The sequence below is a fragment of the Algoriphagus boritolerans DSM 17298 = JCM 18970 genome (genome assembly GCF_900108085.1).
Lineage (GTDB): Bacteria > Bacteroidota > Bacteroidia > Cytophagales > Cyclobacteriaceae > Algoriphagus > Algoriphagus boritolerans.
The window spans coordinates 1-115343 of record NZ_FNVR01000005.1 but is presented as its reverse complement, the minus strand read 5'-3'; the positions used below and the strand labels follow the sequence as shown (position 1 = coordinate 115343).

At 43.7% G+C, this 115343-nt stretch carries 108 protein-coding genes and 1 rRNA gene (1 of these 109 running past the window's edge); 67 read left to right on the top strand and 42 right to left on the bottom strand.

What is annotated here, in order from left to right; genetic code table 11:
• Window positions 1-299, top strand: partial view of a porin family protein gene (locus C4S61_RS06925; protein ID WP_103924057.1) — the 3' portion only. It extends 280 nt beyond the left edge of the window; only the last 299 of its 579 coding nucleotides appear in the window; the start codon falls outside the window, past its left edge; the stop codon is at window positions 297-299.
• Window positions 300-424: 125 nt separating this feature from the next.
• Here the strand turns inward: C4S61_RS06925 and C4S61_RS06920 are convergent, their stop codons facing one another.
• The 7 genes from C4S61_RS06920 to C4S61_RS06885 form a co-directional block, all read right to left on the bottom strand.
• On the bottom strand, window positions 425-2935 hold the full coding sequence (locus tag C4S61_RS06920; protein ID WP_103924056.1) for a WD40/YVTN/BNR-like repeat-containing protein: 2511 nt from the start codon (window positions 2933-2935) through the stop codon (window positions 425-427).
• A gap of 93 nt (window positions 2936-3028) precedes the next feature.
• Window positions 3029-4195 (bottom strand): hypothetical protein, encoded by a 1167-nt coding sequence (locus C4S61_RS06915; protein ID WP_103924055.1) that lies wholly within the window; start codon window positions 4193-4195, stop codon window positions 3029-3031.
• Window positions 4192-5319 (bottom strand): NHL repeat-containing protein, encoded by a 1128-nt coding sequence (locus C4S61_RS06910; RefSeq protein ID WP_103924054.1) that lies wholly within the window; start codon window positions 5317-5319, stop codon window positions 4192-4194. Before C4S61_RS06910 ends, C4S61_RS06915 begins: the two co-directional genes overlap by 4 nt.
• Window positions 5316-6506 (bottom strand): hypothetical protein, encoded by a 1191-nt coding sequence (locus tag C4S61_RS06905; protein ID WP_103924053.1) that lies wholly within the window; start codon window positions 6504-6506, stop codon window positions 5316-5318. The genes C4S61_RS06910 and C4S61_RS06905 overlap by 4 nt, the downstream gene beginning before the upstream one ends.
• Window positions 6507-6661: 155 nt before the next feature.
• Window positions 6662-7366, bottom strand: coding sequence for a gluconate 2-dehydrogenase subunit 3 family protein (locus tag C4S61_RS06900; protein ID WP_103924052.1), 705 nt, complete (start codon window positions 7364-7366; stop codon window positions 6662-6664).
• Window positions 7367-7369: 3 nt separating this feature from the next.
• Window positions 7370-9112, bottom strand: coding sequence for a GMC family oxidoreductase (locus C4S61_RS06895; protein WP_103924051.1), 1743 nt, complete (start codon window positions 9110-9112; stop codon window positions 7370-7372).
• Between the two features lie 390 nt (window positions 9113-9502).
• A complete protein-coding gene (locus C4S61_RS06885; protein ID WP_103924175.1) occupies window positions 9503-10177 on the bottom strand; it encodes an arylesterase in 675 nt (224 codons plus the stop codon).
• Between the two features lie 245 nt (window positions 10178-10422).
• On the opposite strand from C4S61_RS06885, the gene C4S61_RS06880 reads away from it, so the two are divergent.
• Window positions 10423-11100 (top strand): ABC transporter ATP-binding protein, encoded by a 678-nt coding sequence (locus tag C4S61_RS06880; RefSeq protein ID WP_103924049.1) that lies wholly within the window; start codon window positions 10423-10425, stop codon window positions 11098-11100.
• Window positions 11093-13615, top strand: coding sequence for an ABC transporter permease (locus tag C4S61_RS06875; RefSeq protein WP_103924048.1), 2523 nt, complete (start codon window positions 11093-11095; stop codon window positions 13613-13615). Before C4S61_RS06880 ends, C4S61_RS06875 begins: the two co-directional genes overlap by 8 nt.
• 59 nt (window positions 13616-13674) lie before the next feature.
• Here the strand turns inward: C4S61_RS06875 and C4S61_RS06870 are convergent, their stop codons facing one another.
• Entirely contained in the window at window positions 13675-13929 is a 255-nt protein-coding gene (locus tag C4S61_RS06870; RefSeq protein ID WP_103924047.1) for a Txe/YoeB family addiction module toxin, read from the bottom strand.
• Window positions 13930-13940: 11 nt separating this feature from the next.
• The gene (locus C4S61_RS06865; protein WP_103924046.1) at window positions 13941-14195 is read right to left on the bottom strand and encodes a type II toxin-antitoxin system Phd/YefM family antitoxin; all 255 of its coding nucleotides are present in this window, start codon (window positions 14193-14195) and stop codon (window positions 13941-13943) included.
• 146 nt (window positions 14196-14341) lie between these two features.
• Here C4S61_RS06865 and C4S61_RS06860 point away from each other — a divergent pair, with 146 nt between their 5' ends.
• The gene (locus C4S61_RS06860; RefSeq protein ID WP_103924045.1) at window positions 14342-15223 is read left to right on the top strand and encodes an inositol oxygenase family protein; all 882 of its coding nucleotides are present in this window, start codon (window positions 14342-14344) and stop codon (window positions 15221-15223) included.
• Between the two features lie 538 nt (window positions 15224-15761).
• On the opposite strand, the gene C4S61_RS06855 is transcribed toward C4S61_RS06860, so the two are convergent.
• Window positions 15762-16205, bottom strand: coding sequence for a DUF5606 family protein (locus C4S61_RS06855; protein ID WP_103924044.1), 444 nt, complete (start codon window positions 16203-16205; stop codon window positions 15762-15764).
• Between the two features lie 40 nt (window positions 16206-16245).
• Window positions 16246-16857 (bottom strand): ribosome biogenesis GTP-binding protein YihA/YsxC, encoded by a 612-nt coding sequence (gene yihA / locus C4S61_RS06850; RefSeq protein WP_103924043.1) that lies wholly within the window; start codon window positions 16855-16857, stop codon window positions 16246-16248.
• Window positions 16858-16978: 121 nt separating this feature from the next.
• Here yihA and ubiE point away from each other — a divergent pair, with 121 nt between their 5' ends.
• The 7 genes from ubiE to C4S61_RS06815 all read left to right on the top strand — a co-directional run bounded on the left by ubiE (window position 16979) and on the right by C4S61_RS06815 (window position 23920).
• The gene (gene ubiE / locus C4S61_RS06845; protein WP_103924042.1) at window positions 16979-17701 is read left to right on the top strand and encodes a bifunctional demethylmenaquinone methyltransferase/2-methoxy-6-polyprenyl-1,4-benzoquinol methylase UbiE; all 723 of its coding nucleotides are present in this window, start codon (window positions 16979-16981) and stop codon (window positions 17699-17701) included.
• A gap of 26 nt (window positions 17702-17727) precedes the next feature.
• Window positions 17728-18450, top strand: coding sequence for a type IX secretion/gliding motility protein PorT/SprT (gene porT, locus C4S61_RS06840; protein WP_235009845.1), 723 nt, complete (start codon window positions 17728-17730; stop codon window positions 18448-18450).
• Window positions 18451-18607: 157 nt separating this feature from the next.
• A complete protein-coding gene (locus C4S61_RS06835) occupies window positions 18608-18820 on the top strand; it encodes a hypothetical protein (protein ID WP_103924040.1) in 213 nt (70 codons plus the stop codon).
• Window positions 18817-20229, top strand: coding sequence for a sodium:solute symporter family protein (locus tag C4S61_RS06830; protein WP_103924039.1), 1413 nt, complete (start codon window positions 18817-18819; stop codon window positions 20227-20229). Before C4S61_RS06835 ends, C4S61_RS06830 begins: the two co-directional genes overlap by 4 nt.
• Entirely contained in the window at window positions 20219-21598 is a 1380-nt protein-coding gene (locus C4S61_RS06825; RefSeq protein WP_103924038.1) for a glycoside hydrolase family 88 protein, read from the top strand. The genes C4S61_RS06830 and C4S61_RS06825 overlap by 11 nt, the downstream gene beginning before the upstream one ends.
• Window positions 21595-23037 carry an oxidoreductase gene (locus C4S61_RS06820; protein WP_103924037.1) on the top strand — a complete coding sequence of 481 codons (1443 nt, stop codon included), beginning with the start codon at window positions 21595-21597 and terminating at the stop codon, window positions 23035-23037. The genes C4S61_RS06825 and C4S61_RS06820 overlap by 4 nt, the downstream gene beginning before the upstream one ends.
• 112 nt (window positions 23038-23149) lie before the next feature.
• A complete protein-coding gene (locus C4S61_RS06815) occupies window positions 23150-23920 on the top strand; it encodes a 3-ketoacyl-ACP reductase (protein ID WP_103924036.1) in 771 nt (256 codons plus the stop codon).
• Between the two features lie 109 nt (window positions 23921-24029).
• Here the strand turns inward: C4S61_RS06815 and C4S61_RS06810 are convergent, their stop codons facing one another.
• The gene (locus tag C4S61_RS06810) at window positions 24030-25172 is read right to left on the bottom strand and encodes an acyl-CoA dehydrogenase family protein (protein ID WP_103924035.1); all 1143 of its coding nucleotides are present in this window, start codon (window positions 25170-25172) and stop codon (window positions 24030-24032) included.
• A gap of 506 nt (window positions 25173-25678) precedes the next feature.
• On the opposite strand from C4S61_RS06810, the gene C4S61_RS06805 reads away from it, so the two are divergent.
• Window positions 25679-26308, top strand: a complete 630-nt coding sequence (locus tag C4S61_RS06805) for a hypothetical protein (RefSeq protein ID WP_103924034.1) — start codon at window positions 25679-25681, stop codon at window positions 26306-26308.
• A gap of 29 nt (window positions 26309-26337) precedes the next feature.
• On the opposite strand, the gene C4S61_RS06800 is transcribed toward C4S61_RS06805, so the two are convergent.
• The 5 genes from C4S61_RS06800 to C4S61_RS06785 form a co-directional block, all read right to left on the bottom strand.
• Window positions 26338-27648 (bottom strand): DEAD/DEAH box helicase, encoded by a 1311-nt coding sequence (locus tag C4S61_RS06800; RefSeq protein ID WP_103924033.1) that lies wholly within the window; start codon window positions 27646-27648, stop codon window positions 26338-26340.
• A gap of 94 nt (window positions 27649-27742) precedes the next feature.
• Window positions 27743-28027 carry a family 16 glycosylhydrolase gene (locus C4S61_RS06795; protein ID WP_235009843.1) on the bottom strand — a complete coding sequence of 95 codons (285 nt, stop codon included), beginning with the start codon at window positions 28025-28027 and terminating at the stop codon, window positions 27743-27745.
• Window positions 27993-30107 (bottom strand): outer membrane protein assembly factor BamB family protein, encoded by a 2115-nt coding sequence (locus C4S61_RS06790; protein ID WP_103924032.1) that lies wholly within the window; start codon window positions 30105-30107, stop codon window positions 27993-27995. Before C4S61_RS06790 ends, C4S61_RS06795 begins: the two co-directional genes overlap by 35 nt.
• A gap of 352 nt (window positions 30108-30459) precedes the next feature.
• The gene (locus tag C4S61_RS22500) at window positions 30460-30591 is read right to left on the bottom strand and encodes a hypothetical protein (protein ID WP_262495013.1); all 132 of its coding nucleotides are present in this window, start codon (window positions 30589-30591) and stop codon (window positions 30460-30462) included.
• A gap of 220 nt (window positions 30592-30811) precedes the next feature.
• Window positions 30812-31612 carry a sterol desaturase family protein gene (locus tag C4S61_RS06785; protein WP_235009841.1) on the bottom strand — a complete coding sequence of 267 codons (801 nt, stop codon included), beginning with the start codon at window positions 31610-31612 and terminating at the stop codon, window positions 30812-30814.
• Between the two features lie 202 nt (window positions 31613-31814).
• Between C4S61_RS06785 and C4S61_RS06780 the strand changes: the two genes are divergently transcribed.
• Window positions 31815-32480 carry a heme exporter protein CcmB gene (locus C4S61_RS06780; protein WP_103924031.1) on the top strand — a complete coding sequence of 222 codons (666 nt, stop codon included), beginning with the start codon at window positions 31815-31817 and terminating at the stop codon, window positions 32478-32480.
• A gap of 160 nt (window positions 32481-32640) precedes the next feature.
• Here C4S61_RS06780 and C4S61_RS06775 read toward each other — a convergent pair whose 3' ends face one another.
• Both C4S61_RS06775 and C4S61_RS06770 read right to left on the bottom strand, forming a co-directional pair.
• Window positions 32641-33042 (bottom strand): hypothetical protein, encoded by a 402-nt coding sequence (locus C4S61_RS06775; protein ID WP_146064357.1) that lies wholly within the window; start codon window positions 33040-33042, stop codon window positions 32641-32643.
• 303 nt (window positions 33043-33345) lie between these two features.
• Window positions 33346-33549: a hypothetical protein gene (locus tag C4S61_RS06770; protein ID WP_103924029.1), complete on the bottom strand. Its 204-nt coding sequence runs from the start codon at window positions 33547-33549 to the stop codon at window positions 33346-33348.
• Between the two features lie 427 nt (window positions 33550-33976).
• On the opposite strand from C4S61_RS06770, the gene C4S61_RS06765 reads away from it, so the two are divergent.
• The 6 genes from C4S61_RS06765 (at window position 33977) to C4S61_RS06740 (ending at window position 39039) form a co-directional block, all read left to right on the top strand.
• Entirely contained in the window at window positions 33977-34738 is a 762-nt protein-coding gene (locus C4S61_RS06765) for an SDR family NAD(P)-dependent oxidoreductase (RefSeq protein WP_103924028.1), read from the top strand.
• Window positions 34738-35487, top strand: a complete 750-nt coding sequence (locus C4S61_RS06760) for a M15 family metallopeptidase (RefSeq protein ID WP_103924027.1) — start codon at window positions 34738-34740, stop codon at window positions 35485-35487. The genes C4S61_RS06765 and C4S61_RS06760 overlap by 1 nt, the downstream gene beginning before the upstream one ends.
• A 107-nt stretch (window positions 35488-35594) precedes the next feature.
• Window positions 35595-36338, top strand: coding sequence for a ThuA domain-containing protein (locus C4S61_RS06755; RefSeq protein WP_103924026.1), 744 nt, complete (start codon window positions 35595-35597; stop codon window positions 36336-36338).
• A gap of 72 nt (window positions 36339-36410) precedes the next feature.
• Window positions 36411-36992 carry a NifU family protein gene (locus tag C4S61_RS06750; RefSeq protein WP_103924025.1) on the top strand — a complete coding sequence of 194 codons (582 nt, stop codon included), beginning with the start codon at window positions 36411-36413 and terminating at the stop codon, window positions 36990-36992.
• Window positions 36993-37004: 12 nt separating this feature from the next.
• The gene (locus C4S61_RS06745) at window positions 37005-38081 is read left to right on the top strand and encodes a DUF3810 domain-containing protein (RefSeq protein WP_103924024.1); all 1077 of its coding nucleotides are present in this window, start codon (window positions 37005-37007) and stop codon (window positions 38079-38081) included.
• A gap of 58 nt (window positions 38082-38139) precedes the next feature.
• Complete coding sequence (locus tag C4S61_RS06740; protein WP_103924023.1) at window positions 38140-39039, top strand: M23 family metallopeptidase; 900 nt, start codon at window positions 38140-38142, stop codon at window positions 39037-39039.
• Between the two features lie 148 nt (window positions 39040-39187).
• On the opposite strand, the gene C4S61_RS06735 is transcribed toward C4S61_RS06740, so the two are convergent.
• Both C4S61_RS06735 and dusB read right to left on the bottom strand, forming a co-directional pair.
• Window positions 39188-40087, bottom strand: a complete 900-nt coding sequence (locus tag C4S61_RS06735) for a DMT family transporter (RefSeq protein WP_103924022.1) — start codon at window positions 40085-40087, stop codon at window positions 39188-39190.
• 98 nt (window positions 40088-40185) lie between these two features.
• Complete coding sequence (gene dusB / locus C4S61_RS06730; protein ID WP_103924021.1) at window positions 40186-41181, bottom strand: tRNA dihydrouridine synthase DusB; 996 nt, start codon at window positions 41179-41181, stop codon at window positions 40186-40188.
• Between the two features lie 38 nt (window positions 41182-41219).
• Between dusB and C4S61_RS06725 the strand changes: the two genes are divergently transcribed.
• From C4S61_RS06725 to C4S61_RS06700, 6 genes are all read left to right on the top strand, one after another.
• Window positions 41220-42173, top strand: a complete 954-nt coding sequence (locus C4S61_RS06725) for a CPBP family intramembrane glutamic endopeptidase (protein ID WP_103924020.1) — start codon at window positions 41220-41222, stop codon at window positions 42171-42173.
• Window positions 42148-42354 (top strand): putative signal transducing protein, encoded by a 207-nt coding sequence (locus tag C4S61_RS06720; RefSeq protein ID WP_103924019.1) that lies wholly within the window; start codon window positions 42148-42150, stop codon window positions 42352-42354. Before C4S61_RS06725 ends, C4S61_RS06720 begins: the two co-directional genes overlap by 26 nt.
• Window positions 42338-43177 carry a phosphatidate cytidylyltransferase gene (locus tag C4S61_RS06715; protein WP_103924018.1) on the top strand — a complete coding sequence of 280 codons (840 nt, stop codon included), beginning with the start codon at window positions 42338-42340 and terminating at the stop codon, window positions 43175-43177. The genes C4S61_RS06720 and C4S61_RS06715 overlap by 17 nt, the downstream gene beginning before the upstream one ends.
• Before the next feature lie 71 nt (window positions 43178-43248).
• On the top strand, window positions 43249-44526 hold the full coding sequence (locus tag C4S61_RS06710; protein WP_103924017.1) for a Glu/Leu/Phe/Val family dehydrogenase: 1278 nt from the start codon (window positions 43249-43251) through the stop codon (window positions 44524-44526).
• A gap of 69 nt (window positions 44527-44595) precedes the next feature.
• Window positions 44596-45258: a phosphatidylserine decarboxylase family protein gene (locus C4S61_RS06705; protein ID WP_103924016.1), complete on the top strand. Its 663-nt coding sequence runs from the start codon at window positions 44596-44598 to the stop codon at window positions 45256-45258.
• 164 nt (window positions 45259-45422) lie between these two features.
• Entirely contained in the window at window positions 45423-45932 is a 510-nt protein-coding gene (locus tag C4S61_RS06700; protein WP_103924015.1) for a hypothetical protein, read from the top strand.
• Between the two features lie 21 nt (window positions 45933-45953).
• On the opposite strand, the gene C4S61_RS06695 is transcribed toward C4S61_RS06700, so the two are convergent.
• From C4S61_RS06695 to C4S61_RS06680, 4 genes are all read right to left on the bottom strand, one after another.
• Window positions 45954-46427: a Clp protease ClpB gene (locus C4S61_RS06695; RefSeq protein WP_103924014.1), complete on the bottom strand. Its 474-nt coding sequence runs from the start codon at window positions 46425-46427 to the stop codon at window positions 45954-45956.
• A 132-nt stretch (window positions 46428-46559) separates the two neighbouring features.
• Complete coding sequence (gene mnmD, locus C4S61_RS06690; RefSeq protein ID WP_103924013.1) at window positions 46560-47252, bottom strand: tRNA (5-methylaminomethyl-2-thiouridine)(34)-methyltransferase MnmD; 693 nt, start codon at window positions 47250-47252, stop codon at window positions 46560-46562.
• Window positions 47249-47731 (bottom strand): 2-C-methyl-D-erythritol 2,4-cyclodiphosphate synthase, encoded by a 483-nt coding sequence (gene ispF, locus C4S61_RS06685; protein ID WP_103924012.1) that lies wholly within the window; start codon window positions 47729-47731, stop codon window positions 47249-47251. The genes mnmD and ispF overlap by 4 nt, the downstream gene beginning before the upstream one ends.
• Window positions 47731-48969: a M16 family metallopeptidase gene (locus tag C4S61_RS06680; protein ID WP_103924011.1), complete on the bottom strand. Its 1239-nt coding sequence runs from the start codon at window positions 48967-48969 to the stop codon at window positions 47731-47733. Before C4S61_RS06680 ends, ispF begins: the two co-directional genes overlap by 1 nt.
• A 193-nt stretch (window positions 48970-49162) precedes the next feature.
• On the opposite strand from C4S61_RS06680, the gene bshC reads away from it, so the two are divergent.
• The 6 genes from bshC (at window position 49163) to C4S61_RS06650 (ending at window position 58251) form a co-directional block, all read left to right on the top strand.
• Entirely contained in the window at window positions 49163-50725 is a 1563-nt protein-coding gene (gene bshC / locus C4S61_RS06675; RefSeq protein WP_103924010.1) for a bacillithiol biosynthesis cysteine-adding enzyme BshC, read from the top strand.
• 137 nt (window positions 50726-50862) lie between these two features.
• Window positions 50863-51438 (top strand): 5-formyltetrahydrofolate cyclo-ligase, encoded by a 576-nt coding sequence (locus C4S61_RS06670; protein WP_103924009.1) that lies wholly within the window; start codon window positions 50863-50865, stop codon window positions 51436-51438.
• A gap of 15 nt (window positions 51439-51453) precedes the next feature.
• On the top strand, window positions 51454-51954 hold the full coding sequence (locus C4S61_RS06665) for a hypothetical protein (RefSeq protein WP_103924008.1): 501 nt from the start codon (window positions 51454-51456) through the stop codon (window positions 51952-51954).
• A gap of 444 nt (window positions 51955-52398) precedes the next feature.
• Window positions 52399-55629 (top strand): SusC/RagA family TonB-linked outer membrane protein, encoded by a 3231-nt coding sequence (locus C4S61_RS06660; RefSeq protein ID WP_103924007.1) that lies wholly within the window; start codon window positions 52399-52401, stop codon window positions 55627-55629.
• Between the two features lie 18 nt (window positions 55630-55647).
• Window positions 55648-57300, top strand: a complete 1653-nt coding sequence (locus C4S61_RS06655; RefSeq protein ID WP_103924173.1) for a SusD/RagB family nutrient-binding outer membrane lipoprotein — start codon at window positions 55648-55650, stop codon at window positions 57298-57300.
• A gap of 24 nt (window positions 57301-57324) precedes the next feature.
• Window positions 57325-58251 (top strand): hypothetical protein, encoded by a 927-nt coding sequence (locus C4S61_RS06650; RefSeq protein WP_235009839.1) that lies wholly within the window; start codon window positions 57325-57327, stop codon window positions 58249-58251.
• Between the two features lie 86 nt (window positions 58252-58337).
• Here C4S61_RS06650 and ade read toward each other — a convergent pair whose 3' ends face one another.
• Window positions 58338-59960 carry an adenine deaminase gene (gene ade / locus C4S61_RS06645; protein WP_103924005.1) on the bottom strand — a complete coding sequence of 541 codons (1623 nt, stop codon included), beginning with the start codon at window positions 59958-59960 and terminating at the stop codon, window positions 58338-58340.
• A gap of 132 nt (window positions 59961-60092) precedes the next feature.
• On the opposite strand from ade, the gene cmk reads away from it, so the two are divergent.
• The 9 genes from cmk to C4S61_RS06600 all read left to right on the top strand — a co-directional run bounded on the left by cmk (window position 60093) and on the right by C4S61_RS06600 (window position 67848).
• Entirely contained in the window at window positions 60093-60800 is a 708-nt protein-coding gene (gene cmk, locus C4S61_RS06640; protein WP_103924004.1) for a (d)CMP kinase, read from the top strand.
• Complete coding sequence (locus C4S61_RS06635) at window positions 60781-61677, top strand: 4-hydroxy-3-methylbut-2-enyl diphosphate reductase (RefSeq protein ID WP_103924003.1); 897 nt, start codon at window positions 60781-60783, stop codon at window positions 61675-61677. Before cmk ends, C4S61_RS06635 begins: the two co-directional genes overlap by 20 nt.
• Window positions 61678-61797: 120 nt before the next feature.
• Window positions 61798-63150, top strand: a complete 1353-nt coding sequence (locus C4S61_RS06630) for a Na(+)-translocating NADH-quinone reductase subunit A (protein WP_103924002.1) — start codon at window positions 61798-61800, stop codon at window positions 63148-63150.
• Between the two features lie 5 nt (window positions 63151-63155).
• Window positions 63156-64370 (top strand): NADH:ubiquinone reductase (Na(+)-transporting) subunit B, encoded by a 1215-nt coding sequence (locus C4S61_RS06625; protein WP_103924001.1) that lies wholly within the window; start codon window positions 63156-63158, stop codon window positions 64368-64370.
• Window positions 64357-65121 (top strand): NADH:ubiquinone reductase (Na(+)-transporting) subunit C, encoded by a 765-nt coding sequence (nqrC, locus tag C4S61_RS06620; protein ID WP_103924000.1) that lies wholly within the window; start codon window positions 64357-64359, stop codon window positions 65119-65121. The genes C4S61_RS06625 and nqrC overlap by 14 nt, the downstream gene beginning before the upstream one ends.
• 30 nt (window positions 65122-65151) lie before the next feature.
• Entirely contained in the window at window positions 65152-65835 is a 684-nt protein-coding gene (locus C4S61_RS06615) for an NADH:ubiquinone reductase (Na(+)-transporting) subunit D (RefSeq protein ID WP_103923999.1), read from the top strand.
• Window positions 65836-65849: 14 nt separating this feature from the next.
• The gene (nqrE, locus tag C4S61_RS06610; RefSeq protein WP_103923998.1) at window positions 65850-66461 is read left to right on the top strand and encodes an NADH:ubiquinone reductase (Na(+)-transporting) subunit E; all 612 of its coding nucleotides are present in this window, start codon (window positions 65850-65852) and stop codon (window positions 66459-66461) included.
• 124 nt (window positions 66462-66585) lie between these two features.
• Complete coding sequence (locus tag C4S61_RS06605; RefSeq protein WP_103923997.1) at window positions 66586-67206, top strand: 3-keto-disaccharide hydrolase; 621 nt, start codon at window positions 66586-66588, stop codon at window positions 67204-67206.
• 81 nt (window positions 67207-67287) lie between these two features.
• Window positions 67288-67848, top strand: a complete 561-nt coding sequence (locus C4S61_RS06600; protein WP_103923996.1) for a DUF502 domain-containing protein — start codon at window positions 67288-67290, stop codon at window positions 67846-67848.
• A gap of 30 nt (window positions 67849-67878) precedes the next feature.
• On the opposite strand, the gene selD is transcribed toward C4S61_RS06600, so the two are convergent.
• The 8 genes from selD to C4S61_RS06560 all read right to left on the bottom strand — a co-directional run bounded on the left by selD (window position 67879) and on the right by C4S61_RS06560 (window position 78977).
• The gene (gene selD / locus C4S61_RS06595) at window positions 67879-68922 is read right to left on the bottom strand and encodes a selenide, water dikinase SelD (RefSeq protein WP_103923995.1); all 1044 of its coding nucleotides are present in this window, start codon (window positions 68920-68922) and stop codon (window positions 67879-67881) included.
• Complete coding sequence (mnmH, locus tag C4S61_RS06590) at window positions 68885-69949, bottom strand: tRNA 2-selenouridine(34) synthase MnmH (protein WP_103923994.1); 1065 nt, start codon at window positions 69947-69949, stop codon at window positions 68885-68887. The genes selD and mnmH overlap by 38 nt, the downstream gene beginning before the upstream one ends.
• Window positions 69950-70177: 228 nt before the next feature.
• A complete protein-coding gene (locus C4S61_RS06585) occupies window positions 70178-71092 on the bottom strand; it encodes a TolB family protein (RefSeq protein WP_103923993.1) in 915 nt (304 codons plus the stop codon).
• A gap of 346 nt (window positions 71093-71438) precedes the next feature.
• Complete coding sequence (trxA, locus tag C4S61_RS06580) at window positions 71439-71759, bottom strand: thioredoxin (RefSeq protein ID WP_103923992.1); 321 nt, start codon at window positions 71757-71759, stop codon at window positions 71439-71441.
• Window positions 71760-71906: 147 nt separating this feature from the next.
• The gene (gene dnaE, locus C4S61_RS06575; protein ID WP_103923991.1) at window positions 71907-76199 is read right to left on the bottom strand and encodes a DNA polymerase III subunit alpha; all 4293 of its coding nucleotides are present in this window, start codon (window positions 76197-76199) and stop codon (window positions 71907-71909) included.
• Between the two features lie 392 nt (window positions 76200-76591).
• Window positions 76592-77236, bottom strand: a complete 645-nt coding sequence (rsmG, locus tag C4S61_RS06570) for a 16S rRNA (guanine(527)-N(7))-methyltransferase RsmG (protein ID WP_103923990.1) — start codon at window positions 77234-77236, stop codon at window positions 76592-76594.
• The gene (locus tag C4S61_RS06565) at window positions 77236-77847 is read right to left on the bottom strand and encodes a sigma-70 family RNA polymerase sigma factor (protein ID WP_103923989.1); all 612 of its coding nucleotides are present in this window, start codon (window positions 77845-77847) and stop codon (window positions 77236-77238) included. The genes rsmG and C4S61_RS06565 overlap by 1 nt, the downstream gene beginning before the upstream one ends.
• Entirely contained in the window at window positions 77838-78977 is a 1140-nt protein-coding gene (locus tag C4S61_RS06560; RefSeq protein ID WP_103923988.1) for a glycosyltransferase, read from the bottom strand. Before C4S61_RS06560 ends, C4S61_RS06565 begins: the two co-directional genes overlap by 10 nt.
• A gap of 122 nt (window positions 78978-79099) precedes the next feature.
• Between C4S61_RS06560 and tgt the strand changes: the two genes are divergently transcribed.
• Genes tgt through C4S61_RS06545 form a run of 3 tightly spaced genes read left to right on the top strand, consistent with a single transcriptional unit; the run spans window position 79100 to window position 82223 of the window.
• Window positions 79100-80230 carry a tRNA guanosine(34) transglycosylase Tgt gene (gene tgt, locus C4S61_RS06555; RefSeq protein ID WP_103923987.1) on the top strand — a complete coding sequence of 377 codons (1131 nt, stop codon included), beginning with the start codon at window positions 79100-79102 and terminating at the stop codon, window positions 80228-80230.
• 1 nt (window position 80231) lies between these two features.
• The gene (locus C4S61_RS06550) at window positions 80232-81305 is read left to right on the top strand and encodes an LptF/LptG family permease (RefSeq protein WP_103923986.1); all 1074 of its coding nucleotides are present in this window, start codon (window positions 80232-80234) and stop codon (window positions 81303-81305) included.
• Window positions 81306-82223 carry a DMT family transporter gene (locus tag C4S61_RS06545; RefSeq protein WP_103923985.1) on the top strand — a complete coding sequence of 306 codons (918 nt, stop codon included), beginning with the start codon at window positions 81306-81308 and terminating at the stop codon, window positions 82221-82223. It begins immediately after the preceding gene.
• 6 nt (window positions 82224-82229) lie between these two features.
• Here C4S61_RS06545 and C4S61_RS06540 read toward each other — a convergent pair whose 3' ends face one another.
• The 3 genes from C4S61_RS06540 to ispE form a co-directional block, all read right to left on the bottom strand.
• Window positions 82230-82562, bottom strand: a complete 333-nt coding sequence (locus tag C4S61_RS06540; RefSeq protein ID WP_103923984.1) for a type II toxin-antitoxin system PemK/MazF family toxin — start codon at window positions 82560-82562, stop codon at window positions 82230-82232.
• Window positions 82549-82791 carry a ribbon-helix-helix domain-containing protein gene (locus C4S61_RS06535; RefSeq protein WP_103923983.1) on the bottom strand — a complete coding sequence of 81 codons (243 nt, stop codon included), beginning with the start codon at window positions 82789-82791 and terminating at the stop codon, window positions 82549-82551. The genes C4S61_RS06540 and C4S61_RS06535 overlap by 14 nt, the downstream gene beginning before the upstream one ends.
• Before the next feature lie 69 nt (window positions 82792-82860).
• A complete protein-coding gene (gene ispE / locus C4S61_RS06530; protein ID WP_103923982.1) occupies window positions 82861-83667 on the bottom strand; it encodes a 4-(cytidine 5'-diphospho)-2-C-methyl-D-erythritol kinase in 807 nt (268 codons plus the stop codon).
• Between the two features lie 525 nt (window positions 83668-84192).
• Here ispE and ilvD point away from each other — a divergent pair.
• From ilvD to leuB, 9 genes are all read left to right on the top strand, one after another.
• Window positions 84193-85881: a dihydroxy-acid dehydratase gene (gene ilvD, locus C4S61_RS06520; protein WP_103923980.1), complete on the top strand. Its 1689-nt coding sequence runs from the start codon at window positions 84193-84195 to the stop codon at window positions 85879-85881.
• Between the two features lie 4 nt (window positions 85882-85885).
• Window positions 85886-87580, top strand: a complete 1695-nt coding sequence (ilvB, locus tag C4S61_RS06515) for a biosynthetic-type acetolactate synthase large subunit (RefSeq protein ID WP_235009837.1) — start codon at window positions 85886-85888, stop codon at window positions 87578-87580.
• 9 nt (window positions 87581-87589) lie between these two features.
• A complete protein-coding gene (ilvN, locus tag C4S61_RS06510) occupies window positions 87590-88090 on the top strand; it encodes an acetolactate synthase small subunit (RefSeq protein ID WP_103923979.1) in 501 nt (166 codons plus the stop codon).
• A 46-nt stretch (window positions 88091-88136) separates the two neighbouring features.
• A complete protein-coding gene (gene ilvC / locus C4S61_RS06505; RefSeq protein ID WP_103923978.1) occupies window positions 88137-89180 on the top strand; it encodes a ketol-acid reductoisomerase in 1044 nt (347 codons plus the stop codon).
• Between the two features lie 19 nt (window positions 89181-89199).
• Complete coding sequence (locus tag C4S61_RS06500) at window positions 89200-90708, top strand: 2-isopropylmalate synthase (RefSeq protein ID WP_103923977.1); 1509 nt, start codon at window positions 89200-89202, stop codon at window positions 90706-90708.
• Window positions 90709-90710: 2 nt separating this feature from the next.
• Window positions 90711-92117 (top strand): 3-isopropylmalate dehydratase large subunit, encoded by a 1407-nt coding sequence (gene leuC, locus C4S61_RS06495; RefSeq protein WP_103923976.1) that lies wholly within the window; start codon window positions 90711-90713, stop codon window positions 92115-92117.
• Window positions 92118-92224: 107 nt separating this feature from the next.
• Window positions 92225-92815, top strand: a complete 591-nt coding sequence (gene leuD, locus C4S61_RS06490) for a 3-isopropylmalate dehydratase small subunit (RefSeq protein WP_103923975.1) — start codon at window positions 92225-92227, stop codon at window positions 92813-92815.
• Window positions 92816-92906: 91 nt separating this feature from the next.
• Window positions 92907-94463, top strand: coding sequence for an alpha-isopropylmalate synthase regulatory domain-containing protein (locus C4S61_RS06485; protein ID WP_103924171.1), 1557 nt, complete (start codon window positions 92907-92909; stop codon window positions 94461-94463).
• Window positions 94432-95499: a 3-isopropylmalate dehydrogenase gene (gene leuB, locus C4S61_RS06480; protein ID WP_103923974.1), complete on the top strand. Its 1068-nt coding sequence runs from the start codon at window positions 94432-94434 to the stop codon at window positions 95497-95499. The genes C4S61_RS06485 and leuB overlap by 32 nt, the downstream gene beginning before the upstream one ends.
• A gap of 360 nt (window positions 95500-95859) precedes the next feature.
• Here the strand turns inward: leuB and C4S61_RS06475 are convergent, their stop codons facing one another.
• Together C4S61_RS06475 and C4S61_RS06470 are read right to left on the bottom strand one after the other, a co-directional pair.
• Entirely contained in the window at window positions 95860-96072 is a 213-nt protein-coding gene (locus C4S61_RS06475; protein ID WP_235009835.1) for a nucleotidyltransferase family protein, read from the bottom strand.
• Window positions 96073-96103: 31 nt separating this feature from the next.
• The gene (locus C4S61_RS06470) at window positions 96104-96676 is read right to left on the bottom strand and encodes a hypothetical protein (protein ID WP_103924170.1); all 573 of its coding nucleotides are present in this window, start codon (window positions 96674-96676) and stop codon (window positions 96104-96106) included.
• Window positions 96677-96754: 78 nt separating this feature from the next.
• On the opposite strand from C4S61_RS06470, the gene C4S61_RS06465 reads away from it, so the two are divergent.
• Window positions 96755-97528 (top strand): tRNA pseudouridine synthase A, encoded by a 774-nt coding sequence (locus tag C4S61_RS06465; RefSeq protein WP_103923972.1) that lies wholly within the window; start codon window positions 96755-96757, stop codon window positions 97526-97528.
• A 30-nt stretch (window positions 97529-97558) separates the two neighbouring features.
• Here the strand turns inward: C4S61_RS06465 and C4S61_RS06460 are convergent, their stop codons facing one another.
• Window positions 97559-98053 (bottom strand): GNAT family N-acetyltransferase, encoded by a 495-nt coding sequence (locus tag C4S61_RS06460; RefSeq protein WP_103923971.1) that lies wholly within the window; start codon window positions 98051-98053, stop codon window positions 97559-97561.
• 110 nt (window positions 98054-98163) lie between these two features.
• The gene (locus C4S61_RS06455) at window positions 98164-100167 is read right to left on the bottom strand and encodes an alpha-ketoacid dehydrogenase subunit alpha/beta (RefSeq protein WP_103923970.1); all 2004 of its coding nucleotides are present in this window, start codon (window positions 100165-100167) and stop codon (window positions 98164-98166) included.
• 480 nt (window positions 100168-100647) lie between these two features.
• Here C4S61_RS06455 and rimO point away from each other — a divergent pair, with 480 nt between their 5' ends.
• The 8 genes from rimO to C4S61_RS06410 all read left to right on the top strand — a co-directional run bounded on the left by rimO (window position 100648) and on the right by C4S61_RS06410 (window position 109510).
• A complete protein-coding gene (rimO, locus tag C4S61_RS06450; protein ID WP_103924169.1) occupies window positions 100648-101961 on the top strand; it encodes a 30S ribosomal protein S12 methylthiotransferase RimO in 1314 nt (437 codons plus the stop codon).
• 82 nt (window positions 101962-102043) lie between these two features.
• Window positions 102044-102223 carry a hypothetical protein gene (locus C4S61_RS06445; RefSeq protein WP_103923969.1) on the top strand — a complete coding sequence of 60 codons (180 nt, stop codon included), beginning with the start codon at window positions 102044-102046 and terminating at the stop codon, window positions 102221-102223.
• Between the two features lie 116 nt (window positions 102224-102339).
• Window positions 102340-102507: a type II toxin-antitoxin system RelE family toxin gene (locus tag C4S61_RS22625; RefSeq protein ID WP_407640573.1), complete on the top strand. Its 168-nt coding sequence runs from the start codon at window positions 102340-102342 to the stop codon at window positions 102505-102507.
• A gap of 301 nt (window positions 102508-102808) precedes the next feature.
• The gene (locus tag C4S61_RS06430) at window positions 102809-103972 is read left to right on the top strand and encodes a hypothetical protein (protein ID WP_103923967.1); all 1164 of its coding nucleotides are present in this window, start codon (window positions 102809-102811) and stop codon (window positions 103970-103972) included.
• Window positions 103973-104126: 154 nt separating this feature from the next.
• Window positions 104127-105122: an adenosine kinase gene (locus C4S61_RS06425; protein WP_103923966.1), complete on the top strand. Its 996-nt coding sequence runs from the start codon at window positions 104127-104129 to the stop codon at window positions 105120-105122.
• Between the two features lie 192 nt (window positions 105123-105314).
• Entirely contained in the window at window positions 105315-106646 is a 1332-nt protein-coding gene (locus C4S61_RS06420) for a M16 family metallopeptidase (RefSeq protein WP_103923965.1), read from the top strand.
• Window positions 106647-106673: 27 nt separating this feature from the next.
• Complete coding sequence (locus C4S61_RS06415; protein WP_103923964.1) at window positions 106674-108719, top strand: M16 family metallopeptidase; 2046 nt, start codon at window positions 106674-106676, stop codon at window positions 108717-108719.
• Window positions 108720-108781: 62 nt separating this feature from the next.
• A complete protein-coding gene (locus tag C4S61_RS06410; protein ID WP_235009833.1) occupies window positions 108782-109510 on the top strand; it encodes a LolA-like protein in 729 nt (242 codons plus the stop codon).
• Window positions 109511-109559: 49 nt separating this feature from the next.
• Here the strand turns inward: C4S61_RS06410 and C4S61_RS06405 are convergent, their stop codons facing one another.
• The gene (locus tag C4S61_RS06405) at window positions 109560-111218 is read right to left on the bottom strand and encodes a M61 family metallopeptidase (RefSeq protein WP_103923963.1); all 1659 of its coding nucleotides are present in this window, start codon (window positions 111216-111218) and stop codon (window positions 109560-109562) included.
• A 136-nt stretch (window positions 111219-111354) separates the two neighbouring features.
• On the opposite strand from C4S61_RS06405, the gene rpmH reads away from it, so the two are divergent.
• From rpmH to C4S61_RS06375, 6 genes are all read left to right on the top strand, one after another.
• Complete coding sequence (rpmH, locus tag C4S61_RS06400; protein WP_103923962.1) at window positions 111355-111513, top strand: 50S ribosomal protein L34; 159 nt, start codon at window positions 111355-111357, stop codon at window positions 111511-111513.
• A gap of 48 nt (window positions 111514-111561) precedes the next feature.
• Window positions 111562-111942 carry a ribonuclease P protein component gene (gene rnpA, locus C4S61_RS06395; protein WP_103923961.1) on the top strand — a complete coding sequence of 127 codons (381 nt, stop codon included), beginning with the start codon at window positions 111562-111564 and terminating at the stop codon, window positions 111940-111942.
• Window positions 111939-113600, top strand: coding sequence for a S41 family peptidase (locus C4S61_RS06390; protein ID WP_103923960.1), 1662 nt, complete (start codon window positions 111939-111941; stop codon window positions 113598-113600). Before rnpA ends, C4S61_RS06390 begins: the two co-directional genes overlap by 4 nt.
• A gap of 1 nt (window position 113601) precedes the next feature.
• Window positions 113602-114291: a tRNA (adenosine(37)-N6)-threonylcarbamoyltransferase complex dimerization subunit type 1 TsaB gene (tsaB, locus tag C4S61_RS06385; RefSeq protein ID WP_103923959.1), complete on the top strand. Its 690-nt coding sequence runs from the start codon at window positions 113602-113604 to the stop codon at window positions 114289-114291.
• Window positions 114288-114797, top strand: a complete 510-nt coding sequence (locus tag C4S61_RS06380; protein ID WP_103923958.1) for a DUF2480 family protein — start codon at window positions 114288-114290, stop codon at window positions 114795-114797. The genes tsaB and C4S61_RS06380 overlap by 4 nt, the downstream gene beginning before the upstream one ends.
• Before the next feature lie 357 nt (window positions 114798-115154).
• Window positions 115155-115343, top strand: a 16S ribosomal RNA gene (locus C4S61_RS06375); the annotation flags it as partial.

The window sequence follows — 115343 nt, the reverse complement described above, 5'->3', positions numbered from 1 at the left end:
TGGATATTCCTGTAATGGTGGGTATGCGCTTTTTGAAAGTGCTTAGGCTTCAAGCTGGACCCATCGCAAGTTTAAATATCAACTCAAAACTCAAAGAAGCAGGAAGTACCGTAAGCGATGCCGAGTTTAAAAATGCAACGCTTGGTTATCAGGCAGGGGTTGGCCTTGATTTGGGCAATCTTTCTATTGACGGACGATACGAGGGTGGATTGAGCAAATGGACAGAAAATATCGGCAGTTTCAATACCGACAATCGGATCAACCAATGGGTGCTGTCTGTTGGATTTAAAATCTTCTAAAAGATCTAAAACATATAAAGCCCTCTGAATTAGGTTTCAGAGGGCTTTTAATTTTTTAATAATGAATGTAGAACATCGAATTTCGATTAATGAAGTCTGAGACCTCATTTGATCAAGATTCGTAATTACTTTTCCATTACCATAGGACCGGGCTGGGCCAATTCGTGGATCTGCTTCAGGTCAACGACATAGACACTTCTTCCATGCGAACCAACAATCAGGTGGTTTTCACGCACTTGAATCACCATGTCGTAGATGGCCACATTAGGGATTTCCCCCTGGAATAGGTTCCAGTTGTTTCCTTCATCCATGCTGACATACAGCCCGTGATCTGTGCCCAAATACAGGATATTCGGCATTTTGGGGTCTTCGATGATGATGTTCACTGCCTCTTCAGGCAGGTTCGACTTGATTGAAGTCCAAGATTTACCATAATCCTCGCTTTTGTAAACGTATGTGTTAAACTCATCGTATCGGTAGCCATTCAGGGTGATGTAGACTCTTCCTTCTTTGTATTTGGAAGGAGAAATGCTGCTTACCCATCGATCTTGAGGAAGGCCAGCATTCAGACTGGTCCAGTTTCCTCCGTTGTTCCGAGTGATCCAGACATTTCCATCATCCGAACCTGCATACAAGGTCCCAAACTCCAATGGTGATTCTTCTACTACGGAGAGCGTGGCATAAGGTACGTTTCCACTTTTCTGATTTTTGGTCAAATCCGGTGAAATGGTCGTCCAAGTGTTTCCTTGATCGAATGATTGGTAAACGTACTGTGAACCCATGTAGACAATATCCTGATTGTGGTAGCTGAGCTCCGCAGGAGTTCTCCAGTTCCAGCGATTTGGAGCGTTTCCGATGTCATGACCCGGGGTGATTCGGCGTCTTTCTCCTGTCGCTTTGTTGATTCTGGCATAGTTGCCAAATTGTGACCCGGTGTAGACGATGTCGTTATTGCGGGTATCAACTGCCACGACCATTCCGTCTCCTCCGAAAAGTGGCTCCCAAGGATCCTCAGGTTTATTGGTGGATTTGCCGTACCACACGCCATTGTCCTGCATTCCTCCATAGATGGTGTAAGGTGTTGCCTGATCTACCATCACGGAGTAGAACTGTGATATCGGCATCTGGGAATTTAGGTGATCCCAGCGGGCTCCACCTCCATAGCTTCGATAAAGACCTCCGTCATTTCCCAATAAAATGTGTTTACTGTCTTTGGGATCGATCCACATAGATTGATGATCCGAGTGCGGATCGCCGATGGAGTCTGTGCGACTGAAGTTTTTGCCTCCGTCTCTGGAAACCAAGAGCGGTACGCCAAGGACAAACACCTCGTTTTCATTCGAAGTGCTTACTCTGACTTCTCCGAAATAATATCCGTAGGTGTTGTACAATCGGCTGATGTCGGATTCTGAGACTAATTTCCAGGATTTTCCGGCATCTTCTGAGCGATAGACTTCCGCACCTTTGATCGGTTGGCCAAACATCGCGGCATTTGCATCCACTGCACCGCCGTTGTAATTGGCAATTTGAGCAGTGGTGATTTTTCCTGTTTTTAGCAGGCGTTTGATTTCTGTTGGAGTGTATTTGGAGGAGAATTGACTTCTGCGAGCCAATGACTCCAATCTTTTGTCATCCAAAGCCAAGGCCTGATCCAAAGTCATGTCCTTGAAGTCTTCCAGTTTCAGCGGATTTTCTTCCTGCTGTTGATTGCCTCGCTGTCGGGGTTCCGGTGCAGGTTTATCAGATTTTCCCTGATTGTCCAGTAGTGCATAGGCTACATTTGGATTAGAAAGACTGAAGTCAAAGCCAATTCTACCCACAAACTCATCCTGAGGAAATCCTTCCACGGCCTTTTTCCAGGTATCTCCACCATCCTCAGATCTCCAGATGGCAGAGCCTTTTCCATTGCCAATAAAATCATGCGCCTGACGGAATCGCTCCCAGCTTGCAGCAAGTAAGACATCGGGATTAGTTGGGTGAATCTGAATATCGATGATGCCCGTGTTGTCGTCGATGTAAAGTGTTTTTTTCCAAGTCTTGCCTCCGTCAGTGGTTTTGTAAAGGCCTCTTTCTTTGTTTTTGGAATACAATCCGCCCATCGAACCTACCCAAACGATATCCGGATTGGTCGGATGAATCAGGATTTGCCCAATGTGTTGGGAGTGAATCAAGCCGATGTGCTCCCAAGTTTTGCCTCCATCGGTAGACTTGTGGATTCCGTTACCCGCATAGGTGGATCGACTGGAATTGTCCTCGCCGGTACCAACCCAAAGGATGTTGTTGTCAGATTTGGAAAGTGCCATCGCACCGATTCCCAAGGCACCCTGATGGTCAAAAATCGGAGTAAAAGACTGTCCGTTGTCTTCAGTTTTCCAGATTCCTCCGGAAGCAGCTGCGACGTAAAAGGTGCTGCCATTTGTTGCAACCTCTATGTCTACGATCCGACCGGACATATTGGTTGGGCCGACATTTCGGGCTTTGAAGTCTTTGAGTGGGGTGGAGGCAAGCATGGCTTTGTGCTTGGCAACGGATTCCTGAAGGGCTTTTTCGGTGGTGGGTTTGATATCCTGTGCGTGAAGCGAGCCGAAGGAAATAAGTCCTGCTGCGGCAAGGATAAGGGATGTAGATTTTTGCATGCGGTTTTCTTTGATCAGGATGGAATATAAGCAAAGGAGATCAAAGTTTTGACTCAGCGCTTTTGGACGGGAAAAGGTCTTTTTGAGTGGTGATTATTTGGAGACGAGACGGGTTTTGTAGAGGACAACGTAATCTTTTTCAAACTCAGAATAATTTGGAGTGAACCAGATTTCGTCCTTAGAGATGAATTTGCCTAAGTTTCCAATTTCAGTAGAATTTTCGATCAATTTGGATAATGATTTACCATCAAAAAGTACCCAACCATATCTATTGATCTTACTTAATTCAGGAAAAATTTTAGAATTATCATTACCTGCTTTTGTCGTAATCTGATCATACTCCGAGTCGGTTACTCCTCGGGCATAGTTTATCAAAAATTGATTTTTGCTTAGAGGTTGGATTTGATTCAATGAACCCACATAAATGTCTTTCATTTCGTATGGACCAAAATTATCTCCGTCTTTTGGAGCTTTCTCTACAAACTCGTCAAAAGGAATTTGATAGATTTTGGCTGGTATATCCAACATGGATCTATGGTAGGCATAAATTCTCGGTTCATTCCTGAAAACCACATAAATACTGTCCGAGTATTGAGCTAGGCCAGTTTTGTAATTGACGTTTAAAAATGACTTTTCTCCGGTTTTGAATTTCGACTCTTTCGGAAATGAAAGGGTTGGTGAAAATTGCCCAGTTTCCAAATCCAAGATTTCTAATCGCTTGGTTTGTAGTTGAAATTTTTTTCCATCAACACCAAATTCTTCTGCAATTCGACCTTCCCAAGGAAAAAAAATCTGATTTTCCAGAATTACCAAATTATCTGTGTAGATGTTTATCAGCGAGGAAGTGGGAAAGTATCCTAATTCATAAGATCTTTTAAACTCCCCATTCTTAGAATATATGTAAAATCCTTTCCAAGCAGGAATTATGATTTCATCAGAGTTAAAAAATTGGGGAAGATTATTCCTTGTACCCTTGTAACTGCCAGGACCTTCTCCTTTTTTGCAAAAACGAGATACTATTTTCCCTTTCTGATCAGTAACAAAAATTGAATCGTGCTGATGATCAATCAAAAGAAAAGTGTCTCCGTCTTTGCTAATGTCAGCTAGGTACAGATTTCCCAAATAATCCACTACGAGTGAATCATAAATCTCGAATTCAAATTGCTGTTCGGCGAGGGTTTTTTGGTCTTCTTCCTCCTTAGATGAGCAGGCAAAAGCTAGGAGAAAACTGAGGATTGATAGGATAAGTTGGTTCTTCATTTCTGTCTCAGTTTAAGTTTATAAAAAGTTAAATACTCTTGCTCTTCACCGATAAAGTCGTCGTTTCGGAGAGCGTAGAAGGGTTGATCTGTTGATTCAATGTTTAAAATAAAATCAATTTTGGCAGGGATTTCTATTTCATTTGACCATTTTCCCTGATAGATGGAAAAGACTTTTAGATAGCTGTTATTGAATTCAGGATATTTGTAAAAATTTTTAGATTCTTTCAATTCATTTTGGATAAAAGTCTCACTGTCAATTCCGCCTTGATAGCTCAAGATGAGGTGCTTAGGATCGGAATAAATTCCTGTAATTTTTGCCTCAGACATCGTTATCATTTGTTGATAGGTGACTGGTGCCTTCTGTCCAGGATAGAGTTTAAAATCAGTGGGTTGGAAATTGATGCTCCTAATCCATTTTCCATCGGGAAGTGTGTAGATGTGTACCAGTTCCTCATTCGAAAAAGTGAGGTAAAGTGAATCAGATTCGATAGTAAACTGAATATATGGCCGATTGAAATACTCATTCGTGCTAAACTTGGATGTTGGTGGAGTATTGATCAGTGGAATGGAAGTTTGAGTGCTGATATCAAAGAGTTCAAGTAGTGGATACTCCCGATAAAAATTGTCAATGTAAGGACTAATCCCATCTCGACCTGGATACCAGAGGAGCAGTTTGTTATTCCATTTACTTAGGTTTCGGGCATTTCTCATTCCGCCCCTTGCCTCTCCGGCAAACGGCATTTTCAATGTTTCGACTAAATTGAGATCTGGATCAAAATGGTAGATGTTGTTGAATAAAGTAGAGGCGAAGATTTCTCCATTCTCATCTATTACAATTCCTTCAAACCAATCTACTTTTCCGGGCCCGTCCTTTGGAAAAACCTTATTGACCAATAGTTTTCCAGTCGAGTCAAATTGTAATACCGCCTGAGAGGTAATATCCTTGATTATACCTTTTCCATTTTCATAGGTCCCCATCCATATCTCTCCCATAAAATCCACCTGTATCGAGTCCTCGATCACCAGTTCCCATTCGTTGGATACTGAATTAGATTCGGACTTTTCACTGCATGAAAAAAATAGGAAGCAAAAAGCAAGGAGGCTTAAGATTTGATTTTTCATTTTTCGATCAGTTTAGCCTTATAGAGTTTGATAAAATCCTCTTCTGCCTCAGGATTGAATCGTTTGACAAACCAAAAATCCTCTCCATCTAGAACAAACCCACTAGAATTTACCCATTCCGGGAAATCAATAATTCCCAACTGCTTTCCTTCAAGAGGATCTACGATTGCTAGCCTAACTTTTCTTTCAGTAAATAACTTTTGGATTTTTGCTTTAGCTTCCTCCTCATTTCCATTTTCATAGTCCTGGTCTAAGGCGAGATCTTCCTCCGTGGATAGTCCCGGGAAAAACTGAACCAGAACTTTGTCATTCCATTTTGAGATTTTACGGACTGAAGCAGTCAGCATACTGGTGGATGCACCCACGCCCTCCAGTGATTTCAGCGGTTGACCGGTGATCTCTCCAAAGTCCGGTAGTGATAGCTTTATGGACTTTTCCAGAGAAACTGAATCTCCCAGCCAAGTATACTGATGCAGTACGGGATCGCCTGCAAAAGCTAAGAAAATGCCGCCTTCATCAGCTGAGAATACAGGTTCAAAATCGCTTTGGATAAACCCGTTGCCGTTTAAAAATCTACTGTTTGGAGCAAAAGCAATCAACGCTTTTTTAGCCTCCGATTGAGAATCAATTACTTCAATTCCTCTGAATTTCTCGTAAAACTGTGCGTCTGCAAGAGTAGATTCAAAAACCCGGAATGACTTGCTGAGAATTTTATTCTTCCCGTCCAGGAAAAAATGGTCGATGGATTTACCGGGCAAATCAGTATAAACACCTCCGGATTGCGGTTCCGGATGTGTGATTTTTTTGATAAAATTTCCCGAAAAATCATAGACAAAGATCCCCAGGGTGCCTGCCATCATGATTTCTGATTCGCTTAAAAAACCGGGAAGAAGCAGGTTGAATCCAAAGTTGTCCGGTGAGTCGCCGCTTTTTGTAAACCGACTGATTAATGCTCCCTTTTCATCAAGAATTACAAATTCGCTCTTTTGCCCATCGTACAACAGAATTTTACCGAATTCCACATCGGCCAGGACAGGCCGGCCGATAATTTCGAACTGAAGGGAATCGACTTTTTCAAATTCCCAACTACTTACAGATTGAACACCAGCAGTTTTTTCTTCGCTTGATCCGCATCCCCATACAAAAAATGCGGCAACCAAAACCGCACCTGATAAAAGTTTGTCCATGGCTTGATTTTTTCCTTAAGAAACTAAATCAAGTCTTTAGATTCAAGGAAATGACTAAGAATTATTACAAAAAATTAAGATTCAACCTTTAAAAACAGGAAACATAAAATCCACGGTTATGATGCCGTGGATTTTTAATTTTATTTGCTTGGAAATTAACCGATCAAGTTGCCTTCATCGTCCCAAACTGCGACAGTTCCTCGGTCTTCAGGTTTGAGGTAGAGGCTTTGGTATTGCTCCGGATTTGAGAGTCCGTGTTTGTCCAGGACATTCTGTGGAACGCCATCCCATACATTTGGCGTATTTCCGACATAACCCATGTATTTCCAACCCGCTTCAGTAGAGAAATAGCCCGAGCAGGTGAGATTCCGTAGCATATTAAACCAGCGAACACCACCGAGGTATTCAGGCTTGGCTTTGTCTGGCCAGGCCACTTCATCGACGATTGCCAAGACTTCATCTTTGGAGAGTTCGTTGAATGTTTTTCCGAATTTCTCATCCGCTTCGAAGTCCAGCCACATCAGCCCACCTCGCATAGGCGTTTGGGAGTTGGGCTGATCCCGCATCATGAAGTCAATGAAGTCTGTGACTTTCAGTTCGGTAGCAGCAGGAGATTCCGAATCTGCCGGCATGATGATGTCCACCAAGGTGTCCAACTTTTTTCGTTCTTCATCGGTGAAAAATGTTCCTTCCATCAATTTGGCATCTCGGAGATTTTCTTCTTCGGTTCTTCCACCGGGAGTGCCTCCGGCAAAGACCTGGCTTTGTACGCTTTTGTCCACCGGATCGCAGCCGGTCATGAGTATTCCGGCTCCAAGAGAGCCTGTAAAGAGGAGTTTGAGATTGTCCCGTCTGTTCATGGCTTAGATGTTTTTTTGTTTCAACTGCTCAACGATGTAATCAGAGGTTCTCCAGGAGAGTGCAAGGATTGTCCAAGTTGGGTTTTTATCCGCCTGAGATACAAAGGGAGCGGCATCGACCAAAAAGAGGTTTTTGCAATCATGTACCTGGCAATTGGAATTGACCACGGAAGATTTCGGGTCATTGCCCATTCTTGCCGTACCCACTTCGTGAATGATTCTTCCCGGAGCTGCAAGCCCGTACAGGGTGTCTGCACCGGGCTTTTCGCCCAAAAGTGTCGCTCCTGCACCGGTCAGAATCTCCTCAAAGGTATCCTGCATGTGTTTGGCCTGTTTGATTTCCTGATCTGTCCAGTTGTAGTGGAAGCGAAGTACGGGGATTCCGTATTTATCGACCACATTGGGATCGATTTCGCAGTAGTTGTCATACATTGGCACACTTTCGCCTCTGCCGGACATCCCAAACGTCGAGCCATAGATTTTTCGGATGTCTTTTTTCAGTCCTTCACCGTAGCCTCCGTTTGGACTTGGATTTCCAAACTCGTCCTTGATGTATTTTCGCATGGCATCCATACCTCCTCCGGCACCGTAGGAGGGTTGACCCATCCCTCCCCAATACTCGATATGATATCCTCGGGCAAAATCCAGTTTTTTATTGTCCAGCCACCATGGCGTGTACATGTGCATTCCACCGACTCCGTCCTCATTGTATCGCTCCCGATCGATCATATCAGGCATGATGGCTGATCGGCTGGCACCAGTAGAGTCATGCAGGTATCTTCCCAATACGCCTGAGTCTGCTCCGATTCCGTTAGGATGGGATTTGGACTTGGAGTTCAGCATGATGCGGGTAGTCTCGCAGGAGGATGCCCCAAGTACTACGACCCTGGATTTGAGCTTGTATTCTTTCATGTCCACTTTGCTGACGAAGGAAACTCCAGTAGCTTTTCCGGCATCGTCGGTGGTTACTTTCCGCACCATGGAGTGCGTGTACAGGTCCACTTTTCCTTTTTTCATCGCAGGATGAACCAGACAAGTTCCCGAAGAAAAATCCGCATAGACCTGACAAGCTCGATTGCATTGCGCACAAAAAAAGCAAACGCCTCGCTCGTTGTTGATTGGGCGAGTCAACATGGACAATCGCGAGGGGATCATCGGGATTGCTGCTTTATCCGCGCCTTTTTTGATGAAAAGCTCGTGCAGTCTAGGTTTTGGAGGAGGGAGAAAAAATCCATCCGGCTCATTGTAAATGCCCTCTTTGGAGCCAAAAACACCAATGAGTTTATCGACTTTGTCGTAATAAGGCTTTACATCTTCGTATCCGATGGGCCAGTCATGACCGAGGCCATCTATACTGGCTCGCTTGAAATCATTAGGCCCAAATCTTAGCGAGATCCTTCCCCAGTGATTGGTTCGACCTCCGACCATTCGGGACCGGAACCAGTCAAATTGCGTCCCGTTTTTTCGGGTGTAGGGTTCGCCCTCGATATCCCATCCACCGATGGCTTGATCAAAGTCGCCGAATGGACGGATTCGTGTTCCGGCACCTCTTCTGGGAGATTCCCAAGGTGGTCGGAGTTGGGTTCTGTCTTCTTCTTTGGCAGGATCAAAATCCCCTCCGGCTTCTATAACGGCCACAGAAAGACCGGCTTCAGAGAGGACCTTTGAGGCCATGCCTCCACCAGCTCCGGAACCCACAATAATTACGTCGTAGGGTTCGCCTGATTGTTTGATTTGAAAACTCATTTCCAAAAATTTTTAATGAAGTTGAAAATATAGCGTAAAAATTTTACGAAGGAAAAAGCTTCTTTTGGTTTTTTGAGAATTAAAGAAGTAGATGCCTTTAATTTGATTGATCAGGTAAGATCCATCCAAACCACTAATTTTTCATTGGATCTTAAAAAGTCTTTTTCTGCTGTCTTTCAAAAAGTAAAACAGGATATTTGTGTCTACAAAAATCCTATCCTCATTTATTCCTCATGCGTTTTTGAACTTCCAGAGGATCAATTTCAGCTTATAATTTGCCTGCAAGGTGTTTGATACTCCTGACTTTTTTGCGTTTGGTAATCTGTTGGATTTCCTTTTTCAGCTCCAACTTAGTCATTCCTTTTTTTCAAGATAGTTGTCCTATGCAATTCATTTGATTAACAATTCAATATAAGGCCAAATCGTTTCAAAGACAATCTTATGACCCTCCTCAGTGGGATGAATTCCATCGGGTAGATTAAGCTCCGGGATTCCGCCGACATTTTCCAATAGGAAGGGAATCAAAGTCACATTTTTCTCAGCCGCTACCTCAGGATAAATCGACTTAAATTCCTCGGTATATTCCTGTCCCATGTTTGGCGGAATTTGCATTCCGGCCAAGATAATTTTAGTGTTGGGATACTTTGCTCGCACTTTGTCGATTATTCCAATCAGGTTCCGTTTGCTTTCTGCCGGTAAGATTCCTCTCAAACCGTCATTTCCGCCAAGTTCAAGAACAAAAATCTCCGGTTCATCTTCCAAAAACCAATCCAGACGACTCAGTCCTCCTGCGGTCGTTTCCCCACTCAGCCCACCGTTAATTACCCGATAATCCAATCCCAAACTGTCTATCCGATCTTGAGTCAAGGCAGGAAAAGCATCCTCCTGATCAATTCCGTAGCCGGCGGTAAGACTGTTTCCAAAGAAAAGGATGGTTTTTTTCTTGGTTTCTACTGCGGTGGTTTTAGGTTCCGCTTGCTCAGCTTGCTGTTGTTCAGGAGCTGATCCACAGGCGGTAAAGAGTGCGAGAATGAGTAGAACTGGAGCTATTCTAGACAGGTACATGTGCGTGTTTTTTGGTAATAATGGTTTTTTGCAGAAAAGGTTCGGATTAAATCCATAAACTGGAAGATTTGAAGCAAAAATAGCTTTTTCTGCGTTGGTCGGGTAAAAATGCCCGTTTGTCGAGTTCATTGGATATTGTCGAACGTTTTTTCTTTTATTTACCTTAAGTAGCTGTGTCAAATTTTGATTGTCAACAAAGTACAGTCTTAGCCGTTTGACCTTTCCATCTAACTCAACGCTTTTTCATGAGCATTTTATCCATTAAAAATTTAAGTAAAACGTATCAAAGTGGAAGTCGAAAGCTTACCGTTTTGGACGAAGTCAATTTTGATATTCAGGCAGGAGAGACGCTCGCGATTGTGGGCCCTTCGGGAAGTGGAAAAACCACACTTCTTGGGCTGTGTGCAGGACTCGATTCTGGGACTACCGGCAGTGTGGTCCTCAATGGCCAAGCCCTGGAAAAAATGAATGAGGACCAGCGGGCCTCAGTAAGAAATAAAGATGTGGGATTCATTTTTCAAAATTTCCAATTGCTGCCGACTTTGACAGCTTTGGAAAATGTGATGGTTCCTTTGGAACTGAAAAAACGAAAGGATGCCCGACAAAAGGCACTGGAGCTTTTAGCCAAGGTTGGTTTGGGTGATCGCGCCACGCACTATCCAACTCAACTTTCAGGTGGAGAGCAGCAGCGGGTTTCCATTGCCCGGGCTTTTGCCAATGAACCCAAAATACTTTTTGCTGACGAGCCAACAGGAAATCTGGATACGGAAACCGGTGAAATGATCGAAAAACTCATTTTTGATCTAAACAAGGAACAAGGGACTACCCTGGTGCTAGTGACTCACGATCTGGAATTGGCGGCCAAGACTCAGCGCATCATACATATCAAGGGCGGTAAAATACAGGAGGACGTTCATGCCTGATTTTGGATGGATCTCGAAAATGGCCCTCCGGGATTTCCGGAAGAACATTTCCCGATTGCTGCTTTTTGTCTCATCGATCGTGGTGGGGATAGCAGCATTGGTGGCAATAAGCAGCTTTGGTGAAAATCTCACCAAAGATATAAATAATCAAGCTCAGGAGCTTCTGGGAGCCGATTTGGTATTGGAAACCAACAAGCCAATCGGGGATCAACAAATCGATTCGCTCGCTGTTGAAATGGCGGCTGAGGTCAATTTCGCTTCGATGGTTGCTTTTCCGTCCACTGGTGACAGCCGCTTGACCCAAGTACGGTCTTTGGAGGGAAATTTTCCTTTTTATGGAAAATTGGAAACCATTCCTGTGGAAGGAGAGTCCGATTTCAGGAGTGGAGGCAAAAAAGCCTTGGTTGAAAAAACCTTGATGGCGCAGTTTAACGCACAAGTTGGAGACTCAATCAAAGTCGGTGCGGTTACTTTTCAGATCGTAGGTGAGCTTCAAAAAGTCCCGGGTCAGACCGGAATCACAGCAACTGTAGCACCTGCGGTTTACATTCCGATGGCTTATTTGGAAGAAACCGGTTTGGTGCAGTACGGCAGCCGGGTGGAGTACAACCGCTACCTTCAATTTGCTGCGGGTACGGATGTGGAGGAGTTGATCAAGCCGTATGAGGACCAATGGGAATTGGATCGGGTAGATGCCGATACGGTTGAGGATCGAAAGCGATCTACGGGTCGATCATTCTCCAATCTTTCCAATTTCCTGAGCTTGGTTGCTTTTATTGCCTTGCTGTTGGGCTGCGTAGGTGTGGCCTCAGCGGTAAATGTTTTCGTGAAAGAAAAATTGGCTTCGGTGGCTGTTTTACGCTGTCTTGGAGTTGCCTCGCTGGATGTCTTACTGATTTATTTGGTCGAAATCATGGTCATGGGTCTGGTGGGAGCTTTGATAGGTGCCGGACTGGGCACGGTGCTTCAATTTGTCTTGCCTGCTGTTTTCTCAGACTTTCTACCGGTGGAAGTGAATGTGGGCGTGTCCTGGATTTCAGTAGGTTTTGGAATCGTTACAGGTCTTTTTGTTTCGATCCTGTTTGCACTTTTGCCTTTGCTAAAGGTGCGAAATGTCTCTCCAATGGCTACACTCAGACCGGAAACTGCCGACAGCACCTTGCTAAAGGATCCCCTTCGCTGGCTGGTGATTTTTGGGATCTTGGTATTCATCTGGGGCTTTAGTTTTTATTTGTTGAAGGATTGGAAGTTAGCCTTTGGCTTTACGGGGTTTGTGTTGGTGGCATTTGGATCACTCTGGGGCGTGGGACAATTGATCATGTGGGCGGTGCGGAAGTTTCTTCCGATTTCTTTGGAGTACACCTGGAGACAGGCTTTGGCTAATCTTTACCGACCAAATAATCAGACGATTTCTTTGATCGCTACCATAGGTTTGGGTACTGCAATGATTGCTACTTTATTTTTCCTCCAAAATCAACTGCTGGAAGAAGCAAAGTTTGCCGACAAAGCGGATCAGCCGAATATGCTGATGTTTGATATCCAGTCTGCACAGCTCGACGAAGTAAGAGGAAAAGTGACCGGAAGAAATCTACCGATCATGCAGGAGGTGGCAATCGTGACTATGCAACTGAATGAAATCAATGGTATTGATAAAAAAACCAATGAAGAGTTGCCTGATGATAAGGATTATTCCCGTTGGCTTTACAACCGGGAATTCCGGGTCACTTATCGAGATACGTTGATCGCTTCGGAGACCTTGGCCGCCGGTGAATTGATTCCGCTTGGAGCCAGAGGAGACAGCATTTTTGTTTCCTTGGAAAAGGGATTTGGTGAAGGAAATGGGTTAAAAATCGGCGATGAAATCGAGTTTAATGTCCAAGGAAGACCGATTAAAACCTACATCGGAAGTTTCCGGGATGTGAAATTCAATCAAGTATCGACCAATTTCCTGGTCCTTTTTCCAACCGGAGTCCTTGAGCAGGCTCCGAAATTCCATGTGATCATCACCAAAACCAAAAATGATCGGGAGGCAGCAGATGTACAGTCAGAGATCGTGAGGACTTTTCCGAATATATCTATTATCAATCTTGGGACGATTGTCGAAACTTTGGAGGATATTTTGGGGAAAATTAGCTTTGTGATTCAGTTTATGGCCTTTTTCTCCATTGCTACAGGAATTTTGGTTTTAATCAGTTCGCTGATCATCAGCAAATACCAGCGAATGCGGGAGAGTATTTTGCTGAGAACGCTTGGTGCGAGTTCGGCAATTGTGACTAAAATAAACACCCTGGAATACTTCTTCCTCGGTAGTTTGGCCTCACTTTCAGGCATTCTCTTGTCTTTCTTAGCCACTTTCCTTTTGGGACAGTTTGTCTTTGAAATGAACTTCAGCCCGGCTTGGAAAGAAGGACTCGTGATGTATTTAGCCATCACTGGGCTGACAATCGTTCTGGGTTGGTTAAATGGCCGAAAAATAATCAATCAGCCACCGATGGAGATACTCAGAGGAACCTAAAAAATCTGAAGTTTGAAGTGAAAAATCTAAAATGGGCTCCCACGAGAGCCCATTTTAGATTAAAAATGATGGCGGCATTGGGCGATTTCCAAAGTACCATCTTTGACTCGATACACGAGTCTATGTTCTCTGTCGATTCTGCGGAACCAGGCACCAGCTAAATCGTGCATTAGAGGCTCGGGTTTTCCTGTTCCAGAAAAAGGCGTTCGCTGGCATTCCTTGATTAGGGTGTTGATTTTTTTGAAAATCTTTTTATCAGTGGCATTCCAATAGAGATAATCATCCCAAGCTTGATTTGAAAAAATAATATTCATGTTGGAAAAGGTTATTCTTCAATCAAGTCTCTTTTAACGCCTTTTCCTTCATCCAATTCTTTTATAGCTTCCAACAAACGTTCAGCATTCTTCGGACTCCTCATTAGGTAATTTGTCTGTTTTAAACCTTCATAGTCGGACTTAGATAAAACGACGACATCTTCGCCATTTGTTCTGGTGACATACAATGGTCTTGAATCATTGACAACATTATCCAAATAAGACTTCATGTTCTCGCGAAACTTTGAGTAGCTAGTGACTTCCATGATTTCTGCTTTTTGTTAAAGATGGGATTTCAATTCCTATTGTACAATTATTTGTACGTTTTTGTTCCAAGCGATTTAAATCGTAGCTAATTAGGAGATGAAGTTTTGGATATTGTCTTTATATTTCATTTTTAAAGCCTAAATCTATGAAAACCAAGCTCTCCCCATCTGAAATCGCTCCGCTTCAATCCATCGAAGATTGGGAGGATGATCTTCTGACTCGCTATCCAGAACCTAAGGACAAGCAGGCCAAAGCCAAAGATGATTACCGGAATTACCACGATTCGGAGCGGGTGGACACGGTCAGAGAATTCTACAGGCTCAATCATACCTACCAGACTTATGACTTTGTGGTGGAAAAGGAGAGGGAATTTTTAAAGTTTGAGAAAAAGGAAATGCCTTTTTGGGATGCTGTGGATTACCTTAATACGCTCATTGATGATTCCGACCCTGATACAAACCTTGACCAGTTGCAGCACTTACTTCAGACCTCGGAAGCCATCCGAGCAGACGGTCATCCGGATTGGTTTGTGCTGACAGGTTTTATCCATGACTTGGGAAAAGTGCTTTGTCTTTTCGGCGAGCCTCAGTGGGCGGTCGTCGGCGATACTTTCCCTGTTGGGTGCCAGCATTCAGACAGGATAGTGTATCCAGAATATTTTGATCGAAATCCAGATTCAAAAAATGACCGATTCAACACCAAATACGGCGTTTATTCCCATCAATGCGGTTTGGATCAGGTGAAAATGTCCTGGGGGCATGATGAGTACCTCTATCAGATGGTAAAGGAATATTTACCTGAACCTGCACTGTATATGATTCGCTATCATTCCTTTTATGCTCAGCACAGAGAAAATGCCTACGATCATTTACTCAATGATCACGATCGGGAAATGTTTAAATGGGTTGACAAATTCAATCCCTACGATTTATATTCCAAAGTGCCGGTTCCTCCGGATTCAAAGGCCTTGAGACCCTATTATGAGGACTTGGTAGCGAAATATCTGCCCGGGACGCTTAAATTTTAACAACTAGAATACTGAAGAGGAGGCTGTCTCAAAAGACTTAATGCTGTCAGCCTGACATTTCGACTCCGCTCTGTGTGACAGGAGTAGAAGGCCATTTCCTGTTTATGGGGCCACATTTCAACAGCGCTACCGATGACAGCGTGTATAGTATTTTGAAAATATTGAAATTTCCATAGTTTATTCTGAAAGGGACGGGTCGATTTCCAGAGGTTAACTTATTATTCGCTGATATAATAATAGTTTAGGCAATCCTTTTTTCTCGTGCTTTTGGCTTGATCCAAAAGAACCAAAATCCCGATAACTATCGGGACAAGATTTGCCAAAGCTACCACCGCACGAGGCCGAACGCTGGCTCGCTGGCAAATCCTCCCACCGCGCCCTTCCGATCAATGTTTTGTCTAAACAGCTAAACTTCAATCGTAAATCAAGAATTTTATGGCTTTGAGCTTCAAAAACCCTGTCATTTCCATTTGGTATGTTCGCAGGATATTTAAGACTCAATGTGACAATTAGCAATTATAAGACAGCCTCTAGATTATTATGCTTCTTTTTCTTCGGATGGTTTTTCCTTCTCCTCTTCCTTGCTTTCCTGCAACACTTCAGGGGCTATTGAGCGAATTAGTTTGTACCAGGAGACCAACTTCTTGATATCAGAAGTATAGACTCTGGCTGTATCAAACTCTGGAAGTACGGACTTCAAAAATGCTCTCAGTTCATTATCATCAGCGTTGGAATCCAATCCCAAGTCCCCTTTGTATTCGGCTTCAATTTTTTTCATCACTGATTCCAATGGCTCGGCGCCTTCTTCTGTCAAAGTATAGATGGAAATGTCGCTGAGGACAGAAACCCGCTGAGCCATTCCAGCCACAAGCTTGGCTTTCTTTTCGTCCATAGATTCCAGCACTACTCCCGAACGGGTCGGCTTCAAAATTTTATATAAGCCTGGCTTGCCGGCTACAGTTGCGATGTCTTTGAAATTCATTAGTTTTTATTTTTTCAGGCTGCAAATATAGAACTATCGATCAATTTGTCCGCTCCGACTCATATTCTGAGATTAAGTCATCGATGAACTTCAGAACTTCCTCTTTTCCGCCTTGTTTCTCAGCAGAAGTGACAAAGTAATCCGGATATTCTCCGAAGATTTCTTCCATTTTGTTTAGGAAAGCCTTCACATTTTTGTCGGTTTGGGATTTGGATTGCTTGTCTGCTTTGGTAAAAGCCAAAACAAAGGGCACATTTTGCTCTCCGCACCAATTCACAAATTCCAAGTCGATCGTCTGTGGCTCCAATCGGCTGTCAATCAGTACAAAAACACCGCAGAGATTTGATCTGCTGGTCAAGTAGCTACTGATCATTTTTTCCCATTTCACCTTTCTGTCCTTACTCACTTTAGCAAATCCATAGCCCGGCAAATCGACCAAATACCAGCGGTCATTGATCATAAAGTGGTTGACCAATTGGGTTTTACCGGGTTTTTGTGAGGTTTTTGCCAGTTCTTTGACTCCGGTCAGCATATTGATGAGCGAGCTTTTTCCCACATTGGATCGACCGATGAAGGCGATCTCTGCGCGGTCTGGTTTGGGGCACTTAGCGGGGTCGGTATTGCTGACGACAAATTCTGCTTTTCGGATCATGACTTTTCTTTTCGCTGCAAAAATACGGTTTTATTTCAGACGGACTTTGGCCTGATGACTTCAACAATTTTCGATTCCTCGGGTTTCTGTAGTAATATTGTGCTCTCAACGAAGATTTCCAATGTCAGTAGTTCCCTATAAAGACAAGCAAGACTCCAAAAAAGACCAAGTGGCAGAAATGTTTAACAACATTAGCCCAAAGTATGACCTTTTGAATCACGTGCTCAGCTTGGGGATTGATATCATCTGGAGAAAGAAGGCCATTAAATATCTAAAAAAGGATCAACCGAAGTTGATATTGGATATTGCCACCGGTACCGGAGACTTTGCGATTGAGGCTTTGGCACTGAACCCAGACAAAATCATCGGTGTGGATATTTCTGAAGGGATGCTTTCCGAAGGAAAAAAGAAAATGATCAAGCGGGGGCTTCAGGACAAAATCGAATTGCAACTCGGAGATTCAGAAGGCTTATTGTTTGAAGATAATAAGTTTGATGCAGTCATCGTTTCATTTGGGGTAAGGAACTTTGAAAATCTGGAGAAGGGACTGGCCGATATGTACCGAGTGCTTAAGCCAGGAGGAAAAACGGTGATTTTGGAATTCAGTAAGCCAAGAGCTTTTCCGATGAAGCAGGCCTATTCGTTTTACTCGAATGCAATTCTTCCTCAAATTGGAAAGCTAGTATCCAAAGACAATTCTGCTTATACTTATCTTCCCGAGTCAGTTCAGGCCTTTCCGGATGGGGAGGATTTTCTATCAGTATTGAAAAAAGTAGGATTTCACAGCACAGTATGCAAACCACTCACTTTCGGAATCAGCTCCATTTACGTCGGTCAAAAATAGGATTCCTGGTTCTGATGTTTTTTGGAATGAGTTTTTCGGGATCCGCTCAAGGTCTTTTTGGTCTGACAAGTACCTCGGGTTCCGATGACAGGCTCTTGTCGTATGGTTTTTTTCTGGCAGGCCACACGGCTACTTATCAGATCAAATATTCGGAGGCTTTTTTTGACCCTACCAATACGGCAAACAATCAGATTTACTCCATTTACCCAAAATACACTCCTGGGTTTTCACTTGGGTTTACGGGTATTTTACGATTCCATGATCAGGTAAACCTATTATTTACGCCGAAGATTGCATTCTACGAATACCGCACAGACATCAATTATTATGCGTCTGTGGTCGATAATGTACCTGGAAATGATAACTCAACCGGAAATAATCTAGGCTATCGAACAGAAGAATTGGTAAATGAAGCTACTATGGTAGAACTTCCACTACTTTTTAAATACCGCTCTCAGCGCTTCAATAACACGCGGATGTATTTCATCGGAGGTGGAAGTTATCAGTTCAGAACCAAAAGCCAGGACGAAGCCAACCTTGATCCGATTGTAACGAGAGGGCAAGACTTCACCATTGAGATGGGGATGGGATTTGAGATTTACTTCAAGTATTTCAAGTTCGCACCGGAGATCCGTTTTTCACATGGTTTGAATAATATCTACTATGCCGAGAAGACTCCCGCCGAAATCCGTGATGCCATTTCTTCTATTAAGCGCAAAGGAATTACCATTTACCTTAACTTCCAGTGATCCACTGACGGAATTGTTTCCGTAAAAACTTGACCTTTATCAAGGCTCAACAGACAGTTCTTGGTAGCAAAGCAGAAGTTTATTCCTATTTTAACCCATCCATGGATATTAATTCATGGATTTTTAATTTCTGCCCAAATAAACCCAAGCTAATCTCATGCAATCCAAAACCTGGAAAATTCTTGTTTTTGCGGTATTGACACTTTCTATTGTATCCTTCTTATTTCTTTTTGAAGAAAACAAAATAGAACCAAGACTTGCCAATGTGCCTTTTGCCTTTTGGACAGGTTTTTTGGTCACGGTGGTGATCGTGGTACTGACCTTTTTAGCTTCCCAATTTTTCCCCCATCAAGAATCGAAAAAGCAATGACAGGCTGGCTGATTTTCTTTTTCGCACTCTTCCTGGCCTCACTTGGCTATGCTTCTTACAAATCCTATTCAAAAAACCGAAGCTCGGATGACTTCATGCTTGCCGGGTCCAACATCGGGACGATACTCGGGTTTTTGACTTTTTCTGCAGCACTTTTCAGTGCATTTACTTTCATGGGAATGCCGGATTTCTTTCGGATACATGGAGTAGGAGCCTGGATCTTTTTAGGGCTTTCTGATGCGCTGATGGTGTTTTTTCTGATTTGGTTTGGATATAAGCTTCGCAAAAGAGCCTCAGAAGTCGGCTACAAGGGAGTGGCGGGTTTCATTCAAAGTTGCTTTCGGAATAAATGGGCAGGGTACCTCATTTTTCTGAGTTCCTTTCTCTTTTTGATTCCCTACGTGGCAATACAAATTCGTGGAATTTCCATTTTTCTAAATGCCGCCTTTCCAGACCTGATTCCCTATTGGGGCTGGTCGGCGATCTTGGTGGTGATCATGTTGATTTACTCCGAGATTGGAGGATTGAAAGCCATTATGTACAGTGATGCGATTCAGGGAGTGATTTTGCTGGTCGTGATTTGGATTATCGGCGTGACCTGTTTGAATATGGCCGGAGGCTTGGATTCTGCCTTGGAAAAAGTCGCCGAAAGCAATGCCGGATTACTCTCGCTTCCCGGTCCAAAAGGCTTGTTCAGCAGTCCATTTTTGATCGCTTCAGCAATAGCTATTGTGATGATTCCAGTATCACAGCCCCAGTTTACGACACGTTTGGTTGTGATGAAAAACCTGAAATCTGTTCACAAAATGGCTTATGCGGTGGGGATTTTTGCCATTCTGGTGATTCTCCCGACGGCTTTTATCGGCTTGTATGGGGCGGTACAATATCCTGAGTCCTCAACAGCAGATTTCCTTTCGGCAGCCTTACTTTTTGATCAGGCAAATCCGGTTGCCGCTTTGGCGGTAGTCGGGCTTTTCGCGGCTTGTCTTTCGACTACGAATGCGCAGATTTTTGCTTTAGGAACCGAATTGAGGTCTCTTCTGAGCGGTTCGGATAAGCGAAATATGCGAATTACCCAATTGGCCATTTTGGTATTTTCGTTAATCGTTTTGGTGTTTTCGACCTATATGAGCGATGAATTGGTGCTCTTGGCAAGAGTGAGTTTTGCTGGTACATCCATGATTGCTCCGGTGGTTTTGGGAGCAGTTTTGTTTAAAAATCCTCCCAAATCACTGCTGATCGTTTCTGCCATTGCCTTGGCTTATTTCGTCTTGTCGCTACTTGAGTTGGTACCCGCGGGTTTTGCAGGATTACCGACTGATGCTGCGATGTATTGTATTCTGATTCCGGTGACGGCAATTTTGATGATTGCCCACCATTTTACCCAAAAAACTACCCATGACGCTTGATTCTATCTTTTCCATCTCTGATTTAGAAAAACCTTTAGCCCGTTTTTGGCAGCTTTCAGGACAGAAAATACGGCTGCTTGAAGACTCCTTTGATACGAAAGATGGAGCTCCTGTTTTCACCGAACAAGGAAGATACGTGACCCGAGGCTGGACCGAATGGACTCAGGGATTTCAGTTTGGATCAGCTTTGCTTCAGTTTGACGCGACAGGAGATACGGATTTTCTTGAAATAGGCCGGAAAAACACGGTGCAAAAAATGGCTCCACATCTGACTCACATCGGTGTCCATGATCATGGATTCAACAATGTGAGTACGTATGGGAACCTGCTCCGATTAATAAATGAAGGCAAGATTGAGGGCTCGGAATGGGAAATAGAATTCTACAAACTTGCACTCAAAGTGACCGGTGCAGTCCAGGCCACACGCTGGACTGTCATCCCAAGTGGTGGATTTATTTATTCTTTTAATGGTCCTCATTCGCTTTTCGTAGATACCATTCGGAGCTGCCGTGCATTGGTAGTTTCCCATCAACTTGGGCATGTGCTGCAAACTGAAAACGACAGGCGGATTTCATTGATTCAGCGGGCGATTCAACACATTTTGGCGACGGTTCGGTTTTCTATTTTCTATGGAAAAGGTCGTGATCGTTACGATGTCGCAGGACGAACCGCCCACGAAATCATCTTTAATACCAATGATGGCAACTATCGCTGCCCTAATTCCCAACAAGGCTATACCGGATTCAGTACTTGGACTCGGGGATTGGCTTGGGCGATCTGTGGTTTGGGGGAGACGCTGGAAATTCTAGATCAACTATCCGAAGCAGATTATTCAGCGGTGATTTCAAAGAAAGACCTCATTTCAGAGCTTTCTAAGGCAGCCATTGCTACCTCCGAGTTCTATCTGGCAAATACCCCAACCGATGGAATTCCCTATTGGGATACCGGAGCACCTAATCTTCACAAAATGGGAGATTACCTCAATCGTCCCTCTGACCCCTACAATTCCTTTGAGCCTGTTGATAGTTCAGCGGCTTGCATCACGGCACAAGGTCTGATTCGAATTGGGAATTGGTTAAAAACCAGTGATCCGGAGCGGGCTGAGAAGTATAAAAACGCAGGAATTCAGATTGCCGGGGCACTTTTTTCTGAACCTTATCTTTCCACAAATGAAAGCCATCAAGGATTGATTCTTCATTCGATTTATCATCAACCAAACGGGTGGGATTATGTGCCTGAATCGGGAAAAGTAGCTCATGGCGAATCCAGTATGTGGGGAGATTATCATGCCCGTGAGTTGGCATTGCTGGTGCAACGGATGATGAAAAACGAGCCGTATTATTCTTACCTAAACTGCGTGCCGGTATGAGCGGAAAATACAAACCACAATTTCCTCGGGTTGCCCAGCTAAAAACGGTCGAGCTTTTCAGAAGTCATCTGGAAAAAGAGGTAATTGACCTTGCCTTTGATGCCGAAGTAATCTCAGGACCCGATTCTTTTTTTGCAAAAAGTCATACACTCAGATCTGGACGAACCATAGGTAATGCGATGTGCATTCTTCCAATGGAAGGTTGGGATGGGACAACGGATGGCCGACCCACAGAACTCACGAAACGACGTTGGCAAAACTTTGCGCTCAGCGGAGCTAAACTCCTTTGGGGTTGCGAGGCAGTGGCAGTCCGACCAGAAGGACGTGCAAATCCGAACCAATTGATGCTCAATGAGCATACGATTCAAGACTTTGTCGCGCTTTTTCAGCTTTTGCAGACTACGCATCGGGAGCATTTTGGAGATACATCGGATTTGCTGATCGGGCTTCAACTGACGCATTCCGGACGCTTTTGCAAACCTAATGACAAGAAGCGGATGGAGCCGAAAATTCTCTATCCGCATCCGATTTTGAATAAGAAGTTTGGTCTAGGGGATGATTACCCGATCCTATCCGATCAAGATATTGACGGGATCATTGAAGATTACATTAAAGCGGCTGTTTTGGCCCAAAAAGCAGGGTTTCACTTTGTGGACATCAAGCATTGTCATGGATACCTAGGACATGAATTTCTGAGTGCGTATGATCGGGAGGGAAAATATGGAGGGAGTTTTGAGAATCGAACCCGTTTTCTCAGAGAGATTGTTGCGGGAATAAAAGCGGCTGCTCCGGGATTGGAAATTGGCGTTCGGATGAGCATTTTCGATTGGGTTCCTTTCCAAAAAGGACCTGAAGAAACCGGCGTTCCAGCGCAAGGGGATCCCTATCGCTATGCATTTGGAGGAGCCGAAAGTGGGATACTAGCTGACTTGAGTGAATCCTTTCTTTTTCTTCAGGAATTGGAAAAACTCAATATTGAGCTCCTCTGCACCACTGCCGGAAGTCCGTATTACAATCCGCACATCCAGCGACCAGCACTTTTTCCGCCTTCTGACGGATACCAGCCTCCCGAAGATCCACTGCATGGGGTAGCCAGACAGATTCAAGCTACAGCGCAAATCAAAAAGGCTTTCCCGGGATTGTATGTCATAGGATCAGCCTATTCCTACCTGCAGGAGTGGCTGCCGAATGTCGGTCAGGAAGTTCTTCGGACTGGAAAAGCAGATTCCATTGGGTTTGGCAGGATGGTGCTGAGTTACCCGGATATGCCTGCGGATATTCTTTCCGGACAAGGTCTCAAGCGGGCAAAAATCTGCCGAACCTTCTCCGATTGCACCACCGCACCGAGAAACGGGATGATCTCAGGTTGTTTTCCGCTGGATCCGCTCTATAAAAAGATGGCGGAATATGATCAACTTAAAGCCTTGAAAGGAGAATGAAATCAAGCATGACCCCGGGCGACACAGAGAGATGAATATAATTCATGCGAAGATTCTCCCGAAGAAAAATCGGGACAGGCTATCTGACCTTTGAAAAAAAAATTATAAACAGATGAAAAACGTTGCTTTGATTACCGGAGGAACCCGAGGAATCGGTTTGGGAATCGCCAAGAAACTTGCCCAAGAGGGAATCGATCTGGCATTGAATGGAGTTCGTACGGAATCTGAGGTTAGCGAAGTCTTAACTGAGCTTCGCAAAAATGGCGTTCGGGTAGCCTATTTCCCTGGAAATATCGCTGAAAAAGCGGATCGGGATAGCGTCCTGCACGGTATCAATGAGAAATTCGGAAGAATCAATTTTCTGATCAACAACGCCGGAGTGGCACCGAGAGTCAGGGCAGATGTCTTGGAAGTAGTCGAGGCCGACTTTGATCATCTGATGGATATCAATTTGAAAGGCACTTTTTTTCTGACTCAAGCTTGTGCCAATTGGATGGCCGAAATCCGGAAATCGGATGCTGAAATTCCACTTTCCATTGTATCTATTACATCCGTTTCAGCGGTTTTAGCATCGACCAATCGAGCAGCCTATTGCATGGCAAAAGCAGGGCTTTCCATGATGTCCAAAGTTTTGGCAGTACGGTTGGCTGAATTCAACATTCCGGTGTATGAAATTCAACCGGGAGTGATCGAAACCGACATGACCGAAAAAGTAAAGTCGATCTATCAGGATCGAATTCAGGCAGGATTGACACTCGAGCCGAGAATGGGTCAGCCGGAGGATATTGGTAAAGTGGTGGCAGCTTTGCTACGGGGAGACTTGCCTTATGCCACTGGGCAGATTCTCAGGATTGAGGGAGGGATGATGGTGGGGAGGTTATGATGAACCATATTTTCAATTTTTGAATTGCGGGGATATCTTATCAAGTATCATAATTCAGTTTCCAGTCTCAGAATGCAGCGAACTGCAAACTGAGACTTACCACTGCAAACTATTTCAAAATCTCCCTTGAGATTACCAATTTCTGTATCTCGGATGTTCCCTCACCGATGGTGCAAAGCTTGGAATCACGGTAGAATTTCTCCACCGGATAATCCTTGGTAAAGCCATAGCCGCCAAAAATTTGAACGGCCTCATTTGAGATTGAAACACAAACCTCAGATGCATACAATTTGGCTTGCGCTCCCGCTAAAGTTACTTTCTGCCCCCTGTTTTTTAGATCTGCAGCTTTGAAAGTCAAGAGTTTTGCCGCCTCCAGTTGAGTGGCCATATCGGCTAGTTTGAAGGAAATGCCCTGGAAACTTGAAATGGGTTTGTTGAATTGATGACGTTCCTTGGAATATTGAATGGATGCTTCCAAGGCACCTTCGGCAATTCCCAAAGAAAGTGCTGCAATGGAGATTCGGCCACCGTCCAGGATTTTCATAGACTGGATAAATCCATCCCCGACTTTCCCCAAAACCTGACTTTCATGGACTTTGCAGTCCTCAAAAATCATTTCTGCAGTCTCGGATGCACGCATTCCAAGTTTGTCCTCCTTCCTGCCGCCTTTGAATCCCGGAGTGCCCCGCTCGATAATGAAAGCAGTCATTCCGTGACTGTCGCCGACTTCACCGGTGCGGGCGATCACTACCGCTACGTCTCCGGATATCCCGTGCGTGATGAAGTTTTTGGCTCCATTCAGAATGTAATATTCTCCTTCTTTGATAGCTACGGTTCGCATGTTTCCTGCATCGGAACCGGTATTGGGCTCGGTTAAGCCCCAAGCGCCCAGCCATTCGCAGGTTGCGAGTTTGGGGAGATATTTTCGCTTTTGCTCTTCAGAGCCAAACATTAGGATGTGTCCGGTACAAAGGGAATTGTGTGCAGCCATGGAAAGACCGATCGATGGATCCATTTTGGTCAATTCCAAAATTGCGGTTACGTATTCATTGTAACCAAATCCGGAGCCTCCATATTCTGTAGGGACTAAAACGCCCATTAGGCCCAGTTCGCCAAGCTTTTTAAAGACTTCGATTGGAAAATGGGACTTGTCATCCCATTCCTTGCGGAAAGGTGTAATCTCTTTGGCTCCAAAACTTCGAACCATCTCAGCAATAAGCTGCTGATTTTCATTTAGATTTAAATCAAACATAGGGTAATCTTGGGTTTACATTCCAGTATTTCAACTCTAAGGTTTATAATAAGTTCTACTTCTCCAAATCAGCTGAAACGAACTTTTATTTCGAATTATGTCGCTTTTTTGGATTGAAATTTTGATTTTTTAAAAAGTCTACCCTTGCTAATGCCTCCAAAATCAAATAGCCGATAATTCATAATTTCTTTGCCAATCGATTGATTTTTAACTTATTTATCAACGTTTCTGATCTGCCTATAAAATCACGACTATTCCCGCTTTTCCTGCTTGATCTTTTTGCATTTTAAACTCTCGTGGCGGACTCTAATGCCAAATCCGGGTTTAACTAAGTTTCAAGCTTTGTTTTAGTCAATTTACTTTTTATGCCTCGCTTGGATTGGATCAACTTGGGAAAATCTAGTTCATAGTTTTTCAAGCCTCTTTTACTTTAGACCCCAACCCTTCCCAGATCTTGGCTGCGTTTTTGTCAATCAGCAAAAGTCTCATCTCCAAGTTACCATTCCATGAAGCAATTCCTGCTTATCATTTTAATCACGTTGTTCATCGGGTTTTCAGCAAAAGCGCAATTCGCCGAAAACAATAGCTTGTATCTAGGTTTTGGACCCACCGTCGGAAACTACAGCGGACTTGACCTGAATCTCAATTATGTCCTCCAACGAAACTGGTCTGCCCAAATCGGGATAAAATCGGGAATAAGAGGGGCAAAAAACAAACCCGATGATTTTTCCGGTGGAATTTTGGGAATACTCTCCAGAGGACTGACCAATCCTAAAGACGAGATCACGAGCTATCAATTTTTGGTGGGTAAGATGATCCTCCTGGAAGGGGAAGAGGGACGTTTTCGATTAAATCTATTGACCGGACCTTCGATTAATAAATTCAGAAGCGCAGTCAATTTTCAGCGAAGTACTGAAAATGGGGTCATCTTGGGTACCTACACCTTTGAAATGGAGAAGGACTCCGGGATAGGTTGGATGCTCAAGCCAAGTTTTGAGATTCCTCTCGGAAAGGTGATAGGCTTTGGAGTCAGCCCTTATGCCAACTTCAATTCCAAGAACGTAGCCTATGGATTTGATTTCCAGCTTCTGATCGGAATACTCCAGCCTTCCAGGCAGTCGAATTCCAGGTATTAGAAGATTGACTGATTAGATTTACCCGTATTCTAAATCACCGTCACCCGCACTTTTTTCTCTTTCAGCTTCACGTTGTTCACTTTGGGGAGAAGAGTCTCCAAGGTTGCAGTTTTTACCCCAACGAAAACGCAATCGGTCTTGAGTTCGATCACTCCCAATTGATCTTTCTCCAGATTTCCCTGCTTGAAAAACAGTCCGGCTATGTCCCCTTTGGAAATTTTGTCTTTCCTTCCTCCGGAGATGAAAAGGGTGCTCCATTCCGAAGGTGCCGGAAGCTTCGCCTTGGACGGTGTTTCTATGGGAAGTTTTCCGATAAAATCAGGCAGCGGATCTTTCTCATAATGCAAGACATAAGCAGTCCCCGCACTGTTCATTCGGGCCGTTCGGCCATTGCGGTGGATGAATTCTTCGCTTCGCAAAGGGAGGTGATAGTGAATGATAAACTTGATTTCGGGGACATCGATTCCTCTTGCAGCCAAGTCAGTGGCCACAAGGAGTTGGTGAGTGCCATTTCGGAATTTGATCAGGGATCTTTCACGATCCGTTTGTTCCATTCCTCCTGAAAAAATCCCATGAGAGATTCCATGCTTTTCCAGACAATCGCTCACCCGCTGAATGGAATCTTTGAAATTGCAGAAAATGATCCCGTTTTGATTTCCCAAGTGGCTGATCAAATCAATGAGTGTATCCAATTTATCTTTGTTAGGAGATAGGACCTTTTTGATCCGGAGTTGGGATATTTTTTCCTCTAAAAAATCAATGGTGACCGGTGATTTCAATCCGACAAATCGTGGAATCTCCACGCCTTGAGTCGCCGAAGTCAGGAGCATCTTTTTCACCTTGGGAAGCAAGTGTAGAATGTCCTTCATTTCACTTTCGAAACCGATCTCCAGTGATTTATCAAATTCATCCAGAACCAACGTTTTGATAAAAGCGGTCTCGAAGGCTTCCCTGCGCAGGTGGTCTGCCACTCTCCCAGGTGTCCCGATCAAGACAGCAGGGCGGTGTTTGATCTCAATTCTGTCTTTGGAACCCGCCCGACCACCGTAGACCGCATTTACCTTATGACCTGTCCCCATCTCCCGCATCACTTGCTCGATCTGAATCGCCAATTCCCGTGAAGGAACGATGATCACCAACTGAATTTCTTCGCAGTTCACATCAAGCTCTTGGATCAGGGGTAGTAAAAAAGCAAGGGTTTTTCCTGTTCCTGTGGGGGAAAGCAAAATGATTTCATTGGAAGACCCAATTGCCTTTTGCGCTTCAAGCTGCATGGGGTTCAGTTGCGCAATTCCAAGTTTTGAAAGGATTTCAGCCTGGTTTTTTTGAGGGGTAGACATGTGGCAAAGGTAGGTTTTTGGAAATTGAAAGCGGGTAGAGGTATCAGTACTATTCAGGAATAATATTGAACATCGAATTTCGAATTCAGAAAATTTAGAAAGGCCGATACCCCATCCAGTCGACTTCCAGTTCAAAGCGTTTGATTGGCTTTTCCAGGGAGTTGGGGTTGGTCTCCACGGACCAGTTATTCGTATGCCAGAAGTTCATGCGGTACTTGGATGGATGCTGTGGAATTCCCCGCTCTCCCCGGTAATCCCAAAGGACAACCGTGTCTGCTGTAATAGGATGAAGCATCCACCAGCGAATCCTGTCCGGATGCCAGTCAAATCCATAGGTGTGAAACTCAATCCGGCAAGGCAAAAGCCACGTAAGCGTCACCGCTTTTAGTTCCTTTTCCTCCTCCACAGGCGATGACCAAAAACTGCTTTCCGTTTTTCTCATAGACAGCAGGTGTGGCATGTCCGGCAGCGGGAAGTTTGGCTTCCCATAGAATTTCTCCCGTCTCTTTATCGAAGGCCCGGATCTTCTCATCCTTGGTCGCAGCGATGAACAGCACCCCTCCGGCTGTTGCTACCGGACCACCATAGTTTTCGGTTCCGGTAGGAGCGAAACCCTGCACGCTGAGTGAGTCAATTTCGCCCAGAGTCACCTGCCATTTTTTCTTACCGGTATTCATATCTAGGGCGGTGAGCAGTCCCCAAGGTGGATTTGAACCGTAAAGTCCCGCTTTCGTGACTAGTTTTTTGTAGCCATTCATGTAGTACTGCGGGTAGAGCTTTGCGGTTTCGGCTTCCAGTTCCTGCTTGTCACTTGCATCTGCTTTTCCCATTAAATAATCGATCAGGATCAGGCGCTCTTCTTTGGAAATATGCCCAAAAGCAGGCATGGCACCTCTCCCCATTCGTAAAAGTTGATCGAGCGAATCAGGCGTATACTTTTCCTTGAGTCCGATCAAACCGGGAATAGCAGGTAGGTTTCCTTTCCGTTCCAATCCATGGCAATTGCCGCAGTAATTGGTGTAAATCGACTGGCCCACGTTTCCGAAACTTGCATTCGGAGTCATTTCAATCAGCCATGGAATCTGATTGGCATTGATGTACATCGTCTGATTAGTCGGGTCAAAAGAAGCACCTCCCCATTCACCTCCTCCGTCCATTCCTGGAAAAAGGACAATCGGATTTTCGGTACTCGGTGGAAGCCAAGTATCGCCGAATTTGGCATTGGAAAGCTGACTTTTGATGTCTGCCATCCATTCCGGTTTAAGATTCAAAATATCCTTTTCCTCAAATACCATGTTCATGAAAGGCTCCGGTAAGGTTGGAATGGGTTGAGTTGGGGCAGTCTTTTCACCTCCCAAAGTGGATGGTGGAACCGGAGTCTCTACAATTGGCCAAATGGGTTCGCCTGTCTCCCGAGCAAAGACATAGGTCATTCCCTGCTTGGAAATCTGAGCGACCGCATCGATCCATTTTCCGTCTTTTTGAATTCTGATGAGATTGGGTGGAGCCGGAAAATCCCTGTCCCACACATCATGATGCACGGCCTGAAAGTGCCAGATTCGCTCACCCGTTTTGGCATTCAAAGCCAAAAGTGAATTGGCATACAGATTGTCTCCATGCCGATAGCCTCCCCAGAAATCATAAGTAGCCGAACCTGTGGGCACAAAAACAATTCCCCGATCCTGATCCACGACCATCCCTGCCCAATTATTTGCACCGCCGATTTGGTTGATGTATTTTGGATCCCAGGTGTCATAGCCGGGTTCACCTTCCTTAGGAATGGTATGGAAAATCCATTCCCGCTTTCCGGTTTTGATATTGTAAGCACGGACATGTCCCGGCGCGGCATCCAATCCTTCCGAAAGTCGCATGCCCAGGATCAGCAGGTCTTGATGAACTACTCCGGGCGTATTGCTGACGATGAGGAAATCGTCCAAATCCGTGTCCAGATCTTTACGGATATCTACTTTCCCCTGATCTCCAAAACTCAAGATTGGTTCTCCTGTGCGAGCATTGACAGCCATTAGCCAATTTCCTGCGGTAAAAAGGATTCGTTTGTCCTCACCGGATTCCCAATAGGTAACCCCACGGTTGGTACCTGCCCAGGAATTTTCCCCTCCCAAGACCTGAAAGGGATCAAAACGCCAGACTTCTGATCCTGTTGCAGCATCCAAAGCGAAAACATTCAGCTTCGGGGTGGAGCCATAAAGCAGGCCGTCGACCACGATGGGTTGGCATTGAATCTGACTGCGCTCGCTGGCATCTCCGGTGTTATAAGTCCAGGCCACTTCGAGTTGGGCTACATTTTCTTTGGTGATTTGGCTGAGAGATGAATAGCGTGCTCCATCTTCAGAACCGCCATAATGCGACCAGTTGCTGTAGTCGATTTCGGGAGTTGATTTTCCGCAGGAAATAAAGATGCTAATACTCAAAAGCCAGAGTAGTTGTTTGAAGGTCATTTGGGTGGGTTGTTTTAGATCCAGAATATCGGTGGATTTTGGATTCCTGACAATTTTGATAGGGATTTAAATCATACTTTGGAAGTTAAAATACTTTTAAAACAAATCTGTACCTCGCATAGTCGGGAAGCCGCAAAGAGAATTTAGAATTTGAACCTTTTTGATTTCAGGCTTCTAACAAATAGGACAAAAAACTTTGCGCCTTAAGCGCCTTAGCGAGAGAGCCAAAAACGTTTCTAAAAATTGCCATAAGCCAAAAAACCTTTTATCTTCTTTTCCAGCGTCCAGATCTTTTTTCGGTTTTGGATGGCTGCGAAAATGATCATAGCGTCGATTAAGCCAATTCCTTTATTCAATAATTGGTTTTTTCAATGGAGATGGAGTGTGCAAGAGCAGTTTTCAACGTATCGGTGATGGTAGTGGTACCAGAAAGCGTCATTGCTTCTTTGACCAATTCTTCTGGTAATAAGGCTGTTATCTTCATGATTTGTTTTTCTGTAAACATACGATGGTCTATCGTGTATAGACAGTAGTTGAGGCTGTTTTTTCTCAAATTCAAACTATGAAGCTCAAATTATCTTGATAAAGAATATTTTATGTCTATCGCTAAAAATTGAATCGGGGTAATTCCCTTTTAAATGAGTGATCGAGATTTCCTTTAGCAGGCTTAATTCAACGCGGTGTCAGTAGTTTGTGTCAAGAATTCAAGCCAAGTGTTTAATCGATTCCTTTGTTGGGGTAGAGTCTAGGGGTTTGGTTACCTGATCAAATTTAGTCTCATAATCCTCTCGTAAAGTCCCAAAAATCCGATCCCAAATCAGCGTGTACAATCCATAATTTCCATGGAAAAACTGATGATGCTGATTGTGGGCGGTGCTGGTATTGACCCACTTTCCTACCCAAGTTCGGTGGAAGTTTTTGGGATAAAGCTCATATCCTAAGTGGCCGTAGACATTGTAGGAAAACTGAAAGAGCATAAACAGCCCGAAAGCCGCTTGGTGAACAGGCAGGACAAAACCCAAGACAAGGATGATTCCTGCCTCAATTACGGCTTCCAGCGGGTGAAATGCATAAGCGGTCCACGGTGAAGGATTGGTCGAATAATGATGGACCTTGTGAACCGCCTTGAAGAGCTTCGGGTGATGCATCAGTCGATGTGCCCAGTAGAAATAGGCGTCGTGAATCAAAAACATCAAGGGAAAACTGAGGTAGAAATACCACCAGCCGAATTTTTCAACCTCGCGATAGTAAAGTGTATAGGGGTCCAGCAAGACAAATACGACGGCCGCCATGGTGGCAAAAATCAAAATGGTAATGAGCGAATAGCTGATATCTCTGGAGTAATCTTTTAGTTTGGGAAATTTGGATTGCATCTTTCGACTGGCCAAAATTCCATTGAGAATAAAGTAGAAAAGAAAAAAAACAGTACCCGCTATCAGGAAATAGCGGAAAGTGACATTCCCTGCGATTCTTGTCCATCTAAAAAAGAAATCTTCCCAAATCATAATCGTGCATTAAAGACTCTCAAGTTAATCAGAGAATTCTATCTAAACCAAATGATGCTTTTGATCTCTCAGATGACACAGTTAATCACAGATTTATTGATGCCGTTTAGTTCTTTAAAGCTTTCTTTTTCTATATCCCCCTCAAATAAATCCTTTTGTGTCTTAGGGACTTTGTGGCAAAAAAAGTACCTACCTTTGGGCCATGTGGAAAGAAATCTCCGTCCTCATTCATAAAGAAATCACCCTGGAATGGCGTCAGAAGTACGCCCTGAATGGGATTTTGCTTTATGTGGTTTCGGCGGTTTTTATCACTTATCTCAGTGTAGGCGCGAAAATGGGCAACCTTTCTATTCCCAATTGGAATGCACTTTACTGGATCATCATTCTTTTTTCGGCAGTCAACGCAGTTGCAAAAAGCTTTGTACAGGAGCATCAGGGCCGACAATTGTATTATTACATGATTGCCTCGCCTGAGTCTATTATTCTCTCCAAGATTATCTACAATACAGGATTGACTTTGATCTTGGCCTTGCTGGGATACGGAGTTTTTTCAGTGATTTTGGGGAATCCAGTTCAGGATCAAGGCTTATTTCTACTGAATTTGGTTTTGGGATCGGTGGGTTTCTCTGCCAGCCTGACCATGGTGAGCGGGATAGCTTCCAAAGCTGGAAACAACGCCACCCTGATGGCGATTTTGAGTTTCCCGGTAATCATTCCGATTCTGCTGATGGCGATCAGAATCTCCAAAAATGCTCTCGATGGTTTGGATTGGAGTGTCAGTGCGGATAGACTTTTAACCTTATTGGCAATCAATGCCATCGTGGGTGTGACGGCGTATATTTTGTTTCCCTATCTGTGGAGAAGCTGATCGGGAAGTACGATTGACGAGGTATAAAATACGACGTAAAAAGATCTTCAAGCCTTTATCTTCCGTCCGTTCCAATTTTAATTCCTTTCAATGTTTCCAACTGGGTTTTCGGCTTTTCAGCCCCAATTAGACCGATATTAATTTTCCAATCTTCCAATTTTTATTTTTTCAACCCACTAAAATCAAATGTATGGATTACCATTTCGTCCTCGTTGAATTCGGGATTTTCCGGATGCATAGGGAAGAGATTTAACCCCTTTTCATCCACAAAATAATGGTGAGCGAGGTAGGTATTTCTAGGTAGCGTAAATTCCTGAATCAATGAAAAATCTGATTCATCGTAGATGCTTATTATAAAATAGGGAGGGGTAGAACTTAATTGAACAGCATCGATATCTTTGGAGATTTCTTCTCCCGGCCAGCCAAACCGATACAGTAATTTTTTATAGGGATCGAAGGTAAGTCCAAAATTTTCCGAGCTTTTATAGGCAGTTCTCATATTGTCCTGAATTGAATTAGACATTCGATCAGTATGGTAATAGGCGTTAGAAAAGTTTTTCATCAAATCAGTTTGAAGTTGATATTCTTGGAACTCTACCCCATTGAAATCGACCTCAATTAGAGTATTGCTTTGATAATGGAGGAGTAGTAGAGAATTTGAGGTTGCGGTTAGACCAAAATCAATTATGTCTTTAAATTTTAAAAGAGAAGTGGGGGCTTTGAAATTTAGGTATTCAAAAGCTTCTTTTCGGAGCAGGAAAAAATGCAAGCGGTTACGATTATTATAAGAATTTTTTTCATGTATAATAATTTTTTGAAAATTGTATAAGGCCTTCCAACTTAAGGAAGGCCTTGGGAATTTGGATTAACCTTCCACTGTTGGAACGGTGGTTGTGCAATCTGGTCCTCCATATGCACATATCCCATCTGGTGCACTTGCTAAACAGGCCTCTACTTGCTTGTCCCATCTACACAAAGGTTCTTGAGCACTTAATTTTCCTGTTGAACACATAAATGCTAATACTAGCCCAAAAGCAGTAATAGATAATTTTAATCGGTTGTTTTTCATACAAATTGTTTTTTAAAAGTTAAATATTGAACATAGGCGAAAAGTAAAAACTGCATTTCAAGTTTAAAATAAAATTTATACGCCCCCATTATTTGGTTTGAACAGATTGATTTTAGTTTAAATGGAAATAATACACAATATCAAGTTTGTGTTAGTGGAAAAAAGGACCCCCTTAACCTAAGCAGTGAGCACTTTTCAACTTTACCACTTTCCAACCTTACCACTTTCCAACCTTACAACTTTGCAACCTTACAACTTTCCAACATTCCAAACCTAATTTTTCAACTCTTCGACTCCGCTCAAAGTGACAGTTTTCCATTGATCCCTTTATCTTTAAGCCATGAAATCGAGCATGACGATAACGTCACACACTTGGGATTATGCAAACGCGAGATTCCATGTGACCAATGAAAATCAATTATAACACATGAAAAACAAAATCGCCCTGATCACCGGTGCTACTTCCGGGATCGGAAAAGCCTGTGCGTTAACTCTTGCCAGAATGGGCTTTGATATCATCGCCACCGGACGAAGAGCCGCTAGGCTGGAGGAATTGGGAAAGGAATTAACAGTTGGAGTTCGCTTTTTACCCTTGGTTTTTGATGTGCGGGAGCGGGAAAAAGTCGGTGAAATCCTCGGCAATCTTCCCTCAGACTGGCAAGCAATCGATGTCCTGATCAACAATGCCGGCAATGCACACGGCATGGATCCAATTCAAACCGGAAGCTTGGACGATTGGGATGCGATGATGGATATCAATGTGAAAGGCTTACTCTATGTATCCAAAGCCATTATTCCCGGAATGACCAAGAGGAATTCAGGGATGATTATCAATATTGGATCAATCGCCGGCAAGGAAGTTTACCCCAATGGAAATGTCTATTGCGGATCCAAGCATGCTGTGGATGCCATCACCAAGGGGATGCGCATCGACCTGAATCCTTTCGGCATCAAAGTGATCGGAATACATCCCGGATTGGTGGAGACGGAGTTTTCTTTGGTTCGCTTCAAAGGAGATGAGGCCCGTGCGGAATCTGTATACAAAGGCTATGAGCCACTCTATGCTCAGGACATTGCAGAGATTGTCGAATTCGTGGTGAATCGACCTGCACATGTGGTTTTGGCGGATATTGTGGTGCTTCCGACTGCTCAGGCTTCAGCCACTTTGGTAAAGAAAAATCTTTCCTGATGCGAAATTTCGTTGCTTTAATTCTGGGTTTAAGTTTTGCCTGCGCTGCTCCTCAGAAAAGCGAACAGGAATTGTTCACGGAACAGCAGCGCGAAGAGATTGAAACTCCTCTGGAAGAGATTGAACCTGTCGAGCTACCCGAGTTGGAGAAAACATTGATCGCGCAGGGATTGGTGGATATTGAAACCCTTATTCCGGGAATTAAAGTAGAACTGAAATATTCCACGGAGGATAATTTTTTTGGAAAAGACGTCTATGAGGATCATGTGCGCTGCTATTTGCAACCGGTCGTAGCGGAAATGCTCAGGAAAGCACAGGAGGCCTTGCAAAAGGAATATCCCAATCTTACGCTTTTGGTTTACGATGGAGTTCGTCCCTTGAGCGTGCAGCAGATTCTGTGGGATGACTTGGACAAGCCTGACAGCATCAAGCCGCTTTATGTCGCTGACCCAAAAGTCGGAGGATTGCATAATTACGGAGTTGCTGTGGATCTGACCATTTTTGATCTGGCAAAGGGAGCACCACTTGATATGGGCACGACTTATGATTACTTTGGCTATCCCGCCTACCCGGATCGGGAAAAACAGATGCTGGCTGAGGGTAAAATCACTCAAACCCACGTTTTCAATCGGGAAATTCTCAGAAAAGTGATGGTCGGGGCAGGGTTTACAGGAATCGGTAGCGAATGGTGGCATTTCAATGCATTTTCACGCAGAGAAGCTGGAGAGAAATTTCTGATAATAAAGTAGTGTCTAGTATCAATGTTTAGGTATCATGGTTGATACTAGGATCAAGTTTTAGTAAGAATTACAAATAATTATTAATCTTTAACAATTAACCCAATAATCCAAAACCTATGAATCTAAAAACCAATTTGTTAACCCTTGCGCTGGTATTAACCTTTGCGCTATCGTCTTTTGCGCAGCAAAATACCCAAATCCGAGCTTTGGTTTTCTCCAAAACTGCTGGATTCCGTCATCAGTCCATTCCTGAGGGAGTAGCTGCCTTGAAAAAACTGGGTCAAACCCATGTGTTCAATGTTTACACCACGGAAGATTCCAACCATTTTACGGATGAAAATCTGGCTAAATACGATGTCATTATCCTGATGAGTACCACCGGTACGGTCTTCAATGATGCTCAAAAAGCTGCTTTTCAGAAGTTTGTACAAAGCGGCAAAGGCGTAGTTGGCATTCACTCTGCTACGGATACAGAATACGAATGGCCATGGTATAATCAAATGATCGGTGCGTACTTCCTTGCTCATCCAAGACAGCAAACCTTGCGTTTGGAAGTAGTCGATCAAAATCATCCTGCCACCTGGCATCTGCCCAAAAACTGGCTTTGGACAGATGAATTGTACGAATTCAGAAATATTAACCCGAGCATTAAAGTGTTAATCAATGCCGATGAAACTACTTATGAGCCTGCTAAAGCGATGGGAGCCAATCACCCGATGGCTTGGTATCATGAATATGACGGAGGACGTGTATTCTACACCGCGCTTGGTCATGTGGAATCCGCGTTTTTGGATCCGGATTTTCTGAAGCATTTATATGGGGGTATTTGGTATGCCGCCAAAGGGAAGATGCCAAAGTAATCCACCAAAAAATCAAGGCTTCGGAACTTCCGGGGCCTTTTTTGGTTTTTACTTTAAAATAACCTCAATCCCATGCTAAAAGCTCAAGCCCGCCCCGTTCATCTTTACATGGAGGCCAATCCCAATCCTAATTCACTCAAGTTTGTCGCCAACTTTATGTTGGTGGAGGAAGGGGTAAGTTTTGATTACCCGGATGCTGCCAGTGCAGATAACAGTCAACTTGCAAAAGAACTCTTCAATTTTGCGGCAGTGCAGCGAGTATTCATTGTCTCCAATTTTGTAACTGTCACCAAGTCAGATGATGTGGAATGGGCGGAAATCCAAACGATCCTTCGTGACCACATCAAACAATACCTGGAGTCGGGCCAAAGGGCAGTAGTGGCAAATTTTGAAAAAGATCCACTTTTTGATGAAAGTGACTCTGAGGTCGTGAAAAAAATCAAAGAAATTCTCGACGAATACATCCGGCCTGCCGTAGAGCAGGATGGCGGAGCGATTGTTTTTCAATCATTTCATGACGGCGTTGTCAATGTTCAATTGCAAGGCTCCTGCTCAGGATGTCCAAGCAGTACAGTGACACTCAAAGCGGGAATTCAAAACTTACTAACCCGTATGCTTCCCGAGGTAAAGGAAGTGGTGGCAGAAGGAGTTTAATTATAACTACTCATGGTAAAAAGGGATTGGTCTTGGGCTATACTTGGTGTTTTGGCTCTGGTCATTCGCTATTTTGCAATCCAAAATCCGGAAGCTACCGATGAAATTTATTCCCGAAAGTTTTTTCCGGGGATAAGAAATGTAATTGACCTAACGCTGGGGAATCTGCCTTTTCCCAGCGTTTACCTTTTTGTGGCCACGGTATTTTTTGTAATTGGCTTATTCATTTATCGATTTATCCATCGGGAGGGTTGGCAGGCTAAGTCCCTTTATTCGATTCAGGCTATCTCAAACGGTCTTGGAGCAATCGTTTTTTTCTTTCTGGTGCTTTGGGGGTTTAATTACCACCGTACCCCGATTTTTCAGCAACTTTCCCTCAATCCAAAGGCGCTGAATCTGGAACAGCTCAAGTCTGAAATTGAAATCACTAAACGACTGACTGTTCAGTATAGGGGCAGAATCAAGACCGATAGTCTACCGATAAGTTCGATTATGGAATATCGGGATTTGGAGCGCTTGGTCCGGGCAAATATGAATGAGCATTTAGAAATCCTTGGATTGAATTTTACCGGTAAACCTCGGACAAAACAGTTTCCTCCGGATGGATTTATGCGAAAAATGGGGATTTTGGGCATTTATTTCCCGTTTACAGGGGAAAGCTACATCGATCCGACCTTACATCCCCTGGAGCAGCCCTTCACCGTTGCTCACGAAATGGCGCACAGTTATGGGGTGACGGATGAAGGGGAGGCTAATTTTATTGCTTGGGTCATTTGTACCAATTCGGAAGATCCTCTGCTCCGTTATTCAGGTCATATCCGCTTACTTCAATATCAAATGCGGGATTTTTACAGAATGGCACCCGATGATTATAAGGAATGGGTCAGGGGATTGCCAATTGGTATTCGAAATGATCTTAACTCCCTCAGAGAATCAAGCGAGGCTGTAAAAGCATTTTCAAATGAATTGAGCAGGAAGTCGAATGATATTTTTCTGAAAAGTCAGGGAGTGAAAGCAGGTGTTAACTCCTATCAACAGCTTCCCATGCTTGCGTATTCTTGGAGAAAAAGGATGAATCTTCAAGATTAATCTTTGGAAAATAGATTGTAAAAATTAGTTTTAAGAAGTAATTAAACCTTCTCAAAAAATGCTCAAAATTTTCATTTCTCTAGTTGTACTGATTTTTAGTTTCTCCTCACTTTCAGCTCAAATCACCATAGAAACTGAACGAGACTCTGATGGTAATGTCCTCCTTTTTGCAGTCAATCCCACCAAAGTCCCGTATTCAGTGATCCTGAATTTCTCTCAACTCCAAAATATGACTACCCCCGGTGGGGGAAATGTCACTGCCATTGCCTCACCCGGAAGGTCAAAAGTAGCCACACTCAAACCAACTTTGGCGGGTCAAGGAACCAACTACCGCTACGCCTACAGTTTTGCCAAGGGAAATGTCTATGGGAAAACGAAAATAGACCCCATTTACCTGATTCCCGTTGCAGAAGGCACCCCGGTCAAAGCCGTTCTAAATAACAATATTTCCAATACACTGAATAAAGATGAAAAAGACAATTCCTATGTCGGTATTTCCTTCATTTTTGAGCAGCCCACTTTGATCGTTGCTCCTAGAAAAGGTGTGGTTGCTGAGATGAAAATGGATTACGCCACTGATAAAGAAAACCTAAACTTCTCTGCTGAAGAAAATTACATGGAGATCTATCATGAGGATGGTACCATCACAAAGCTAACGGTTCTGAAATCTGGCTCTGCAAAAGTTGAAGTGGGTGATCAAGTACTTCCGGGACAGGTACTGGCCGAATCTGCCGGAGATAATTACCAACATGGTCCCCATGTCAGAATGGTAAATCAGCGAACAGAGAAAAATGGTCCTGACAAATTGAAGTACACGTATTTTCCGGTCGTTTTTGCGACGGAAGAGGGGAATATTGAGATCAAAGAATTAAGTGACTTTACAGTCACGCATCCGAAGGAAATCATCACCCGGGAGTTGAATAAAAAGGAATTGAAAAGTTTTCAGTCAGGAAATTGATCAGAATTCGGAAAATCAGATTTTTTGTCTGCATTCCACTTTCCCTAAAAGACGTTCCTTTCGATCGGTGTAACTCGCAAAAAAATGAGGTTTTTGGGATAGAATCAGATTTTAATTTTTGTTCCGGATCTAAATTTACAGAAGTAAATCACTTTCGATTTCCAATCCAAACGCCAAGAATTACCCCGGCTATACCAATGTAATGCCCGATTAGCAGGACTTCCCCATCCAAGACTCCCCACATGATGGCTACAATCGGAATGGTATAGGTCACCAAGCTGGCGAAAAAAGGACTGGCACTTTTTACCATAATATTAAAAAGCACCAGGGCTGTAGCTGTGCCCACCATACCAAGGATGGTCAAATATCCCAATGCCTCCCAAGCCTGAGGATGAGTGACGAGCTTGTAGGAAAAATTGGTCCCAGCAAAGAGATAGATCAGTGCCATCGGAAGAATCATCAACAAGGAAATCGAAGAAATCTCGATGGATTTTAATTTCGTGAACCGGGTTTTGATCACATGGAGGTTGAAGCTGTAACAAATACAGGCGGCGATTACAAAGAGCCCGTAAATATTGATTCCAGCCAGCGATTCTACCCAATTTCCGCCTTCTTTGTACGCGATCAGGATGATCACTCCCATAAAAGCAATGACCAGTCCCAGTCCGTTTCTTCGGGTAATTCGCGTATTGAAAAAGACCGCTCCGACCAAGACCACAAATAGCGGTGTCAGCGCATTCAAAACCCCAGTCAGCGAACTGCTCAACTGAGTTTGAGCCATCGGAAACAGGAAAGCAGGGATAAAGCTTCCAAGCATTCCGGCGATCAGCAGGTTTTTTACTTGGGTTTTGCTGAGATTTTTGATGCGGGGAAGGGAAAGCGGAAGAAGCAGTGTGGCTGCTGCCACCATCCGATAGGCGCCAACCTCACCCGGACTAAAAACCTCCAATCCGCGCTTGATCAAGATGAATGAGCTTCCCCAGATTAAGGTAAGGATGGTCAATAAAACCCAGTTTTTCAGGCTGTTTTCCGAATGAGAAGTACTCATCTATTTGTCAGGGGGAAATTCGTCTGCAAAGGAAGCAAATCCAATAAATAAAAAATCAAAAAAACCTCAGCGATTAAAATTCTGAGGTCTGGTATTTATCAGGTTTGAAATTCATAAGCTGCATAAAACGATGCGACTTGCTCGAGAATCTCCGCCACTTGGGCATAGGTGTCTGCCGTGACCATTTCAGTTCGGAAGGACTTGAAATTGGGCATTCCACGGAAATAGTTCGTGTAGTGTCGACGCATTTCAAGAATTCCCTGTTTTTCCCCTTTCCACTCTACTGAGAAGTCCAAGTGTTTTTTTGCAACAGCAATTCGTTCTTCGAGGTTGGGTGAAGGAAGCTTTTCGCCCGTTGCCAGATAGTGTTTTATTTCATTGAAAATCCAGGGATAACCGATCGATGCCCGACCGATCATCATGCCATCGACATGGTATTTTGCTTTGTATTCAGCGGCTTTCTCCGGAGAATCGATGTCGCCATTTCCAAAAACCGGAATATGCAATCTTGGATTTTCCTTGACGAGATTCAGGTAGCTCCAGTCCGCTTCCCCTTTGTACATCTGCTGACGGGTACGGGCGTGGATGGATATTGCCTGGATTCCCACGTCCTGTAGACGCTCAGCAACTTCTACGATTCGGATGGTATTGTGATCCCAGCCTAAGCGTGTTTTCACAGTCACAGGAATATTCACTCGCTTTACGATCTCGGCTGTCATAGAGACCATCTTGTCAATGTCCAGCAAAATCCCAGCTCCAGCACCTTTGCAGGCTACTTTGTGAACCGGGCAGCCGAAGTTAATATCCAAAATATCCGGTCCAGCTTCCTCTGCAATAGCTGCTGCTTCACGCATAGATTCAATCTCGTTGCCGAAAATCTGAATCCCAATCGGCCGCTCGTAATCGTATACATCCAGCTTTTGGATGCTTTTGGCAGCATCTCGAATCAGTCCTTCTGAGCTGATAAATTCCGTGTACATGAGGTCTGCCCCGTTCTGTTTACAGACTGCGCGAAAGGGTGGATCGCTTACATCTTCCATCGGGGCGAGCAGTAAGGGGAAGTCCCCCAGCTCTAAGTTTCCAATCTTAACCACTTCTCTATTCTAAATTTGGCGTAAATTTACCCCAAATTATGGAGATATACGAAACCCAATCTGAAATAGCCAAACGAAAGAATTGGCTATTGTCATTAATAGTCATTGTTTTAGTCACTATTGGTACGTTGATTTTGCTTCAGGGAATAGCGTTGGCCTTTATGCCGACCCTGTTTAATATCTCACTTGAGGAGATTATGTCGCTGATGGCAGGCACCTATGATGTGCCAAATGGCAGGATGGCGATGCTTTTTGTTCAAGGAATAGGTTCCGGTATCGGATTTTGGGTTGCAGCTTGGATAATTACCCGATACATCGAAAGGGCTGACTTAAAATGGGCTGTTCAGCGGGCCAGATTCAATATAAAAAATCTGGGTATCGCGCTAGCTATTACATTGGGTGCAATGTTTTTCAATGGATTGTTGGTCTATTGGAATGCCAATCTGACGCTTCCTGATTCCATGGCGGGCATGGAGGCTTGGATGATGGAAATGGAGTCACAGCTGATGGAACTGACTAAGTTTCTGACCGATTTCCAAAATATTCCAGAGCTTTTGACGGGGATTTTGGTCATTGGAGTTTTTGCCGGCGTGGGAGAGGAAATGTTTTTTAGGGGGCTGATTCAGCCGAAGATGAAGCAGTATACCAATTCCGCCCATTGGGGGATTTGGTTGACCGCAATTATTTTTTCAGCTATCCATGTGCAGTTTTACGGTTTCCTTCCCAGAGTTTTCCTCGGAGCGCTTTTTGGGTATTTGTACCTTTATTCGGGCAGTTTATTGTATCCGATTTTAGCCCATATTTTTAATAATGGACTTACTGTGATTGTGATCTACCTGTCAAACCAAGGGATAATTGACTTTGATTTGGAGTCTACTGATACTGTTTCTTACCCGGCAGCTATCCTTGGACTTTTGGTTCTTATTGTTGGATTCTTTTACTTTAAAAAAATCAATCAACCGAAAGATGCACAGTTGGATCAAGGTATTTGAGGATCAAAACCAAATTCGAGCAGAGATAGTCAAAGGTGTTTTGGAAGAAAACGGGATTGCGGCAGTTTTGATGAACAAAAAAGAAACTGCATATCAGGTCTTGGGTACTTACGAAGTACTTGTTTCCCAAGGGGATGTCATAGCTGCCATGCAACTGATTCAGAATGAGATCTCGTTTTAATATCAATAACTACAGCAATCTGGGACAGCGAGCCATCACCGCTGTGGTGGGTGCCCTGGTCGTGGTCTCTGCTTCGATATATTCGGATTGGACCTATTTCATAGTCTTTGCTACCATTTTGGGGTTTTCCCAAATGGAGTTTTATAAATTGACAGGTATTGATGGAATGCTTCCCTTGCGGAGTTTTGGGACTTTTCTGGGGCTTATGATTTTCGTGCTGACATTTATGATAGAAAAGGAGCGACTCCCAGACGAGTATCTTTACCTGATCTTTCCGATTGTCTCCCTTACATTTTTCATCAAACTGTATAAGAAAACTGAGAAAAAGCCCTTTACCGGAGTGGCTTTCACTTATTTGGGTATTTTTTATGTTGCCGTTCCTTTTTCTCTTTTAAATCTTGCTGTATTCTCGGTGGACAAAGTTTATCAATATGAAATTTTGATTGGTTGCCTGATGATCCTTTGGGCAAGTGATACCGGAGCCTATTTCGCTGGGACGAAATTTGGGAAGACCAAACTTTTTGAGCGGGTGTCACCAAAGAAGTCCTGGGAAGGATTTCTCGGCGGAGCTTTTTCTGCTATCGCTGTGGCATTCATCCTTTCTCAATACTTCCATGTCATTGAAGACTGGAAATGGCTGGTGATCGCAGGAATCATCATCATTGCGGGGACCTATGGAGATCTGATCGAGTCCTTATTCAAGCGATCTATCGAAATCAAAGATTCCGGCAACGGATTGCCGGGCCATGGCGGTTTTATGGATCGTTTTGACGGATTATTACTTTCAGCCCCTTTTATTACCGCATTTTTGAAAATCTTTTAAAACTTCGGCGGGCTGTCTGAAAAACTACTTAAGTTTGTGAAGCATTTCATAACTCATTTTAAGAACCCAATATGGCTTACATTGAACCGGCTCCGATAAAGGACAAAGAAAATCCTTTGGAGTCAATGATGGAAAGATTCAACATCGCTGCTGAGAAACTCGGACTCTCCGATGAAGTTTACAACGTGTTGAAGAATCCAGCCAAACAAGTTATCGTCTCCCTACCGATCACCATGGACAGTGGAAAGATTCAGGTATTTGAAGGGATCCGTGTGATCCACTCTAATATTCTTGGTCCTGCAAAAGGAGGAATACGCTTTGCACCTGACGTTCATTTGGACGAAGTACGGGCACTTGCAGCCTGGATGACTTGGAAATGCGCCGTGGTCGATATTCCCTACGGTGGAGGTAAAGGCGGGGTGCGCTGCAATCCACGCGAAATGTCAAAAGGGGAGATCGAACGATTGGTTCGGGCCTATACCATGGCAATGATCGATGTATTTGGTCCTGATAAAGATATTCCTGCTCCGGATATGGGCACCGGACCTAGAGAAATGGCCTGGCTGATGGACGAATATTCAAAAGCTCATGGAATGACCATTCCGTCCGTTGTGACAGGTAAGCCGCTTGTGCTCGGGGGGTCTCTAGGTCGAACTGAGGCCACAGGTCGAGGAGTCATGGTAACAGCATTGGCAGCCATGCAAAAGCTTAAAATCAATCCTTTTTCAGCCACTTGTGCCGTTCAGGGATTCGGTAATGTAGGCAGTTGGGCAGCCCAGTTGCTGGAAGAAAGAGGCTTGAAAATTGTGGCTATTTCAGATCACACCGGGGGATTTTACAGTGAAAAGGGAATCAATATCCAAGAAGCAATCAAGCATAAAGATGCCAATATGGGAACCCTAGAGGGCTTTACCGGAGGCGATCGGATGGAGAATGCGGATGATCTCCTTACGCTGGAAGTGGATGTGCTCGTTCCGGCAGCAATGGAAGATGTCATCACTGCAAAAAATGCCGAAAGAGTAAGGGCAAAGCTAATTGTGGAGGGTGCAAATGGACCTACTTCGGCAAAAGCGGATGCCATTATTAATGAAAAAGGAATCATGGCGGTTCCGGATATTTTGGCCAACGCAGGCGGAGTGACTGTTTCCTATTTTGAGTGGGTTCAAAATAGACTGGGCTATAAATGGACAGCTGATCGGGTCAATCGCCGCTCAGACCGCATCATGAAGGATGCTTTTGAGCATGTGTATGAGGCCTCGGTCAAATACAGCGTGCCGATGCGAATTGCTGCCTATATCGTTGCAATCGATAAAGTAGCCAAGACCTATACCTTCCGAGGTGGGTTCTAAGGCTTGGTTTACTTAAAAGTTTTACCTTTGAGGCGTGGATTAGACTCCACGCCTTTTTAATTCAAAGCCATGACTATACATCGAGAAGGGAGAGTACTGCTGTTTTGGATGATGATTATCCTTGTTGCACTCAATTATCTGCTTTATTATTATCTGCCTGAAGAGCGATTCCTGATCAATCTGTCCATAATGGTCAGCGTGGTCCTGTACCTGATTGTTTTACAGTTTTTCAGAAACCCAATTTTCCCATTGCCCAATGAAGAAGGGATTGTTTTTGCGCCGGCAGATGGAAAAGTGGTGGTGATAGAGGACGCCTTCGAAGATGAATACCTGAAAGAAAAGCGGAAGCAAGTTTCCATTTTCATGTCACCAATCAATGTCCATGTCAATCGCTCCCCGGTGAAAGGTGAAGTGGAGTATTTCCAATATCACCCAGGCAAATACTTAGTAGCTTGGCATCCGAAATCCAGTACAGAGAACGAGCGAACCTCTATGGTAATCAAGGATCAGAACGGAACCAAAATTATGGTTCGTCAGATTGCAGGAGCTTTGGCACGGAGAATTAAGTGGTATGTAAAACCAGGTTCACAACTCGATCAAGGTGGAGAATTCGGGTTTATCAAATTTGGATCCCGTGTGGATATGTATTTGCCCCTCGATGCAGAGATCCTTTGTACAATGGATCAGGTGACCAAAGGGGCGAGGACACCCATTGCGAGGTTGAAAAAATAATTCAGTAAGGAGTGTATCAATTCTCCGAGAGATTTCGTCCTTAAGATATCTTTCAACCAAAATTTTTAAATCGATGAAATCGAGCATGTCCTCTCCGATATACACTGGAATGAATATCGATGAAGTGAGATTCCATGTGACCGAAAAAATCAAATTATAAACACATGAAAAAATACCTGCCTTTTGCGCTTGTCGCTCTGTTTGCAACCTTGATTTCCTGTGCCGAAAATGAGGAACCTGTAAGTCCATTAATTGGGACTTGGGAAAAAAGGGAGTTTGTAGATTCTTTGGACCTCTGGTTTGTGGATATCATGGAATTCAAAAACGACAGCATTTTTGAGATCAGTAGCATTGTTCGTGATTCGGAGACCGGACCAACCTTAGGATATACCCTCGTGGCTACCTCTTGGTATAATCTTGATGGGGATACTTTTAAATATTATTATTCCGATGCCTTGATGCACTTTTATTTACCCGGGCAAGATGACGCAGTGTTGTACGTGCCAAAGGCTGAATTGAAACCGGTTATTCTTGATTTCTTTAGAAAGCCGGAAGGAGTCTTGACATTTTCATCTGATAGAAGGATGTTTCTATTACAACCAAACTGCCTGATCATAAATGAAGAAAATGACTGTGTGCAATTTCCTGTAAAAGAATATATTCGCGTGAATTAATTTAAAAAAGGCGGCCTTTGTTTATCCGACAGCCGCTTTTTTTGATCTATATATCCACCAAGCTAAAAAGGCAGTACTCAGAAAAAATATCAAAGTCGTCCATTCAAACGTTCTTCGCTCACTCAGTTTTTCCTCGATTTGCTTGTCTCGCTCAGCCAGAGCTCTCTTCAGCGCCTGCACGTCTCGCTCGAGCTTCAAGGTGATCGATTTGTAGTCCTCTTTCTCCTGAGAGATGACTGTGGTTTCGATTGTACCGATCATTCGGAGTTCATCCATAATCTGATTGTCCTTGGTAATGATCCGCTCCAGCCACTCATTCGTTTCGATCATGTCCTTTTTAGTCCGGTTCCCAAAAATCCCGGACTTTTTGCTTTCTGAAGCTCTCCATTCCTTATGAAGTTGGTCTCTGTCTTGGACCATTCGTTCAAGCTTTGCGCCATCAAACTGAGGGCCTTGAAAGAGTGTAAAAAGTAAAACAGCAAGTACGTTAAGCATAGATTCTTAATTGATATTTTCCTGTAAGGGCAAAACCTATTCCGTTTTTAGCATGCAGTCGATGTAGGAAGTTCAGAATCTGATCATTTCGACTACCAACTGGGATCATATAAACGAGCGTCGACTGACTGATCACGGCTTACTACTTTTCCACGCCCGTGTCATTTCCTTCTTTCCCGGAGGACCAGGCACCACTTCTACTTCCAAGCCAAGCTCCTTCAAGTCGCGTCGTAGCTGACCTTTGGCAGAGTAGGTGGTAAATAATCCTCCCGGCCGCATCGAATCGGTCACTTTCCCCAAAATTTCCTTAGTCCAAAGCTCAGGTTGCTTGCTGGGGGCGAAGGCATCAAAAAATACCACATCCGAAGGGTAAAGCTGTGCTTCCTCGAGGGTTGTTTTGTCCTTTTTGAAGTTGAAATATTCTGAAACCGGTTCCCCTTCATTCCAAGGTGCCTGATGTAGGGCCTCAAAATATTTATGAAAATGCCAAATTCCATGGTCATGCTCGATGTAGTTGAGTTGGGAGTACAATTCCTTTTCGAGGGGAAACGGCTCAATCGTGTGGTAGAGGACAGGGATTTGATTTTGCTCTGCCCAAACTAAGGTGAGCCAGGCATTCAATCCTGTTCCAAATCCCACTTCAAAGATTCGAATTGGATATTTTGCCGGATTTTTTGCCAGCCAGGAATCCAGACCATAGATCATAAACACATGGATAGATTCACGGTATGCGCCATGAAAACTGTGGTATGTTTCCTGTAATCCCTCATGATACAAGGAGTGCGAACCGTCCTCAGTCGTAATGATTTTCAACTTTTCACTCATACCTTATAGATCAATGCCGTGCAATAAGCTGCAATACCTTCTTCGCGACCCACAAATCCGAGAAATTCCGATGTAGTCGCTTTGATAGAGATTGAGTTTTCCTCGACTTTCATTACCTCAGCGAGGCAAGTTTTCATTGCCGGAATGTGGGGGTTGAGCTTCGGGATTTGAAGACAAACCGTGGAGTCGAGGTTTCCCAGTTCGAAACCAGCCGCTCGGATCATTTTCATCACTTCCTGGAGTAGGATTTTACTGTCTATTCCTTTGAATTTGGGATCCTTGTCCGAGAAATGAAATCCGATATTTCGCATATTGGCAGCTCCAAGCAGCGCATCGCAGATCACGTGAATCAGGACATCGGCATCGGAGTGGCCCACCGCACCTTTGTCGTGTTCTAATTTGATTCCGCCCAGCCAGAAATCGTAGCCTGACTGAAGCTGATGGACATCGTATCCGAAGCCTATTCTAAATGGTGTCATTAATTGATCGATTGATAATAAAGGACTGAAGCTTGATCATCTTTAAGAATCTGACTAGCCCAAGCCTTGATTTGGGGTGCTTCTATTTTTGATTTTTGCTCAAATTCCTGCCAATATAAATCAGGATCTCCCAAATGTGCATAATAGGCCAGATTCATCGCCCGGTTTAGCAATTGAATCGACTCATAAATTTTCATGGCTTCACCCTGATGTTTTATTTTTTGAAGCTCTCGTTCAGAAATCTCGTTTTGGAGAAACTCAGCCAAAACTTCATCCAGGGCAGCTTCGGCTGTTTTGGCGGAAATTCCCGATTCCATCTTACCGGAGAAAACCAAAAGCCCTGGATCTACAGAACCGGTGATGTACCCACCTACAGAAGCAAAGATTTTTCCGTTTTTGATTAGTCGTTGTTCCAGAAGGGAAGATTTTCCAGAACCCAGGATGTCACTGATCAAATCTGCTTCCAAGTAGCCTTCTTTACCTTTTGCCGGCATTTTATAAGCCTTATACAATGCGTCGGTAGGTACTTTGGCTTGCAGTTCTTTTGATTTCTTGGCTGTTTGGATCGGTTCTGCCAAGATTCCGTTTTTATACAATGATCTGGAAGGAATCGGTCCAAACCATTTTTCTGCCAAATTTTCCACTTGGGCCAGTGTCACATCACCGGCCACGACAAGGATTGCATTGCCGGGATGATAGTGTGTTTCATAAAACTCCAGGACATCATCCTTAGTATATTCTTCGATGTCTTGCAGGGTTTGGCCGATGGTAGGCCATCGGTAACTGTGCTTTTCATAGGCCAAATCCCTCAAATGGTGCCAAACATCGCCATAGGGCTGATTGAGATAGCGTTGCTTGTATTCTTCCATCACGACTTTTCGCTGCGTTTCGATGGTTTTTTCGCTTAAACTCAACTGAAGCATTCGGTCCGACTCCAGCCAAAATGCCGTTTCGATGTTCGCAGCCGGCAAGGTCATGTAGTAATTGGTGATATCGGGGCTGGTGAAAGCATTGCAGGAACCTCCTACGCGTTCCAATTCCCGGTCAAACACCGGCACATTGGCCGAGCTGCCAAACATCAAATGCTCAAAGAAATGAGCCAATCCTGTTTTGCCCAGTTGCTCAAAACGGGAGCCTACTTTATAGAGAAGATTGAAAACAGCGATTTTGCTGCTATGATCCTCATGGACGATCACTTCGAGGCCGTTGTTGAGAAAAATTCGTTGGTATGGAAACATGTTATTGGTTTAGCTTTATCTAGAATTCACAAATCGAGGTTTTGGTTTAGAAATGAATCTAAAATCATTCAAATCTTACTTTTTCACCACTTATACCTGCCATTAATGTAAGATGTCCTGTTTTTTACAAAAAAAGCCGAACTTTGGTTCGAAGCGCTAAGTTAGACTTCCCAAACATACTTCACCCATTCCGATGAAAAAACACTGCGTAGCTCTGAATAAGACGGGACAGTTCTCGAAATTTTTTTTAGACTACATAGAAGGAAAAGAGGCACTTAGGCCGTTTTACGCACATTTACCAAAAATTGAAAGTTTCAAAGCAGCAATTGAGGCTAAGAAATTCCCCTCGGAAAGCAGGGGTATCCTACACCGAGCTTTGCAAAGCCAATATCAAGGATTGGAACTTTCCAGTGAAGTTTCCTTCAATCTTGACTCGCTACTCAGCGAAAAAACATTTACGGTCACAACGGGACATCAACTGAATCTGTTTACAGGCCCGCTCTATTTCATCTATAAGATCGTCTCAACGATCAACTTGGCCAAAAACCTTCAAAGTGCTTATCCGGAGTACCATTTTGTGCCGGTCTATTGGATGGCTTCTGAGGATCATGATTTCGAAGAAATCAATAATTTCAAACTGGACGGCAAGAAGTATCAGTGGAATTCAACTCAAAAGGGTGCTGTCGGAGAGTTTTTGCTGGATGAATCGTTCAAAGCTTTTTTGAAAAGTGTTGATTTTGCCCCTGACGTCTTTAAAACCGCCTATCAGAGCAGCAAAACCTTAAGTGAAGCCGTGCGGAAGTATGTCCATGACTTATTTGGGGATCAGGGTCTCGTCGTGGTTGACGGTCATGACGCAGCATTGAAATCCATTTTTAAGCCGGTCATTACAGCCGATCTTTTTGAGCATATTCCCTTTGAGCAAGCTCAGAAAGTGACACAGGAATTGGAAGATTTGGGCTTTAAAAGCCAGATTTTCCCCAGAGAAATTAATTTTTTCTATTTGGAAAAGGGCCTTCGGGAGCGAATTGAACAGTCGGGAAATGAATTTCAGGTATTGAATTCCGAAATCAGGTTTTCTGCCGAGGAAATAAAAGTGCTCGTGGAATCCAATCCGGAGCGATTCAGCCCAAATGTAGTTTTGAGACCTTTGTATCAGGAAATGATTCTTCCCAATCTTGCGTATTTGGGGGGACCGGCTGAAGTTGTGTATTGGTTGCAGTTGAAAGGTGTTTTCGATCAGTTTGGTGTACCCTTTCCAGTTCTTTTGCCTCGTAATTTCGCCTTAATTCTCGATAAACCAGTTATGAAGAAAATGGATCAATTGGGCTGGGGAGTTTCTGATGTATTTGTTGAGTTTGAAAGCTGGAAAAGGCAATTTGTTGCACAGCAGGCAAAGGTTGATTTTAGCCTGAAGGAAGAAAAGGCCATGCTTTCGCAACTTTTTGACAAAAAGGGAAAAGAGGCATCGACTTTGGAGAAAAGTCTAGATACGGCATTTCAGGCTGGAAAAGTGCGGAGTCTCAAAATATTGGATCAAATGAGTGCAAAGTTGAGGAAAGCCGAAGAAAGAAGGCTTTTAGTGGAATTGAATCGGGGGAAGGCTGTTTTGGAGTTTACAGCCCCGGGCGGTAGCCCTCAGGAGCGAGTGATAAATATGATGCAGTTTTTCCTGGCAAATCCATACCTAATTGAGGAATTGCTGGCTTGTTTTGATCCTTTTGACTTTAAAATGATGGTGCTAGAATCCAAATAAAAAGGGGAAGAACCGTAGCCGCATTAAGTGGCTTGAGGCACATTCCCTCGAGAATATCCCGGAAAAAATGGATTCAATTCAGCCTTCCAACAAGTCAGAACAAGCATTGTGGCTTTTGAAAAACAAAAAATAAGCACTTGAAAACAAAGAAAGAACTCCGGTCAGCTTACAGGCAGCTGAGAAAAAGTCTCAACCAAGAAGAAGTGGAAGCCAAGTCCAAGGCGATCAATTTTCAGTTTTTAAACTGGCTAAAAGATCAGGATCCCATTCAGCATTTTCATTTGTTTTTTCCGATAGACCGATTCAATGAGGTCAATACCTTTTATATCAAAGATTCCTTGGATCAGAAAGGTAAAACCCTGTACACTTCCCAGGTGAATAAGCTCAATACAGAAATGGAGACGCTAAAACTCCCAGTTGATGCGGCTTTTTTCCTAGATGAGTGGGGGATTCCTGTGCCACAAGAATCAATTATAGTTTCTCCGTCTAAAATTGAAGTGGTTTTTGTCCCCTTACTGGCTTATGACAAGGCGGGAAATAGAGTCGGGTTTGGAAAGGGTTTTTACGATACCTTTTTGGGAAAATTAAGGCCCGAGGTAATTAAAATTGGCTTAAGTTTTTATCCTCCGGAGGATTGTATTCAGCCTGAACCTCACGATATTGGATTGAATTATTGCATTACTCCCGAAAAAGTTTTTACTTTTTCGAAGTAATTAACTTATCATCCTTTGAAAAAAGCACTTTTATTTCCGTCCGCCATTTTTATTTTGGCCCTACTTTTATCTACAGCCCAAGTTCAAGCCCAGCAGGGATCGTACAATACGATGGTCGGAATTCGTGCTGGTACTTCCCTTGGGGGGGCAGTGAAACGATTTGTGACAGACCATTCCGCTGTGGAATTGATGGTGTTTAATCGATGGAAAGGCTGGAATGCTGCTTTGCTATACGAGCGGCACATGGACATTCGGGAATTCAGAGGCATGGAGTGGTATCTCGGTGGAGGTGCGCACTATGGAATATGGAAAGAGCCCAAAGCCGAACCGCCATGGGTTTACCAGGGGAGTGAGGATTATAAGGCTTTTGGTGTGGATTTTATCGCCGGTCTGGAGTACAATTTTTACAATACGAATATCTATTTAAGTTTTGATTGGAAACCTGCATATAATTTTGTTGACTTTACAAAGTTATGGTGGGATGAAGCAGCCTTTACCTTGAGATATTCATTTTAAATTAGAAAACTGGTTAAAAAACGAACCGGTTTTTTTCTTTTTGACAAAAAACACCGAAAAATATTAGATAGAATCAACCGAATATTTCGATTTTTTGAATTTTTCTATTTTCGAAATTCGAAAATTGGATAGATTTAAAATTTTATTCAAAAAAATTGTAAAAAGGATACTTTTTATTCTTAAAAACTCTAAAAAAACAGTTTTTCAGCCCTATTTAATTTTTTTTTGCAGTTAAAAATTATTTTTCAATTTCATCTTTTTGGCATTTTCCCAAAATATTGTTTTGTTAATGTTAAAAAATATGCGAATTCCTGTTAATAAATGTTAACATAAAGGATTGTAACCAAATAATGTGCTTTTCTACCCATTCAAATGAATTTTTGACCGCTTTTGAAATTAGCGGATAATAAATTTTATTTACAAATCAACTAAACTAAACACCTTATGAGAAAAGCTTTACTCTTTGTTGTTGCGCTTTTCACCATGACCCTCAGCTATGAGGTGTCGGCGCAGCAACGGGTAATTACCGGTACGGTAATTTCCGAGGAAGACGGACTAGGGTTGCCAGGAGCAACAGTTCTCGTCAAGGGTACAACAGTAGGTACGACCACCGATTTGGATGGGAACTACTCTATCAATGTACCAGCGGGATCTGATGTTTTGATTTTCTCTTTTGTGGGTCTGAAGACCGCAGAAGAAGCTATCGGCAATCGTTCCGTAGTCAACATCACTCTGACGACCGATGCGTCTAACCTATCCGAAGTGGTAGTCACAGCGATCGGTATCGAAAGAGAGAAAAAAGCACTGGGTTACGCGGTAACCTCAGTGGACAATGCGCAGCTGGAGAATCGACCAGAGGCTGACGTAGCACGAGTGCTACAGGGCAAAGTGCCAGGGGTAAGTATCACTTCCACCAATGGTATGTCTGGATCCGGAACCAACATGGTCATCAGAGGCTATTCTTCTGCTACCGGTTCTAATCAGCCACTGTTCGTGGTAGATGGTGTCCCTTTCAACACTTCCACCAATGCGCAGAACGGATTCACAACAGGGGGTACAGCTACTTCTTCCCGATTCTTGGATATTGATCCAAACAACATCGAAAGTATGTCTGTATTGAAGGGGCTTTCGGCTACGGTACTTTACGGTGACCAAGGTAGAAACGGGGTAATCCTGATCACGACCAAATCCGGTGCATCCAAGCGTAAAGCAGCTGAGGTAACCATCAACCAGTCTGTGTTTACCAATGAGGCGGCTTCGTTGCCGACTTATGGTCAGATTTATGGAAACGGTTTCCAGCAGGACAGAGGCTTCTTCTTCTCGAACTTTGGAGGTAGAATGGATGAAGGTGTCACTATCAATCACCCTTATGCAACTTCTTCCATAGCATCAATTAGAAACGCATTCCCTCAATTCTGGGTGGATGGCATCGTAGGTGGCACGCCAGTACAATATGAATACAAGGCATATGCCGATCCATCCGAAATTTTCTTCCGTCAGGGATTGATTTCAAACACCTCTGTTCAAATCGCAGGTGGTTCTGACAGAACAGGATTCAATGCGAGCTTTGGCTACACAGATGAGCAAGGATATCTTCCGGGTAACGAATTGGAAAAATTCAATTTTGGCTTGGGTATCAACTCTGCCATTTCGGATAAGTTGACTGTCAATTCTTCATTTACTTTTGCCATCACTGATTTGCTTACGCCGCCTGTAAACGGTTCGTTCGGATCAGGAAGTGCAATTCCATCAGTATTCGGTCACGTATTGTTTACGCCTCGTTCAGTAGATTTGGCAGGACTTCCTTTCGAAAATCCAATTGATAAAAGCTCAGTTTATTTCAGAGGAGGTAATGATATCGTTAATCCAAATTGGTTGGTTAGAAACTATGTAAATTCATCAGACGTACAGCGATTCTTCAATTCAACTTCTTTGAATTATGATCTTACTGATGATTTCTCCATTACCTACCGATTAGGTCTTGATACCTACACTGAACTGCAAGAATTGAGATATAACAAAGGGGGACCTTCCGGAAACTTGGCAACTGCTCAAGGATATTACAGAACAATCAACATCAACAATACCATTTGGAATCAAGATTTGATTTTGAACTGGAAAAAGGAATTCTCTGATAAGTTCAGCATGAGTGCGTTGCTGGGTGGTAACTCCCGCTATGACAACTATGCACAAAATGGAGTAGCTTCACAGGGGCAATTGGCATTCGGTCTTTTCCGTCACTCCAACTTCCAAACTTCCTCAAGTAATGATGCTTATTCAGGTGGTACAATGACTTACACCGAGGAACAAAGAAGATACGGGGTTTATACCAACATTACTTTGGATTACTCCGATTACCTCTTCTTAAACCTCTCAGCAAGAAATGACTGGACATCAACTGTAGAAAAGGAAAACAGAAGCATCCTTTATCCAGGTGCGTCAATATCCTTCATTCCTACTACAGCATTCGACTGGAGCTCTACTACTTTGAATGACTTGAAATTGAGATTGGGATATGGTACCTCTGCAGGTTATCCAAGCCCATACAGTACTAGAAACATTCTAGCCCAATCTGCAAGAGCATTTGATCGTGGAGGAATTACTCAGACGCACTCCGTTTCTAACGCTTTGGGGAATCCAAATTTGAGACCAGAGCTTCATGGTGAATTGGAATTCGGTGTGGAAGCAGTGATGTTCAATAACAAGCTGCGCTTTGACCTTTCCTTGTATGAAAAAAACACCAGAGATTTGATTACTCAATCTCCAATTGATCCGGCTACCGGTTTTACTTCTACTGCAATCAACATCGGTCAGATCAAAACCAGAGGTGCTGAATTTCAGGCTACTGTAACTCCAATCTCTACTCCTTCCGGATTTGAGTGGACTTCTACTGTAAACTGGTCCACTTATGAGACCGAAGTTATCGAGCTTGGTGGAGGTTTGGAAGAAGTGGTTGTGGCTGGTTTCACAGACCTTGGAAACTTCGCAATTCCAGGGCAGCCGTTTAACGTAATCAAAGGGGTGGGCTTTGACCGTGCACCGGATGGTCAACCTATCATTTTGTCAAACGGTGTACACAAACCTGCAGCTGACCTTGTTATTTTAGGAGATCCAAACCCAGACTGGACAGGATCATGGATCAACGGTTTTAGCTACAAAGGCTTCAACTTGAATGTGATGATGGAATACAGACACCGTGGTGTGATCTACTCCAGTACAGTAACTGCAACTCTGGCTCGTGGTGTAACCAAAGATCCTGTTGTGGATAGAGAGTTGACCTTCATCATGCCAGGTGTGAGACAAGATGGTAACAATGCCGACGGAACTCCACGATACATTCCAAACGATTATCAAATCACTGCCTCTGATTATTTCTTCTCAGGATATCAGGGGGCAACTGACGAGCCTAATGTGTTCGATGGTTCTATGGTACGTTTGAGAGAAGTTTCTTTATCTTATCAATTACCAAATTCCTTGATGGCGAAAACTCCATTTAAGCGAGCATCATTTGCAGTGAGTGGTACAAACCTCTGGTTTTTGGCACTTAATTTCCCTCCAAACATGAACTATGATGTTGATGTCTTGGGTACAGGTGTAGGTAATGGTCTGGGATTCGACTTTGTGACAGGTCCCAGCTCTAGAAGAATGGGTGGAACGTTAACGCTTACATTCTAACCCTAAACAGACATGAAAATGAAAAGATTTATATACGGACTGACGGTAGCCACCACTTTGGTATTCGCCGTATCCTGTGATGAAAAACTGGAAGAACTGCTTGAGAACCCTAATGCAGTAAACGCAGCAACTGCGTCTCCAGACTTTCTATTGAATAGAATTCAGTTGGATTATCAAAACCATTGGTATGGAATTGCAGATCGTGGTGCTCGATTGACTCGTCAAATCAATCAGGGATCAGCGTTGTATGAAGCAGCCTATACTGTAGTTTCAACAAATGGCACGTGGTCCAATGCTTATGCGAATATTCTAGCGGATATTGCGTTTTTGGAGCCGCTTGCAGAGGAGGCTAATCTACAGCGCCATTTAGGTATTGCTAAGACTATCAAAGCAATGGTGTTGTTTGATTTAGTGGATACCTACAACGATGTTCCTTACACCGAAGCGATAGATGCCACGAACTTCAATCCAAAGGTAGATTCAGGCGCATCCATTTATGCCGCTGCTTTTGCTTTGTTAAATGAAGCTACTGCACACTTCACAGCTACACCATTCGCAGGTGCCCCTAATGATTATTTCTATAACAGAAATTACACCAAGTGGATCCGGATGGTAAATACACTGAAGTTAAGGTATTTTCTTAATACCAGATTGGTAAGTACTTCTGAATCTACTGCCGGAATCAATGCCTTGATTGCGGAAGATAATATGTTGAAAGCAGGAGATGACTTTGTGTTCCAATTCGGAACTACAGCTGCCGATCCGGATTCCAGACACCCTAAGTTTGCAGGCCAATATACTTCAGGTGGTGGCGATTACCAGTCGACAGATTACATGTGGCGATTGACTGAGGAGAAGGGTTTTGATGATCCAAGAGCTCGTTACTATTTCTATCGTCAATCCTTGACTAATACCACTAATCCAGCTGAGCAAGAGTGCATTACTCAGTTGCCTCCTCCGCATTACCTTATTGGTAACTTCCCTTACTGTAATCCGGGTACGAGAGGATATTGGGGTCGTGATCACTTGGATCCAGACGGCATTCCACCGGATGGCTTGAGAAGAACTGCTTATGGAGTATATCCCTCTGCAGGTAGATTTGACAACAATTCAGCTACTCCGGTAAACAATCCCGCTTTAGGCGGTAGAGGGGCAGGCATTCATCCGATCATGTTGGCTGCTTATGTAGACTTCATGTTGGCTGAAGCTGCTGTCACTCTTGGTACGACCGGAGATGCTAAAACTTACTTAACATCCGGTATACAGAAGCATATGAACTATGTTCGTACTTGGTCTTTGACCACTGCCGAAGGTGCTGTGATTTCCAGCTTCAATCCTGCTGAAGAGTATTCACGATCAGTTGAAAATTACCTTGATTATGTGGGTGATGAGTATGATGATGCCGCCTCTGCAGATGCCAGACTGGATCTAGTCGCTAGAGAATACTGGTTGTCCTTGTACGGTAATGGAATGGAGTCATTCAATCTTTACAGAAGAACAGGTAAACCTAGCAGAATGCAACCTGCATTGGAAACGGATCCAGGACCATTCATTAGATCCTTCCTTTATCCAAACAACTACATGGTTACCAATACCAATGCGGTTCAGAAGCCAGATCTTACACAACAAGTGTTTTGGGATACAAATCCTGCTTCACCTTGGATTTATTAACCTAAAAATTAGAAAAACATGAAAATGCTAAAATATAGTTTTGGCTTGTTAGCAACTGTGCTGGTCTTTCTAAGCTCTTGTAGAGATTCTGTGGAGCCAAATATTCCATACAGTGAATTTGATACCGGTGCCTATTTGAGGACAATCGCAAGGACAAGCACCACCTTCAACTTCTTTAACCTAGGAGCTTCCAATTTTGCTTTGACTTTGGAAGCAGTGGATATAGAAGATGGTGCAACTGTTGAAAATGTGGAAATCCGGGTACGTCACAGACGATTGATTCCAGGAGTAGGATTGAGTTTTACGCCTGCCAATGATGTTTTGGTTAAAACCCTTCAAAAGACCGATTTCGCACCAAATGATCAGTCCAGATTCTTAAGAACTTCTTTTGTGGTTACCGCCGCGGAAGCTATTGCCGCTGTTGGTTTGACTGAAGCGGAAATTGAAGGGGGAGATGTGTTTGAATTTAGATTGGTATTGAATGACAAGTTTGGTCGTTCTTTCTCTACCAACAACGTGACTACCAACGTTGCCGGTGCTCCATTCTATGCTTCACCTTTCCAGTATAATGTAAGTGTCATTTGCCCTTCAGATCTGGCAGGTACCTACGCGTTTGATGCCTTGGAGACGTTTTGTGGTGATACTTTCTCAGGCTCTACTACTTGGACGGCTGTTGCTGCTACTCCAGGTTCCTATACAGTATCTGATGGAACTTTTGGAGCATGGCAGTCTTGCTATCCTGATACATGGGGTAACGGAAATGTGAGAATCGCTGATGCCTGTGGCCGTTTGACAATGTCAGGTACAGATAAATATGGGGATAGTTATTCCATGACAGTAATCAGTTCAACTCCAGAAGTTCTGACATTTGAGTGGGTAAATACCTACGGTGAATTTGGAACTGTTGCAGTTAAATCAAATGCAGGTAAACCTTGGCCTCAATTTAGATAATCGAATCAGTCAATTAAATTAAAAAGCAGCACTCAAAAGGTGCTGCTTTTTTTTGGGGTAAGGTTTCTTTCTTTAATCGACCCGGATTAAAGGAACACCTCGCAGAATTCAAACTTTTGACCATTAAACAATCCCTTATCACTGAGTTTTAAGTCAGGAATGACGAGCAAGGCCATAAAGCTGAGTGTCATAAATGGGGAATTTAAGGTAGACCCCATTTTTTTTGCCATCTGATCGATACGGGTATAAGCTTTAGCTACCTGGTATCCATCTTCCGGTGACATGATTCCACCCACAGGTAGGGAAAGCAGCTCCGCTTTTCCTTCGGTGACTGCTGCTATTCCTCCCTTGGCTTCGATGATTAAATTCACAGCTTGGCAAATTGAAAGGTCATCGACCCCGACAGCAAGGATGTTGTGTGAATCGTGGCCTACCGAGGAGGCAATAGCTCCGGTTTTTAAACCAAAGTTTTTGATAAAGGCGAGCGCAGGTTTAGTGTTGTGGTAGCGATTTACCACCGTCATTTTAAGAATATCATCTTTGATATTTGACTCGGCTAAGCCATTTACGATACAGATTTTCCCGGTAATTTCAGGTGTAATCAACTGTCCGTCTAAGGCTTCAATTACCCTAACGCTTTCGGTTTTGGTTGTGATCTGAAAATCCTCAGGTGCTTTCAGTGAAGTATTGAAGTTGTTTATAATTTTATTATCAACGGTATTAATTAAAGTTTTTCCGTTTTCAGCTACTTTCTTGCCATCGATGAAGGTGGATAGAACTTGAAAGCTTTTGAGATCTTCCACACAGATAAAATCTGCCGCATCTCCCACTCGTAGCTGACCAACCTTCAGTGAATAGTGTGAAATGGGAGTGAGGCATGCTGCTTTCAGTACGTGGAATAGATCTTTTCCTTTGGCAATGGCCCGAGCTGCCAGCTCATTGATGTGACTGATGGCCAGGCTATCCGGATGCTTGTCATCGGAGCAAAACATGATCATTTCCGGAAAGTCATCTATCAAATCAATCAGTTCCTCGAAGTTTTTGGCGGCAGAACCTTCCCGAATGGCGATTTTCATACCCAACTCAAGTTTTTCCCTGGCCTCTTCTAAGGTAAAACATTCATGATCGGTACTTATGCCGGCACCCACGTATTTTTCGGCTCCTACTCCTCTCAAGCCGGGGGAATGTCCGTCAATTGGTTTCCCATATTTTTGAGCGATTCTGATTTTTTCCATCACTTGTGCATCACGATTGACAGTGCCTGGCCAATTCATCATCTCTGCCAGGTAGTGGATTTCTGGTCTTTTTATTAAATCTTCAATGTCTTTAGGAGTTACCACTCCTCCTGCTGTCTCAAACGGAGTTGCGGGGACACAAGAAGGTGCGCCGAAATAAAATTTGAAGGGGACTTGCTTTCCATTATTGATCATGTACTCCACTCCCTCCATGCCACAGACATTGGCAATTTCATGAGGATCGGAAATAGTAGCCACAGTCCCATGAACTACTGCCAACCTTGCAAACTCAGAAGGAACAAGCATGGAAGATTCTATATGAACATGAGCATCAATAAATCCGGGCATCAAGAATGGCAAATTGGATTCAAGCTTAATTTCCCTGATCCGGGAAATTTTTCCATTTTCTACCAGGACTTCTGCAGGGTAAATTTTTCTATTTGGGATATCTACAAGGTTTCCTTTAATTTTCATGCTGTAGGGAATAAAAGAAAGGGAATAGCCAAGAGAATACTAAGATTGGCTTTTACCGTTTCGGGATTGGTTAAGGTTAAAACTACTATATTTGCCCAAAATTAATCAGTAAACCGAAACAGGTTTTTTTTGATGGGTAAAATTGTCGTTGCCATAGATGGATATTCAGGGTGTGGTAAAAGTTCCACAGCTAAAGCAGTAGCCAAGGATTTGGGATTCACTTACATTGATTCGGGAGCCATGTATCGAGCTGCAACTTTGCATTTTTTGAACCACTATCTATCCCCTTCAAATCCGCAGGATGTCGCAAAAGGGTTGAAAACACTTGAGATTTCTTTCAAAATCAATCCTGACACAGGAAAGCAGGAAACCTACCTGAATGGCATCAATGTCGAAGATGAAATCAGAAGTATGTCGGTCTCTGAGAAAGTGAGTGAAATAGCGACAGTTAAAGAGATAAGAAAAGAACTGGTAGCTCAACAAAGGCGTTTAGGAAAGTCTAAAGGTGTAGTGATGGATGGGAGAGATATAGGCTCGGTGGTTTTTCCGGATGCTGAATTAAAAATTTTCATGACGGCTGATTTGGAGACAAGGGCATTTAGGAGACAGCAGGAATTACTCGAAAAGGGTGAATTGGTAGATTTAGAAGACATCAAAAAGAACCTTGTAAACCGGGATCGAATTGATTCTTCAAGAACCGAAAGTCCCTTGATCAAGGTTTCCGATGCCGTGGAAATTGATACAAGTAATCTGACTTTTGAGGCGCAAGTGGTACAAATCGTGCAGCTGGCAAAAGAAGTAATCGATAACGAAAAAGATTATGCTAGTAACCATAGATAAAAATTCAGGCTATTGTTTCGGAGTCGAATTTGCCATCAAAATGGCAGAAGACGAAATGGAAAACAGCAATCAGCTGTATTGTTTGGGAGACATCGTGCACAATGACATGGAGGTGAAGCGACTTCGTGAAAAAGGACTCATTGTCATAGACCGTGAGCAGCTTCAGGAGCTGACCAACTGCAAAGTTTTGATTCGTGCCCATGGCGAGCCGCCGGAGACCTACCGAACAGCCATAGAAAACAACATTGAACTAATCGACGCTTCCTGTCCGGTCGTACTCAAGCTTCAGCATCGAGTGAAAAATGCCTTTGATAAGATGGAGCGTGAGAATGGTCAGATTGTAATCTATGGAAAAAAAGGACACGCTGAAGTGATTGGGTTGACCGGTCAGACTTTGGAAAAAGCCGTGGTGGTCATGGAAGACGCAGATCTGGATAAGATAGATTACAGTCGCCCTGTGACCTTATTCAGCCAAACAACCAAAAGCACTAAAGGCTTTTACGAGGTTTCTAAAAAGATTGAAGATCGGATCAAATCCGCAAAGGGAACTTTGAATGAGTTGGATTTCAATGCCAATGATTCAATCTGTAGACAGGTTTCAAATCGGGAACCACAGCTTAAGATGTTTGCTCAGGAAAATGATGTAATTCTTTTTGTCTCGGGTAAGAAAAGTTCGAACGGAAAAGCACTTTACCAAATCTGCCTGAGCGAAAATCCAAGAAGTTATTTTATCGAAAGCGAAGCAGAATTAGACCCGGAGTGGTTTCATTCTGAAGACCGAGTCGGTATCTGCGGAGCCACATCTACCCCAATGTGGCTGATGGAACAGGTGAAATCTTACGTGGAGTCTTTGGAGGAGAATATGCTTCATGCCTGAATTTCACCGATTGTCCCTTCTATCAAAAGTTCGAACATTTAATGTGATATAAGCTCCAATTCAATTGGTTTTTCTTTAGATTTGGGTCGTTTTTCAATAGCTCATAGTTCAAAAACAGATATGTCTAAAATAGTGAAGCTTAAGAAAGGTTTTGACATCAGGCTGGTAGGAAAGGCCTCGCAAGAGATTGCCAATTTCGCCCCCGCTCAAACTTTCGCCATTAAGCCGACAGACTTCATAGGATTTCAGCGTCCCAAAGTCCTCGTCAATGAAGGAGATACGGTAAAATCCGGTACTCCAATTCTGATCGATAAAGCCTTAGATCAGGTAATATACGCCGCTCCGGTATCCGGTGAGATCCTTGAGATCAAAAGAGGCGACAGGAGAAAGCTTCTCGAAATCAAAATTTTGGCTGATAAAACCATCACGTATGAGAGCTTTGGGAAAATTGACTTAGGTCAAGATCGGGAAGCATTGGCAGCAAAACTTGCTTCAACAGGAGTTTGGCCAAACATCATTCAGCGTCCTTTTGGAATAGTTGCTAATCCGGCAGATAATCCGAAAGCAATCTTTATTTCAGCATTTGACACGCACCCGCTGGCTCCTGATTACGGCTTTACGCTTCAAGGAGAGGAGAAATATTTCCAGGCAGGAATTGATGCTTTGGCAAAATTGACCACGGGAAAAGTTCACCTGAATGTGGATGGATCCAAGCCCGTCCCGAGTGTGTTTTCAGGAGTAAAAAATGCTCAGGTCAATCAATTCTCCGGCCCTCATCCGGCCGGTAACGTAGGTGTACAGATCCACCATTTGGATCCTATCAACAAAGGGGATCTTGCTTGGACTGTGAATCCTGTAGGTGTGGTTCAAATTGGAAAAGCTGTTTTGGAAGGTCATTATGACGCTTCAAAAGTAATAGCAGTGACCGGTTCTGAATTGACAAAAGCCGCCTATGTTAAGACCTATGTTGGTGCAAACGTCTCCACCTTTGTAAAAGGTAATCTCAACTCAGGTCATGTGAGAGTGATCTCAGGGAATGTTCTGACGGGTGAAAAAATCAACCTGGAGGGTTTCCTTGGCTTCTATCACAATCAAATTACGGTAATCCCTGAAGGTGATTATTATGAGTTTTTGGGATGGGCCAAACCTACGGCTTCCAAACTAAGCTACCACAGAGCACTTGGACTATTGTCCTTCCTCACTCCCAAAAAGGAATTTGTTCTTGATTCAAACTGTAGAGGGGAAGAGCGGGCATTTGTACAAACCGGTGTATTTGAATCGGTGACACCAATGGATATTCTTCCAGTCTATTTATTGAAAGCCATCATGGCTGAAGATTTTGACGAGATGGAGGAATTGGGAATCTATGAGATTGTAGAAGAGGACTTGGCACTTTGCGAATTTGTGGATGTGTCCAAGCACCCTGTGCAGGAGTTGGTAAGAAAAGGTATAGAATTAATCCAATACAGTTAATCCATATGAAGTTTCTAAGAGATTTGATGGACAAGCAGCGTCCTCTTTTTGAAAAAGGAGGAAAGCTTGAAAGTTTATATTATGCATTTGAGGCAGGAGAGACGTTTCTCTTTTCGCCCAATCACACCACGGGTATCAAAGGGGCTCAAGTAAAGGATGCCATTGACCTGAAGCGTATGATGATCACGGTGGTGATTGCTATGATCCCCTGTTTGTTGTTTGGTATCTACAATACCGGGCATCAGAGTTTACTTGCAACTGGTGAAACCACCGGAATATGGGAAAACTTTGGAGACAAGGCTATCATAGGACTTCAGTTGGTTCTTCCTATCATAATAGTGGCTTATGCCGCTGGGGGAATTGTGGAAGCTACTTTTGCAGTGATTCGTAAGCACCCGATCAATGAAGGCTTTTTGGTGACAGGGATGTTGATACCACTGGTGGTACCGGCAACCACTCCGCTTTGGCAAGTGGCATTGGCCACAATTTTTGCGGTGGTGATTGCAAAAGAGGTGTTTGGTGGCACAGGAATGAATATCCTAAACGTGGCTATGACAGCCAGAGCATTCTTATACTTTGCGTATCCTGCCCAAATTTCAGGAGATCAGGTATGGACTTACCTTGGTGAGAAAACGGCTGTGGATGGATTCTCAGGTGCTACGGCACTTTCGGTAGTATATGATGCCGGGGTACAAAATGTAAATGCTGTAGAAGCTCTAAATAATCATAATTCGATTCTTGGTGAGGGTTTATTTAGCTTTGCAAATATGTTCATGGGTTGGATTCCCGGTTCGATCGGAGAGACATCTACATTGATGGTCTTGATCGGTGCCGCAATCTTGATTGGTACCGGAGTAGCAAGTTGGAAGATTATTGTCTCAGGATTCGCAGGAGCCTATTTGATGGGCTTATTGCTGAATGTACTTGCCGTGAACGAATACATGGCTTTGCCTCCGCAATATCACTGGGTAATGGGAGGATTAGCCTTTGGAATTGTTTTCATGGCTACTGATCCGGTATCTGCCGCTCAGACAGAAACCGGGAAATGGATCTATGGTCTAATGATCGGTATTTTTACGGTTATTATCCGAGTGACTAACCCAGCTTACCCAGAGGGAATCATGCTTGCCGTTCTTTTCATGAACGTCTTCGCTCCGCTGATTGATTATTATGTAGTAAAAGCTAATAAAACAAGGAGGTTACAACGTGCAACAGTCTAACGCTTATATCATTACGTTTTCGGTTATCTTGACCGTAATTCTTGGTCTTCTGCTTTCAGGTACTTCTCAAGTACTTGGTCCTATGCAGAAAGAAGCAATCGCTTTGGATAAGAAAAAGCAGATTTTGGGTGCGGTGATTTCTGCTGAAGAAATCGAAGCGATGACCCCTGCTCAAATCAATGATTATTATTCCAAAAGGATTTCTTCAATTGTAGTTGATATCAATGGAAAAGAAGTGACTGAAGATGCAGGTGTACCCGTCACTGCTGAGACCGTAGATATCGCTAAAAATTATAAAAAGCCCGCAGATCAACGTCTTTTTCCAGTTTTCATATTTCTGGGAGAAGGTGGAAGTGATGATGTCGAATCATACATTTTTCCGTTGTACGGTGCAGGTCTTTGGGATGCAATCTGGGGTTTCATTGCCTTGGACACTGACATGAATACTGTAGGAGGAATCACGCTTGCACACGCAGGTGAGACTCCGGGCCTTGGAGCCAGAATCACCGAAGGCGGAGTACAAGAGAGATATGTAGGTAAAAAAGTTTTTGATGAATCCGGTAAACTTGTTGCAGTGCAAATGATGAAGGGAGAGGGGAAAGACTATTCAGATGATCCGCACAAAGTAGACGGGATGTCAGGAGCAACGATTACTGCAAATGGTGTCAATACTATGCTGAAGTCCTACTTGGGACATTATGAAGCATTTATCAAAGAAAAGTCCTCCAGCACTGCAGTTGCCGGTCTTTAATTCAAATTCAACTCAACTAATTAAAATAAAATGAGTGCTGAAACATTAGAAAAAGCGATTGAAAAAAAGCCTGCTGAGGCTTTGTTTTCAAAACGTCGAAAAAAGCTTGTTACTGACCCCTTAATTGATGAAAATCCAATTACCATTCAGGTGTTGGGAATTTGTTCTGCCTTGGCGGTGACGACTCAAATGAAGCCAACTTTAGTAATGGCAATATCTGTTATTTTTGTTGTTGCAATGTCCAATTTCGTTATTTCTCTAATGAGAAATACCATCCCGTCACGGGTTCGAATCATCGTTCAGCTGGCAGTGGTAGCAACTCTGGTTACCTTAGTTTCCGAATTATTGAAGGCATTTGCCTACGATATGTATAAGGAGCTTTCTGTATTCGTAGGGCTTATTATTACCAACTGTATTGTTATGGGGCGTTTGGAGGCATTTGCTTTAGGCAATAAACCTTATGATTCCGTATTGGATGGGTTGGGCTCTGCGTTGGGTTATTCCTGGATTATCCTTGCCGTGGCATTCTTTAGAGAATTATGGGGTTCAGGAGCTGTTTTCGGAATTCCGGTATTTGAGTACGTATCAAGTATATTCGGTCCTGATTTCAAGCTTGCTACCAACGGTTTGATGGTTTCTCCTGTGGGGGCTTTCATCATTCTCGGATTGATCATTTGGGTACAGCGTACCAAGACAGGTTATGTTGAACACTAAAACTCTTTAGAAAAATGGAATTAATTAGCTTAGGTATTCGGTCGATCTTTATCGACAATATGATTTTCGCTTATTTCTTGGGGATGTGCTCTTTTCTTGCAGTTTCCAAAAAAGTAAGTACAGCGCTTGGTCTTGGTGCAGCGGTAATTTTTGTTTTAACCGTTACGGTGCCTGTCAATTGGCTTCTCAATGAATTCGTGTTAAAAGAAGGTGCTCTAGGATGGGTAAATGCCTCTTTGGTTTCTATTGACCTTACTTTTCTACGGTTCATCATGTTTATCGCCATCATTGCGGCCATGGTTCAATTGGTAGAGATGGTAGTCGAAAAATTCGCTCCTGCATTGTATGGACAATTGGGTATTTTCCTTCCTTTGATCGCCGTGAACTGTGCGATTTTGGGTGGATCACTCTTTATGGCCCAGCGGGATTACACATTTGCCGAATCAACAGTTTATGGTTTTGGCTCTGGAACTGGATTCTTTTTGGCTATTGTAGCATTGGCAGCTATCCGGGAAAAATTGAAATACTCCCATGTACCTAACGGACTTAAAGGTCTTGGCATTACGATGCTTCTGACAGGTTTAATGGGATTGGCGTTTATGTCATTTATGGGAATTAATTTATAATCTTCCTTTTCTTTATAGATTAAGGCTCTGAATTAATTTTTCGGAGCCTTTTCTTTTTAATGGTAAAGCTGTTTTCGTCAAGAGTCTTTATCTTAAAGTCTCAATAATCTATAACCCAAACTCTATGAAGAAATTATTCATATTACTCGTCCTTTTTTCTTTTTCATTTGCATCTTTCTCCCAAGATGGGGAGTGGATTGAGCTGTTCAATGGTACAAACCTAGACGGTTGGAGAATCTCGGAAAATCCCGGTTCATTTACTGTAGTTGATAAGACAATCAAAGTAGATGGCCCAAGGGGTCATGCCTTCTATGATGGACCTGTTGGCAATCATGATTTCAAGAATTTTGAATTGATGGTTGAAGTGAAGACCATGCCGAAAGCAAACTCAGGTATTTTTATTCATACTGAATTTCAAGAGTCAGGCTGGCCAAATAAGGGCCACGAGATTCAAGTTAATCAAAGCCATGGGGATTGGAGGAAAACGGGCTCAGTTTACTCATTCAAGGATGTGAAGGAGACTTTTGTGGAAGACGGAGAATGGTACACAGAGCATGTGATTGTGAAAGGAGATCAAGTTACCGTAAAGGTCAATGGCAAAGTCATCAATGAATACGATGAGTCAAAAGACCGAACAGGAGACCTTGGTACTAAAAAACTGAGTTCAGGAACTATCGCCCTACAGGCGCATGACCCTGAAAGTGTGATTTATTACAGAAGTGTAAAAATTAAACTCCTGGATTAATTTCATCTCTTACTTAAAATTTAAAATGCTTAATCCTGAGATTAGGCATTTTTTTTAACTTGATCTGCAAATCCTACAGCTATGGCATTCACCTACCGAAGAATTTTCTCATACTTTTTGAGAGGATTGTTGTTTCTTACTCCTTTGGCAGTGACGATCTATGTGATCTATGCCATTTTTGTCTTTTTGGACAATCTGATTCCCGTGCCGATTCCAGGGATTGGGATCTTGATGGTATTGGGTTTGATTACATTTGTCGGATACTTGGCCAGCCTATTCTTTGCCAAGCCATTCTTCGATTGGTTTGAACGGGGCGTTTTCAAGATTCCTTTGGTCAATCTGTTGTACACCAGTATCAAGGACCTGATGGGGGCATTCGTAGGTGATAAAAAGAAATTCAGCGCACCTGTAATTGTGGAGATTAGCGATAGCTTGTGCCGCTTGGGTTTTATTACCCAGGAAGACCTTACCATTATTAGCCAGCCAGACTTGGTTGCTGTTTATTTTCCGCATAGCTACAATGTGTCCGGAAATGTTTTTCTGGCAAAACGGGAGAAAATCAAACCATTGACAGGGGTAAAAAGCTCCGATGTGATGAAGTTTATGGTTTCAGGGGGAGTTTCGCCCCTGATCGAACATTGAAAAAGAGTTGTAATTGCTCCTTTGAAATCATTAAGACATTACCTCAACCGTAAATTCTCCCTTTTCAACAAAGCGCCCAATCTCCCAATGAGGCTGATGGTGGAGTTTCATCGTCTCTTCAAACCACCCCTTGTTTTCCGGTGCCACCGAGATCAAAAGTCCACCGCTCGTCTGAGGATCACAAAGTTTGACCAAGTCCATACCCACTACTCCTTTGGTTTTGGTGTTGTAGGCATTCCAGTTGCGGTACGTGTTGTCCGGAAATATAAACTGATTGATGTATTCCTGAATCCCTTCGATCAGGGGAAGTTTACTGATTTCGATTTCAGCAGATAGTCCCGCACCTTCCGCCATTTCAATCAAATGTCCCAAAAGGCCAAAACCCGTGACATCAGTCATGGCATGCACTTCCTCATGATTTCCCAATATTGCACCGATAGAATTTAATTTACAGGTAGTGTCAAGCAAACTGATGTAATCCTTCTCCTGGATTTTTTGCCTTTTAAGGGCCGTCGCCAAGACCCCAATTCCAAGCGGTTTGGTTAGCAATAGCAAGTCACCTTCCTTGGATCCTTGATTGGTTTTTATTTTGCGGGGATGAATGATTCCATTGACCGAAAGACCAAAAATTGGATCTTTTGCCGCAATTGAATGTCCGCCTGCCAATTCAATTCCAGCTTGCTTGCAGATGGTTTTTGCACCTTCCAGTACTTTTGCAGCCAACTCCGGAGCAAGTTTTTCCACCGGCCAACTTAAGATCGCATTCGCGAATATCGGTTTTCCGCCCATCGCATATACATCCGAAATGGCATTTGCCGCAGCTATTCTTCCGAAATCAAAAGGATCGTCCACAATCGGGGTGAAAAAATCAACCGTATTGATCATGGCCAAATCATCTGAAACCTGGTAGACAGCCGCATCATCTTTGTGAGAATTGCCCACCAGTAGGTTGGGGTCAGACTGCGAAAACGAACCGCTGGCATTTAAGATTTGATCGAGAATGGCCGGGGCGATCTTGCATCCACAGCCTGATCCTTCACTCCATTCGGTCAATCGCATTGGTTTTGTTTCCATGATGTTGGTTTTTGATTTTCAATAAAAGTTCGACTTGTTCTGCAAGTGTTTTACCCGATAGGTCAAGGATATGAGTCTTTCCCGCCTCATGTCGAGTCAGGTCAAATTCATAAGTCTTGTCGTAATAGATCAGTAAATTGGAAATCCAGGATTCGTGATTCTGCTCCTGAATCGCATCAATTGCTTGTTGCGTTCTCAAGCCTCCCAACCGCTTTTGGATACGTTTGACCGCGGCGATTAAATCCTCCTGAGGTAAGTTACCATATTCACTGGCGATGTGTGCTATTCGCTCCTGATTCGATTTTTGAATGTCGATGAGTAAGCAATCGCTCATTTGCTCGAAAAGGCGATCAGGCAGAATCAACCGGCCGATTTTCCGGCTTTCATTTTCTACCCAAGTGGGGATGGTGGGAATCAAAGCATGCAGACTTTCGGCAAGTAAATTTTCAAATTGCTCTACAGTAGGCTGAGGGGGAAGGCCAATTCCTCCAAAAGAGGAACCTTTATGATTGGCAATGCCCTCGAGATCTAGGATTTGTTCGCCCTTTTCCTTCAGTTTTTGAAGTAAAACCGTTTTCCCAGTCCCGGTTTTACCGCCGATTACAATCAGTTTTCGGTCTTTTCGGACTTCTTCAAAAGTAAAGGTTCGGTAGGTTTTGTAGCCTCCTTTCAGGCGGAAAACCTCAAATCCCACCATCTCAAGGAGCCAGGATAAAATTTGACTTCGCATTCCACCACGCCAACAGTAAACTATGATTTTTCGCCCAGGAAATAATCGGATGGCTTCTTTTTGAATTTGGTGAAATCGTGGGCCTACGAGCTCAAAGCCCTTAAGAGTGGCTGCTTCCGCGCCTTTTTGCTTGTAAAGTGTACCGACTACGATTCGCTCCTGATCATTGAGAATGGGAAGGTTAAACGCTCCGGGGATATGGCTTTGAGCAAACTCCCCTTCACTTCGTGCATCAACCATTGGAATTTGCTCGCGCAAACTCAAAAATTGATCAAGAGAAATCAGTTGTTCTGCCATAGGAGGCACAAAGGTAAAATTTAGATCTGAATCGCTTCAATTAAAGCCAATCAAAGCTGGCATTCAATAATAACCTCAACTCCCGATAAGGGTTTAATTCTTTTGGACACAAAAGCTTGAACACTGGGCAATCTGAAATTTTGAGCTACTTTGATCTCCTGATTTCGGTCTTTTCCAAGTACCACTATCAAAATTAGGTTAACCTCCACGAATTTGGAACTACATGTCCTATTTGCTCAGATCGGTATACCGGACGAAGGCGATTGACTTGCCGTTTGGCGACCAGCTATGAACGTTGATTGTTCCCTGTCCTCCATAGAATACTGGCGTAATGTCTTTGATCTCCCGAGTCACCAAATTCATCATCCTGAGCTTCACGTCTTTCCCAAAAGGATGAGCACCCTTCTGGTCCTCCAGGTAGGCGATGTACACGATGGATTTATTGTCAGGACTTGGATGAGGAAACCAGTTGTCAAGTTCATCGTCAGTCAGCTGCTCGACGCCCTTGCTATCCGGAAGCATGCGATAGAGATGCATCTTCCCGGTTCGGTGTGAGTTGAAGTAGATCCACTTGCCGTCATAGCTATATTCGGCTCCATCGTCCAATCCTTTCGCGTCCGTGATTTTCTCTTCCGTTCCGCCGGCAGTTGGAATTCGATAAATGTCCCATTCACCATTTCGCTGTGCCGTATAAGTGAGGAATTTATTGTCAGGACTAATCCCATGCCAATAGCTTGGGAAATTAGGCGTCACCAGCCTTGGGTTGCTTCCTTCTGCATTGGATACATAGACTCGGGAATTATTACCAGGTGCCGCAGCTTTGTCATTTTTGCTGAATACCAAAATCTTTCCGTCGAAGCTTAATCCATGATCATTGTTCACGGTATTAATGCCATCGGGATTGATTTTGCCTAAATTTTTTCCTTTTAGGTTGATTTTCTCCAGAAGTCCAGCGGCGTTGATGATCAAGAACTTTCCATCCCGACTCCAGTTGGGCGCTTCAAAATGTCGGTTCTCCTTGAGGATGACTTTTTCTTTGCCGGTTTTTACGTTGAGAATGACCAGTTCACTGGCTATTTCTTTGGGCATTTGAGCAAAAGCTTGGAATGAAACCAAGGTCAAAAGGAATAGTAGAATTTTCATAGGTTTTTGGGTTAGGTAATAAATTTATCTGATTATACGCTATTCTGCCAGTAGACGAATGTGCTCTTAATTTTGGGCTGGGAGACCGAAGTCGGTAGACCGAAGAAGTCCAAGAATTGGCATTCACTAGTTCATTTGAACTTCGAAGTAAGCTACTGGCAAAGTTCCGTATATCCATATAATTTATCCTCAAGTTCCGATTTTTGAAGCTAGATTCAAGGTGAATTACATGAGGCGAAAAATAATCAGTTCAAGGAGAACAGTATTCTTCTCCCAATTTTTTTTGGGAAATAAAAAAAGCCGCAAAGAGTTCTCTGCGGCTTTCGGATCTACTTGTAATTAAGAATTAAAGTTGTGCGTCGAGCTTTTGAGCCAAAACAGCCTTAGGCACAGCACCTACTTGCTTGTCGACGATTTGTCCCCCTTTGAAGAAAAGCAGGGTGGGGATGGAGCGAATTCCGAAGGCTTGTGCCACAGATGGATTGGAGTCTACATCGACTTTTCCGATGACCGCTTTCCCGTCATATTCTGCTGCCAGTTGTTCTACCACAGGTCCGATCATTTTACATGGTCCGCACCATTCTGCCCAGAAGTCAACCAAAATAGGCTGGTCGCCTGCGATGATCTCCTCAAAGTTGGCGTCGGTGATTTCTATTGCTTTTCCCATTTTATGTTTGGATTGATAAGTTTCGATTTTTCAAATATATCTGCAAAAGCGGAATCAAGGTTATTAAGTTCCGAGGAGATGAAAATTTTTGTCTATAAATCATAGATGAATACAATCATTCTCCACTTCAAGTTCTATTTAGTTTTCCTAGACCACTTTGTATGCTACCTCGGGAATAGATTTAAGCTCCTGAATCATTTCGGAACTCGGATCGATGGTGAATTTCTTGGAAAAAAGCTCCAAAGCGATGTTTTCATTACTGTCAATCACGTCGATGTAAAGCTTTGCATCGCCTTTGTATTTTGCGGTAATCGCCTCCAGCTTTTCCATCAGGTCCAAGGTCAAATCATCCAGATCGATGTTTACCCGAATTCCTTTCACCATTTTTCCCCGCACTTCACTCAGAAGCATCATGCTGGTGATTTTGAACTCTACTTCATTTTCGTTTCCCCACTTTCGTTGCTCCACTTTTCCGGTAAGGAAAAGGTACCAGCCCGTCATGAAGTATTCTTTGAACTTGACGTAGTCATCACCAAAAAGGAAAAATGTAAAGGAACCGTGGTAATCTTCCATCGTCAGCGTGCCAAATGGTTTCCCCGTTTTGGTCGTCCGATGGGCAAAACTGCTGACCGATCCGGCAAGTTTGAGCTCATTTTTACCCCGGAGACTTTCCAAATCAGCCAAAGCTGTCAGCGGTGTATTGGTGAAGGATTCGATCTCAAGTCGATACTGATCCAGGGGATGTCCGGAGATGAATAGTCCGACCACTTCTTTTTCGATATTCAGTTGCTGAATTTGAGAAAAAGGCTCCATTGGAGCAATAGTCGGTACGGGCACTTCCATGCTTCCGCCTCCGCCTCCAAAGAGACTCACTTGCGCGCTGTCTTCTTCCTGTTGGATTTTTTGGGCATATTTGGTAGCCTTTTCTATCAAGGTAATATCTCCGGCTGGTGCTTCGAGGTATTGTCTTCGGTGATGCTCTTTGAAGCAGTCGAAGGCACCGGCCATCGCCAAAGCTTCCATGGTTTTTTTGTTCAAAGCTCTGGAATTGACTCGCTTGGCAAAGTCGAAAATGTTTTTGTAGGGACCGTTTTTCTCGCGCTCGATGATGATTTCATCCACTGCCGCCGAACCTGCTCCCTTGATCGCAGCCATTCCGAAGCGGATTTCCCCGGCTTTGTTTACCGTAAATCCACCATTGGATTCATTCACATCCGGTCCGGCCACCTTAATACCCATTCGCTTACATTCCTCCATGAAAAATGACACCTGAGTGATATCATTCATATTGTTGCTTAAGACCGAAGCCATGTATTCGGCAGGATAGTGGGCCTTTAGGTAGGCTGTCTGATAGGCGATCCACGCATAGCAAGTGGAGTGGGATTTATTGAAGGCATAGGAAGCAAAGGCTTCCCAGTCTGTCCAGATTTTTTCCAGTTTCTTAGGATCATGGCCTTTGGCAGAAGCTTGCTCGACAAACTTTGGCTTCATTTTATCCAACACGTCCTTTTGCTTTTTACCCATCGCTTTTCGAAGGACGTCAGCCTCACCTTTGGTGAATCCGGCAAGTTTCTGGGACAAAAGCATGACCTGTTCCTGGTAGACTGTGATCCCGTATGTTTCCTCGAGATACTCCTTCATATCGTCCAGATCGTAGGTGATCGGCTCGGTCCCATGCTTGCGTTTAATGAAGGAAGGAATGTAAGCTAAGGGTCCCGGGCGATACAGGGCATTCATGGCGATCAAATCTGCAAAAACCGTGGGCTTCAATTCACGCATGTATTTCTGCATTCCTGCCGATTCATATTGGAAAATGCCGACGGTCTCACCCCGCTGGAAGAGCTCATAGGTCTTGACATCATCAATCGGAAATTCATCTGCATCCAGTTGGATTCCGTGCCGCTCTTTGACGATTTTGATCGCATCCTTGATGAGCGTCAGGGTTTTTAGGCCCAAAAAGTCCATTTTCAGCAAGCCCGCGGACTCTACGACCGAGTTGTCAAACTGGGTACAAACCATCTCAGAGTCTTTTGCTAAAGCAACTGGGACGAAGTTGGTGATGTCATCTGGTGTAATGATCACTCCACAGGCATGGATTCCAAGATTCCGTACGGATCCTTCCAGCATGGCAGCTTGGTTGATGGTCTTGGCCGATTCGTCCTGTCCTTTTGAAATCCGGATCAGTTCGTCTGCTTTGGCAATCATGTCTGCTTGATCTTTTAGCTTATTTGCGATGGCTGCCCGATTTCCCTGGAGGCTAAAAAGCGATTTGAGCTTGATATCCGGCACCAGATTGGCCAATCTGCCAGCTTCTGCCAGCGGTAAGTTTAGTACCCGCGCGGTATCCCGAATTGCAGATTTGGCCGCCATCGTACCGTATGTGATGATCTGCGCAACTTGGTTTGCACCGTATTTCTTGATCACATAGTCGATCACAGACTGTCGGCCTTCATCGTCGAAGTCAATATCAATATCGGGAAGTGAAACCCGGTCTGGATTCAGGAAACGTTCGAATAGGAGATTATAAGCAATCGGGTCAATATTGGTGATACCCGTGCAATAGGCAACAGCAGAACCTGCGGCGGATCCACGACCCGGCCCTACGGAAACACCCATTTTTCTCGCCTCCGCAATGAAATCCTGAACGATCAGGAAGTAACCCGGGTAGCCGGTATTCTGAATTGTTGCCAGTTCAAAATCCAATCGTTCCTGAATCTCCTTGGTGATTTCCGGGTAGCGTTTTTTGGCACCCTCATACGTGAGGTGTCTCAGGTAAGCATTTTCACCCCGCTTGCCTCCGTCGGCTAGATCGGCTTCATGAATGAATTCAGCCGGAATGCTAAACTTGGGAAGTAGGACTTCTCTGGCCAACTTATAAGATTCTATTTTGTCTACAATCTCTTGGGTACAGCTAATGGCCTCCGGCAAATCCGCGAAGAGTTTTTTCATTTCCTCCGGTGTTTTGAGGTAGAATTCGTCATTGGGAAATCCATATCGAAATTCTCTTCCGCGCTTACCGATGTATTTTTTGGGTTTGTCGAGAAGTTCGCCGTCTTTGACACAAAGTAAGACGTCGTGAGCCTGTGCATCGCTCTTGTCCGTGTAGTAAGAATTGTTGGCTGCGAAATATTTCACCTCATATTTTCTGGCAAAATCCAGGAGGACTTCGTTGACTTTTTCTTCCTCAGGGACGCCATGACGGGAAAGCTCCACATAGAAGTCTTCTCCAAACTGTGCCTTCCACCAGACAAAAGCCTCCTCTGCTTGAGTTTCTCCCACATTCAAAATCAGAAACGGAATCTCACCCCAAAGCCCTCCTGTAGTAGCGATCAGATCGTTTTTGTACTGCAGGAGAAGTTCTTTATCAATTCGTGGCAAGTAATAGAAGCCTTGGATATTGGCGTAGGAAGCCAATTTGGCTAAGTTGTGATAGCCCGCTTTGTTCTTGGCTAAGAGTACTGTTTGGTAGCCGTCATCTTTATTGCTTTTGTTTTTTCGGTCACGGCAGAGGTTAAATTCGCAGCCCAAAATCGGTTTGATTTCTTTGCTCATGGCCTCCTTGACAAAGTTGAACGCTCCCATCATGTTTCCATGATCGGTCATCGCAATGGCAGGCATGCCGAGAGCTTTTGCCCTGGCGATCAAAACTGGAATCTCTGAGGTCGCCTGCAAGACGGAATATTGAGTATGGACATGCAGATGAGTGAACGGGACATCTGCAAGGTCAGAGATATCCGCTTTTCCAGCTTGCTTTAGGACATCTTTAACGCTCGCTCTTTGGGTGTCTTTTGCCTGTACAAAGTTGGCTTCGGCTAGGCTGGGAGCTTCATAAATTACCTCAGCTATACTTATTCCTGCTTCAGGCTTTTGAACACCCTGGGTAATCAGTCCAAAAAAGCATCGCGCGGTAGCATCCACATCGTAAGCTGCATCGTGGGCATCGCCAAAGCCCTTGCCGAAGAGTTTCTGGTGGAGTTCTGTGAGTGTCGGCCATTTGAATTTCCCCCCTTTTCCTCCGGGAAGTGCACAGAATTCGGTGGAAATGTCCTTAGTATCCAGTTCTTTTTTGTCACCCAGCGGCATCACCAATGCTGAACGGAGGTATTCCGATCCCACGACATTGATGTCAAAACCAATATTGTGACCTACCAGGTATTTGGCCTGGACTACGTCTTCGCGGAAGACTTGCAGGATTTCCTTCAGGTCATGCCCTTCCGCCAAAGCACGTTTGGTGGAGATGCCGTGGACCTTTTCGGCATTGTATGGGATGGTGAAGCCTTCCGGCCGAATGATGTAATTGTGATTGGAAAGCAGCTTGCCTTTGGCATCGTGCAGCTGCCATGCAATCTGGACGAGACGGGGCCAATTGTCCACGTCGGACATGGGTGCATTGTAATCCCGGGGCAAACCGGTGGTCTCGGTATCAAAAATGATGTACATGTTTCAGGGAATTGAGCCTTCAAATTAGGGGATTATACCCAAGCAAAAAATTGATTGGCAGAGATTGTCGCAAATAAAAATCTAAGAATCTGGTTTTCTTATAATTAGGTATAAATAATTGATAGTCAATTAGTAGCAAGATTTTTATTTTGAAATTGTACAACGCCTACTTTGAAACTGTACAGGTTGAATTTTGAAATTGTACGAGCTTTGATTTGGAATTTCAAGATAGAAACCAAGTAAAAACACTTGGAACTTTCTTCCCCAGCCTAATTCCAGATTGTCGTTGGGTTTTTGAAAATTGTAGGTTAGAAGATACAGCTACACCCAAAAATTGTATCTCAGAAGATGCAGTATTATCTTAAAACTGTATCTCTCAAAATACACCTTCTTTACCGTTTGTCCTCCCAAGGCATGTACACGACCTTTTTGGTCTGAAAAAAATCTTCTTTGAAGTAATCTTCCAGATGGTAGACGACATAGGATTTGTCCAACGCTTCCATTTCCTCGTCCACATCTCCGCCTTTGAGATAGAGGATGCCGTTTTGGAATTCGTTGAAGTCTTCCTTTTTGATTTTATTTTTTACCCAAGGATAGAAATTCACCATTTGAGTTACCGCACGGCTGATGACAAAATCATATTTGCGCACCAATTCTTCCGCCCTGGCTTGCTGAGGTTCGACGTTGGAAAGTTTCAATTGCTTTGCTACATCCTTCACTACATTGATCTTTTTCCCGATCGAATCAACCAAATGAAAATGGGTGTCAGGGAAAAGAATAGCTAAAGGAATCCCCGGAAAACCGCCCCCTGTACCGATATCCAGCACTTTTGTGCCCGGTTGAAATGCCATTACTTTGGCTATTCCCAGCGAATGAAGTACATGGTGGACGTAAAACTGATCCATGTCCTTTCGGCTGATTACATTGATTTTGGAGTTCCAGTCTTCATACAAAGCCTGCAACCGTTCAAATTGAGCGATTTGCGTTTCGCTCAGCTTGGGGAAGTAAGAAAGAATCAGCTGGGTACCTGGATTCATCAGATGTGTTTTTCTTTGCCGGAGGCAATCTCGAAAAGCAACTCACGGGATCTGTGAAGTTGTGCTTTGACCGTTCCCAGCGGTTTTTCCAATTCCTGAGCTATTTCTTCATAAGAAAGCTCATCAAAATATCTCAGTTGAACCAGTTTTCGATATTTGGCGGGGAGCTTATCCACAAAAATGCGAACCATTTCAATGCGCTGTGTTCGGATGTAGACATCTTGGGGATTATTGTCATCGTCCTCAATGTCGATGTTAACCGCATTTCCGCTGTCATCCGAGAGGGTGTTGTTCAAACTCATGGTTTTGAGCTTTTTCTTGCGGATAAAGTCGATGGTATTATTTGTTGCGATACGAAAAAGCCAAGTACTAAAGGTGTAATCTTTTTTAAAGCGCTCGAGATTGCGAAAAGCTTTGGCAAAAGCTTCCATGGTCAGATCCTCGGCGTCATCTGCGTCCCGGATCATTTTCAAAATCATGAAATAAACGGCCTTCTTGTAGCGCTTCATGAGCGTAGCATAGGCTTGCTGGTCTTTATCCTGTACAGCTCGATCGATCAGATCAAAATCTTCGAGAGCTTTATTTGAAAAACCGCGTTCATTTATTTCCATTGGATATCTTTTGATTGGTATGATATGGTTCCCAAGACCCAAAAATATCCCAGATACATCAAATCATTAACCAGGATATTCATGGGGGTGGCGGTTCCCTGAATTTTTTTGGAGGCGGATTTGAAAGCCCACACCACCAAAAACGATCGTACTAAGACAATACCTAAAACGATTAAAAATTGTTCCCATTCTTGCCCAAGTCCGAAATAAATTAATAATCCTAAGGCTCCAATCCAGAATAATGCATGAGAAAGGGAGAAAAGTCCAATTTTTCGTTTGTCTTCGCCTCTGTAATATTTCCCGGCATTCAGGTGCCGCTTTTTCTGAATCAAATACTCTTTCCAACTCTCTTTTGGAATGGAGGTGGTGTTGGCTTCCGGGTCAATTACCAGTGAAGTGTTTTTTCCGGTAGCATATTGATTGATAAAAAGATCATCATCTCCGCCCTCGAGATGCCAGAGTCCTTTGAATGCCTTGACTTCCAGGAAGAAACTTTTTCGATAGCATAGGTTCCTTCCTACAGCCATGAACGGCGCTTTCCAAAGTCCAAAGGAAAAATAAAAAAGCGCTGTCAGCATCGTTTCAAACTGGATCCATTTGTTCAGCAGCGTGGATTTCACTTCGTAGCCGGAGAAGCCAATGGAGAAAATCTTGTCATTCTCTCTCACTGGAGCAGTCATTTTCCGTATCCATTGATCACTTGTAGGCATGCAGTCGGCGTCTGTTAAAAGTATGACGTCATTTTTTGCCACTTTGATACCTAGGGTAAGTGCATATTTTTTCGCAGTCACGTGATTTGGCGTGTATTTGATGGTCACAGACCGGAGTTTTGGATAGATGGCCATCATCTCCTCGAGCAGTCGCTTGGTGCGGTCTGTACTTCGATCATTGACGATCATCACGTCAAATTTGGGATAATCCTGCTGGAAAAGTTTGGGAATCAATACTTTGAGATTCTGGAGCTCGTTGTGAGCTGCAACAAGGACAGTCACTCCCTCGGCAGGGATTTGGTTTTGTGAAGAATTTGTAAATGATTTGAACCAGGCAGTTCGTCCGAATATCACCAGAAGATATATTAACTGAATGATAACGCCGATGCCAAAGAAAAACCAGAGTAAAAATAGGCCCATAGGTCGATTTTGGTTGACAAATATAAAATCAATTTCAGCAACTCATTTAAGAATAAGTGGATATTTTTGCAGACTAAACGAGACACTTTGTAGCTAAGCGCTACCCTCTCAGAAAGTAGGATATGAAGTTTACCTTAGGGAAAAAAGATTTAAAGACAAAAGCGCGAACAGGGACACTTTTTACTGATCATGGGGAAATTCAGACCCCCATTTTTATGCCGGTAGGAACTGCAGCTACTGTCAAGGCGGTACACCAGCGTGAGCTAATAGAGGACATTAAAGCGCAAATAATCTTAGGAAACACCTATCATCTGTATTTGAGACCAGGTCTGGATATTCTGGAAAAAGCAGGTGGACTTCACAAATTCAATGGTTGGGATCGCCCGATTTTGACGGATTCGGGTGGCTATCAGGTTTTTTCTCTTGCCGGAACCCGTAAAATCAAAGAAGCAGGTGTGACCTTCAAATCCCATATCGATGGGTCAAAGCATGAGTTCACTCCTGAAAATGTAATGGATATCCAACGGACGATCGGGGCAGATATAATTATGGCTTTTGACGAATGCACGCCTTATCCCTGTGAATATGGCTATGCGCGCAATTCCATGGAGTTGACGCATCGTTGGCTGAAGCGCTGCATTGATCGATTTGATTCAACGGAGGGAAAATACGGCTACACGCAGACGTTTTTTCCGATAGTGCAGGGATCAGTCTACAAGGATTTGCGGAAGCAAAGTGCGGAATTCATCGCTGCGCAAGGCAGAGAAGGCAATGCCATCGGAGGACTTTCGGTCGGAGAACCTGTCGAAATGATGTACGAAATGACGGAATTGGTCACTGATATTTTGCCTGCTGACAAGCCAAGATATCTGATGGGCGTCGGGACTCCGGCTAATATTCTGGAATGTATCGCATTGGGAGTGGATATGTTTGACTGCGTGATGCCGACTCGAAATGCCCGCAACGGAATGCTTTTCACTTCAGCGGGAATCATCAATATCCGAAATGAAAAATGGAAGGATGATTTCAGTCCTATTGATCCTGAGCTTGGAAACTATGCAAGCACGTTTTATTCCAAAGCCTATCTTCGTCACCTGACTATATCCAAAGAGATCCTTGCTGCGCAAATTGCCAGTATTCATAATCTGGCCTTTTTCCTTTGGTTGGTGGGACAGGCTAGAGAACATATCCTGGCCGGTGATTTTGCCGTTTGGAAGGATCAGATGGTGAAAAAAGTGAGTACACGACTTTGATATGAAGATTCTCGACAAGCTGATCATTAAGGAATTTCTGAAGACCTACTTTTTCGTTGTGGTCATGCTGATCCTTATTGTATTGGTTTTGGATTTCACTGAGAAGAATGATACCTATATCCGAAATGCTGTCCCGGCAGGTGAAATTTTCAAGTACATGGGGAACTATGGCTTGTATTTGAACAATCTCCTGACTCCAATCACGGTGTTTATTGCCGTTATCTTCATTACTTCCAAGATGGCCGGGCGAACTGAAATCATCGCCATATTGAGCTCTGGAGTAAGTTTTGTTCGCTTGCTGCGCCCATTTTTATTCGCTGCGGCCATGATCGGGGCGATCAGTTTTCTGCTCAATGGCTGGGTTTTGCCTGTAGCAACTGCAGGGGTAACGCAGTTTCGGATAGCCTATCTTGACAAGGGCAAAGCATCAACAGATCCCAATATTCACATCAAAGTAGGGCCGGATGCGTATGCGTACTTAAATCGGTTTTACAAAGCGTCCAACACCGGATATTACTTTACCTTGGAAGAAATACGCGATGGTCAGCTGTTGTCCAAGTTGTCTTCGGATCGGATTCAGTGGGATACGGCAAAGAATGTCTGGAGACTTGAAAACTGGAGGCTTCGCAAAATTCTTGAAAGAGGTGAGGAGTATACCGTTGGGGAAAAGTTGGATACAATTCTGTCCATCACTCCCTCGGATTTTGATTTGCCTGAAAATCATCATGAAACATTAAAGCTTCCAGAGTTGAGTAGGCAAATCAAGGTGTTGGAAGATCGGGGAGCGGATAACGTTAGTTTCTACCGAATCGAACGCTATGTCCGGTTTATGTCGCCTTTTGCTGCATTGATTCTGACATTTATTGGGGTGATTATGTCCGCGAGAAAAACAAGGGGAGGATCAGGGTTTCAGATTGCCATGGGATTTTTATTGGCTTTTGTGTACATCTTGCTTTTTATCCTTTCCCGGACTTTTGCCGAAGGTGGATCACCCTATCCTATTCTGTCGGTTTGGCTGCCCAATATTGTCTTTGCGCTGACGGGTTTGGTGCTGTATAAAACGGTGCCCCGATAGATGTGGATTCAACGTACCGTTAAAGATTATTTGACTCTCCATTTCATAATACTGATATGGGGTTTTACTGCCATTTTGGGTTTATTGATTAGTTTGCCTTCTTTGGAATTGGTGTTTTATCGAACGCTCATTTCTTCTGTCGGAGTGGCAGGACTCATTTATTTCAAAAAGGAATCCCTGGTTTTATCTTCTTCACAGTTGGTAAAAATCATGGGAGTGGGAGTTTTGATTTCACTCCATTGGATTACCTTTTTCTGGTCTGCACGATTAGCTACTGCTTCGGTCTGCCTGGCCGGAATGGCCACCACCTCACTTTGGACGGCCTTTATCGAGCCCTGGGTGAATCGTACCAAGGTAAAGTGGTATGAAGTTGTTTTGGGTGTTGTGGTGATTTCCGGGCTGTTGGTGATTTTTCAGTTCGAATCAGGATATTGGCTGGGCCTTTCAGTAGCCTTGCTTTCAGCATTTTTGGCAGCCTTATTTTCCGTTCTCAATGGTCGACTTTCCAAAAAACATTCGCCCTACCAAATCACCTTTTATGAGATGTTGGCAGCCTGTCTTTTCGCGCTGCTTATGCTGCCGTTTTACAATGGGTTGATGACCGATGCGCAAGTCATCCAATGGGCTTGGACCGATTGGGATTGGCTTTGGCTTTTGATTTTAGGATTGATTTGTACTGTTTATCCGTTTTCAGTTACGGTGGAATTGATGCAGCGACTACCTGTGTTCTCGATAAATCTAACCATGAATTTGGAACCGGTTTACGGGATAGTGTTGGCAGTTATTATTTTGGGAGAAAGCGAAAAAATGACTCCACAATTCTACCTGGGTACTTTAATCATTCTGATCTCGGTGCTGATTTATCCGGTTTTAAATTATTGGAACAAAAGGAGAAAGGCCGTAAGAACCTTAGGTTGAGGCATATTAAAGCGTAGTAATATCGTTGAGCGTTGCAAGGGCCATCCGTAATTCATCTTTTGTGATTTCTCCGATTTTTTCAATCAATCTGTCTTTTGAAATTGATCGAATATGAAAAACCATCAGTTCAGACTCCATTTTCAATCCATTCGAAGTTGAAGGTGTTAAAATCGGATTTCCCTGATAGTTTTTGATTTTGGAAGTAAGAGGAGCAGTGATCACTACTTGGAGAAATTTATTCATCAGGTTGCCACTAAGAATGACCACCGGTCTTTGGTCTGCTTGCTCAGAGCCGATGACTTGATTCAGATCGGACATCCAGATCTCACCTTGCCTCATTTTCGATCTGCTTCAAGTAGTCGCCCATTCCTTCTTCTGCTAGTAGTAGAATGTCTTCATCTTGGGCAGCTTGTCGATAGGATTTGACATATTCTGCCCGCTTCAGATGATCGAGATAGAGATTCAAAGCATTCTCCATCAATTTGTTTTTGGGGAGGGAAAGCTTTTTGGCATAATCAGCGAGTCGCTGGAGGAGATCGTCAGGAAGAGTGCTGGTGAAGGTTGCCATTGTGATTTATATTTATGAAACACAAATATAAAAATATTTACGATCCGTAATCAATTGAATTATATGCCTTTACAGGAAAGCTTCAAATCTGAAATAGTGATTCAAAAATTCCAATTCTGAAGGCTTCTCATCAAACAATCCAAACACGCTCGATCCCGAACCTGACATCGCTGCATAGAAAGCACCCGATGAATACATTTTGATTTTGATCTCTTCTATTAAAGGATAGTTTTTGAAAATGCTGGACTCGAAATCATTGACGAGCTCAGCTTTCCAACGCCTTGGATCAGCCAAGACTTCCTCCAACTTTACTTTTGGAGGAGCTGGAGTTACGCCCGCGTAAGCTTCTTTGGTACCGACATGGATTCCCGGATTGATCAGGACGATGTAAGTTCCATTGACCGGAAGATCAATGGGTTCCAGAATTTCTCCTCTACCTCTTGCTATTTTAGGCGTGTTTGCTATGAAAAAAGGACAATCACTTCCCAGTTGAGCGGCATATTCTTCCAAAAAGAAATCATCCAGATGCAGATCAAATAGGTTATTCATCAGCTTGAGTGCGAATGCTCCATCGGCGGAACCTCCTCCCAAACCTGCGCCCATGGGGATGTTTTTATGTAGGTGAATGTTCAAGTTTGGCAAGGAAGGGAAATCCTTTCTCAGGAGTTTTTCAGCTTTCAGAATCAAATTGTCTTTGGAATCGCCCGGAATTTCCAATCCTGATGAATTCCAGGTAGGCTGCTTGTCCAGGATCATTTCCAGGGCATCAAAAAGGGGGATGGGTATCATGCAAGTTTCGATTTCGTGAAAACCGTCTTTGCGCTTCGCGGTAATGTGAAGTCCGAGGTTGATTTTGGCGTTTGGAAAATTGATCATTGAAGAAATGCGTTTAGGCAAAAGTAAGTGAAAATCATGGGGAAAGAATTTTCATTCGATCTTTGAATAATCCTTAATCTTTCGAGTTTATTTTAGATTTTTGACAGCATATCATTTTTTTTCTTAAATAAAAGAGAATAATTTTTGAAAATTTTTGAATTTCTTTGAAATCGATACAAAATTTCGAATAGCCGGTGTTTACGGGACTTTTTTGAAAAATTGATTTTGTATATGCTGATTTTACAGAATAATATTTCTAAAAAAATATTCAATCCTGTCATTAAAATCTGTCATAAACGATTAGGATAGAATTAAATATTGTAAGTCTGGTAATTGGGTTTTAATATTGTCATGTGATTCGCCCACGAAGCATAAAATCTCGAACCTCAACATGTATCCATCAGTCTTCTTGCTAAGCTTAATTATTCTCATCGGATTTTCGAAGTGAGGCACTAGACTATTATAAAAACATATTAATCTAAAGTGTCTCACTCAAATGGGACACTTTTTTTGTTTTTCACACCTATGGCCCAGAAAAACCTAAAAAAATATAGTTGGGAAATATCCGACAATGACGAGCATCCGGCGGGAAAAGCCATGCTTTATGCCACTGGCTTGAGCGACAAGAAAATGAAACAGCCATTTGTAGGGATAGCGAGTTGCGGCTATGAAAGTAATCCCTGCAACATGCACCTGAATGACTTTGCCGGTCTGATCAAAAACTCCTCACAGGAATATGATCTGACCGGTTTGGTTTTTAATACCATCGGGATTTCTGATGGAACTTCGATGGGTACACTGGGGATGCGATATTCGCTGGTTTCCAGAGAAATCATCGCTGATTCGATCGAGTCATTCATCTTGGGACATTCTTTTGATGCTTGTGTGGCCGTAGCGGGTTGTGATAAGAATATGCCTGGAGCGATCATGGGGATGATTCGTATCGATCGACCGGCAATTATGGTCTATGGAGGTACGATTGCATCTGGCTTATACAAAGGTGAAAAATTAAATATCGTTTCTGCCTTTGAGGCTTTCGGTAAAAAAATCCAAGGCACGATCACAGACGAAGATTACGATGGGGTGATCCGCAATGCATGTCCTGGAGCCGGTGCCTGTGGAGGCATGTACACTGCCAATACCATGTCCTCGGCAATCGAGGCGATGGGGATGTCCTTGCCTTATTCCGCATCCTATCCTGCAAATTCCCCTGAGAAGCTTCGGGAATGCCGCGAAGTAAATCACTACATGCGGATTCTTTTGGAAAATGACATCAAGCCCAGCGATATCATCACCCGAAAGAGTATCGAAAATGCGGTTCGGGTTGCGATTGCCCTTGGGGGAAGCACCAATGCTGTCCTGCACATTCTGGCAATTGCTCGAACAGCTGGAGTCGATTTTTCGCTTCAGGACTTCAAAGCATTGAATAGCAAGACTCCCATGATCGGCGACTTCAAGCCATCGGGCAAATTCCTGATGGAAGATCTCCATGAGCAGGGGGGATTACCTGCATTTATGAAGTACTTCCTCGAGGCTGGATACCTTCATGGAGATTGTATGACCGTCACCGGTAAAACCATCGCTGAAAACCTGAAAAATATTCAACCCATTGTTCCCTCTAAAATCAATGTGATTCACCCGATCGAGTCACCGATTAAAGAGACAGGCCACCTGTGTATTTTGTCCGGAAATCTTGCTCCAGAGGGCGCTGTAGCCAAAATTACAGGTAAAGAAGGACGCTTATTCACCGGGCCGGCTCGTGTGTTTGATTCAGAACTTGAGGCTAACAACGCCATTCGTGATCATAAAGTGAAAGCAGGAGATGTAGTGGTCATCCGAAATGTAGGACCAAAAGGAGCGCCGGGAATGCCTGAAATGCTCAAGCCTACATCAATGATAATCGGTGCAGGTCTTGGGGCAGATGTCGCCCTGATTACTGACGGAAGATTCTCTGGTGGAACCCACGGGTTTGTGGTAGGTCATGTGACTCCGGAAGCATGGTGTGGAGGTCCGATTGGATTAATCCAGAATGACGACCTAATAACCATTGATACCGACAATCAGCTTCTTAGCGTTCAGATAAGTGATGGGGAATTTGCCGGGCGCAAAAAATCATGGTCGCCTAAATCCCTGGAGGGACTACAGGGGACATTAAAAAAATACAATAAACTAGTGTCAACCGCGTCTGAAGGATGCGTTACCGATAAATTCTAATTCTATGAAGGATTCGATGATCAGAGGAGCAGACATTGTAGTGAGGTCAATAATAGCCGAAAATGCAGATATCATATTTGGCTATCCAGGCGGTGCAATCATGCCGGTTTATGATGCCTTGTATGATTATCATGATCAGGTCCGGCACGTCTTGACCCGGCATGAGCAGGGAGCGATTCATGCAGCTCAAGGTTATGCCAGAGTTTCTGGCAAAGTCGGTGTCTGCATCGCTACTTCAGGACCAGGTGCGACAAATTTGATTACAGGACTTGCAGACGCACAGATTGACAGCACGCCTTTGGTTTGCATTACCGGGCAGGTTGCAGCACATTTATTAGGTTCAGATGCCTTTCAGGAGACTGACGTCGTGGGCATTTCCATGCCAGGTACCAAATGGAATATCCAGGTCAGACGGGTGGAGGATATTGCCCCGGCTATCGCGAAAGGATTTTACATCGCCAGATCGGGAAGGCCTGGGCCGGTACTGATCGATATTACCAAAAATGCCCAGGTTGATTTTGGCGAGTGGAATTATGTGCGCTGCAACGGATTCAGATCTTACAAGATCCATACTCCTATCGATGTTTTACAAATCAAACGGGCTGCAGAATTGATCAATTCTGCAGAAAGACCCTACCTGCTCTTTGGTCAGGGAGTGGTTTTGGGAAAAGCCGAAGCAGAACTTAAGTTTTTTCTGGATAAATCAGGAATTCCGGCCGCTTCCACACTTTTGGGTTCTGGGGCTTTACCGGAAGACCACCCAAATTATGTTGGGAAACTGGGTATGCATGGTAACTATGCCCCAAATCTTTTGACCAACCAATGCGATGTGCTTATAGCCGTGGGAATGCGCTTTGATGATCGGGTGACAGGAGATCTGAAGCGTTACGCCAAGCAGGCAAAAGTGATTCACCTTGAGCTGGATAAGGCAGAAGTTAACAAAAATGTAAAAGCCGAAGTGGCGGTAATCGGTGATTGCAAAGAGAGCCTTTCTATGCTTAGGGAAATGATTCAGGATAAGAAATACGATGCCTGGATTCAGCGATTCCGTGAATTGGAACAAGAGGAAATAAACGCTGTAATGCAACATGACCTTACTCCTTCCAAAGTAGGCCTCACCATGGGAGAGGTCATTCATCAGATTAATCAGTACAAAGCTGATGATGCGGTTCTGGTCACGGACGTTGGTCAGCACCAAATGATCGCTTGGAGGTATTTCAATTATAAAAAATCCAGAACCCAAGTGACCTCCGGTGGACTGGGCACAATGGGATTTGCGCTACCTGCAGCTTTGGGAGCTCAATTACACGACTATTCCCGACAGGTAATTTGCGTGGTGGGAGATGGTGGCATTCAGATGACGATTCAGGAATTGGGCACCATCATGCAGACCAAAGCTCCGGTGAAGATTGTGCTGTTGAATAATAATTTCCTGGGTATGGTTCGTCAGTGGCAGCAGATGTTTTTTGACAGACGCTATTCTTTCACCGAACTGGATAATCCGGATTTTATCAAAATTGCTGAAGCATATAATATACGAGCACAAAAAGTAACAGAACGTACCGATTTGAAGGAGGCTATTGAGGATATGTTGATCCATGATGGCCCATTTTTCCTTGAGGTAGTGGTGGAGAAAGAAGACAACGTATTTCCAATGATTGCCACCGGCTGCTCGGTGGAAGAAGTCAGACTCAGTTAATACCAACCTATGAAGCGATATACAATTTTCGTTATCACAGAGAATTTCATCGGAATTCTCAACCGGATCACCATCATTTTTACACGTCGTGGGATCAATATTGACGCATTGACTGCGTCTGAAAGCCGGATACCGGGCATTCACCGAGTCACCATTGAGGTGAATGTCAACGAAGACACCGTCATCCAATTGGTCAATCAAATCGAGAAAATCATTGACGTGATCAAAGCCTTTTACCACGAAGATGAAGGTGTGGTGTATCAGGAAATTGCCCTGTACAAAATCCCTGTTTCAAAACTTGACGGAGGATTGGAAAAGGTAATCCGTCAGCATAATGCGAAAATCATCGCTGCGGAGCCTGATTTCGTTGTCCTTGAACTCACAGGTCATAAAGAGCAAACTCAGGAATTGCTTGAAATTCTGAAAGGCTATGGGCTTTTGGAGTTTGCCCGATCCGGTCGTGTGGCAGTCGCCAAGCGAATGCTCACGATTGAGTCCTTCATTAAATAATGTCTCAACCCAATCATAATCAAACTATTAAATCAAATCATTTATTATGAAATTAAAATTCGGCACAGTTGAAGAAAATGTGGTTACCAGGGATGAATTTCCTCTTGAAAAAGCCAGAGAAGTCCTCAAAAACGAAGTTATTGCAGTTTTGGGTTATGGTGTTCAGGGTCCAGGTCAGGCATTAAACCTGAAAGACAATGGTTTCAACGTGATTGTTGGACAGCGCAAAGGCACCAAGACTTGGGACAAAGCCGTCTCTGACGGATGGGTTCCCGGTGTCACACTTTTTGATTTGGAGGAAGCTTGCAAAAGAGGCACCATTCTTCAATTTCTACTTTCTGATGCAGGACAAATCGCCCTTTGGCCAACTGTAAAAAAACACCTGACTCCAGGTAAAGCGCTTTATTTCTCTCATGGTTTCGGCGTGACTTATAAGGAGAAAACAGGAATCATTCCTCCTGCTGATATTGATGTGATTTTGGTAGCGCCAAAGGGTTCCGGTACTTCATTGAGAAGAATGTTCGTTGAAGGCCGTGGATTGAACTCATCCTATGCGGTTTTCCAAGACGGTACAGGCAAAGCCAAAGACCGCGTGATAGCTTTGGGTATCGGTGTAGGTTCAGGTTACCTGTTTGAAACGGATTTCTACAGAGAAGTGACTTCCGATTTGACCGGAGAAAGAGGAACTTTGATGGGTGCAATCCAAGGAATTTTCGCGGCCCAATATGAAGTGTTGAGAGCAAATGGTCACACGCCATCAGAAGCATTCAATGAGACTGTGGAAGAATTGACTCAATCCTTGATGCCTTTGGTGGCAGAGAATGGCATGGACTGGATGTATGCCAACTGCTCTACTACAGCACAGCGTGGTGCATTGGATTGGTGGAAGCCTTTCCGGGATGCGACCAAGCCGGTATTCGAGGCACTTTATGAATCTGTAAAAACTGGAAAAGAAGCCCAAAAATCCATTGATTCCAATTCAAAAGCAGATTACAGAGAGAAGCTTGAGGCAGAGCTGAAAGAATTGAGAGATTCTGAAATGTGGCAGGCCGGAGCGGTCGTTCGTCAGTTGAGACCAGAAAATAATTAAACCCCAAACCCCTAAAATTATGAGTGACAAGCTGTGGATTTTTGATACGACCCTGAGAGATGGGGAACAAGTACCCGGGTGTCAGCTGAATACCCAGGAGAAGGTTGTAGTGGCCAAAGCATTGGAAGCTTTAGGAGTGGATATCATCGAGGCAGGATTTCCAATATCCAGCCCGGGTGATTTCAATTCCGTGTTAGAAATCTCCAAGGCTGTGTCCAATCCCATCATTTGTGCGCTCTCCAGAGCGGTAGAAAAAGATATTGATGTAGCTGCCCAGTCACTCAAATTTGCAAAAAGGGGCCGAATCCATACAGGGATTGGTGTTTCACCCTATCATATTCAGTTTAAGTTGCGCTCCACTCCCGTGGATATTATTGCCCGGGGTGTTGCGGCAGTGAAGTATGCGAAGCGATTTGTGGAGGATGTGGAATTCTACGCTGAAGATGCCGGACGCTCTGAACCTGATTTTCTCTGTCGAATCATCGAAGAGGTCATCAAAGCCGGAGCAACCGTGGTCAATATCCCGGATACGACTGGATATTGCCTCCCCGAACAATATGGCGCAATAATCGCCAATCTGAAAAATAACGTGCCTAACATTGACCGTGCGATCATTGCAACGCATTGCCACAATGACCTGGGGATGGCTACCGCAAATACGGTCGCCGGAGTGCAGCATGGTGCTCGGCAAGTCGAGGTAACGATCAACGGCATCGGTGAGAGAGCTGGAAATACTTCCCTGGAAGAAGTAGTGATGGCAATCAAATGCCATAAATCGATTCCGGTGTATACAGGCATAGTAACTCCGAAAATCTATCAGACCAGCCGATTGGTTTCCAAGCTGATGAATATGCCGGTTCAGCCCAATAAGGCGATTGTAGGAAGAAATGCTTTTGCGCATTCTTCCGGTATTCACCAAGATGGCGTGCTGAAGCATCGGGAGAACTATGAAATCATCGACCCGAAAGAAGTCGGAGTGGACGAGTCCACGATCGTCTTGACCGCAAGATCCGGACGCGCCGCCTTGAAACACCACTTGGATGCCTTGGGTGTGGAACTGGAAGGCGAGGAGTTGAGAGAGGTTTACGAAGCTTTCTTAATCCTTGCGGATAGCAAAAGAGACATCGGTCGCAAAGACCTACTTGGTTTGGTGGGTAAATTCATGGAGGAATCTAATTTCATCGAATTGGAAAAAATCAGCTATTCGTCCAACGGACAAGTCAGCGCTCAAGTCACACTTAAAATTGGAAACGAAACGCATCATGCCTCTTCGTCCGGTGTAGGTCCGGTGGATGCCGTTTTAAAGGCGATCGATAAAATAGCCCGGCCGCAGGTGGACTTGGAGGAATTTCTCATTCAGGCCATGACTAATGGAAGTGATGATGTGGCAAAAGTTCACATGAGATTAATCAAAGGAGAAAAACCGTACTATGGTTTTGCATCAAACGCCGATATCGTTCTTGCCTCAGCGCAGGCCTTCGTCGACGCATTAAATAAAATTCCGGTCAAAGAATATGCGACTGCATAATTATGGAAAAGACAACATTATTTGATAAAATATGGGATTCGCACGTGGTCAAATCCGTGCCTGCAGGGCCTGACGTTTTCTTCATCGATAAGCATTTTATCCATGAGGTGACCTCACCGGTCGCATTCCTGAATTTGGAGAAGCGCGGAATCGGGGTAAAAAACCCCAGCCGGACCGTTGCCACACCTGATCACAACGTTCCTACAGTGGATCAGGATAAGACCATTAAAGATAAGCTCTCTCGGATGCAAGTCGAACGACTTCGTGAAAACTGTGCGAAATACGGGATCGAATTGCATGACCTGGGTTCTGCGCATCATGGCATTGTACACGTCATCGGACCGGAATTGGGAATCACCCAACCAGGAATGACTATTGTCTGTGGTGATTCACATACCTCTACCCACGGAGCTTTCGGAGCCATTGCTTTTGGAATCGGTACCTCAGAGGTAGAAATGGTTTTGGCTACACAATGCATCATGCAGTCCAAAGCCAAGAAAATGCGGATCTCGGTGAACGGGACGCTTGGACCGGGTGTGACTTCCAAAGACATCATTCTCTACATCATTTCTAAAATATCCGCAGCAGGTGCCACAGGTTACTTTGTGGAATACGCCGGATCTGCTATCCAAAGTCTGTCGATGGAAGCCAGAATGACCATCTGTAACATGTCCATTGAGATGGGTGCCCGGGGTGGGCTGATCGCTCCGGACGAGACAACCTTCAATTACCTTAAAGGAAAACAATATGCCCCTAAAGGGGCCGATTGGGACAAAGCAGTTGCCTATTGGAAGACGCTGAAAACTGACGAAGGTGCCGTTTTCGATAAGGAATTGGTTTTCGAGGCAGCGGATATCGAGCCGATGATCACCTATGGTACCAATCCGGGAATGGGAATCAAGATCACCGAAAATATCCCGAGTACAGCAGGAATGGAAGGATCAAACAAAACTTCCTATCTGAAATCCCTGGAATACATGGGCTTTGCTCCCGGCGAATCCGTCAAAGGTAAGCCGGTGGATTACGTTTTTGTAGGCTCTTGCACCAATGGACGAATCGAAGATATTCGTTCTGTCGCCCAGTTTGTCAAAGGACATAAAAAAGCAGACAACATCACTGCCTGGATAGTACCTGGTTCCAAAGAGGTGGAAAAAATGGCTCATGAGGAAGGTCTCGTGAAAATCCTGGAAGAAGCAGGTTTTGTCCTCCGCCAACCGGGTTGCTCTGCTTGTCTGGCGATGAATGACGATAGGATTCCTTCCGGAAAATATGCCGTTTCGACTTCAAACCGAAATTTCGAAGGTCGTCAAGGTCCTGGTGCCCGCACCATGCTCGCTTCTCCTTTGACAGTGGCAGCTGTAGCGATCACAGGATGTATCACCGATCCTCGGGAAGTATTTGCAAATTAAAAAACACAAAGTTGGAAATACGAAATGCGGGTAAGGATTATGAGTCAAGCAATTGGCTTGGCACACCTTACCACCTTCCAACTTTACCACCTTTGAACTAAGAAAAAATGGCTTACGATAAATTCACCATCCTACGTAGTACTGCAGTGCCTTTGCCTACTGAAAATGTGGACACCGACCAAATCATCCCTGCCCGATTCCTGAAAGCTACCGAGCGGGAAGGTTTCGGTGACAACCTTTTCCGTGATTGGAGATACGATGTAGAGGGCAACCCAAAAAAAGATTTTGTCTTGAACGATCCGACTTATTCCGGTAAAATTCTGTTAGCGGGTAAGAACTTCGGTTCCGGTTCCAGTCGCGAGCATGCCGTTTGGGCAATCTACGATTACGGGTTCCGATGCGTGGTCTCCAGCTTCTTTGCTGATATTTTCAAAAATAACTGCCTGAATATCGGAGTTCTTCCAGTGACAGTTTCAGCGGAATTTGCGGATAAGCTGTTTGCAGCAATCCAAGCTGATCCAAAAACTGAAATCGAGGTAAATCTCCCTGAGCAAAAGGTTAAACTTCTAACAACAGGTGAGTTTGAATCTTTTGACATCAACGAATACAAAAAGGACAACATGCAAAATGGCTTCGATGACATTGATTACCTATTGAATATGTCGTCTGAAATCGATGCATTTGCAGCATCCAGATAAAGAAAAAATGGAGGCAAATAGAAATCATACAGTTAAACCCTCCAAGGGTGCCGAATCCTTGGAGGGTTTGAAGAGGCAACGTATCGAAATCATGGATACCACGCTGAGAGATGGTGAGCAGACCTCAGGGGTTTCCTTTTTGCCTTCGGAAAAGCTCCAAATTGCCAAGCTTCTTTTGGAAGAACTCAAAGTAGACCGGATCGAAGTTGCTTCTGCCCGGGTTTCTGAGGGAGAATTGGAAGGAGTTCAAAAAATTACCACTTGGGCAGCTCAAAAGGGCTATCTCGATCGGGTGGAGGTTTTGGGCTTTGTAGACACGCCGGTTTCTGTGAATTGGATTTTGGATGCTGGGGCAAAAGTCATGAACCTACTGACCAAAGGCTCGCTAAACCATCTGGTTCACCAGTTGAAAAAATCGCCAGAGCGGCATTTTGAGGAAATTGCCACCAGCATTTCCTACGCTCAGGAAAAAGGAATTGCTGTCAATGTTTACCTGGAAGATTGGTCAAACGGCATGCGAAATTCGCTCGAATACACGCTGAGTTTGATCGATTTCTTGACCCATCAGCCGGTCAAGCGTATCATGCTCCCTGACACCTTAGGATTGCTTTCTCCGGATGAAGTTCGGAATTTCATGGATTTGATCGTAGAGAAATTCCCGGCCACTCACTTCGATTTCCATGCCCACAATGATTATGATCTTTCCGTTGCCAATGTCATGGAAGGCATTCTTCATGGCGCATCCGGTATTCACACAACCGTGAACGGATTGGGCGAACGGGCAGGAAATGCACCTTTGGAATCCGTAGTCGCCGTAATCAAGGACTTTACAGATTTTGAAATTGGAGTCCAGGAGCAAAAGATTTTCCGCGTTTCAAAGTTGGTTGAACAGTTTTCCGGACAGCATATTCCGGCTAATAAGCCGGTTGTCGGTGAAAATGTCTTTACCCAAACGGCTGGAATTCACGCTGACGGGGACAATAAAAAGAACCTCTATTTCAATGATCTGCTTCCTGAGCGATTTGGCCGTCAACGGAAATATGCCTTGGGCAAAACTTCTGGCAAAGCCAATATTCTTAAGAATTTGGAAGAACTCGGAATTTCTCTTGAAAAAGAAGAACTCACCCGAGTGACCCAACGGATCATTGAATTGGGCGATAAGAAGGAACGTGTGACTACTGAAGATTTGCCTTACATCATTTCTGATGTATTGCAAAACAACTCGATCTCCAAAAATATCTTCATCGAAGGGTATCACATGACCCATTCCAAGGGTTTGAAGCCATCTGTTCAACTTCGACTGAATGTCCATGGCAAATCCTACGATGCTACAGCAACCGGTGACGGACAGTATGATTCCTTCATGCGTGCGGTAAAGAAAATTTATAAATCCCTGAAAAAAGAACTCCCCAAGCTGATTGATTACCATGTATCCATTCCTCCCGGAGGAAAAACCGATGCTTTTGTAGAGACGGTGATCTCTTGGGATTATGGGAAAATATTCAAAACCAAGGGGCTCGACCCTGACCAAACTGTGGCAGCGATGATGGCCACGGAAAAAATGCTGAACATCGTCGAATCATTTAATTCAAACCCAGAAAAAGAATCCACGAACTATGGAAATGAATATCGCGCTGTTGCCGGGTGACGGCATCGGCCCTGAAGTAATTGCTCAGGCAGTGAAAGTAGTCAATGCCATCGGGAAAAAATTCGGTCATAAAATCACCTTCAAAGAAGGTCTTGTCGGTGCATGTGCCATCGATGCCACGGGAGACCCTTATCCCGATTCCACGCACGAGATCTGTGCCGCTTCTGATGCAGTACTTTTCGGAGCGATCGGCGACCCGAAATACGACAACGATCCCAAAGCCAAAGTTCGACCGGAACAAGGACTGCTTAGAATGCGCCAGAAACTCGGCCTGTTTGCCAATGTTAGACCCACTTTCACTTTTCCTTCCTTGGTTGATAAGTCACCGTTGAAGCTTGACCGAGTGGATGGCGTGGATTTGGTGTTTTTCAGGGAATTGACAGGAGGGATTTATTTTGGTGAGCCACGAGGCCGAAACGAGCAAGGAACCAAAGCCTTTGATACAAATATTTACAGCAAAGAGGAGATTGTTCGCCTAGCTAGAATGGGTTTTGAAGCTGCGCAAAAAAGAAGAAAGCTGCTGACCTGCGTGGACAAAGCCAACGTAATGGCGACTTCCAGACTATGGAGAGAAACCGTACAGGAATTAGCTCCTGAATACCCGGATGTCAAAGTGGAATATGAATTCGTGGATGCCGTGGCGATGCGATTGATCCAGTGGCCAAAAGCTTATGACGTGTTGATTACCGAGAACCTTTTTGGTGACATTCTGACTGACGAAGCTTCGGTAATTTCCGGTTCCATGGGCTTGATGCCTTCTGCTTCCTTGGGTTCAAAAGTGAAGCTATTCGAACCGATTCATGGTTCGTATCCTCAGGCAGCAGGCAAAGACATCGCCAACCCACTTGGAACGGTGCTTTCTGCGTCCATGATGTTTGATTATGCCTTTGGACTATTCGAAGAAGCCAAACTGATCAGCGATGTGGTCAATCTTTCTTTGGCAGAAGGAATCGTGACCGAAGACATCGCCGAGGGCGGCAAAGCCTACAAAACCTCCGAAGTGGGGGATTGGCTGGCTGCTAAGATTTTGGGATAATATTTCTAGATGATAAAATGAAACCACCTTCGGAATGGGGTGGTTTTTTATTGACTTTAAAATGGATTCGATTTTAAGTAATCGATTGTTTGTATAACCTTTTTTCTTTTTTTTAAGAATGAAACATAGATTCCAATCCCTATGCAGAAAAGAATGAGATATATGTAAACCTGAGTTGGGACACCTTCAACATGATGAAGTGTTGCCGCCCAGCTTTTACTTGGATTTAAATCATTTAGAATCACTTGCTATTTTCGTTAATCCAGAAATTGATAAAATTAAAATGATGGTTTCAATGTTTATCCTAAAATTCCCAAAGTAGCATCTCACATGTCCAAGAGAAGTAGTTCAATGTCCCTTCTAGACATAAATTAAATCCTCCTTAATCCGCTCAAAATACCGCTCTTTGATTCCATTTTTGGAAACCAAATCGACTTTGATTCCAAGGATTTCATCCAGTTCATCCGCCAATTCAATAAACTCTGAACCTACACGGCTATGAAACTCGACCATCAAATCCAGGTCACTCGCTTCTTTTTGTTCTTTGCGTGCGTAGGAACCAAAAATCGCCAAGTCCTTGATCGTATACTTTTCAAAAAGCTCCTTAATCTCTCGCCGGATTGATCATGATATGTGCTCGATGCGTTCCCGGATCCATAATCCAAGGTAAACCCGGTCCGGCTGGCTTCATTGGCAATCCGGTGCTTTCCGCAGTAGCCCAAGGAATATAGACGACCGAGCGCGTATAGGTGTTTTTGGCTTCACCTGTGGTCCAGTTTACATCGGCGTGCTTAGCAGTCAAGGCATTGAGCAAGCTTCCCTGATCGGGGAGTTTGAGTTTGCCCGCTTTTGCTTCAGCTTCTCGGATATTGAATATTTCCTCCGCATTTTTTCCTTCTTTTCGCAATGCCCAACCCCGCTCCATAAACGGCTGAGCACTGCTGTGATAACAAGACACGCTCAGTCCCTCTCGGGAGGGGTCATCGGCTAGACAAATGGTCTGATTTGTTCCTTTTCTGAGCAAAGTTCCATCAAAGGCATACACGGTTGCATGGGCGCGTTGATCCTCAGGAGCGGCTAGTACAGCCAGTTTGATCTGGATTTCTTTGGAAGGTTGAGTTTGAGAAATTGCCTGAAAACTGGCGAAAATCATCAAAAGGCTAAGAAGTTGCTTCATGGTCATTATTTTTGGGTTACCTGAATTTAGTCAACCCGCTGAGGGTTTCAAAGGATTTGTCAATATTGAATTCCAACTATGCGTTCCCGACCGTATTCCTATCTCTTTTCCATTTCATACTATGGCGCAAGATTCAAAGGTTGGGCCAAGCAAAAAGGGCAACCAACCGTGGAGGGGAAATTGGAGCGGGTGTTTCGATTTGTGTTGGGTCATGAAGATTTCCGATTGATCGGATCGAGTCGGACCGATTCAGGAGTGAGTTGTCGGCAGGGTTTTGTTCAGATTTTTCTTCGTGAAGAAGTGGATTTTGAGCCGATTTTATTAGCCTTGAATGTGAATTTGAATGGAGAAATCCGACTCAATGCTGTTCATGAAATCCCACGGGATTTTAATTTGATTCAATCCGTCAGTCAAAAAACCTATCGTTACTATTTCTCTGATTCCGAATCCTTTCATCCATTTGCATCGGCATTTTTGACCTCAGCTTTCCAAATCAACTCATTGGAACGAATGCAGGAAAATGCCTCTCTTTTCGTTGGAAAACATGATTTCAGGGTTTTTTGCAGGATCTCGGGCGACAAAAAGGATTTTACAAGAGAAATTTTTGAAGCGAAAGTCTTCGAGATAAAAACTTTTTTTACTGATTTTTCACCCGAAAAAACTTATTCCTTTGAAGTGACCGGAACGGGTTTCCTTTATCATCAAGTCAGAAAAATGGTCCATGCGATTTGGTATTTTTCTTCAAATCAAATCAAAGAAAGATTGGCAAATCCAGAAGGACCTTGGGAACCTGTACCCACTGCCTCCGCAAATGGCTTGGTGCTCTGGGAGACGGTGTTGGATAACCTTTGAATTCTCGAAGACCTTGAAAGTTTGCCGTCATCAAAGCTTCAACTCCATCACCACATCGTCCATGACATAGCCATTTCCGATGTCGATGACTTCTTTGTAGATTTCCTGAAAGCCCATTTTGAGGTAAAAGTTGATGGCCTTTTGATTGTATTTGTTCACATTCAGCAGCAGGCTTTTTTGATCGGCTTTTCTGGCCTGATCGGCCACTTCCAGGATCAATGCTTTTCCTGCGCCATTTCCCTGAGCTTCGGGAAGAAGGTAGATTTTATGCAGCTTCGCTTTTGAACCTTCTGAATAATTGAGTTCATATCCTGCAAACCCGATTTCAATCCCATTTTCCTCAGTGAGCAAAAAAGTATGTCCTTTTTCCAGTTGTGATTCCAGCATTTTGAGCGAATACATCCAATTCAGCATGTACTCGATTTGCTCCGGGCTGAGAATAGTTTTAAAAGTTGAAGGCCAGGTGCGGTGTGCGATGGACTGGACTTTGGTGAGTTCTTCTTTTTGTAATGAGCGGATTTGCATAGGGAAATACGAGATTTGAAATACGGGCTGTTAACTTAGAGCTGGGCTTCCTTGCCACTTTTCAACCTTACAACTTTCCAACTGAATTTTCCAATTTTTCAATCAACAAATCAAAATTCAATCAACTCCTTCAACTTTCCCTTGAATCGCTCTGTCGGCAAAAACTGCTTTTCCAAGCTGGGGGCAAAAGGAACTGGTGTATCCAAACTTCCTTCCCGCATCACCGGGGCATCTAGCCAGCGGAAGCAATGCTCGGAAATCCAGGCACAGATTTCTGCGCCGATTCCTCCGGTCAAGGTGTCCTCTTGGAGGAAAATCACTTTTCCGGTCTTTTTCACCGTTGCCGCAACTGCTTCTTGATCCCAAGGCAGTAGCGTTCTTAAGTCCAAAATATCTGCTGAAATCCTGAGTTCCTCGACGGCCTTGATCGCCCAATGCACGCCCATGCCATAGGTGATGATAGAGACTTGGGTTCCTTCTTGTGCCAAAGCTGCCTTTCCCACTTCCACGGTATAGTAGCAGTCAGGCACAAGGCCTGAGATGGAACGGTAAAGCATTTTGTGCTCGAAATAAAGGTAAGGGTTGGGGTCTTCCAAAGCTGCATTGAGCAGACCTTTCGCATCGTGGGGATTAGAAGGATAGACGATTTTCAGACCGGGAGTGTGGAAAAACCAAGCTTCGTTGGACTGGGAGTGAAACGGCCCTGCGGCCGATCCAGCGCCGGTTGGCATTCTGATTACCACATCGGCTTTTTGTCCCCAGCGGTAGTGGATTTTTGCCAGGTTGTTCACGATTTGGTTGAAACCGACGCTTACAAAGTCCGCAAACTGCATCTCGACCATGGCCTTGTAGCCTTTGATGGAGAGTCCCAGTCCGGCACCGATGATGGCGCTTTCGCAAAGCGGCGTATTGCGCACCCGATCTCCTCCAAATTTTGCCTTAAAGCCATCCGTGATTTTGAAAACTCCTCCATATTCTCCGATGTCCTGACCCATCAGAATCAGATTCGGGTACTTTTCCATCGATTGACGCAGCCCGTCGCTGATCGCATCGATAAAACGCTTTTCCGTATTCGGTCCTGCTGGAGAGATGACTTTTTGGGAAAAAGGAGTATAGACATCTGCCAATTCTTCTTCCAGATTGGGCGTGATGGCTTCGGCTGCAAAAGCAATTTCCAACCCGTCATTGATCGCCTTTTTGACATTTTTATTCAGGCTCTCTTTGGCTGCAGCATCGAGCACGCCTACAGATTCCAGATAGGCTTCGTAATTGTCCACCGGATCGAGTTGTGCCCATTCTTCCTTGAGGTGCTTGGGAACGTACTTCGTGCCGGAAGCTTCCTCGTGGCCACGCATTCTGAAGGTGATCGCCTCGACCAAAACCGGTCTTGGGTTTTCTCGGATATCTTGGGCCAGTCTCAGAATAGTATCATAGACATCCAGCACGTTGTTTCCCTGTACCCGAACGGCCTCCATGCCATATCCGGGGCCTTTTTCGGTGAAATACTTGAAGGCAAACTGCTCCTCGCTTGGCGTGGAAAGTCCATAGCCATTGTGCTCCACGACAAAAATCACCGGCAATTTCCAAACTGCCGCCACATTCAATCCTTCGTGAAAATCTCCCTCCGAACTCGCGCCATCACCTGAAAAAACCAAGGTGACTTTCTTTTCTTCAGAAAGTTTATGCGCCAAACCAATCCCATCCGCAATGGCCAGCTGAGGACCAAGGTGTGAGATCATCCCGACGATGTGGTGGTCGATGCTGCCAAAGTGGAAGGATCGGTCTCGGCCTTTGGTGAAGCCTGACTTTTTTCCCTGAAATTGTGCGAATAGCCGCTCCAAAGGCATATTTCGCCCGGTAAAAATTCCCAGGTTGCGGTGCATAGGAAGAATAAATTCATCAGATTCGAGTGCGTTGACAGCGCCAATGGAAATGGCTTCCTGTCCCCATCCGCTAAACCATTTGGAAATTCTGCCCTGACGAAGAAGAATGAGCATTTTCTCCTCGATCCTACGGGGCATGATCAGCGATTCGTAGAGTTTGAGGAGGGTTTTATCCGAGTAATTCTTCCGGTCAAAAGTTAATCTTTGGGCATTTGGGGCGGTGAATTCCATACGATTCGATTTGGGAGTCTAAGGTACTCTAAGCCCCGAAATCGGCAAAGGTTTTTTGGTACGGAAGAAAAAAGGTTAACTATTAAGGTTTCCCGCTGATTATCGCAGAAAAGGATGCAGATAGACGCTGATTTAAATTTGCTCAACTGGTTTTTGAGAAAATCCGAAATCCGAGGCTTCGACTTCGCTCAGCATCACATTGGACCTCCCTTGCAAAAGTGCCCCGACTTTCGTCGAGGCAAAAAATAAATGCAAGGAGTTAAAAAGTATTTGCTGTACGCTGCGAAATTAAGCAAAGCTTTTCTCTGAGTACGACATCTTGCGTTAAGCTTGTTTTATCAAAGTGTTAACTGAGGACTTGTAAAGTGGTAGAGTTCAAAAGTTGTAAAGTTGCTGTAACCAACCTTGCAACTTTCCAACTTTCTTAACTTTCCAACCCATTTTTACCTACCTTTGCCCTCCCAAATCGAAGCGAATTCTGTGAAAGCGAGAACATTAAAGAAAGACAAAGTCAATATCATCACCATGGGTTGCTCCAAAAACCTGGTGGATTCCGAAGTCCTGCTGACCCAACTCAGAGGTAACGGCATCAACGCCAGCCACGAGTCCAACTCCGATGACAACAACATCATCATTATCAATACCTGCGGATTCATCGACAATGCCAAGCAGGAGTCCATCGATACCATCCTCCAATATGTAGATGCCAAAGAGCAAGGCTTGGTGGACAAGGTGTATGTGACCGGCTGTCTTTCTCAGCGCTATAAGGACGATTTGGAAAAAGAAATCCCGCAAGTGGATGCATTTTTTGGAACTCGCGATTTGCCTGCGATTCTGAAAAAATTCAAAGCAGATTACAAGCATGAGTTGGTGGGTGAGAGATTGTTAACTCACTCGGCACACTACGCCTACATGAAGATTTCCGAGGGTTGCGATCGGCCATGTTCCTTTTGTGCGATTCCGCTGATGCGGGGTGGACATATCTCCAGACCGATTGAGGAATTAGTGAAAGAAGCGAAGCACAAAGCTGCCAACGGAACCAAAGAATTAATTTTGATTGCACAGGATTCGACCTATTACGGCTTGGATATTTATAAAAAAAGAAACCTTGCCGAACTTCTTCGTAACCTTTCCGATGTAGAAGGAATCGATTGGATTCGCCTGCACTATGCCTATCCGACGGGCTTCCCGATGGATGTGATCGAGGTGATGAAAGAGCGTCCGAATATCTGCAAGTACTTGGATATTCCTTTGCAACACGGTTCGACCGATGTGCTTAAAGCCATGCGTCGAGGCACGACTCGCGAAAAGCAGGAGGAACTCATCCACAGCATCCGGGAGATGATTCCGGAGATTGCAATCCGTACCACGATGATTGCCGGACACCCGGGAGAAGGAGAAAAAGAATTTCAAGAGATGGTGGATTTTGTAGAGCGGATGAAATTTGAGCGGTTGGGTGTGTTTACTTATTCCCATGAGGAAAATACCCATGCTTTTGGAATGGAGGATTTGCTTTCGCAGGAAGAGAAACAAGACCGGGCAAATCACCTGATGGAAGTGCAGGAGCAAATCAGTTACGACTTAAATCAGGACAAAATCGGAAAAACTTTCAAAGTTTTGATTGATAAAAAAGAAGGAGGTCACTTCGTCGGCCGCACGGAGTTTGACTCAGTCGAGGTGGACAATGAAGTGCTGATCGATGCATCCAAGTTTTATTGCCGAGTGGGAGACTTTGTGCAAGCCAAGGTATTCGAAGCGACGGAGTTTGATTTGTACGCGACAGTGGAAGAATAAACAAAAAGAAAAGGGAAAAAAGGGAGCTGAATTCTCCCTTTTTTCGTTTTAGGAGTATACAGCAAAATTGCTAACTTTCATCATGCTGACAATCAATCCTAAATACATCACAGACCAAAGAGGAAAAAAACTTTCTGTGGTTTTGTCAATCGAAGAATTTGAGGCAATGGTAGAGCATCTTGAAGAATTGGAGGATATCAAACTTTATGACCAAGTCAAGAATTCCGATGAATCCTCCCTTCCTATTGACGAGGCTTTTTAAATGATCGAAATTCTCCGAAAAGAAATATAATGGCTTACCAAATAGCCATTAAGAAGTCTGCGATTAAATCTCTTTCCAAGATTGCAGAACCTTATTTTTAAAGCTTAAAAGAGGACATTTATAATTTGGCGGAAAATCCAAGACCTATAGGATATAAAAAGTTGAAAGGCAGAGACGCCTATCGAATTCGAGTATTGGATTACCGAATTATTTATGAATTAGAGGATAGCATTCTAACTATTGAGCTTATTGTAATTGGATATCGAAAGGATATTTATGAATGATCTTTCTGTTTTTTTAAAAATCTTAATTGAATTAGTTCTTTTCGGCTTGGGTTATTATCGGTATCGAAGGGTCATAAAGCCCGATAATGTAGGATTTCACAAATTCAATTTCTTATACAAATTCCAGAGAAATGCATTCATCTATGCATTGATGTCATGGGGTCTGATTATGGTAGTGAGAGAATTGGTCATTTTGATTTGGTTTTAGATTCTATTTAGTCAAGCTTTTGGAGAAGCAGGAAAACTCGTCTTTTGCCCTTTCCCCACGATCCCCTAATTTAGCCGATCTAAAATCCCCCGAATGAAGCTGATCGAAGTCACCACTCCTGCCCATCAGAAAGAATTTATCGAAATGGCGGTGAGGCTTTACAAGAATGAAAAAAACTGGATTCGTCCGCTTGATAAGGACATCGAGGGACTTTTTCATCCCGAGACCAATAAGCTTTTCCGAAATGGGGCTAAAGCAAGGCGCTGGTTGCTTCAGGACGATAAAGGGCAGACTATCGGCAGGGTTGCGGCTTTTGTCAATCCCAAGATGAAGGAAAAACAGCCAACGGGTGGTGTTGGTTTCTTCGAATGCATCGACAATCAGGAGGCGGCTTTTCTGCTTTTGGATACCGCAAAAGCCTGGCTTCAAAGCGAAGGCATGGAAGCGATGGATGGACCAATTAACTTTGGCGAGCGTGATAAGTGGTGGGGATTGTTGGTAGATGGGTTCTCCGAGCCGAACTACAATATGCCTTGGAATTTCCCATACTACCAAAAGTTCTTTGAAGATTATGGCTTTCAGCTTTATTTCAAGCAATACACGTACATGCGTCCGGTGCAGGATCTCGGGTTTGACGAGAAAATGATCCACCGAGCCAACACTATCATGGCGAATCCGGATTATTCTTTCCGGTATATCAAGGGGAAAGAACTTCAGGAAAAAGCGCCGGAATATTTCATGACGGTTTACAACAAAGCCTGGGCTCGTCACATGGGAAAATCGATCTCGCTGAAAGAAGCTCAGCTCATGTTTGGCAAGATGAAGCCGATCATCGATCCGAGGTTGATCTACTTTGCGTTTCATAAAGGCGAACCGGTGGGCTTTTTCATCCAGATTCCTGAGATCAATCAGATCTTCAAGCATGTGAATGGGAAAATGGACCTGATTGGGAAGCTGAAATTTCTGTGGTACAAGACCTTTTTCCCTCCCAATAAAATGCTTGGCTTAGTCTTTGGCGTAGTGCCGGAGCACCAGGGAAAAGGTGTGGAAAGCGCCATGATCATCAGTTACGATAAGATGAGTGGCAAGTCCTCTTTCCCATACAAAACCATCGAGATGAACTGGATCGGGGACTTCAATCCCAAAATGATGCGGGTTTGTGAGCAGCTGTTGGCTACGATCTACAAGACGCATCATACGTACCGGTATCTCTTTGATCGGGAAAAACCGTTTGAAAGACACCCGATATTTGATTAAGTACGAGTTACGAAATACGATTTACGAGGTGTTTTTAGACCTCAATCCTTACTCTTGGTAGGGAGGTCAACGGGTTTCAATGTCGAATATCGAATGCTGAAGTAATCCCAACTTTACAACCTTTTAACTTTACAACTTTCCAACTATTTAAAAAATGAAAAAATACGATGTGACCGGCATTGGAAATGCCCTGGTAGATATTGAGTTTAAAGTAAAAGATCAGTTTTTTCTGGATAATAAAGTCGAAAAAGGTCTGATGACTCTGGTGGATGAAGAACGTCAAAATTCCCTGATGCAGGTGATCAATACGGAAGAGGCCAAAAAGCAAGCCGGGGGTTCTGCGGCCAATTCGGTGGTTGCCGTCAGTCAGTTTGGCGGAAAATCCTATTACTGCTTTCGCGTGGCCAATGACGAATTGGGGCATTTCTATCTGAAGGATTTGAATGATTCCGGAGTATCGATTGGCTTGAGTCCTGAGAAACTAGAAGATGGCGTGACAGGTAAATGTTTGGTGATGGTCACGGAAGATTCCGAGCGGACGATGAATACCTTTCTCGGAATCACGCAGAATTTCTCTGTAAATGACCTCAACGAATCCGCGATCAAAGACTCCAAATACCTATTTATCGAAGGCTATCTGATTACTTCTGAAAACGGAAAAGCTGCCATGAAACATGCCAAAAAGATTGCCGAGGAAAACGGGGTAAAAGTGGCATTGACTTTTTCGGATCCTGCAATGGTAAAGTATTTCCGGGAGCCATTTGATGAAGTGATCGGTGCAAGTGTGGATCTGCTTTTTGCCAATGAAGAAGAAGCTATGCTTTTCACGGGAAAAGATAATCTTACCGAAGCTCGGGAAGAACTCAAAAAGGTGGCGAAACACTTTGTAATTACTCAGGGAAAAAATGGCGCAATGATCTTTGACGGAGACACCTTTATCGATATCGAGCCCTATAAGACGACCGCGATCGACAGCAACGGTGCCGGAGATATGTTTGCCGGAGCATTTCTATATGGAATCACAAACGGGCACTCTTATGCATCCAGCGGGAAGTTAGCCTCCATGGCCAGTTCCAGAATTGTGAGCCAGTTTGGGCCCAGACTAAAGTGGCATGAAGCCAAAGAAATCCTGGCAAAACTGAATCCTTAAGAAAATTTAACGCTGTCCAAGAATTCAATTTTTGGACCGCGTTTATCTACTTTTTCCTGCAATGGTGGATTTTTCAAACCTTTCACCTGTCTTTTTGAGTTTAATTTGATGAGAGGCTAATTTCTTATTTGAAATAAAACACTCTAATTTCCGCCCAAATTCTTAATTGAATACTAAACCAATCTTTTTACCATGAGAAAATTTACTGCTTTAGGCCTAATTCTGGGGATGCTCAGCATTCCGGTTTTGGCCCAAAAAAAGATCGAATTCAAGGAATTCACCTTGGACAACGGACTGCATGTGATCATGCATCGGGACAATACGACACCCATTGTGGTGACTTCGGTATTGTATCATGTAGGCTCCAAAAATGAAAATCCAGAGCGTACCGGTTTTGCTCACTTTTTTGAGCATTTGATGTTTGAAGGTTCGGAAAATATTGACAGAGGTCAATACATGAACATCATCCAAAGCCGTGGAGGAACACTGAATGCTTACACTTCCAACGACATCACTTATTATTATGAGTTACTTCCCTCCAATGAATTGGAGCTGGCGCTCTACATGGAAAGTGAGCGAATGCTGCATTCCAAAGTGGATATCACCGGTGTAGAAACGCAACGTGAAGTGGTAAAAGAGGAGCGGCGTCAGCGGTATGAAAATCAGCCTTACGGTACCATTCTTCCTGAGACCTTGGTGCGAGCTTACCAAGTCCATCCCTACAAGTGGGCTCCGATCGGTTCGATGGATCACCTGAATGCGGCCACGATTGAAGAATTCCAGCAGTTTTACAAGGATTTCTATGTGCCAAACAATGCGACATTAACCATCGCAGGTGACATCGATTATGAGACTACCGAGAAATTGGTGAGAAATTATTTCTCGGAAATTCCGAAAGGAGCTAAAGAAATCTACAGACCTAATGTAGTTGAGCCTAAGAAAACAGCTGAAATACGGGATATTGTTTATGACAACATTCAGATCCCTGCTGTAATCCAAGCCTACAACCTTCCTCCTAGAAATCATCCGGATTCGTATGCACTTTCCATGCTTTCTACCTATCTAACTGGAGGAAACTCGTCCCTGATGACCAAAGAATTGGTGGATAAGCAACAAAAAGCATTGGTCATTGCAGCGATTCCTTTGGAACTGGAAGACGGCGGGGTATTCCTGATGTATGGAATCACCAATATGGGCGTAGAACCTAAGGATCTGGAAGCTGAAGTGGACCGGCTGATCAAGCAGGTGCAGGATCAGGGAATCAGTGATGAGGAATTTGAAAAGCTCAAAAATATCATGGAAAATAAAATTGTGAGCGGAAACTCTACGATTGCGGGAATTGCCAACAATCTGGCTGAAGCTAAAGTAATCTACGGAAATACCAACTACATCAATCAAGTGATGGATGCTTACTCCAAAGTCACCAAGGCGGATATTCAGCGTGTGGCCAAAGAGTATATGGATCTTGAAGGTCGAGTTGTACTTTATTATTTGCCAAAATCAGCTCAACCAGCAACTGAGTAATTGTTTCACCTATAACATATCCTAGAAATGAAAAAAATAGCTATAGCATTTGTATTGACACTTTTGGTTGCGGTGGGCGGATTTGCTCAGGTGGACAGAAGTAAGCTTCCTGCATCAGGACCAGCTCCAGAGATAAAAATCGGAGAAGCGGAGACCTTCACCTTGGACAATGGTCTCAAGGTATTTGTGGTGAAAAACGACAAATTACCAAGAGTGTCTTTTACATTGGTTTTGGAGCGTGATCCAATCCTGGAAGGAGACAAGGCTGGTTTGACAGGTTTTGTCGGGGAAATGATGATGGCAGGCACAAAAAACCGAACCAAAGATCAACTAGACCAGGAAGTGGATTTCATCGGAGCAAGTTTGAGTGCATCTTCTACCTCGATGTTTGCTTCTTCTTTGAAAAAGCATCAGGGAAAAGTATTGGAATTAATGGCTGACGTGCTTTTCAATCCCGTGTTTCCTCAGGAAGAGTTGGACAAATTGAGAAAGCAATCGCTTACCGCATTGGCGCAAAGCAAAGACAATCCAAACGTGATTTCCTCCAGGCTTTCAGCGGCGGTTGTGTACGGCAAAAACCATCCTTATGGAGAGGTGGAAACTGAAGCGACCATCAATAATGTGACAGTGGAAGATGTGAAGTCGTATTATCAAACTTACTTTAAGTCAAATATTGCCTATCTGGCAATCGTTGGGGATATGGACAAAGCGGAAGCTGAGAAAGTGGTAAAGCAGTATTTTGGCAATTGGAAGCAAGGCGAAGTGCCCAAATTTACTTACCCAATCCCTGAGCGTGCTTCAAAGCGTGCTGTCGCCTTGGTAGACAGAAGTTCTTCCGTGCAATCCGTGATCAATCTGACACAGCCAGTGAAAATGAAAATTGGAGATGACGATTATATCTCCAGTAGAGTATTAAATCAGATTTTGGGTGGGGGTTCTGCTTCCCGACTTTTCATGAATCTTCGAGAAGACAAAGGCTACACTTATGGCGCTTATTCATCTATCGGAGCGGATAAATTGGTAGCGACCATCTCGGTAAATGCCTCGGTTCGTACAGAAGTTACTGACTCTGCTGTTTACGAATTCATTTATGAAATCCAGAATTTGGTGGAAAATGGAGTGACTGAAGAAGAGCTTGCAAAAGCAAAAGCAGAATTGTCAGGCAGTTTTGGACGATCATTAGAGCAGCCTGCCACTGTTGCAAACTTTGCTTTAAATACAGATCGATACAAGCTTCCAAAAGACTACTACGCGACTTACCTGCAAAAATTGAGTGCCCTGACAGTAGACGATATCAATGCCACTGCAAAGCGTCTCATCGAACCGGATAAGTTTATCATCACTACAGTTGGAAACGGTGCTGAAATCAAGGAGAAATTGGCTCAGTTTGGCGAAGTCACCCTGTATGACAACATGGGAATGCCTGCAAAGGAATTGACGGCGGATGCAAACATGACTGCGGAAAAGGTGCTGGAAACTTATCTCACTGCCATTGGTGGAATGGAAAAAGTAAAAGCGATCAAAACTGCAAAAATTTCAATGGATGCAGATGTGATGGGCACTCCCCTAAACCTGGCTTTTGTATACGATTCTCAAAATGGCAGATATGGTCAAAAACTTTCGGTTGGAGGCAATGTGATGCAAAAAACCACATTAGCAGACGGCAAAGGTTCTATGTCGGTTCAGGGAAATTCCATGGAAATGAACGAAGCTCAGCTTGCTGAAGCGAAATTGAATTCATTTCTCTTTCCGGAAGCAGTTTACCAAGAAAATGGATATACCTTGACTTTTGACGGGTTGAAAGATGTAGACGGTACCCCGGCTTATAAGGTAATCATTGCCACCGCCACCGGAGCAAAGTTGACAAACTACTATGCCCAGGAGACCGGATTGAAAATCAAATACGAAAACCCTGCATCCGGTGACACGTTCTATTCAGACTATCAAGCCAAGGATGGCGTGTTGCTGCCGATGGCTTGGACCATCAAGTCTCCTGCAATACCGGTTCCCCTTGAAGCCAAAGTTACTTCGATGGAATTGAATGTGCCAGTGACTGACGAAGACGTTAAATAACATGACATGGGAGGAGGGCTGCTCCTCCCTTTTTATTCTTTTAATTTTAAAAAAAAACAAGTATGAACTTCAAATCTCTCTTAGTCGCAGGCCTTGTCGTAGTGGCGTCACATACCGATCTTTTTGCTGAAAAAGTGATCCGCATTGGTGATCAAATTTCATTAGTTGAAAATGATCCGGAAACTATCATTGCAAATTATATCAAAGCAGTAGGTGGGGAAGCTAAAGTGAAGGCCATCAAAAACGCTAGCATGACGGCTGAAGCTAATTTTCAGGGTCAAGTGATCGAAATCAAAACCATCGCTGATTCTGAAAATACACGAATGATGCAATCCACATCAGTGGGTGGCAATGTCATGCAAAAAACACTACTGGTAGGTGGGCAAGGTCAAATGGTAATGATGGGGCAAGTTCAGGAGCTTCCTGAGGAGACAGTCGCTCTTCTTAAGCCTCAGACCTATGTGTTTCCAGAGCAGTTTTATTCTGAAATGGGCTTCACCTTGGAGTTTCTCGGAACAGAGGAAATTGACGGACAGCAAACCAACAAGCTTGGAATTACCGCGCCAAATGGCATGGTGACCAACGAATTCTATTCTGTTGAAAGCGGCCTTAAAATCAGAACGAGCTCTGAGGCTACCGGGGAGATCACCTATTCGGATTACCAAGAGGTTGAAGGAGTGAAGTTTCCCATGATGCTGACGATCAAAAACCCAATGCTTCCAGAAGCCCTTGAAGCTAAAATGATTTCGGTGAAATTCAATCAGGTACTTTCGGATTCAGATTTCCAATAGATACCACTCTTTCATTAAATCAAAGGCTTCCGGGTTTTGGAAGCCTTTTTTATGTCATCCATTTTGCGGTGATCGGGTTAAGCTTTTTAACAAGTAGCTGAAAAACAGGATAAAACCTTCTATTCTCATTTTCTAAAAATATATCCAAAGACCGCTCATTCCGGTTAATTCGAAGTTTCAAATCTGAATTGCCAGCTGATTTTACGATTGGCCAGTTCACAATTCGATCGTTTCTCATCAATGAACCATAAGCTTTAGAATCCGGGTGAAGCTGGAGGATTGCTCCTTCTGAGTTTGTTTTGATTCCAAATTCATGCATTGGCCAATCCTTACTTTGAGCCTCAATCATCTCAATTCCCAGAGCGAAGAGTTGAGATTGGAGTACAGGAAAAAGATCCGCTTTTCCACTTACATAGTTGGAAAAGAACGAGCGGACTTCTGTTTTGTCTGAGAATTTTTCAAATACCAACTGGTCAAAATCACTCATTGAATAACCTTTGAATGGTTTCCCAAACTGCTCCCACATTTCTTTCATAATTAGGCTGAGCGAACTCCCATTTTTCAATAATAATACATCAATGCAAAGTGCCAGCAGAGCACCATGGGTGTAGATATTTACTTTTCGGTCGGGAATTCCTGTAACATAGCCATCCAGCCATAGGTCAAATGATGATTCAGCGATCGTCTGATTTCTCCAACCCAAGCTTGCTACTTCTCTGGCGATTACTTTTTCAAAATGTTTGAGATAGGTGGGCAGATCGTAAACTCCGGACTTAAGTAAATACAGATCTCCCATGTAAGTGGTTACCCCTTCCAGAAGCAATCCAGCTTTGGTGTAGGCTTCTTTAGAAAAGTCATAAGGCAAAAGTTCCTTTGGGCGGATTCGGCAGACATTCCAGGCGTGATATAGCTCATGACAGCTTACGCCAAGCAATTCTTCCATTTGAGCTGGATCAGCTAGGTTTACTGCCGGACCAAAAGTAATCACTGTACCGCGGCGATGCTCCACGCCATGATAATGCGGGTAGGGTAAAAGCTGGAAAATGAAATGATATTCCGGTTCGGGGAATTCACCAAAGTCATGGATGAGTTTTGAAGAGAAGGCATTAAACTGGTCTAAAAAAAGTTTTTGGTCAAAATTAATCTCACCATGAATCCAAATGTGAAATGCAGTTTCTCCAATCGAATAGTTCCAATGAGTCAGATTTTTGGAGGCCAGAATGGTAGCATCAGCCAACATTTGAAAGCCTTTTGCTTTCCAAATATTGTCGGATAAAGGAATCAGCGTGCTGATTTGCTTGGGGAATTGGGTCAAATTCAGTGTGACTTCAATTTCCTCCTCACTTCTGTCCAAAACATCAAAACAGCAATTGACCAGATTCAAATAAATCTGCTCATCATCGACCCAGCAGCTTCCTGCATCCATTTTTCCACAGAAATATTCATAGGAAACCCAATGAATTCCTGCTTTTTTCGCGCTGAATTCCCAACAGTCTTTACTCGTTTTTCCTGCCGGTACCGAATTCTCCTCCGAATCGATTACGCTTAAGTTTCGAATGTTTTGTGCAAAATTTGCGAGCTGATAGCGTCCGGCTCTCCAGGCGGGAAGTTGAAGTTTTATAATTTCGGTTTCAATTGTTTCAATCGCTAATTCTATCTCAACAAACTGAGAAGCCGGATTTTGGCAACTGACTTTATATCGGAGCATAATAAATCGGATTTAGACCCAACAAATGTAGAAGTTGGATTTGTATTTCAGAAAATGGTCCATATCTTTGCAATCCTTTTCAGGGTCAATGCCTGAATGGAAGACAAAGAACGCAACTAGTTAAAGATATTCGATCATGAAAAGAACATTCCAGCCTTCTCGAAGAAAAAGAAAGAACAAGCACGGCTTCAGAGAAAGAATGTCTTCTGCTAACGGTAGAAGAGTAATCAGGGCAAGAAGAGCAAAAGGAAGACATAAGTTGACCGTCTCTTCTGAAAAGACTCTTAAGAAGTAATTCTCTGCGCTGTTTTTCGTATGTTCACATACGAGTACAGTCCTTGCGATGAATTTTAAACTTCCAAAGAACGAGCGGCTCCATGCCGAAAAACTAATCAAGGAACTTTTTAACGAAGGTTCCTCTTTTTTTTTGTATCCGTTCAAAGTACTTTTTATAAAAAAAACTGAACTGGCAGGTCAACCCAATCAAATCCTTTTCTCAGTTTCCAAAAAGAAAATCAGAAAGGCTACTGGCCGAAACTTCATCAAACGAAGATTAAAAGAAGCCTATCGGCTTAACAAGCAAATCCTTCCGGCAGATGGAATTATCCTCGGCCTTATATTTGTTGGTAAGGCAGAAATGACTTTTGCTGAGATTCAACCCAAAATGATTCAACTCCTGGCAAAGCTCAATCAGGAGTTAATCCAAAAACCGCTTTCCTCATGATTCAAAAATTGAAAAAACCCATTGTATTCATTCCATTAATTCTAGTTCTTTTCTTGGGAACTTTTGCCTTTCAGGTCAAGAACGACAAGCTTTTTGCTTTGGCAAAGAACATTGACATTTTTGCCACTTTGGTCAGAGAGCTGGATTCCTATTATGTGGATGAGATTGATCCGGACAAGTTGGTTACTATCGGAATTAATGCGATGCTGGAAGAGCTCGATCCTTATACCGAGTATATCCCGGAGGAGGAATCGGCTGATTTCCGAATGCTGACGACCGGCGAATATGCAGGAATCGGAGCCTTGATTGGTAATCGGGGAGGAGGGAATATGATTTTGATGCCCTATACAGGGTTTCCTGCTCAGTCTTCTGGTTTGAGAATAGCTGATTTCATATTGAAAGTAGACGCTATTGATGTTTCAAATAAGCCAACAGCAGAGGTTTCAGAACTTTTGAAAGGTCCTGCAAATACGCCACTTACCATAAAAGTCCTTCGGGATAAGGATACCCTTGATTTTTCACTGATCAGAAAAAAGATCACCTTGAAAAACGTGCCTTTCTACGGTAAAATCGACGACAAGACTGGCTATATCAAATTGTCAGATTTCACCACTAATGCTTCCAGCGAAGTGAGAAACGCAGTAGTAAATCTGAAAAGCCAAGGAGCCGAACGATTGATTTTAGACTTGAGAGACAATCCCGGTGGATTGCTTAATGAAGCAGTTGAGATCGTCAACCTCTTTATTCCAAAAGGGAAAGAGGTCGTGAAGACACTCGGAAAGCTCCAAAATGTGAATTACACGTACAAGACGACTAAAACACCCATAGATAAAGAGATTCCACTTGTTGTCTTGATCAATGAGCGAAGTGCTTCTGCGGCTGAAATTGTAGCAGGTGCGCTTCAGGACTATGATCGGGCAGTTTTGATAGGAAGAAAGTCCTTCGGAAAAGGGCTCGTGCAAACGACGATTCCACTTACCTATAATGCGCAGGTAAAAGTAACAACAGCGAAGTATTACATTCCAAGTGGACGATGTATTCAGGCGATTGACTATGCGCAGACTCGCGAAAATGGGTCTTTAACTACCGTTCCTGATTCTTTGAGGAAAGCTTTCAAGACAGCAAACGGGAGAATTGTTCGTGACGGTGCGGGGATCGAGCCGGATGATTTGGTTCAGGAAGTTAGCTACGCGCCGATTTCATACACCTTAGTGGCAGGCAATCATATTTTTGATTTTGCCACACAATATTTTTACAAAAATAAGTCAATCTCAGATCCGATGACCTTCACTATTTCCGATCAGGATTATGAAGACTTCAAAAAGTTTTTGAATGGCAAAGAGTATGATTACACTACTTATGTGGAGAAATCAATGCAGGATTTAGAGAAATATGCAGAAAAGGAGGCCTATTTCGAAGAAATCAAAAGTCAATTGGAAATGATTAAAGCTAAAGTCAACCACAGTAAAGAGAGTGATCTTGATACACATAAGGAAGAGGTCAAAAAAATTCTCAGTGAAGAAATTGTGTCTCGTTACTATTTTCAGGAAGGGATGATTGAGGCTGGCTTGGATCAGGATCCTGCTATCGACCTGGCAAAATCTTACCTTTCTGATCCTGTCAAATCCCTCAAAATTCTATCAGCTTCCTCCAAGTAATATGGCATTAATTCTGTCCATTGAGACCTCGACTTCGGTTTGCTCTGTGGCTGTTCATAATTCGGGAAATCTGTTGAGCCTTTGCGAGATTACCGAGTCAAGTGCTCATGCGGAGCGACTGATGCAATTGGTGCTGGATGCGGTTAATAAGTCCGGGTCTGAATTGATGGATTTAGATGCGATTGCTGTTTCTGAAGGGCCAGGCTCCTACACAGGCCTTCGTATCGGCGTCTCCACAGCAAAAGGTTTGGCTTTTGGGTTAAATCTTCCTCTGATTTCAATTAACACCCTGCAGGCTTTAGCCAGTGGGGTGATTGTCGATCAAGGTTCTTTTATTATTCCCGTTTTGGACGCCAGAAGAATGGAAGTCTATCGGGAAGTATTTGATCCCAAGCTTAATTCTATTTCGAAGCTTGATTCGGAAATTTTGAAAGAGGGTGCTTTTGAGAACTTTTTAGAGAAAGGGCCAGTTTATTTCATTGGGAATGCAGTGGAAAAAGTAAAAACCGTTGTCACAAATGAAAATGCCCGGTTTGTTCCGGATTTAACATTTTCTGCTCTTCACTTGGGGAAATTGGCTTTTTCAAAATTTGCGAATCAGGATTTTGCTGATCTTGCTTATTTAGTCCCAAACTACCTCAAAGAGTTCAAGGCTTTACATTCCATGAAGAATCCGTTACTTGGCCTATGAATGAAATTATTAACAGGGTTTCGTCAAGTCCTATTATTTCGTTAAATCTTGAAGAGATTTATCCAAAGGAGGAACGTGTGGTCTTCGATTTGAAGCCCTTCCTTTGGCAAGAATTGATTCTGAAAGAGCAGGATTTTAGAAAAGCACTTAAGGAAGTCAATTGGGAAGTTTATCGTAATAGATGGGTGGGCATTATCTGTTCCGCCGATGCGATAGTTCCTACCTGGGCATTTATGCTGGTCTGTACCTATTTGGAGCCGGTGACTAAAGGGTATGTGGTAGGAGAATTGGATGTCCTAGAAATCATGATTTCTGAACGTGTTATTTCAAATTTCGATTTGGAATCTTTCAGAGACCGTCCGGTAGTAATCAAAGGTTGCAGTTCTTATCCAATACCACTTTTTGCTTATGGAAGGATGGTTTCTGTGTTGCAGCCGGTTGCTCGATCCCTGATGTTTGGGGAGCCATGCAGCACAGTTCCTTTATTCAAAAAATCAAAGTCCTGATTTTTAAAGGTTAGAGTAGGGTCTTAGAAAAGTTTACAATTTTTGTTTTGCAAAGACTTGTGTAATCAAATTGACTCTTCTATGTTTGCACTCCCATTCGAGAAGATGTCTCTGGGAAAAATTAAAAAAAAGGTTTAAAGAGAAGAAAAAAAGGATAAAATTTTCTTTTCGATTTTGTGAAAACAAAATAAAAACCGATCTTTGCACTCGCATTTGGGACAAGGGTCTCACAATTCCCGATAAAGATCGGGATTAAGTTCTTTGAAATGTTGTAAGAGAGAAAGAATAAGCCTGAGAGCAGAGGCGGGAGATTGTTGGCTTGCTTAGGCGGTCAATGATTTGAAATAAAGATAAATTACAATGGAGAGTTTGATCCTGGCTCAGGATGAACGCTAGCGGCAGGCCTAATACATGCAAGTCGAGCGGCAAGTCGAGGAGTAATCTAAGACCTAGAGCGGCGGACGGGTGCGTAACGCGTATGCAACCTACCTCATACAGGGGGATAGCCCGGAGAAATCTGGATTAATACCCCATGGTACTGTGACA

What these genes read in the sequence shown, in the direction of transcription:
- C4S61_RS06920 (WP_103924056.1), bottom strand. Translation starts at nt 2,935, where the DNA reads ATGCAAAAATCTACATCCCTTATCCTTGCCGCAGCAGGACTTATTTCC.
- C4S61_RS06915 (WP_103924055.1), bottom strand. Translation starts at nt 4,195, where the DNA reads ATGAAGAACCAACTTATCCTATCAATCCTCAGTTTTCTCCTAGCTTTT.
- C4S61_RS06910 (WP_103924054.1), bottom strand. Translation starts at nt 5,319, where the DNA reads ATGAAAAATCAAATCTTAAGCCTCCTTGCTTTTTGCTTCCTATTTTTT.
- C4S61_RS06905 (WP_103924053.1), bottom strand. Translation starts at nt 6,506, where the DNA reads ATGGACAAACTTTTATCAGGTGCGGTTTTGGTTGCCGCATTTTTTGTA.
- C4S61_RS06900 (WP_103924052.1), bottom strand. Translation starts at nt 7,366, where the DNA reads ATGAACAGACGGGACAATCTCAAACTCCTCTTTACAGGCTCTCTTGGA.
- C4S61_RS06895 (WP_103924051.1), bottom strand. Translation starts at nt 9,112, where the DNA reads ATGAGTTTTCAAATCAAACAATCAGGCGAACCCTACGACGTAATTATT.
- C4S61_RS06885 (WP_103924175.1), bottom strand. Translation starts at nt 10,177, where the DNA reads ATGTACCTGTCTAGAATAGCTCCAGTTCTACTCATTCTCGCACTCTTT.
- C4S61_RS06880 (WP_103924049.1), top strand. Translation starts at nt 10,423, where the DNA reads ATGAGCATTTTATCCATTAAAAATTTAAGTAAAACGTATCAAAGTGGA.
- C4S61_RS06875 (WP_103924048.1), top strand. Translation starts at nt 11,093, where the DNA reads ATGCCTGATTTTGGATGGATCTCGAAAATGGCCCTCCGGGATTTCCGG.
- C4S61_RS06870 (WP_103924047.1), bottom strand. Translation starts at nt 13,929, where the DNA reads ATGAATATTATTTTTTCAAATCAAGCTTGGGATGATTATCTCTATTGG.
- C4S61_RS06865 (WP_103924046.1), bottom strand. Translation starts at nt 14,195, where the DNA reads ATGGAAGTCACTAGCTACTCAAAGTTTCGCGAGAACATGAAGTCTTAT.
- C4S61_RS06860 (WP_103924045.1), top strand. Translation starts at nt 14,342, where the DNA reads ATGAAAACCAAGCTCTCCCCATCTGAAATCGCTCCGCTTCAATCCATC.
- C4S61_RS06855 (WP_103924044.1), bottom strand. Translation starts at nt 16,205, where the DNA reads ATGAATTTCAAAGACATCGCAACTGTAGCCGGCAAGCCAGGCTTATAT.
- yihA (WP_103924043.1), bottom strand. Translation starts at nt 16,857, where the DNA reads ATGATCCGAAAAGCAGAATTTGTCGTCAGCAATACCGACCCCGCTAAG.
- ubiE (WP_103924042.1), top strand. Translation starts at nt 16,979, where the DNA reads ATGTCAGTAGTTCCCTATAAAGACAAGCAAGACTCCAAAAAAGACCAA.
- porT (WP_235009845.1), top strand. Translation starts at nt 17,728, where the DNA reads ATGAGTTTTTCGGGATCCGCTCAAGGTCTTTTTGGTCTGACAAGTACC.
- C4S61_RS06835 (WP_103924040.1), top strand. Translation starts at nt 18,608, where the DNA reads ATGCAATCCAAAACCTGGAAAATTCTTGTTTTTGCGGTATTGACACTT.
- C4S61_RS06830 (WP_103924039.1), top strand. Translation starts at nt 18,817, where the DNA reads ATGACAGGCTGGCTGATTTTCTTTTTCGCACTCTTCCTGGCCTCACTT.
- C4S61_RS06825 (WP_103924038.1), top strand. Translation starts at nt 20,219, where the DNA reads ATGACGCTTGATTCTATCTTTTCCATCTCTGATTTAGAAAAACCTTTA.
- C4S61_RS06820 (WP_103924037.1), top strand. Translation starts at nt 21,595, where the DNA reads ATGAGCGGAAAATACAAACCACAATTTCCTCGGGTTGCCCAGCTAAAA.
- C4S61_RS06815 (WP_103924036.1), top strand. Translation starts at nt 23,150, where the DNA reads ATGAAAAACGTTGCTTTGATTACCGGAGGAACCCGAGGAATCGGTTTG.
- C4S61_RS06810 (WP_103924035.1), bottom strand. Translation starts at nt 25,172, where the DNA reads ATGTTTGATTTAAATCTAAATGAAAATCAGCAGCTTATTGCTGAGATG.
- C4S61_RS06805 (WP_103924034.1), top strand. Translation starts at nt 25,679, where the DNA reads ATGAAGCAATTCCTGCTTATCATTTTAATCACGTTGTTCATCGGGTTT.
- C4S61_RS06800 (WP_103924033.1), bottom strand. Translation starts at nt 27,648, where the DNA reads ATGTCTACCCCTCAAAAAAACCAGGCTGAAATCCTTTCAAAACTTGGA.
- C4S61_RS06790 (WP_103924032.1), bottom strand. Translation starts at nt 30,107, where the DNA reads ATGACCTTCAAACAACTACTCTGGCTTTTGAGTATTAGCATCTTTATT.
- C4S61_RS22500 (WP_262495013.1), bottom strand. Translation starts at nt 30,591, where the DNA reads ATGAAGATAACAGCCTTATTACCAGAAGAATTGGTCAAAGAAGCAATG.
- C4S61_RS06785 (WP_235009841.1), bottom strand. Translation starts at nt 31,612, where the DNA reads ATGATTTGGGAAGATTTCTTTTTTAGATGGACAAGAATCGCAGGGAAT.
- C4S61_RS06780 (WP_103924031.1), top strand. Translation starts at nt 31,815, where the DNA reads ATGTGGAAAGAAATCTCCGTCCTCATTCATAAAGAAATCACCCTGGAA.
- C4S61_RS06775 (WP_146064357.1), bottom strand. Translation starts at nt 33,042, where the DNA reads ATGAAAAACTTTTCTAACGCCTATTACCATACTGATCGAATGTCTAAT.
- C4S61_RS06770 (WP_103924029.1), bottom strand. Translation starts at nt 33,549, where the DNA reads ATGAAAAACAACCGATTAAAATTATCTATTACTGCTTTTGGGCTAGTA.
- C4S61_RS06765 (WP_103924028.1), top strand. Translation starts at nt 33,977, where the DNA reads ATGAAAAACAAAATCGCCCTGATCACCGGTGCTACTTCCGGGATCGGA.
- C4S61_RS06760 (WP_103924027.1), top strand. Translation starts at nt 34,738, where the DNA reads ATGCGAAATTTCGTTGCTTTAATTCTGGGTTTAAGTTTTGCCTGCGCT.
- C4S61_RS06755 (WP_103924026.1), top strand. Translation starts at nt 35,595, where the DNA reads ATGAATCTAAAAACCAATTTGTTAACCCTTGCGCTGGTATTAACCTTT.
- C4S61_RS06750 (WP_103924025.1), top strand. Translation starts at nt 36,411, where the DNA reads ATGCTAAAAGCTCAAGCCCGCCCCGTTCATCTTTACATGGAGGCCAAT.
- C4S61_RS06745 (WP_103924024.1), top strand. Translation starts at nt 37,005, where the DNA reads ATGGTAAAAAGGGATTGGTCTTGGGCTATACTTGGTGTTTTGGCTCTG.
- C4S61_RS06740 (WP_103924023.1), top strand. Translation starts at nt 38,140, where the DNA reads ATGCTCAAAATTTTCATTTCTCTAGTTGTACTGATTTTTAGTTTCTCC.
- C4S61_RS06735 (WP_103924022.1), bottom strand. Translation starts at nt 40,087, where the DNA reads ATGAGTACTTCTCATTCGGAAAACAGCCTGAAAAACTGGGTTTTATTG.
- C4S61_RS06725 (WP_103924020.1), top strand. Translation starts at nt 41,220, where the DNA reads ATGGAGATATACGAAACCCAATCTGAAATAGCCAAACGAAAGAATTGG.
- C4S61_RS06720 (WP_103924019.1), top strand. Translation starts at nt 42,148, where the DNA reads ATGCACAGTTGGATCAAGGTATTTGAGGATCAAAACCAAATTCGAGCA.
- C4S61_RS06715 (WP_103924018.1), top strand. Translation starts at nt 42,338, where the DNA reads ATGAGATCTCGTTTTAATATCAATAACTACAGCAATCTGGGACAGCGA.
- C4S61_RS06710 (WP_103924017.1), top strand. Translation starts at nt 43,249, where the DNA reads ATGGCTTACATTGAACCGGCTCCGATAAAGGACAAAGAAAATCCTTTG.
- C4S61_RS06705 (WP_103924016.1), top strand. Translation starts at nt 44,596, where the DNA reads ATGACTATACATCGAGAAGGGAGAGTACTGCTGTTTTGGATGATGATT.
- C4S61_RS06700 (WP_103924015.1), top strand. Translation starts at nt 45,423, where the DNA reads ATGAAAAAATACCTGCCTTTTGCGCTTGTCGCTCTGTTTGCAACCTTG.
- C4S61_RS06695 (WP_103924014.1), bottom strand. Translation starts at nt 46,427, where the DNA reads ATGCTTAACGTACTTGCTGTTTTACTTTTTACACTCTTTCAAGGCCCT.
- mnmD (WP_103924013.1), bottom strand. Translation starts at nt 47,252, where the DNA reads ATGAGTGAAAAGTTGAAAATCATTACGACTGAGGACGGTTCGCACTCC.
- ispF (WP_103924012.1), bottom strand. Translation starts at nt 47,731, where the DNA reads ATGACACCATTTAGAATAGGCTTCGGATACGATGTCCATCAGCTTCAG.
- C4S61_RS06680 (WP_103924011.1), bottom strand. Translation starts at nt 48,969, where the DNA reads ATGTTTCCATACCAACGAATTTTTCTCAACAACGGCCTCGAAGTGATC.
- bshC (WP_103924010.1), top strand. Translation starts at nt 49,163, where the DNA reads ATGAAAAAACACTGCGTAGCTCTGAATAAGACGGGACAGTTCTCGAAA.
- C4S61_RS06660 (WP_103924007.1), top strand. Translation starts at nt 52,399, where the DNA reads ATGAGAAAAGCTTTACTCTTTGTTGTTGCGCTTTTCACCATGACCCTC.
- C4S61_RS06655 (WP_103924173.1), top strand. Translation starts at nt 55,648, where the DNA reads ATGAAAAGATTTATATACGGACTGACGGTAGCCACCACTTTGGTATTC.
- C4S61_RS06650 (WP_235009839.1), top strand. Translation starts at nt 57,325, where the DNA reads ATGCTAAAATATAGTTTTGGCTTGTTAGCAACTGTGCTGGTCTTTCTA.
- ade (WP_103924005.1), bottom strand. Translation starts at nt 59,960, where the DNA reads ATGAAAATTAAAGGAAACCTTGTAGATATCCCAAATAGAAAAATTTAC.
- cmk (WP_103924004.1), top strand. Translation starts at nt 60,093, where the DNA reads ATGGGTAAAATTGTCGTTGCCATAGATGGATATTCAGGGTGTGGTAAA.
- C4S61_RS06635 (WP_103924003.1), top strand. Translation starts at nt 60,781, where the DNA reads ATGCTAGTAACCATAGATAAAAATTCAGGCTATTGTTTCGGAGTCGAA.
- C4S61_RS06630 (WP_103924002.1), top strand. Translation starts at nt 61,798, where the DNA reads ATGTCTAAAATAGTGAAGCTTAAGAAAGGTTTTGACATCAGGCTGGTA.
- C4S61_RS06625 (WP_103924001.1), top strand. Translation starts at nt 63,156, where the DNA reads ATGAAGTTTCTAAGAGATTTGATGGACAAGCAGCGTCCTCTTTTTGAA.
- C4S61_RS06615 (WP_103923999.1), top strand. Translation starts at nt 65,152, where the DNA reads ATGAGTGCTGAAACATTAGAAAAAGCGATTGAAAAAAAGCCTGCTGAG.
- nqrE (WP_103923998.1), top strand. Translation starts at nt 65,850, where the DNA reads ATGGAATTAATTAGCTTAGGTATTCGGTCGATCTTTATCGACAATATG.
- C4S61_RS06605 (WP_103923997.1), top strand. Translation starts at nt 66,586, where the DNA reads ATGAAGAAATTATTCATATTACTCGTCCTTTTTTCTTTTTCATTTGCA.
- C4S61_RS06600 (WP_103923996.1), top strand. Translation starts at nt 67,288, where the DNA reads ATGGCATTCACCTACCGAAGAATTTTCTCATACTTTTTGAGAGGATTG.
- selD (WP_103923995.1), bottom strand. Translation starts at nt 68,922, where the DNA reads ATGGAAACAAAACCAATGCGATTGACCGAATGGAGTGAAGGATCAGGC.
- mnmH (WP_103923994.1), bottom strand. Translation starts at nt 69,949, where the DNA reads ATGGCAGAACAACTGATTTCTCTTGATCAATTTTTGAGTTTGCGCGAG.
- C4S61_RS06585 (WP_103923993.1), bottom strand. Translation starts at nt 71,092, where the DNA reads ATGAAAATTCTACTATTCCTTTTGACCTTGGTTTCATTCCAAGCTTTT.
- trxA (WP_103923992.1), bottom strand. Translation starts at nt 71,759, where the DNA reads ATGGGAAAAGCAATAGAAATCACCGACGCCAACTTTGAGGAGATCATC.
- dnaE (WP_103923991.1), bottom strand. Translation starts at nt 76,199, where the DNA reads ATGTACATCATTTTTGATACCGAGACCACCGGTTTGCCCCGGGATTAC.
- rsmG (WP_103923990.1), bottom strand. Translation starts at nt 77,236, where the DNA reads ATGAATCCAGGTACCCAGCTGATTCTTTCTTACTTCCCCAAGCTGAGC.
- C4S61_RS06565 (WP_103923989.1), bottom strand. Translation starts at nt 77,847, where the DNA reads ATGGAAATAAATGAACGCGGTTTTTCAAATAAAGCTCTCGAAGATTTT.
- C4S61_RS06560 (WP_103923988.1), bottom strand. Translation starts at nt 78,977, where the DNA reads ATGGGCCTATTTTTACTCTGGTTTTTCTTTGGCATCGGCGTTATCATT.
- tgt (WP_103923987.1), top strand. Translation starts at nt 79,100, where the DNA reads ATGAAGTTTACCTTAGGGAAAAAAGATTTAAAGACAAAAGCGCGAACA.
- C4S61_RS06550 (WP_103923986.1), top strand. Translation starts at nt 80,232, where the DNA reads ATGAAGATTCTCGACAAGCTGATCATTAAGGAATTTCTGAAGACCTAC.
- C4S61_RS06545 (WP_103923985.1), top strand. Translation starts at nt 81,306, where the DNA reads ATGTGGATTCAACGTACCGTTAAAGATTATTTGACTCTCCATTTCATA.
- C4S61_RS06540 (WP_103923984.1), bottom strand. Translation starts at nt 82,562, where the DNA reads ATGAGGCAAGGTGAGATCTGGATGTCCGATCTGAATCAAGTCATCGGC.
- C4S61_RS06535 (WP_103923983.1), bottom strand. Translation starts at nt 82,791, where the DNA reads ATGGCAACCTTCACCAGCACTCTTCCTGACGATCTCCTCCAGCGACTC.
- ispE (WP_103923982.1), bottom strand. Translation starts at nt 83,667, where the DNA reads ATGATCAATTTTCCAAACGCCAAAATCAACCTCGGACTTCACATTACC.
- ilvD (WP_103923980.1), top strand. Translation starts at nt 84,193, where the DNA reads ATGGCCCAGAAAAACCTAAAAAAATATAGTTGGGAAATATCCGACAAT.
- ilvB (WP_235009837.1), top strand. Translation starts at nt 85,886, where the DNA reads ATGAAGGATTCGATGATCAGAGGAGCAGACATTGTAGTGAGGTCAATA.
- ilvN (WP_103923979.1), top strand. Translation starts at nt 87,590, where the DNA reads ATGAAGCGATATACAATTTTCGTTATCACAGAGAATTTCATCGGAATT.
- ilvC (WP_103923978.1), top strand. Translation starts at nt 88,137, where the DNA reads ATGAAATTAAAATTCGGCACAGTTGAAGAAAATGTGGTTACCAGGGAT.
- C4S61_RS06500 (WP_103923977.1), top strand. Translation starts at nt 89,200, where the DNA reads ATGAGTGACAAGCTGTGGATTTTTGATACGACCCTGAGAGATGGGGAA.
- leuC (WP_103923976.1), top strand. Translation starts at nt 90,711, where the DNA reads ATGGAAAAGACAACATTATTTGATAAAATATGGGATTCGCACGTGGTC.
- leuD (WP_103923975.1), top strand. Translation starts at nt 92,225, where the DNA reads ATGGCTTACGATAAATTCACCATCCTACGTAGTACTGCAGTGCCTTTG.
- C4S61_RS06485 (WP_103924171.1), top strand. Translation starts at nt 92,907, where the DNA reads ATGGATACCACGCTGAGAGATGGTGAGCAGACCTCAGGGGTTTCCTTT.
- leuB (WP_103923974.1), top strand. Translation starts at nt 94,432, where the DNA reads ATGGAAATGAATATCGCGCTGTTGCCGGGTGACGGCATCGGCCCTGAA.
- C4S61_RS06470 (WP_103924170.1), bottom strand. Translation starts at nt 96,676, where the DNA reads ATGAAGCAACTTCTTAGCCTTTTGATGATTTTCGCCAGTTTTCAGGCA.
- C4S61_RS06465 (WP_103923972.1), top strand. Translation starts at nt 96,755, where the DNA reads ATGCGTTCCCGACCGTATTCCTATCTCTTTTCCATTTCATACTATGGC.
- C4S61_RS06460 (WP_103923971.1), bottom strand. Translation starts at nt 98,053, where the DNA reads ATGCAAATCCGCTCATTACAAAAAGAAGAACTCACCAAAGTCCAGTCC.
- C4S61_RS06455 (WP_103923970.1), bottom strand. Translation starts at nt 100,167, where the DNA reads ATGGAATTCACCGCCCCAAATGCCCAAAGATTAACTTTTGACCGGAAG.
- C4S61_RS06445 (WP_103923969.1), top strand. Translation starts at nt 102,044, where the DNA reads ATGCTGACAATCAATCCTAAATACATCACAGACCAAAGAGGAAAAAAA.
- C4S61_RS06430 (WP_103923967.1), top strand. Translation starts at nt 102,809, where the DNA reads ATGAAGCTGATCGAAGTCACCACTCCTGCCCATCAGAAAGAATTTATC.
- C4S61_RS06425 (WP_103923966.1), top strand. Translation starts at nt 104,127, where the DNA reads ATGAAAAAATACGATGTGACCGGCATTGGAAATGCCCTGGTAGATATT.
- C4S61_RS06420 (WP_103923965.1), top strand. Translation starts at nt 105,315, where the DNA reads ATGAGAAAATTTACTGCTTTAGGCCTAATTCTGGGGATGCTCAGCATT.
- C4S61_RS06415 (WP_103923964.1), top strand. Translation starts at nt 106,674, where the DNA reads ATGAAAAAAATAGCTATAGCATTTGTATTGACACTTTTGGTTGCGGTG.
- C4S61_RS06410 (WP_235009833.1), top strand. Translation starts at nt 108,782, where the DNA reads ATGAACTTCAAATCTCTCTTAGTCGCAGGCCTTGTCGTAGTGGCGTCA.
- C4S61_RS06405 (WP_103923963.1), bottom strand. Translation starts at nt 111,218, where the DNA reads ATGCTCCGATATAAAGTCAGTTGCCAAAATCCGGCTTCTCAGTTTGTT.
- rpmH (WP_103923962.1), top strand. Translation starts at nt 111,355, where the DNA reads ATGAAAAGAACATTCCAGCCTTCTCGAAGAAAAAGAAAGAACAAGCAC.
- rnpA (WP_103923961.1), top strand. Translation starts at nt 111,562, where the DNA reads ATGAATTTTAAACTTCCAAAGAACGAGCGGCTCCATGCCGAAAAACTA.
- C4S61_RS06390 (WP_103923960.1), top strand. Translation starts at nt 111,939, where the DNA reads ATGATTCAAAAATTGAAAAAACCCATTGTATTCATTCCATTAATTCTA.
- tsaB (WP_103923959.1), top strand. Translation starts at nt 113,602, where the DNA reads ATGGCATTAATTCTGTCCATTGAGACCTCGACTTCGGTTTGCTCTGTG.
- C4S61_RS06380 (WP_103923958.1), top strand. Translation starts at nt 114,288, where the DNA reads ATGAATGAAATTATTAACAGGGTTTCGTCAAGTCCTATTATTTCGTTA.